We start from the raw sequence: 108556 nt of genomic DNA on the forward strand, positions 1-108556 counted from the left end.
CGCCAGTAGCGGCTCTCGCCCCTCGTCGTCGATAACGTCTGGACGTTCATACGCGAGCCAATCTTCGACGACGGTGCAGGTCTCGGTGGTCAGCGCGATGTATCGCTCGCCGTCGTCCTTGTTCTTCAGCGGCGTAGCCTCTCTGTGCTGGACCTTCAGACGCTCTTCGTCGGAGTCGTAGTCGTCGACATCGAGTGCCCGAACGCCGCCCGCCCTGACGCCCGTGCGCCAGAGAAGCCGGAGGAGGATGTGCTCCAGCGAGGCGTACTCGAAGCGCCGCAGGTGGCCGAGAATCTCCTCGGCTCGCTCGCTTTCGAGCATCACGTCCCGCTGGTTGTCGCTGCCCGAGAGCGTTGGCGAGAGCACCTTCTCGTGTAGGTCGGGCACGACGGCGTCGATGGACTCGCAGAAGCGAACGAACACCCGCACCGTGTCCATCTGGGTCTTCAGACTCGCCTTAGTCAGATCGCCGTCTTCCTGTCGCCAGAGCTTGTAGCGGTGCAGGTCACGCCCAGACAGTTCGTTGAGGTTATCAACATCTTCCTGCTGGCACCATCGGAGGAGGTGCTTGAGGCGATATTCGTGGGACTGGAGCGTCGATGATGCGACTTCGGGACGACGCTCGTGCAGGTACATCTGTACGGCTTCATCGGGTTCGATGGGTTCGAGTTCGTCGGACATGGTTTGATCCCGTCGAACGCCAGACGAGCCGCCTCCTCTCGATCGCGCCACCGCGAGCGAAGCGAGCGGTGGTCAGTCGGGCCGTTAGGCCCGACGCGAGGTTCGAATCCCGCCACGCCCGTCTCACTCACGGTGTTCGTTTGACGGCCGTGGCGTAGTCCCCCTCGCTCCCTACGGTCGCTCGCGGGACTCCCGCCACGCCAATCCACCGCCGGCACCACCGACCCCGCAGCGGTATCGTCATACCCGTCCGGCCCCAACCCCGTGACACATGCCCTCCCTCGACGAAGTTCTCCTCGCGCTTCGTGACTGGTTAGGCGAACAGCGTGCCCGGCGTCCACGGGCGGTGGCGGGCGCGGCTGTCGTCTCAGCTGTCGTCCTCCTCGTCCTCGCCTGGTACTTCCGGCCCTGGCTTCACACGACCGTCTACGGGGTGTACACGACACCGGTGATTCCGCTGGCCGCCGCCATCGGCCTCGTCCTCGCAGGCGTCGCCCGCCGATACCTCGGGCCGTTCGTGAGTGGGCAGATCGGGGTGTTCGTCTTCATCGTCGTCCTCGTGGCGAGCGTGAGTGTCACCGGTTTGCTGGCGGGCGAGGAGTTGGGGAAGGCGACGATGGAGAGCGTGGGGACGGCAAGCAGTCTGAGCGAGACGGATCCCGGAAAACCGCGGGTCGTGACGAAGGCCGTCGCATCGCGATACGCCTCGAACACGCTCAACTTCCCGCAGTATCGGATCGAAGGCGGTGATATCACCGTCCGCGACGGCACTCCCTACTGGTCCTACGCGCTCGCGCCCGACGGCGCCTTCAACTACTACACCAAACGACAGCACGGAACGGTGCTGGTCGACATGACGCGGCAGAACGCCGAGGTGGATACGGTCGTCGGCGACCTCAAGAAGGGTGTCGGCCCCGCCTTCTACAACAACTACCGGTTCGCGATGTTCAAACAGGCGAACTATCTGGTCGCGTACGACGACCCGTTCATGGTGGTTCACGAGGGCGACCAGCACATCGCCGTCCCGTACACGAAACCGGAGTTCCACTGGTTCCCCCTGCCGTACACGACGCCGGAGTGGGGTGGCGTGGTGTTGATCGACAGCGACGGCCGTATCGAGGACCTCTCGCCCACCGAGGCGCGTGAGCATCCCGTCCTGCAGGACCAGAAGCTCTACCCCTTCGAGCTGACCCGACAGAAGGTGGCCGCGACGAAGTATCGAAACGGCATCGTCAACACGTTCACGAGCCACGAGGACGAGATCGAGGTCGCACCGGTTCCCGGCGAGGGTAACGACCAGCCCTTCCTCGTGTTCACCGAGGACGGACCGGAGTACGTCGTCGCCGTCGAACCGTACGGGCAGGCACAGGGACTCAAGGAGGTCTGGACGGTCGACGCCCGCACGGGCGAGTACGAAATCTACACCCCGTCTCGGTCGCTGTTCGGGGCCCGCAAGGCGACGGACTACGTCAGGCAGGCCGCGCGGACGACGGACTGGAACCGATTCCGGCCCTCCGAACCCATCCCCGTCGTCGTCGACGGGCAACTGTACTGGCAGGTCAGGGTCGTCCCCAGCGACAGTAGCGGGATCGCGTACACGGCGTTCGTCAACGCCCGGTCCACCGACGTCCACGAGGTGAGTACGACGGCCGAGGTGGCCGCATTCCTGCGTGGCGACCCCGTCGCTACGGGGCGAGACGACGAACCCGCACCGGGGGATCGGACACCGACCATCGTCGTCCAGCGAGTGGCGCCGAACGGAACCGTCATCGAGACGCTCGAAGTCTACGGCAACGAGACGGTGCGTGTCGTACAGGGCAACACCACCGCGACGGCCAGCGGCTGAGGGCCCACATCCTCGTCACCCGACGGGTGGCACGGACACACCGCGGTCTACGCAACGACGGTCGACGGCGAGCACTCCTGCGGCGTCGATCGCGGCGGGGCGAATCAGCCCTCGTCGTACAGTACTGCCACCTCGCTCGCCGACAGAGGACGAGAGTAGATATGTACGTCGCTGCTTCGGCCTCGGAATCGGCGGTCTGCCTCCCCACTTCCGTCCGCCGACCACGCCGCCGTTCGCCCCCGATCAATAGGTATATACGTCGTTCCGGCCAACCCCGGAACGCAAGTCCCGATAGGGTAGTGGACTATCCTCTTGGCTTCCGGAGCCAGGGACCGGAGTTCAAATCTCCGTCGGGACGTTCGTTCCACTCACGACCCGACGTGCCCCACGATCACGTCCGTTCGCGTGGGACTCCGTCGGGACGTTCCTTTCAGCGCAACGCGACGAGCAGAGCGAGGAGTGTCCGCTGAAAGTGTCGCGTCTCGCGGAGATTTGAGCAGCGAACGAGCGAAGCGAAGTGAGCGCGTCCCCTCCTCAGGCATCTCCGAGCAACTCCAGCGTCTTCGGATCGGGGTCGCCGTCGTAATACTGTTGTAAGGCGGTGCTGAACGGCGTCGGATCGTCCGCAACCGCATCGAAGAGAGTCATGGAGGAACGAAACTTCAGGTCGTCCGGTGATCCGAAAATCTCGGTCGCCGAGCGTCCGTCCACAGCGTTCACGATCTCCGTGCAGTCGCGCAGGCGTGGTCCAAGTATCGCGTGACGCAGGTACGCCTCGGCTTCGTCCCGCGACGAGATTGCGTAGCGCCGGGACATCTCGCTGCGACCGAGCCCGGCCATCTGTGGGAAGACGAACCACATCCAGTGGGTTCGCTTGCGTCCGGACCGCAGTTCCCGCTTCACCTCGTCTATGACCGGATCCTGTGCCTCGACGAATCGTTCCAGATTGTGTGGGTCGTCGTGTGCCATGCGTTCCGTCCAGTCCGTGTTCGACGTGAGGCCGGACTTTGAAATGGTTACTGGGGGGCAGGCTGGCGTCTCCCGGTCCCGCCGCGTGACTGGCGTTCGCCACGAAGCCGCGCCGACCGGTGGTCGACTCCAATCCGAGTGCAGATGTGTCTCGACCGAGAAGCACACCCATGACTGGAGCCGATCACGAGACGGACGGCTATCGACGGTTGTTCGACGGGTCGGGGCTCTCGTTCGGAGTCAGTTTTCCGCTCACGGGTGAGCGAGAGGCGACACCGGTCGTCGAGGACGAACTGCGCCTCGCGAGACACGCCGAATCGGTCGGCTTCGACGGACTGTGGGTGCGGGACGTGCCGACGTACTGGCCGCGGTTCGGTGACGCCGGCGGCGCGTTCGACACGTGGCCGTTGCTCTCGTATCTGGCCGCTGAGACGGAAGAAATCGCCCTCGGAACCGCGAGCGTCGTCCTCACGCTCCGGCATCCGATTCACGTCGCGAAGGCGGCCGCGACGGTCGATCGGCTCTCGGACGGTCGGCTCGTCCTCGGCGTCGCCTCCGGTGACCGAGACCCGGAATATCCCGCGTTCGGTGTCGATCCCGACGAGCGTGGACAGTTGGTCCGCGAGAGCGTCGACGCGTTGCGAACGCTCTGGCGCGAGGACTATCCGACGCTCGACGGTTCGTGGGGCCAACTCGATGGTGAGTTAGACGTGCTCCCGAAGCCGACGACCGACACGCTCCCGCTCCTGCCCACCGGGCACGCGCGGCAGTCTATCGAGTGGATCGCCGAGCACGGCGACGGCTGGCTGTTTTACCACCTCCCCGACGACACCCTGCAGACCTATCTCGACGAGTGGCGAGCGCTCGCTGGCGACAAGCCGTTCGTGATCGCGGTTCGGGTCGAACTCGTGGACGACCCGACGGCAGATCCCGAACACCTCCATCTCGGCTATCGCGCTGGCGTCGATTGGTTTCGGACGTACTTTCGACGGCTGGAGGAGTACGGACTCGATCACGTCATCGTCAGTCTCCAAGCCGACGATCCGGAGCGAGCGATGACGACGTTCGCCAACGAGATCGTCGACCAGCTCTGAACCGTCGCGACGGTTCTGCCGACGACGAGCGAGCGCACCGTCGACTCAACCTATTTTTACATTGAGCGCCAAGGTGGGTGCATGAGAACGCTCCGTGAGGTGAACAGACAGCTCCTGAAAGCCATCGAAGCGCCACCGGACACGGGCGAAGAAGAGCGGTTGGATCAGCTCGCGGCGAGCTTCTGGGAGCGCACCCGACACGAGGACCACCCGCTCGATCCGGGGACCCTCTGTCGCCTGCGCTACAAACTCCGGCGTATCGCGGAAGGGACCCACGAAGAGCGTGCGCGACACCTGTGGCGCGCCCGCGAGTTGCTCGACGAGTACGTCGCCGAGAACCCGCCGCGGCGACACACGTGACACTGCCGGCTGTAAGTCGATACAGGTACAGCCGACAGTACGAGTCCCCACGCCCGCGTGTAGTGAGGTTTATGCAGGCGTAGGGGTGAGGACGGAGCAAGAATGCTCTCATCTACGAGACGCGGGCTCGTCGAGGGGCTCCGCGTCGCGGTCAACGAGGCGGGCTACGACCACGCGGTCGACGCCTCGGCCGTCGAACTGGAGGACTTCGACGACGAGGAGAAAGGAGAGTTCTCGTCTGCACTCTCGTTTGCCATTGGCGCTGCTGCCGGCGAGAATCCGATGGAAGTCGCCGAAGCCATCGCGGACGCCCACCGCGCCCACGGGTTGCCCGAGGGCGTCGCGTCGGTCTCCGTCGAGAACGGCCACATCAACTACCACCTCGACGCGGCAGCGATGGCTCGCCTGACGCTCTCGGAGATCGGTGACGGGGGGATGGACTACGGCTCGCGCGACCTCGCCGATCCCGACACCATAATCGCGGACGTGTCCTCGCCGAACATCGCCAAACCGCTCCACGTCGGTCACCTGCGAAACACCATCCTCAGCGACGCGCTGATGAATATTCTGGAGGAGCGCGGCCACGACGTGACCCGCGACAACCACCTCGGGGACTGGGGAACGCAGTTCGGCAACCTGCTCCACGAGTACGTCGAGTTCGGCGACGAGGACGCGTTCGAGGACGATCCCATCGCCCACCTGCTCCACCTCTACCAGCAGTTCGAACAGCGGGACGGTATGCTGGAGGACGTGTCGGAGTTCGGCGCGCTGACCGACGGGTTCGAGGCTGCCATCGAGGAGGAACGCGCGTACCACACGGCACAGGGCAAGGAGTGGTTCGCCCGGCTCGAACGCGGTGACGAGGCGGCCGTCGAGCGCTGGGAGCGGTTCCGCGAGGCGAGCATCGAGCGCTTCGAAGCCATCTACGCCGAACTCGGCGTCGACTTCGACTGCTGGCTTGGCGAGAGCTTCTACGCTCGCGAGGGGTGGACGGACGCCGTCGTCGAGAAGGCGCTGGACGAAGACGTGGCGATGCGTGGCCCGGACGAGTCGGTGTTCATCCCCATCTACGACGACGACTACGACGACGCCGGCGATCCGGAGACGGCCGACGTGGACCCGTCGCTGGATCGTGCCCGCGAGATGCTCGACGAGGCCGGCTCTGTCGAGGACGCCGACTTCGACGCCTTCTACATCGTCAAGTCGGACGGCTCGACGGTCTACGGCACGCGCGACCTGGCGACCATCGAGTACCGGATCCGGGAGTTCGACGCCGACCAGTCGGTGTACGTCGTCGCGAGCGAGCAGAATCGGTACTTCCAGCAGTTGTTCGTCGCGGCGCGGAAGATGGGCTACGCCGACATCCACCTCGAACACATCGACTACGGGATGATCAGCCTGCCCGAGGGGAGCATGTCGACCCGCGGGGGCCAGATCGTCACGGTCCGGGAGGTGCTCGATGCCGCCGACGAACGCGCCCGCGATATCGTCCGCGAGAAGGGGCGCAACGTCGCCGAGGAGGAGGTCGAGGCCATCGCGCGGAAGATCGCGCTCGCCACGGTCAAATACGGGATGGTGGGCGCGAACCGCGGGAAAGATATCACCTTCGACATCGACGAGGCGGTGTCGCTGGAGGGGGATACGGGCCCGTACGTCCAGTACGCGACGACGCGGGCGTACAGCATCCTCGACGCGGCGGAGTCGGTCCCGGCGGTAGCGGACATCGACCCCGCGGCGTTCAACGACACCGACTACGATCTGATCTACCACCTCGGTCGCTACCCGCTCGTCCTCGACCGGTGTGAGGAGCGCTACGACGCCGCACCGCTCGCTCACTACCTCCTCGAACTGGCGCACGTGTTCAACTCCTTTTACCACAAGAACCGCGTGCTGGACGCGGAGACGGCCGCCGCCGAGCGACTCGTGCTGACCGAGGCCACCGCGCAGGTGTTCGAGAACGGTCTGGGCCTCCTCGGCATCGAGACGCTGGCGGAGATGTAGGATAGCCTTTTCCCGAATCGCGCCCACGGACGGACGTGCCCCGCCGCGACCGCTGGCTTCTCGTCGCACTCTGTTGTCTCGCCGTGAGCGCCGGGTGTCTCTCCGTGAGCGTCGGTAGCGACACCGACGCGGCCACGACGGCGACGCCCCAGTCCGGCACGACGGTCCGCGTCACCGACGTGGTCGACGGCGACACCGTCGACGTACGCTTCCCCGACGGCCGTGCCGACACGGTCCGACTACTCGGCGTCGACACGCCGGAGGTCCACGTCGAGAACGACCCCGCGGAGTTCGAGGGGATTCCCGACACCGAGGCGGGTCGGTCGTGTCTGCGCCGGTACGGTGAGCGTGCGAGCGGATTCGCGGTCGAGCGACTCGCGGACCGTCGGGTGACACTGCGGTTCGATGCGGCCGCGGGTAGACGCGGCGGCTACGACCGTCTCCTCGCGTACGTCGTCGTCGACGACCGGTCGTTCAACGCGGCGTTGCTCGAACGTGGCTACGCCCGCCTCTACGACTCCTCGTTCCGGGAGCGTGACCGCTACGCGACGCTCGAACACGAGGCGCGCGAGACAGGCCGCGGTGTCTGGTCCTGTGCGTCCTAGAAGGGGAGTGGGGGTAGTGGAGCGTGTGACCCCCGTCAGACGTACGGCTGCCAGTCATATGAGTTGCTTGGCGGACCACATTACTACTGTGCATTCACAAAGACTTTAGTATAACCGGAGAATATTCGACGAGGATGACACCCACACGGTCCCGCGCTACGGAGAAGCCACACGGACGGACGCCGTGGGTCGGCAGGGTGGTGCGATGACGGCGACGAAAGCCGGTCTCGCCGGGCAGTTGGCAGTCGTCGCCGGCTTCGAGAACCCGCAGGCGGCCCTCGAACAGTATCCGACGCCGCCGGAACTGGCGGCGCACGTCGTCCACGTCGCCGACCTGAACGGCGACGTGGAGGGCCGGACGGTCGTCGATCTGGGGGCGGGCACGGGCATGTTCACGCTCGGCGCCGCGCTCCGCGGGCCGAAGCGAGCCGTCGGCGTCGAGATCGACCGCGATGCCTTGGAGATCGCCCGCGAGAACCAACGTCGGGTCGGCACCCGGACGCAGATCCACTGGGTGCAGGCCGACGCCACGCGCGCCCCGCTCTGTCCGGACGGCCCCACGACGGTCGTCATGAACCCACCGTTCGGGGCGCAGGACGGCAACGAACACGCCGACCGCGCCTTTCTCGCCACCGCCGCCGACATCGCCGACGTGTCCTACTCCGTCCACAACGCCGGGAGTCGGGAGTTCGTCGAGGCCTTCGCCGACGACAACGACGGCGAGGTGACCCACGCCTTCGCCGCGCAGTTCGACCTCGGCCGGCAGTTCGACCACCACGCGGCCGACCGGAAAGAGATCGACACGGAAGTCTTCCGGATCGTCTGGGACTAGTTGTACGTCTCCGCCTGAGCGACGCGGACCCGCGTCGCGCCGTTGATCGCGTAGATCCGCCCGTCCGAGTTGGTGAACTCTAGCCCGCCGATAGAGGTCGTCTCGTTGACGGCGGGGATGGGACCGGTGGCGGACCGGTTGCCAAGCGAGACGTTGAGCCGGAAACCTGCCGGGGCGGCTTCGACGGAGACGTTCCGCCCGGCGACCACGGGATCGGCCTGCACGGGTGCGGAGGTGAACGCCGTCACGTTCCGGTCGCCGTAGACGAGGTTGACTTTGTAGACGGTGCCGCCGCCGATGGCGTTCCAGCCCCGGCGCTCGACGCGAACCGTCTCCCGCCAGCCCACGCCGCCGACGCGGACGAACGTCGTGCCGGTGAAGTCGAGTCGACCTTTCGAGACGGCGGTCATCCAGATGCCCCGCTCCCGGTTCCTGACGATCACCCCCGACGTGTTGACCTGTGTCGTCTCGCCGAACGCCTCCACGTCGATGATCGACACCATTCCGTTCGGGACGTTCTCGGCGTAGGTCACCTCGTACCCGCGGACCTGGATCGGGTCGCTCTGACTCGGGAGGTCGTCGCTCGTCGTCGTCGTCAGGTTGACGGGGACGGCCGGACCGGCGAGCGCGGCCGTACAGAGGAGTAGGACCGTCGCGCCGATCCGCCACCGCGGGACCGCCCGGACGGCGTCGGGGCGGTCAGGCACCGGAATCAATGGACTGGCGGACGTGGCGACCGTCGCCGCGACCAGCGTGGCAAGGAGGACCACGAGTGCGAGGCCGGCGGCCCGGTAGAGGACGTACGTCTCGCCCCCGCGATACCAGTACACCGCCCACAGCGACTGCGCGACGCCGAACAGCACGACGCCGATGGCGACGCGTGCCGCCGAGGGCCGATCATCGCCACGGCCGCGGAGCACCCACACGCCGAGGAGGAAGCCGGCGAGGAGGCCGATGGCGTGTCCCTGAATCGCGATGTCGGCCCACCACGGGGAGGAGTAGGAGGGGCCGGCACTGGCCGATATGGTCGGGTTCTGGAGCGCGCCGTAGAGCGTCCGCAGGGTGTTGCCGGCGACGACGGCGACGACGGTCACGATGGGATACCGCACCAGCGCGAATCCGGCGAACGCGAAGACGACGCCGGAGAAGCCGATGACGGGGCCGAGCGCGAAGAAGGCGGTGAACAGGCCGACGGCGACGACGGCGGCCGGAAACACGACGAACGCTCGCACGTACGGGTTCGTCAACGGCGACGTGAACGTCTGCACGCCGCGTTCGCGGGGGAAGTGCCCCCACGCGTACTCGGCGATGGGGGCGAGGACGAGCGTCCCGACGAGGTTGCCGATCAGGTGGCCCGACCCGGAGTGGGCAAAGGCGGCCGTCGCCATCCCCAGCGGGTAGAAGTACGACCACGCCCGAAACGGGATGGTGACCGGTGCGTTCCAGTGGGCCCAGCCACCCTGAACGAACAGATACACCGCGAGAACGCCGCCGGCGGAGACGAGCGTCCCCCACGGGAGACCCATCACGAACCGCGAGCGGAGGTGCGCGCCCCAGCGACCACGGGGCCGGTCGAGCGCGAGGATGGCGACCACCGCCCCGAGGAGGGAACACAGAACCGCTAGCCGAAAGAGCGTCTCCGCATCCGGAACGCCGAGCATACCCCTCGTTCACGGGGCACCGGTAATGAATCCGATGGGCGACAGCGCGACAGCGGAACGGACCCGTGGCTACCGGCGGGTGGTGAACGAGACGGACGATTCGCCGTTCAGAGCTTGTTTTCGGCGTCTTCGGCGAGTTCGGCCATCCGCTTACCGACCCGGCCGGCGTCCGAGAATTCGTCTTCGCTCATCGCCGTCGCCAGCGCGTTGCCGAGGACGAACACCGCGTGTTTGTGTTCGCTTTTCGACTTGTGAACGTGCGACGGGTCGACACTGAGCGACTCGTAGGGCTCGAAGATGCTCTCGTCGACCGACTCCTGACTTCGGAAGTAGTTCATGATCGCTACCATCTGCTCGTGCAGTTCGAGGAGTTCTTCCTTGTGCATGCGGCTGTGTACGAATTTACACCGGTTAAGGATTATTGCGTTTCTCTCTCACACCGAACGTCGTCTTTGGCGCGCGACCGTCCGACGGTGCCACCCGTCCCCGACGTTAGAAAACGTACTCGTCTTCGTGTCCCATCATCCCCTCGTCTTCGAATCCCGGTTCCTCCTCCTCGATCGGTCCGCTCGTCTTGTAGGCTCGTAGCCCGGTCGAGAGCAGTTCCTGAATCGCCTCCTCCCGGTTGACGAACTCCCCTTGCTCGATCAACTGGGCGATCTGCATCTCGAGATGTTCCGGGACGGTTATTTCCACTTTCGGCATTTGAACGTCCGACGGTTTGGAAGGGGCGTATTTAAATTCTGCGGGGCGGATTCCGATTTCGGCAACTCTCCCTTTGATCATACGAGTAAATTCCTGTTGAGGGCAAATTCCAGTTCGGAAATCGAGTATTCGGCCGATGTCTGCGGGATATCGGCCGTCGGCCACTGCGCTCGGGGTGTCGGGCACGGACCCCATACTATACGTCCGTTGGGCCGTCACCGTCCGTATGGTCAAGGACGTCACCGGCCTCTACCGCGAGTACGGGGACGAGCGACTCCCGCCCGGCCAACACCGTACGGAGTCGTTTCCGGTCCTCTCGAAGGGGAATATTCCTCGGATCGACCGCGACGAGTGGACGCTCTCGGTGCGCGGTGCGGTCGAGAATCCGGTCACGCTCGACTGGGACGACTTTCGCGCCCTCGGCGTCGAGACGCAGCGACAGGACTTCCACTGTGTCACCGGCTGGAGCAAGTTCGACTGCGAGTTCACCGGCGTCCCCCTCACCACGCTCGCGGAGCACGTCGGCGTCGCCGACGAGGCCGTACACGTCATGTTCGCGGCCGCGGACGACTACACGACCGACTTACCGCTCGACGCCGGCCTGCGCCCCGAGACGTTGCTCGCCGTCGAGTTCGACGGCGACCCCCTCCCGCGCGACCACGGCGGCCCCGTTCGCGTCGTGACGCCCCACCGGTACGCCTACAAGGGGGCGAAGTGGGTGACGGGCGTCGAGTTCCTGACCGAACCGGAGCGGGGCTTCTGGGAGCGCCGTGGCTACTCCGTCAGCGCGAACCCGTGGAACGAGGAGCGATACAGCGGATAGGGATCGCCGGATACGATGGCCCCTAATAGTTAGGTAAAAGAGTACGGCGCCCCGAGGGAGTTTATAATGGGTATCTCGCGAAGTGACGAGACCGGTTCGCGTCTCGTCAGTCGATCGGTTCGGGCGTCGGTCCCCTCGCTCCGTGCCGCCCTCGACGCCATGCCCGCCCCCCGTACGTTCTGGACAGCGCCCGACGAGGCGACGGTGGTCGCCGGCGGCGCCGCCGCGACCCTCACCGCCGACGGCCGCGACCGCTTCACTGCGATCAAGGACGGTATCGACCGCGTGTTGCGCGCCGGCGACGTCCACGCCGGCACCGAGGCCGCCTGTCCCCGCCTGTTCGGCGGCTTCGCCTTCCACGACGAGGGCACCGAGGACGAGACGTGGGCCGATTTCCCCGGCGCGCGGTTCGTCCTCCCGCGGGTGCAGGTGACTGACACCGACCGGGGGATGTGGGTGACGGTAAACGCCGTCGGCCCCGACGCCACCGCCGAGGCGGTCGAGGCACGTCTCGAATCGGAGCGCGAGCGCTTCGAATCGCTCGACGTGCCAGACCCCAGTCCGCCGCCGGGCATCGTCTCGCGGACGCGAACGACGCCACGGGACGCGTGGTGTGACTCGGTCGACGCCGCCGTCTCCCGCATCCGCGCGGGCGACCTGCAGAAGGTCGTTCTCGCGCAGGCGCTCGACGTGACGCTCGACCGCCCGCTCTCGGTGCCCGATGTGCTCGCTCGCCTCGGCGACACCTACCCCGACTGCTACCGCTTCCTCGTCGAACCGACCGACGGCGACGCGCCCCGTCCGGGCTTCTTCGGTGCGACGCCCGAGCGCCTCGTCACGCGTCACGGCCGGACGGTCACCACGGGTGCGCTCGCGGGAACGACCGGCCGCGGCGATACTCCCGCCGAAGACGACTGGCTGGCCGAGGAACTGCTCGGCGACGAGAAGAACGTCCACGAACACGAACTCGTCGCGGAGACCATTCGCGAACAGCTCGACCCGTTCGCGTCGACGATCACCGCCGGCCAGCGCCGCGTCCGCCGACTGGCGACCGTCCAGCACCTCTTTACGCCCATCACCGCCACCCTCGACAGCGACACGCACGTCCTCGACCTCGTCGAGGCGCTCCACCCGACGCCCGCCGTCGGCGGCCTGCCGCCGGAGAAAGCGCTCGCGACCATCCGTGAGACGGAGCCGTTCGACCGGGGCTGGTACGCCGCGCCGGTCGGGTGGATCGACGCCGCCGGCAACGGCACGTTCGCCGTCGCCATCCGCTCCGCGCTCTCCCGCGGGACGAAGACGACGCTCTTCGCCGGTGTCGGCGTCGTCGCCGACTCCGACCCCGACCGCGAGTGGGACGAAGTACAGCTCAAGTACCGGCCGATCCTCGACGAACTGGAGCGATGAGCGCGCCGAATCGCAACGTCCTCTGGGGGCGAGCGCTGGCCGACGAACTCGCGCGCGGCGGCGTCGATAGCGTCGTCGTCTCGCCCGGGAGTCGTTCGACGCCGCTCGTCACGGCCGTCGAGGAACACGACGACCTGCACGTCTTCTCGGTCCTCGACGAGCGCTCGGCTGCCTACTTCGCACTCGGCCGCGCCCGGCGAACGGGGACGGTGACGCCCCTGATCTGCACCTCCGGCACCGCCGCCGCGAACTACCACCCCGCTGTGATCGAGGCGAGTCAGAGCCGCGTCCCCCTCCTCCTTCTCACCGCCGACCGCCCACCCGAACTCCGGGACAGCGGCGCCAACCAGACCGTCGATCAGGAGAAACTCTACGGCGACGCCGTCCGGTGGTACAAGGACCTCCCCGAACCCGAAGCCGAGGCGCGCAAACTCCGGTCGCTCCGAACGACCGTCGCCCGGGCGCTTACGGAAGCAACGGGCACCCCGTCGGGACCGGTCCACCTCAACTGCCCGTTCCGCAAACCGCTCGAACCGACGCCAGTCGCAGGCGACGTGCCCGCGGACCTCGACCCCCTCGCCGCCGTCGGCCGCGACGACGGCCGACCGTTCGTGGCGACGACGGCCGGGACGCCGCAACTCGACCGGCGGGACCTGCAACGACTGGCGGAGTCGCTGTCCGTCGAACGCGGCCTGATCGTCGCCGGTCCGGCCGACCCGCCGGGCGTCGATCCGCAGGCCGTCACCGCCCTCGCCCACGCCACCGGCTTCCCTATCGTCGCGGACCCCCTCTCCGGCCTCCGTTTCGGCGGCCACACCCGCGTCACCACCACCGTCGGCGGCTACGACGGCTACCTCGATCCACGGGTGACCGACGACTGGCCCGACCCCGACGCGGTCCTGCGGATCGGCGCCTCGCCTACCTCCAAACGCCTCCGCAAGTACCTCGCGCGGACCGACGCCCGGCAGTTCGTCGTCGACCCCGCGGGCGCGTGGCGCGAGGCGGAGTTCACGGCGACGGATCTGGTCGTCGCGGACCCGTCACGGCTGGCCGGCCGCCTCGCCGAACTCGTCGGCGGCCCCGATGCGCCCGACTGGCGGGAACGCTGGGCCGACGCCGACCGCACCCACCGCGAGGTCGTTGGGGACGCGACGGGCGACGGCGCCGGTGGCTACTTCGAGGGGACCGTCCTCGCGGACGTGGCGGACCTCGCGCCCGAACCCGCGACGCTCGTCGTCTCGAACTCGAACCCCGTCCGCGACGCCGACCGCTATATGCCCCCCGCCGCGGCCGGGTACACCGTCCTCGGCAACCGCGGCGCGTCGGGCATCGACGGCGTCGTCTCCACCGCCCTCGGCGCCGGCAGCGCCACGACCGACCACCTGACGCTCGTGATCGGTGATCTGGCGTACTACCACGACAGCAACGGCCTGCTGTCGGTACTTCGGTGCGGCGTCGACGCGACCATCGTCCTGATCGGCAACGACGGCGGCGGCATCTTCTATCGCCTCCCCATCGAGTCGTTCGATCCGCCGTTCACCGAGGCGTTCAAAACGCCGCACGGCCTCGATTTCGAACCCACAGCCGACCTCTACGCCCTCGGCTACACGGCGGTCGACGACCGCGAGGCGTTCTGCGACGCCTACGCCGACTCGGTCGCGAGCGAGGGGACGGACGTGATCGACGTGCGCACCAACGGCGAGGCGAGTCAGCGGACGCGGGAGCGACTGGTCGAGGAGACGGTCGCGGAACTGGCCGAGTAGTCGGCTCTGTCGAAACCCTCCACTGCTGATCGTTTGGTGAAACCGCGCTGAATACAGAGCGCGAGTGGGTCACTTCGATACTATCAGAACTCGAGTGATTGGGTCGGTGGAGGCACGCATCGTACCCGACGGAGACCGAAATTGCGGCGGTGTGTTGGATACTCCACGAAAGTCCAGCAACCGATGGACGGCTTATATGAGCGGTCCAGCGAGAGGTACACCAATGACTGACGCGTTCGCAGACAGGACTCTCGCTGAGCACCGACGCGTTTTCGAGAGGATATGGTGGCAAAACCCCGAGCGACAGAACGGGACGTCATCATCTTGGTGGTTCTTCATCCTGTTTCCAGAGGGCGAGGAGGGCTACGGGCCGAAACAGCTCATGTTCTCGATAGCGGCCTGTGTGGGCGACGAGAGCCGTGTGAACGACCTCCCGCCCCATGGAATGGACGCTAACCGCACCGTCGTCGACGGTGTGGACAGATTCAACGCGACGACGGTCGGCTGGACCGGCGACGACGAAGTGGTCCACGACCACGTCGTCAGGCAACCAGCCGAAGCGGTGCTCTCTCGCAAGGATCAGCGTCTCGAAGCCTGGGCAGACCGCGAGGACGGCACCAGACGCGGAAGCGAAGTGGCCGCGCTCTCGGACCGTCCCATCGGTCTGAGAGCCCACGTCGTCGGTGACGACGTTGAGGCGGAGTTCGAGGCGTGGGGCGACCTCGATTCGAAGATGACCTCACCACACCACACACTGGATATCGACACACCGCTGGGTGGCGCCGAGGTCGTGGCTTGGCGCCGGATGGAGTTCGAAGGGGAGGTGGATCTGCCCGACGGCCCCGAGACGCTCTCCGGGTCGTGTTACTTCCAGCGCGTGTGTTTCGACATGCCGCTGTTTCCCTGGAAGTGGGTATGGGCGATGTTCCCGGACGGGACCTCGTTTTCGGTGTTGATCCCGTTTATCGGGCCACAACTGTTCCGACGGGGGTACAAGTTCTTCTCCTCGAACAGACTCGAACGCCTGACGATACCCCTTCGACAAGACGGATTCTGGAACTGGGGATCGAAAGATGGGCACGTCGAGTTCGATACGGTTACTGTCGAACCCCTTCTAGGCACTGGCGAGCACCCTGACTTCGACGTTCGCGTCGAGAACGAGGAGGGAGATTATGTGCGGTTCGTTGCCCGAACCTATGGCCATGCGCGAAACTGGCTCGACCGTCCGAGACTCGGTGGTCGGCTTGCATCTCACTGGAGTTACAACGAGTTCATGTTCCGGATGACCGGACTCGCCGGACACGTCGGCGGCACGTCGATCGACGCCGAGTCGATGGGTACCGGATTCGGAACGTTGGAATATAGTACCGGACTGGGACTGTGAGCCACCGAACGTTCCACAAGTTCGACAAGAAGGTTCGATATCCGTGCAAGATACAGAGCGCGAGTCTGTCATCACGTGAGTCGGGGCGGTGGCTGTGTCGGAACCATTACACGGAGACCCTATTATGCCACCAGTGATGGATGTTCAACGGGCAATTATTGTCGAGTTGTTCGCATTGGTTCTGATCACATTTGGAGGATTTTACTGGCTCGTCGAGCCCGGAAACAGTTTCCAGCTGGTGGTCAATCTGGGACTGCTCGTCGGTGTGGTTGGGGTGATTGCAGGGCTTGTAGGCGAAAGGGAGTGAATCACCCGTTCACCGAGCAAACTCGGCCTCTCAGGCGAGAGTGGAAGGAAGCCCGCTTTCTGCTGACTGCACTCCCTGTATGTGTCACACAACTTCTATCAGATTATACGTCGTTCAACCGAACCGAGTAGTCGGGATTTATTGACACCCGACCGCCAGTCAGAGGCGATGCCCTCCACGTACTGGGAGCGAGTCGGACTCGTTCTCGCCGCCCTGATCCTCGCCTACGCCGTCGTCGTCGCGCAGAACGTCCTCTTCGGCATCTTCCTCGCCGCCGTGGTCTACTTCCTCGCGTGGCTGATCCACCACGTCTCACCGGGCCGCCCGCTCGACGACATGAGTCGGGAACGGACGATAGCGACCGGCGTCGTCGTCCTCGTCGTCCTCGCGTACTCGGTGCTGATCGCGGCGAACGTCCTCCTCGGTATCGTCGTCGCGGTGACGGTGTGTTTCGTCGCGTGGGTCACCAACCCGTACGGTCCCGTCGCGCGGTGGCTCGACCGACGGACGTGAATCTTTTTGCGCGCGCCCCGCGGTGTCGGAGACATGGTTTCCGAGCTTTTCGACCCCGAGCGGTGGACGGCCGTCACCGAGGCGTTCGAGGACGTGACCTACCACCGCGCGGACGACGTGCCCGCGGTCCGTATCGCCATCGACCGACCCGAGGTTCGTAACGCCTTCCGCCCCCGCACCGTCGACGAACTCTACGCGGCGCTGGATCACGCCCGCCAGCAGGCCGACGTGGGTGCAGTCCTCCTGACCGGTAACGGCCCGTCGCCGAAAGACGGTGGGTGGGCGTTCTCCGCCGGCGGCGATCAGGCCATCCGCGGCGAATCGGGGTACGAGTACCGTGACGACGAGGGTGACACCGCGGACGACGACGGCGCGGAGACCGGCGACACCGAACTCGACACCGACACCCCGACCGTCGGCCGCCTCCACATCCTCGAAGTCCAGCGGCTCATTCGCTTCATGCCCAAACCGGTCGTCGCCGTCGTTCCGGGGTGGGCCGTCGGCGGCGGTCACTCCCTGCACGTCATCTGTGATCTGACGCTCGCGAGCGAGGAGCACGCGAAGTTCCTCCAGACCGACCCCGACGTGGCCTCCTTCGACGGCGGGTTCGGGTCCGCCTACCTCGCCCGGCAGGTGGGACAGAAGAAGGCGCGCGAGATTTTCTTCCTCGGGAAGACCTACGACGCCGCGGAGGCGGCCGACATGGGTATGGTCAACGAGGCGGTGCCTCACGAGGAGTTAGAGACCACCGCGCTGGAGTGGGCGGAGACGATGACGGGAAAGAGCCCGACGGCCATGCGGATGCTCAAGTACGCGTTCAACCTCGCGGACGACGGCATGGTCGGCCAGCAGGTGTTCTCGGGGGAGGCGACCCGGCTCGCGTACATGACCGACGAGGCGAGCGAGGGCCGGGACGCCTTCCTCGACGGGCGGGAGCCGGACTTCTCGGACGTGCCGTGGCACTACTGAGGCCGCGGACGTGGGCGCGAACAGGAGGTAGTATATGTCCGGGGACTCAAATCAGAGTACGTGGTGATCTATGAATCCGAATCGCGTTGACTTCTTCGTCGACTTGGCGTACGGCGTGGTCATCCTGCTCTCCGTGGCGCTCATTCTTCTCGTCGGCACGGGCGTCGGCGTCGCGTTCGGTATCGGGACGCTCGTCTCGTACGCGATTCACGTCGTGTGGAAGATGGCCCGGTTCGATCCCGAGTGGATGAGCCGCGAAGTCACCGAGAAAGTCGAAGAGACGCTCACCGAAGAGGTGACCGAAGAGGTGACCGAGAGCGTCGAACAGACGGTCACCGAAGAAGTTACCGAGGAAGTCACCGAGAAGGTCGAACAGACGGTCACCGAGGAAGTTACCGAAAACGTCGAACGTACCATCTCCGACGAGATGAACGACATCATCGAGCAGTTGGAGCAGGTGAACCAGCGCGTCGATCGCCGTCCACGAACCGACGAAATCGACGATATGCAGCGCGAACTAACGACCGAAGACGACGACACCGACGAGGCGAAGCGATGAGCGGTGTGTCGACGACCGATCCACGGACGACTCACGACGACCACGCATGATCGGCGCCTTCCTGCTCGTCGGCTTCGCCGTCGCGCTGTTCGTCGGGTTCAACATCGGCGGCTCGAACACCGGCCCCGCGTTCGGCCCGGCAGTCGGCGCCGGCGTCATGTCCAAACTGTTCGCCGGGGCGCTCATGTCCGTCTTCTTCTTCGTGGGTGCGTGGACCATCGGTCGGCGCGTGGTGAACACGCTGGGGCGCGAACTGGTGACGGATCCCGGCATCTTCACCGTCGAAACGAGCATCGTCGTCCTCTTTTTCATCGGCGGCGCGCTCTTCATCGGCAACTACGCCGGCGTGCCGGCGTCCACGTCGATGACGGCAGTGGGAGCCATCGCCGGCCTCGGCGTCGCCGCCGGCGAACTCAACTGGGTCGTCATGGGCGAAATCGCGGTCTGGTGGATCGTCGCCCCCCTCGTCGGCTTCTGGGTCTCGGGCGTCGTCGGCCGCTACTTCTACCCGACGATCAACCGCTGGGTCGCCATCGAACAGACCGACGGGGCGCTCCTGACCCTCGATCGATCCGGGTCGATCCCACAGCCGACGGCCGGCCCGAACACCACCCGCCGAGAGGTCGTCGGGTCGGTCGTCGTCATCAGCATCGGCTGTCTGATGGCGTTCTCTTCCGGCACCTCGAACATCGCCAACGCTATCGCGCCGCTGTACGGTGCCGGCGTCGACCTGAACCTCCTGATCCTGCTCGGGTGTGGGTCCGTCGCGATCGGCGCGCTCACCATCGCCCGCCGCACCCTCGACACCCTCGGCAACGACATCACTGACCTGCCGCTCACCGCGGCCATCGTCGTCGCCGTCATCTCCTCCGGCATCGTCATCGGCCTCTCCGCCATCGGCATCCCCGCCTCCTTCGTCATCATCGCGACCATGTCCATCGTCGGGCTGGGGTGGGGGCGGGCCACCCGGTCGATCACCGTCTCCGAAGGGGTGCGCGGCAAAAAGAAACCGAACGTCTCCGTCGGCGCCCTGACAGCCGAGGAACCCGGTGAGGAGGCGCCAGGGATCGGCGAGGAGGACCCGGCCGAGACGCCCAGCGCCGCCGAACTGTTCAACCCCGAGACGACGGGCCGGGTCGTCCTCATGCAGAACGTGGTGCCGCTGCTCTCGACGGTCGGCGCGTATCTCACCTTCCGGCTCCTGTTCGCCGTCGTGTGGTGAGGCGGCGCTGGATCGACGACCTTTACGACGCTGGAGTCCCGACGAGCGGATAATGAGCGCACAGGAGATCAGTCGCTCGAAGGCGTGGCTGATGGCCGCGCGTCCGCAGACGCTCCCGGCCGCGGCTGCGCCCGTCGCCGTCGGCACCGGCCTCGCCGTCGGCCGCGGCGTCGACCACGCACTCGCCGCGCTCGCGGCCTTCGTCGGCGCTGCCCTCATCCAGATCGGCACCAATTTCGCCAACGACTACTACGACGCCGTCAAGGGTGCCGACACCGAGGACCGCGAGGGGTTCACCCGCGTCACGCAGTCGGGGCTCATCGCTCCCGAAGCGGTGAAACGGGCTACCTACCTCACCTTCGCCGCCGCCGTCCTCGTCGGCACGACGCTAGTGTACGTCGGCGGCCTCCCCATCCTGATCGTCGGCCTCCTCTCCGTGGTGGCCGGCCTCGCCTACACCGGCGGCCCCTACCCGCTCGGCTACCACGGCCTCGGCGACGTGTTCGTCTTCCTGTTTTTCGGCGTCGTCGCCGTCGCCGGCACCTACTACGTGCAGGCGGCCGCCGTCCTCGCCGGGCCCCTGCCGCTCACGATTCCGCCCGGCACCTTGCCGCCCATCGCTCTCGTCGCCAGCCTCCCCGTCGCCGCTATCTCGACGAACATCCTCGTCGTGAACAACGTCCGCGACCTGGAGACGGACGCGGCGACGGGGAAACGGACGCTCGCGGTCCGCATCGGCTACCGCTGGAGCCGCGTCCAGTACGTCGCGCTCCTCGCACTCGCCTATCTCGTGCCGGTCGGCCTGTGGCTGGCCGGCCCGGCGTCGGTCGTCGTCTGCCTCCCGCTCCTGACGATCCCGCTCTCCGTCGCCGTCTCGCGCACCGTCTGCACCCGGACCGACGGCGACGCGCTCAACCCCGCACTCGAACGCACCGGCAAACTGCTCGCCGCCCACGCCGGCCTGTTCGCCGTGGGTCTCGCCGTGGGACTGTGATCGACCGCCGCCCGTTCACGCTCGACCTCGCGCGGCCCCTCACCACTGCGAACGGGACGATCAGCCGGCGCGAGGGCGACCTCGTCCGGATCACGGCCGACGGCGTCCGGGGCGTCGGCGAGGCGACGCCGCTCCCGGGCTGGACCGAGTCGCTCGCGAACTGCCGGACGGCACTGGACGTGGTGGCGGACGCCGGCGCCGACACGCTCCTCGCCGCCGCCGCGGCGTCGCCGCGTGAGCCATTGGCCGCGGCGACGACGACCCTGACCGACGCTCTCGCCGACGCGCCTGCGGCCCGGCACGCCGTCGAATCCGCCGCCCTCGATGCCCTCGGACGGCGCGAGGGCCGCCCACTCGCTGCGTTGCTCACCGACGACCCAGCCGCTCGCGTTCCCGTCAACGCAACGATTGGCGACGCGTCCCCCGAGGAGACGGCCGACGCGGCACAGGCGGCCGTCGACGCCGGCTTCTCCTGCCTGAAGGTGAAGGTCGGCGCCGGCAAGCTGGATCGCGACGTGACACGCCTGCGCGTGGTCCGCGAGGCGGTCGGCCCCGACGTGACGCTCCGCGCCGACGCCAACGGTGCATGGGCCCGCGAGACGGCGCGCACGGCGGTCGACGCGTTCGCGTCGCTCGACCTCGCCTACCTCGAACAGCCACTCGCCGCGGACGACCTGTCGGGACACGCCACGCTGCGGAGTCGTGGCGTCGCCATCGCGCTCGACGAGACGCTGGCAGCGGTGGGGGTAGACGACGTGTTCGACGCGGACGCCGCGGACGTACTGATCCTGAAGCCGATGGCGCTCGGCGGTCCGGCACGCGCCCACGCCGTCGCGCGGCGGGCACGGCGGGCGGGCGTCGATCCCGTCGTGACCACCACCGTCGACGCCGCGCCGGCGCGGACGGCGGCCGTCCACGTCGCCGCCGCGATTCCCGACGTGCGCCCCTGTGGGCTGGCGACTGGCGACGCGCTTGACGAGGATCTGGCGCCCGATCCGGCCCCCGTCGAGGCGGGATCGGTGACCGTCCCCGCCGGGCCGGGCGTCGCCGGCGCCGCCTTCGACGGGCTGTTTTGACCCCCACGGCACCGTGGAAACTATACCACACGCATCCGTAGCGCCGCCATGACGACGGGGCGGATGCTCTACGTACTCGCACTGTTCGCAGTCCTCGTGTTCTGTGCCGGCTTCGTGGTGATCTGGGCGCTCTCGTACGGGCCGCTCTAGGTATCGCCGTGGCTGACGCCCTCCTGCCGGTCGGCCCGCAGGCGCCGGATCGTCGCCACGGCGTTGCTCGCGTCGTAGCCGAAGTAGACGGCGTCGGCGTACGCCTCCGCGACCTCCGTCGCGTGCGCGAGAGCGTCGACGTCCACCTCGACGGCGTAGAGTTCGATGCCTAGGCGGGTGTCCACGTCCGCCAGCCGGCTCTCGAACCCCTTTCCGATCACTTCCAGCCAGTAGGTCGTCCCGTACGCGGTGTCGTACAGCGGGACGACGAACTCGTCGACGAGGGGCGCGAGCGCCTCGATATCGACGCCGCTCCGTGTCCGGAGGTGGCCGGGGTAGGGGTCGGGATACAGGGTGAGATAGAGGTCGCCGGGCACGCGCTCGCGCACGTCCGTCACGAAGTCGGTGACGACCGACGCTCGCCAGTCTGCGCGGTCGTCGAACTCGCTCGCCGCGAACAGGCGGTCACAGCGATCACAGCGACAGTAGCCGTCGCGGGGGAAGCCAACGTCGTCGAGACGGAGATCCGCCCGTTCGGCCACGCAGTCGTCGACGATCTCCAGCAAGCCCTCGCGGTAGCGCTCGTGTGTGGGGCAGACGTACGACCAGTCGAAGTAGGGGCGCTCGCGGGTCGCGGGGCGACCCTCGGCGTCGACGGCGGCGAGGGCGGGGTCGTCACCGACGGCGGCGTTGTCACCGAACAGGGAGACCATGTTGACGCCGGTCGCGAGCGGCGCCGCCGCGCGGCCGGTCACGTCTTTCACCTCGTAGAAGCCGGCGTCGAACGCCGACCACTCCAGTTCCTCGGCGTTGCGGGTGACGACGCCGTACATACCCGTCGGTAAGAGGGTGTGACGCCTAAGAATGACGGTTGGAGGGCGCTGTGCTTGTCGGCGAGTCCGTAGCTACTCGTCCACGTCCACTTCGACCGGTTCCTTGTCGCCGGAGAGCAGGACGTAGCCGATTGCGATCAGTGCGAGCACCAGGATGAACTTCGTTTTCCCTGACATGGGCACTCGTTGGGCCACCGGTCACAAAGCGGTTTCGCCTGCTCCCCGTGCGTCGATGTGTTCGGCCACGTCGTGTTCACGGATGATGGTGTCGCAGTACGCGCACCGAACGCCGTCGTCAAGCACTTCGAACTCCGTCCGGACGGGTTCGTCGGCGTTCGTGATGCAGTTGCGGTTGGGGCAGACGAGGATGCCCCGGACGGTGTCGGTTCGCTCCACGCGATTCTTCTCTATGACGTCGAAATCGCGGATGATGTTGATCGTCGCCTCGGGGGCGATCAGCGAGAGCACGTCCACCTCGGACTGGCTGAGTTCGCGCCCCTCCACCTTCACCACGTCCTTCTGGCCCACCTTGTCGCTGGGGACGTTCATGCCGATGCTGACACTCTCACCGCCGCTGCCGTCGATACCGAGGATGGCGAGGACGTTGAGCGCCTGCCCGGCGGTGACGTGGTCGATGACGGTGCCGTCGCGAATCTTGCTGACGCGGAGTTCTTTGTCGGTCATTCGTTCCCTCCGAGGAGAATGTCGAGCAGGGCCATCCGAACGGGGACGCCGTTGTGCGCCTGTTCGAAGTACTTCGCACGCTTCGTCTCGTCCACCTCCGGCGCGATTTCGTCGACGCGCGGGAGCGGGTGCATCACCGTCAGGTCGTCGGAGGCGTCCGAAAGCACCTCGTTGTCGATGCGGTACTCGCCGGCGACTTCGAGGTACTCCCGTTCTTCGGGGAAGCGCTCTCGCTGGATGCGCGTGACGTAGAGTACGTCGAGTTCGGGGAGCACCTCGTCGAGGTCGGTGTGTTCGCGCACCTGCGCGCCCGCTTCGTGCAGGTCGTAGCGGACGTTCCGGGGCAGGCGCAGGCTCTCGGGGCTGATGAAGTGCTGGCGCACGTCGAAATTGGTGAGTGCCTGTGCCAGCGAGTGGACCGTCCGGCCGTACTTCAGGTCGCCCATGATCCCGATGGTGATGTCGTCGAGGCCGGCGTTCTCGCGGATGGTGTAGAGGTCCAGCAAGGTCTGGCTCGGGTGCTGGCCAGCGCCGTCGCCGGCGTTGACGAGGGGAACGTCCACGAACTCCGAGGCGAGTTTCGCGGAGCCCTCGCTCGGGTGCCGGAGGACCATCGCGTCGGCGTAGCCTTCGATCACCCGTACCGTGTCCGCGAGGCTCTCCCCTTTCTTTACCGACGACGACTCGACGGATCCCATGTCGATGGTCTCGCCGCCGAGGCGCTTCATGGCCGACTCGAAACTCATCTTCGTCCGCGTACTCGGCTCGAAGAAACACAGCGCGAGCACGCGCCCGGCGTGCCGGTCCCGGACGAGGTCGGGGTCGGCGTCGACCGCCGCCGCGTGGTCGAGCACCGCCTCGATGTCGTCCCGAGAGAGGTGGGCCGCGCTGATGAGGTGGTCCTGCAACATTACGTGTGTGAGCCACCCGTGGCGTCTTGAATCCCTCGGCATCTCGGTTCCGGTGGTGCGGGGTCGGCGTCCGAGGACCGCCGCGCTCATCCCACGATCTGATCGAGGAGTTTCGCCTGTGCCGTCGCGAGGTGTTCCGCCAGCGTCGACGGGTGGATGTCGAGTTCCGCGGCCACCCGTTCGGCGTTGGTCGCTCGCGGATACTCGAAGTAGCCCATCTCGTAGGCCGTCTCGACGACTTCCGCCTGTCGTTCGGTCAGCGTGTCGCGGTCGACGAACGTTGCGGCGCTCTCGTCGGCGGCGCCGACGGTCCGACACAGTCCTTGGACCGACGCGTCGAATCCGCGGTCGTGCAGCCGCTCGATCACCTCGCGGACGCGGTCGGCAGACGGGAGATGCACCGTCACGTACAGCGATCCGTCGGCGGCGCGCACGTCACCGGTCGGGACGTTGAGCCCCTCTATCACCTCGCAAGGACACCGCCCGTCCCCGGTGCGTTCGATCTGATAGACCGACTCGTTTCGGTACTCGAACACGCGGTCGACGTCCGGCGGATCGGCGTCGGACGCGTCGCCGCGGAACTCTTCGACGACCGTCCCGCCGTCGCCGGTCCACGTCACGTCGCGGAACTCGGCCCCGGCACGCTCCGAGAACGCGGCCACGGGACACTCCGCGGCCGCGTCGATGCGTAGCTCCGCCCGAAGGCCCGTGGTCATGGTCGAACGTTGTCGTGCATCGGTCATTAACGTTCGCGAGGTGGGTCGCTCAGACCCACTCGGTCGCGATTTCCTCGGCGGTACGGAAGGCGAGAGCGTAGATCGTCTCGGTTGGGTTGTACCCCGCGGACGTGACGAACGGGCTCCCGTCGACGACGAACAGGTTGTCCACGTCGTGGGCGCGGCCGTAACTGTCAACGACGGACGTGGCGGGGTCGGTCCCCATCCGACAGGTGCCCATCAGGTGGGAACTCCCGCGGTGGTGGACGCCGGTGCCGGCGCTCCAGACCTCGGACGCGCCCGCGGCCTCGAAGATCTCTTTGCACCGCTCGACGACGTACGACTGCGCCTTGAAATCCTGCGGGTGGTTCTCGAACGTCACGTCGACGCCGGGGATTCCCCACTCGTCCCGGTTGTTCGGATCGGGACGGACTCGGTTGCGCTCTCGGGGAACGTCCTCGACGGGCGCCCACACCCAGACGAGGTTCTCGAAGTCGCCCATCTCCTCCATGAAGCCGTCACCCCAGGTCGGCGTGTTCGGCGGGGTCTTCCCGCCGGCGTACAGCTGTTTCCAGTTCCCGCCGTACAGCATCGGGGCGTTGATCGACGCCAGCTGGAGGTTGCTCCCCGTGACGAAGTCGACGTCCTCGTCGATACGGTTCGAGAGGATGAAGTCGTCGACGGCCTTGTTGCTCCAGGTGCCCCGGTTCTGCTTGGTCGGCTCGTCGAATTTGGCGAAGATCTGGGTGTAGTCCATGTGGAACATCAGGTTCCGGCCGACCTGTCCGCTGCTGTTCGCCAGCCCGTCGGGATGGTGTTCGGACGCCGAGTTGAGCAACAGTCGGGGCGTCTCGATGGAGTTCCCGCTGACGACGACGGCGTCCGCGGTGATGTCGTGTTCCGTGCCGTCAGCCTTGTCCACGTATCGGACGCCGGTGACCTGTCCCTCGCCGTCGACGAGGACACGCTTCGCGAGACACTCGTCCCGGAGGTCGAAGTTGTCGGCGTTGATCACCGACGACAGTTTCGCCACGAGCGAGTTGGATTTCGCCCCTCGGACGTAACAGCCGTAGAAACAGCAGTGGCCACAGTACGTGCAGGACGGCCGCCCGTCGTACTGCTCGGTCAGGACCGCCTGTGGCGAGGGGAACGCCTCGTAGCCGAGTTCGTCGGCGCCGCCGGCCAGGAGTTCCCCGCTCCGCGATTCGGGGACGGGGTCCATCGGATACGACCACGAGTCGGGGTGGGTCGGCTGGCCGCCGTCGGGACCACAGATGCCGATTTCCTGCTCGGCGCGCTCGTAGTACGGCGCCATGTCCCCGTAGTCGACCGGCCAGTCGGCCATATTCGCACCGTCGAGCTCTCCGAACTCCGATTTCATGTTGAAGTGTTCGGGGAGGAGCCTCCACATCACGCCGCAGTAGTGGACGCTACTGCCGCCGACACAGCGGCCGTAGAGGTTGAACTTGCCCGTGTTGCCCGCAGTCGCGCCCGTGTCGTCGTACTGGCGGTACCGCTCCGGCGTGTCGTGGACGGTGTTGCTCAGGCGCGCGTTGATCACGTTCCGGAGTTCGTCCTGATCGTGTGTCCCCGGCATCGGTCCGGCCTCGATGCCGATCACGTCCATCCCCTCGGCGACGAGTTCGCTGGCGACGACGCCGCCCGCGGCGCCCAGTCCGACCACGATCACCTCGGCGTCGGGCATCAGGACTCACCCCCGCCCTCGAACTCGCCGTACAGATCCGGCGGCCGCGTCTTCGCCGCTTCGTGTTCGTCGAACGACTTCCACGGCGGCTTGAGTTCGTCGGGCGTGTAGCCTTCAATGAAGGGACCGACGTACCTTGCCTGGCGCCAGCCACCCAGGTCGACGTTCCCGCCGTACTTCGGCTGGGCGTAGTAGCCCTCGACGGCGTGATCCCGGAGGAGCGAGACGAAGGCGGTCGACGGGATAGTCATCGTGACGGGGCTCGGGGTGGGAATGTCCTCCCACCCCGGCGCCGACCGCTCCTGGATCTGCGAGAGCAGGTCGTCGACCTCCGACTCGTCGAGGTCGGTCACCGGCCGGTCGAACAGTTGCTGGGCGGTGTCTTGGAGGCGAGCGATGCCGTCCTCGTAAGCCGACTGGAACCGGCGGTCGTCGTGTGCCGTCTCGTAGAATGGCTCCCGCTGGAGGGCGCGGTCGATGTACCTGACGACCGAAAGCTCCGTCGCAGACGGCCGGTCGTCGCTCCCGGGTAGCAACCGGTCGACGAGGGTCGAGACGACGGCGGCTTGCGCCGCGTCGAAGAATTCGTACGTTTCTGCCGCCGGCGTCTCCGTCGCCGTCTCCGTCGTAGTCTCCGTGGCCGTCGCCGTCTCCGTGGCTGCCGCCGTGTCGGTGCCGTCTCCCGACCCGTCGGAACCACAGCCAGCGGTACTCGCTACGGCGCCGGCGCCGGCCAGTCGAACGAACGTTCGTCGGTCGAGTTTTTTCGTCATGTGTGCCCCCGTTGTGAATCGAACGACGATGTCACGGTCCACGCGACGCGACCGTCGCGCGGGACGAGAGTGACATTGTCACACACATATCTGACGGCCAGCTGGCTAAGTTCGGTCCCGTGTTATTCGGGGATTTTTAACCGCCGCCCCAGTTCAGGGCCAGTTCCCGCTGTCGTCGAACGCGTCCGCCACCCGCTCGATGGCGACGACGTACGCCGCCGTCCGGAAGTTCGGCACGTCGTAGTCCTCGAACGTGTCGACCAGTCGGTCGAACGCGTCGGTGATGATCCGTTCGAGTTCGTCGTTGACGCGCTCCTCGGTCCACGAGAAGCGCTGGCGGTTCTGCACCCACTCGAAGTAGGAGACGGTGACGCCGCCCGCGTTCGCCAGAATGTCGGGGAAGACGTACACGTCGCGGTCGGTGAGCACGTCGTCGGCGTTGGGCGTCAACGGACCGTTCGCCGCCTCGACGATCACGTCCGCCTGTACGTCGCGAGCGATGTCGGCGTCGACGGCGTTCTCCAGTGCCGCCGGCACCAGCAGGTCCACCTCGGCAGTGAGCAGTTCCTCGTTCGTCAGTTCCGCCTCCGCGTCGGCGTAGCCGACGACCGATCCCGTCTCGCGCTTGTGCGCTTTCACCGCGGCCACGTCGAGGCCGTCAGCGGCGTAGACGCCGCCCTGCGAGTCGCTGACGGCGACGACGGTGGCGCCCTGATCGGCGAGCAACTGCGCGGCGACCGACCCGGCGTTGCCGAAGCCCTGCACGGCGACCGTCGCGCCCTCGATACCGCTGCCGAGGTAGGCGAAGGCCTCGCGCGCGGTGAGCATCACGGATCGGCCCGTCGCCTCGACTCGGCCGGCACTGCCGCCAGAAGAGGGCGCCTTGCCGGTGACCACGCCGGGTTCCGTCGTCCGCTCTAGCGTCTCGTAGGTGTCCTTGATCCAGTTCATCTCCCGCTGCCCGGTGTTCACGTCCGGGGCGGGGATGTCGCGGTCCGCACCGATGATCGGCCGAAGTTCGGCCGCGAAGGAGCGCGTGATCCGTTCGAGTTCGCCCTCCGAATACTGACGGGGATCGAACGCGATGCCGCCTTTCGCGCCGCCGTAGGGGATGTCGACCACGGCGCACTTGTACACCATCCACCCCGAGAGCGCCTTCACCTCGTCGCGGGTGACGTTGGGGTGGTAGCGGATGCCACCCTTGTACGGCCCCCGATCACCGTTGAACTGGGAGCGGTAGGCGCGAAACTGCTCGATGGAGCCGTCGTCCATGTCGACCGAGAGGGTCGTCGACAGCACGCGCTCGGGGTGTTTGAGCCGCTCGATCACGTCACCGTCCACGTCGGAGTAGGCCGCCGCGTCGTCGATCTGTTCCTGGAGGCTCTCGAACGGATTGATGTCCGCCATTCCAGGGTGGGTTCGCCTTCCGGGGATACAGGCTTTTCGACAGCGGTAGGTCTCATTCGTCGTCCGGAACCCGCTCCAGAATTCGCTCGGCACGAGCGATCAGCGGTGCGTCGATCATCTCGCCGTCCACTTCGAAGACGCCGCGACCGTCGGCGTCGTCGCGGGCGTCGAGGACGCGACGCGCCCACGCCACCGCCTCCGCGTCGGGCGCGAGGGCGTCGTGAACCACGTCCACCTGTGCGGGGTGGACGACCATCTTTCCGTCGTACCCGAGCGTCGCCGCGAATCGAGTTTCGGCACGCAAGCCCTCGTGGTCGTCGAGGTCCGTATAGACCGTATCCACGGCGTCGACGCCCGCCGCCCGCGCCGACAGCACGACGTGTTCGCGGGCGTACAGCACTTCGGTTCCCTCGTCGGTCCGGGTCGCACCGAGGTCGGCCGCGAGATCCTCCGCGCCGAAACACAGGGCGTCGACGGCTGGGACGGTCGCCACCTCGCGGGCGTCGAGGACGCCGGCCGCCGTCTCGATCAGCGCGAGGATGGGGTGGGAACACAAGTCGGCCACACGCGCGACGCTGTCGGCGTTCGCTTTCGGAACCATCACCGCATCGAGACGGTTGGCGTCCGCCACCGCGTCGAGATCAGTCGCCGCAGCGTCGGCGTCGGCGGCGACGCGGACCGCCACCTCGACGGCGGGGTCGAAGTCGGGATCGGTGAGGAGGTCCGCAACGGCCGCCCGTGCCTCGGCCTTCCGCGCCGGCGCGACGGCGTCTTCGAGGTCGAAGACGACGGTGTCGGCACCGGTCGACGGCGCCTTCCGGCACATGTCGGGGCGGTCGCCCGGCGAGAACAGGACGGTGCGGCGGGCCATACAGGGGGCAGGGCGGCCGAGGAAATGATACTGCCGGCTGTAACTGTTCCGAGATGGGCGCCATCTCGGGGTGGCGTACATCGTGATCGACTTACAGCCGGCAGCACGCACCCGGCCCCAGAATCCGGCTCTACAGCGCGAGGCCGACGGCGACGACGTTCATCACCGACGCGACGACCCACGGGAGAGCGAGACCGGCGGGAACCAGCCCCCGGTAGTCGTCGGGCATCACGACCCACCCGGCGACGGCGACGCCGACAGCGCCGCCTTTCAGGAGTGCGAGCGCGGAGAGCGCCCCCACGCTGGCGATGAGATCCGCGGCGACGGGGTTGACCTCGGTCAGCCCGAGGCGAATACCGTAGATCGTGAGGACGCCGTCGGCGACGAGGCTCGCGAGAGCGACGGCCCAGAGCCACGACGCGTGCGCCGTCGTCCGCGTCGCGACGGCGTCGAGATACGCACTCCCGACGGCCGGTCCGACCGTCTCCCGCGACTGGGACTGTGCAGTATCGGTCGACATACGCGGGGAGAGAACGAGTAGCCCCGTGAGTATACGCCGCATACACCGAGTAAATGACCGATTATCGACCGGACCGCGCCACTCGGTCAGTCCAGCGCCGACTCCAGCCGGTCGATCAGCGGCCCGTTACCGAGATAGACCGGGGTTCGCTGGTGGAGGTCCTCGGGATCTACGTCGAGGACCGATCCCGTGCCGTCCGAACTCCGGCCGCCGGCCGATTCGATGACGTAGCCGACGGGGTTACACTCGAACTGGAGACGGAGTTTGCCCTCCGGGGCCGACTGGAGGGCGGGGTAGGCGAACACGCCGCCGTAGGTGAGCACCTGATTCACGTCGCCGATCATCGCGCCGCCGTAGCGGAGTTTGAGTTCCGACTCGATTTCGTCGACGTAGGCCGCGAAGTCGTCGGGCCAGTCGGGGACGCGCCCGCCGAAGCCGTACACCGTCGGGTCGTCGGGCAGGGTCACGTCCTCGTTCAGAACGGTGGCCTCGCCGTCCTCGATCAGATACTCCGTCACGGTACCCTCGCGGGCGAACGCCATCGTGGTGATCGGGCCGTAGAGGACGTAGCCCGCGGCGACGAGGTCGCGCCCGCTCGCCGGGAGCGGCGCGTCGTAGACGCCGACGATGGTCCCCATGACGTTGTTTGGTTTGAGGTTCGACGAGCCGTCGAGGGGGTCGACCGCGATGGCGTAGCCCTCGCCGGCGTCGACGACGCTCTCGCGCTCCTCGCTGGCGTAGGCGCCGACGCCGTCGATGCGTCCGAGGCGCTCCTCCAGTAACTCGTCGGCGTACTCGTCGGCCGCCAGTCGCTGCTCGCCGGACGGGTTCTCGGCGCCCGCGGCCTCCCGCCGGCCAGGGAGGCCGGCCCGGATTTCCGGCGCCGCCGCGGCGACGGCGTCACGAATCGCGTCGACAGTGTCGACCATCAGTCGCTGGCTTCGAGGCCGGCCGTCGCGCCCAGCGCCTCCTCGACCGACGCGTCGTCGAAGATGACCGCTTCGAGGCCGTCGAGGATGGCTTCGGGGTTCTCACGCTGGAAGACGTTGCGCCCGACGGCGAGGCCGCTGGCGCCGGCGTCCATCGCCTCACGGACCGTCGAGAGGAACGCCTCGTCGCTCGTCTTCGACCCGCCGCTCATGACGACCTTCATGTCGCCTGCGCTCTGGACGGCCCAGTTCATCGCGTCCGCCGAGCCGGGATACTTCACTTTCGCGATGTCGGCGCCGAGTTCGAGACCCAGACGGGAGGCGTAGGCGATAGTGTCCGGGCTGGTGTCGTCTTTGAGACCCTGCCCACGCGGGTAGGACCACATCACGACGCCCATATCGTGTTCGCGGGCCTGCTCCTGTGCCCGCCGGAACTCCTCGGCCATCTCGACCTCGTGGTTCGAACCGCCGTAGAACGTGAAGCCGATGGCGTCGGCGCCGAGTTCGGCCGCGTAGTCGACGGACCAGTTGACCGCGGAGTCGGGTTCGCCCATCCAGAGGTTGCTCGTGCCGTTCAGCTTCGCCAGCAGCGTCACGTCGTCCTCGTAGGAGGGGTAGTACGCCTCGGCGACGCCCTTCTGGACGGCGATGGCGGTCACGGCGTCGTGAGTGCCCACGTCGAACACCGTCGAGGGGTCGGTCGTCTGGGGGACCGGCTCGAAGTCGACCGGGCCGTGTTCGAGACCGTGGTCGTACGCGAGGATCAGTGCCTTACCGTCACGGGTGATCGCATCGTCAGCACCGGGGATCATGTGTGTAGACTTACCGGCGAAATACCACATAAAGCGTGTGGTCGTGGGCGCAGGTGCGAGGTACTCACGACCGACCGGATCTTCGATTCGGCCCGTCGACCGCCACGGACGTGGATTTCGCGTACGGTACTCCTCGTGGAAGCAGTATTGTATCGGGAGCGAGTACTAAACGGGGATGCAGTTCGAACTCCGGCCCGAGACTGCGGTCGCGTATCTCCGTCGGTCGGGGCGGCTGCCAGCGCGCGCGGACGCGAGAACGACGGCGTACGGCGGCCGTGCGAACCGGGTCGTCAAGGTGGTGTCCGAGGACGGGTGCGTCGCTCTCAAACAGCCCCGGCCACGACTCGCGGACGAGGTGGGGACACCGGCTGACCCGAATCGGATTCACTGGGAAGCGACCGTTCTCCGGTTGCTCGCGCGGATCGCCCGTCGGTCCGACGCGCACGTCGCCGTCCCGGAGGTGCGATTCGAGGATCCCGACGTGCACGTGATAGAGTTACGAGCGCATACCCCGTCTTTAGGTGGGGGTCAAGCGGACAATAGCGTACACCACCACCGACGACGACACGGCTGGATTTTCCACCGTTCTGTTGGTAGTATTAAGCCACCGGCGGTACATAGTGTGCAACACGGATGAAGACCACATGGCACGCGACCTACAACCTCAACTACCACATAGTGTGGTTGCCGAAGTGCCGTCAATCGGCACTCGTCAACGAGGTCGCAGACCGTGTGCGAACCATCCTCCACGAAATTGCCGACGACAAGGGCCTCGAAATACTCGACCTGACCGTTCAGCCCGACCACGTTCACCTGTTCGTCAGTAGCCCACCGAAGCACGCTCCGTCCCTTCTCTCCAACTGGTTCGAGGGGATTTCCTCACGGAAATACAACCACCGCTACGCTGACCACGACGGTGAGAAGATTCGATGGGCAAGGGGGTACTACGCAGGAACGGCGGGCCACGTATCCAGCGAGACGGTCACGAACTACATCCAGCGCCACGAGGAGGACGATTCATGACCGAATTCACGAAAACGCTGGAGTTGAAACTGGTTGCCCCGAACGCTCACAAGCGTCAGAAACTCCGAGAGACCCGAGAGGCGTACCAGAACGCCCTTCATGACGCCTTCGACGCTGGCTGTACCACACAGACCGAAGCGAACGATGTGGTGGTCAACTACGACCTGAGTGGGTACGCGAAGAACGCGCTCAAAAAGTACGTCCCGCAGTTGACGACGACCGACAACGCGGGCGAACTTCACGACGACCACCCCGTTCGATTCACCAACGAGGGGCTTCGACTCGACCACAAGCCCGAAAACGCAATCGAGTGGTACGTCAAAATCCCGCACCACGAGGACTACCACCTCTGGATGCCAGCACAGCCGAACCCCGAACAACGGGACTGGCTCGAAGCGTTGAACGCTGGTGACGCGGAGATGGGCGAGAGTCGGCTGTTCGAGCGGGACGGGACGTGGTTTATCCACGTCACCGCCACCCGCGACGTGGAGGACGGTTCCGAGGCGTCCGCCGAGGAACGGACGCCCATCGGTGTCGATATTGGGGAAGCGTCACTCGTCACGGTGTGTCACCGCGACGACCACAGTTCTCCGACCGCTCCCGAACTGTGGGCCGATGAGGGGAAGACCGTTCGTCGGCTCCGCAAGACCTACTTCACCGCCACGAGGCGGCTTCAGACGCGCGGAAGCGAGCGTATCGCAGAGTCGTTCGGTGACGACCTGTGGAACCAGATAGACGACGTGTTCCACCGCGTCACCCGCGAAGTCGTGGAATACGCCGAGTCCGTCGAGAATCCCGTTCTCGTTCTGGACGACCTGACGTATATACGGGAGTCGATGGACTACGGCGAGTATATGAACCGCCGACTCCACGGATGGGGGTTCGCCAAACTCCACGCGCAGATACGCTACAAGGCCGTCGAGAAGGGTATCCCCGTCGAGACGGTGACCCCGCGCAACACCTCGAAGGAGTGCCACGCTTGCGGTGAGGTGGGGCATCGCCCGCGACAGGCGACGTTCAAGTGTTCGAACGACGCTTGCTGGGTGGGCGAGTATCAAGCGGACGTGAACGGAGCGGTGAACATCGCCGACCGCTACCTCAGCGGAGAGAGTCGTTCCAGAGAACACCCGAACGACGATGACTCGGCTGAGGATGGGGCGCGTTTGACCGCGCCACAAGACAGCCAAGCCGATGCTGAAGTCCAGTAAGAGACGCTTGGAACGTATGCGTCTTGAAACCGTAGGGTCGAGCGAACGCTCGGCCTAACATCCCGTGGCGGGATTTCCGCGTCTTCAGGCGCGGGAGGAGGTCAATCACGGCGACTACAACCCCAAGAACGTCTTCACCACTCGCGACGCGACCACGACACTCTGGGTGATCGATCCCGAATTCGCTTGCTGGGGCGATCCCGCCTGGGACGTCGCGTCGCAACTTGCCCACCTGTACGTCGCCGCGATTCACGTCGGCGACCGTCCGCGAGAGTATCTCGACGCAGCCACACGGTTCTGGGACGTGTATCGCAGTCGTGTTCCGTGGGAACTCGACACAGCGGTCGCGACCGAAGTCGCCATTCTGTTGCTCGCCCGAGTCGACGGACGGGCAACACTCGAGTACCTCACAGCATCCGACGTGGAGCGACTCCGTAGGGTCGGTCGAGCGAGTCTCACCGAACGGTCGCCGACGCTTCCGCTCGTCGAAGGCCACGTCCGAGCAGCGTGCCTCTGACGCCGGGGCACACGGAGAGATGGATTTTTGGTGTTAGTGATAGATATCTAACGGGATGGGCGGGACGATACTTCCCCCGATCGGCTTCTCCGAACTGCTCGGAGCACTGTTTGGTGTCCTCATCGGACAGCTGCTGACGATATGGTGGGATCGGACGAAGCGGCGTGCCGACGAGCGGACGCGGCGCCAGCGGACGGCGCGAGCTATCGCGGGCGAGCTTCGGGAGATCAGCCGTGATCTCGAACGACTGGACGACGATCCGGACACCCAGCCCGATTTTTCGTATCCGACTGCCGCGTATCGAAGTAGCATCGCGAGCGGGCGCTTCTCGTTACTCGACGAAGCGTACCAGCTCGACATCGCACAGATGTACGAGCGCATCTCGCAGGCTCGCGACGTACAGGAACGCTTTCAGCAGATTCGCCTCCGAGGCGACCGTAGCGATCGGGAGTATCGTCGACAGCTCCGCTTACAGTTCAACGACTACGTGAAGACGCTCCAGAACGAACTGCCCGAACTCATCGATCGGATCGAAACCCACAGCCGCGAGAGGGGTGGCGCTCGCTGGACAGTTGGCCAGTGGAGCGTCGAACAGCTACGACGACCATAGGCAAGCCCATGACAGTAGACATCTCGGTCGCGTACGAGGTCATCCCTGCGAAAGGACACGACCTGGCCGAAATCGGAAACAAGATCGCTCAGGAGCAGTCGGTCGGTGGGTACGAGTGGTCGTTCGACCGTCACTTCGACGTCGCTCCCTATCGCGCGCAGGTTCGTGACCTGTACGACCATCCAGCGTCCGAACGGGGATCGATCATGATCAGTTTCCCCGCCGACAACATCGTCCCCGAACTCCCACACCTGTTGAACTACGTGGCAGGGGACGTCTTCGGGAGCCAGTACGTCTCCCAGATTCGGATCCGTGATATCGAATTTCCCCAGTCGTTTCTCGCCAAATTTCCCGGGCCGCAGTTCGGGATCGACGGCATCCGCGAGCGCGCGGGTGTCCGTACAGATCGGCCGCTCCTCGGGATGATCATCAAGCCGTCGCTCGGTCTCGAACCGAAACGCATCGGGAAGTTGGTTCGGTGCGCGATCAAACCCGACGACGGCCTCCGTGGGGTGGACGTGATCAAAGAAGACGAGAAACTCGTCGACCCCGCGTACTGCCGATTCGAAGCGCGCCTCGACGAAGTCGTCGACGCGCTACGCTGGATGCAAACGGAGACCGACCGGACGGCACTGTACGTCGTCAACGTGACTGGGCGCGAGGAGGCGTTCGCGGAGTACGTCGAGCGCAACGATATCGACGACGTACTCGACCGATTCGTCTGCCTCCAGACGGTGATCTCCAACGGGTTCGGCCAGATGCAACAACTGGCCGACAGCGACCAGTTCGACACGCCGTTGTACGCACATCGCGCTGGCCACGCCGCGTATACACGGACGAGCCACGGCATCTCGATGCGGGTCATCGAGAAGCTCTCCCGACTCGCAGGCGCGGATTTCGGTCACTGTGGGGCCGTCGTCGGCAGCCACGAGCGCCCCCGCGAGAGTGTGATCCGAAACAAGGACGCACTGGTCAACGATCGCTCCGGATGGGCGGACGTTCCCCGCACCTTTCCAGTCATCTCCGGTGGCGTCAATCCGATGAACATCTACGACAACATGCACCGGATCACCTACGACGAATTCGAGACGGATCTCCTGTTCATGATCGGATCCGGAATCTACGCCCAGAGCGGGGGTTCCTTGGACGGCATCGCCCGCGGCATCGCGGCCAATCGACAGGCGATTCAGGCTGCGATCGACGGCCACAGCGTCGAGGACGTCCTCGGCACGTACGGGTCGAAGTACGCCAGAATGCGCGAGTGGATCGAACAGGAGGACGCCAGCGACCGGTAACGTCCCGGGTGGCGCCGACGATTCGGTCGGCCCGTTCGCTACCCTTACATCCCTCCCACGCACAGGTAGCCACATGCGAGGATTCGATCAGATCGACACCGTCGGGGTCGTCGGCGCCGGCACGATGGGCAGCGGAATCGCACAGGTGGCCGCCACCGCCGGCTACGACGTGGTGATGCGCGACATCGAGGACGACCTCGTCGCCGACGGCTTCGACCGCATCGACGACAGCCTCTCGCGGTTCGTCGAGAAGGAACAACTCTCCCGAGAGGAGGCCGACGCCGCGGTGGATCGCATCACCGGCACGACCGACCTCGCCGACCTCGCGGACTGCGACTACGTCATCGAGGCCGCGGTCGAGAACATGGACATCAAACAGGACATCTTCGCGGATCTCGACGAGGCCGTCGACGACGACGTGATCCTCGCAACCAACACCTCCACGCTCTCCATCACGACCATCGCGTCGGCGACGGCGCGACCGGAACTCGTCGTGGGCCTGCACTTCATGAACCCCGCGCCGATCATGGAGGGCCTCGAACTCGTCGTGGGCGAGAGGACGAGTGACGATGTGGTCGAATGTTCCCACACGCTCGCCGAGGACTTCGGCAAGACGACGTGGGAGTCCGACGACAAACCCGGCTTCGTCGTCAACCGTGTGCTGATGCCGTGGATCAACGAGGGCATCCGCGCCTACGACGAGGGCGTCGCCAGCAAGGCCGACATGGACGCCGGGCTGAAGTTGGGCACGAACGTCCCGATGGGGCCGCTCGAACTCGCGGACCACATCGGTCTCGACGTGTGTCTCGACGCCAGCCAGACGCTCGCGGAGGAACTCGGCGACCGCTACAAACCTCCGTACCTGCTCAAGCGGAAGGTCGACGCCGGTGACCTCGGCCGCAAGACGGGGCGTGGCTTCTACGAGTACGAGTAGGACCACCTCTTTTTACGCTTCCCGTCCGCAGAGCAACCGATGGACGTCGCTATCCTCACCGTCGGCGACGAGGTACTCGCAGGCGATACCGAGAACACGAACGCGACGTGGCTGGCGAGACGGCTCACCGACGCCGGCGTGACCGTCACCCGCATCCTCACCGTCCCCGACGACCGCGACGTGATCCGTGAGACCGTCGACGAGTGGCGCTCGACGTTCGACGCCGTCGTCGTCACCGGCGGCCTCGGCGGTACTCACGACGACGTGACCGTCGACGCCATCGCGGACGCCTTCGACCGCGACCTCGTCGTCGATCCGACCGTCCGCGAGGACGTGGTCGAAACCGTGGCGGCCTACCGGGACCGGAACCCCGACCTCGTCGAGGCCCACGACCTCGACCTCGACGTGGATGCGTGGGCGGCGCTGCCGGCGGGGAGCCGACCGCTGGTCAATCCGGAAGGGCTGTGTCCCGGCTGTGTCGTCGAGAACGTCTACGTCTTCCCCGGCGTCCCCGCGGAGATGCAGGCGCTGTTCGACCTCGTCGCGGGCGAGTTCGGTGGCGACGCCGTCTCGACCACACTCTACACTCCACAGCCCGAGGGGTCGATGGTCGAGGACATCGCCGGCCTCCGCGAGCGCTTCGACGTGACGGTCGGCAGCTATCCGAGTACGGAGACGCGCAACCGGATCAAACTGACCGGGACGGACGCCGCCGAGGTGGCACGGGCGGCCGACTGGCTCCGCGAGCGGATCGACATCGTCGACGACCCCTGATTCCCCTATCACGAATGATTCTGTGAGCCGTGCGTTTAACCTCCCACCCATCCTCGCTCCGACAGATGATCGAGGTCGAAGACCTCCGCAAGACCTACGGCGACTTTCCCGCGGTCGTCGGCAGTTCGTTCGACGTGGACCGCGGCGAGATCTTCGGCATCGTCGGCCCCAACGGCGCGGGCAAGACGACGACGCTGAAGATGATCGCCGGCCTCGTCGAACCCTCCGCGGGGTCGGCCACCGTCGCCGGCTTCGACGCCAGCGATCCCGAGATGCGCCGGTCGCTCGGCTTTCTGCCCGAGGAATCGCCGCTCTACGAGGACATGACCGCCCGGTCGTATCTCGACTTCTTCGCCGACCTCTACGACGTGCCGGATCACGAGGCGACGGAGCGCATCGAGGGGACGCTCGACCGCCTCGAACTCGACCACCGCGAACGCCGTCTCGGCGACGTGTCCAAGGGGATGAAACGCAAGGTGGCCATCGCCCGATCGCTGGTCAACGATCCCGACGTGCTGATCTACGACGAACCCGCGAGCGGCCTCGACCCGCTGACCACCAACTACGTTCTGGAGTTCGTCCGCGAACTCCGCGACGCGGGCAAGACCGTCCTCTTCAGCGCGCACAACCTCTATCACGTCGAGTCGGTCTGTGACCGCGTCGCCATCATGAACCGGGGCGAGATCGTCGCTCGCGGCACCGTTCCCGAGATTCGCGACGAGTACGGCACCACCGAGTACCGCGTGTTCACCTCCGTGCCCCTCGACGACACGGAACCGGAAGGCGACCGCCACGTCGTCGAAGTGGCCGATATGGACGCTGTGGAGGAGGTGCGCGACCGGGCGGCCACGGCGGGCGGCGAGGTGGCCGACATCCGCACGCGCGAACCGAGCCTCGAAGATATCTTTCTGGATCTGGCGGCCGACGCCGAACCCGACCCGAGAGGTGGGTCGTGATAATGATAGGTGTAAGTCATCACCGTCGGTTCGCCGTGACAGTCTGGCGAACCGCCAGTAAACAGTTACAACTACCATTATGAGTGGTCCACGGGCACGCCTCCAGCGAGCCATCGACGACGCCCGGTCGGGTCTCCGGTCGGTCGCCCGCATCGCCCGCTGGGAGACGAGTCGGAGCGCCGGCGTCGTCGACCGCCAGACGGCCATCCTCGGTCTCGTCGCCCTCCTCCTCGCCGGCGCCGTCGGCGGCGCCGCGATGGCGACCGGCGGCGTCGCCCTCGACCGCGACGTGTACCGTATTGGCGTCGCGGACGACAGCCCCTACTACGAAGTCGTGCAGGAGAGTCCCGCCCTCGCCGCACGACCGCTGGATATCGACCGCCTCGGACGCGGTGTCGAGGTCGTGGTCCGGAACGACCGTTTCTACGTCGCCAACTCGCAGAAAGCGCGGGCCGCGCTGTCGACGTTCCGGAACGCCGTCCGCGGACACAACCTCGCCGAGATGCGCGAAGAGCGCAACGAGTCGGCCGCGTTCCCGGTCGTCGTGACCCTTCGATACGCCGAGCAGACGCCGGACGAGGCCGTCACGGCCGGGAGCGACACAGATGGGGGCAGTGGTGGCGACGGCGGCGGGGCGGGAACCGGCGGCGCCGGTGACGGCGACGGTAGTGGGGCAGGCGTCGGCGCCGGGAGCGGATCCGGTGGCGTCGGCGCCGGGGGCGGATCCGGTGGTGTCGGAGCCGGCGGATCGACCGGCGACGGCCCCCTCGGCGTCCCCGGATTCGGTACGGGAGGCCTCCTCGGTGGTGGCGGGTCGTCCGGGTCGCCAGCCGACATCTCCCCACCCTTTCCCTTCGGCGCGCTCGTCCTCGCCTTCGTCTTCTTCATCCCCATGAACTTCGTCATCCAGCCCTACGGCAGTAGCATCCTCAACGAACGGATCAACCGGCGGGGCGAACTGCTGTTGGTCGCGCCCGTCTCCCCGTCGGCCATCGTCGCCGGCAAGACCCTGCCCTACCTCGCGCTCCTCGTCGGCATCACGACCCTCGTCGCCCTCGCCATCGGCGGCGGGCCGGTCAGTATCGCCGCTGTCGCCCCCATCGCGACGCTGTATCTCGCCGCCACCTTCGTCGGCGGCATGTTCGCCCGCTCCTTCAAGGAACTCACGTTCGTCACCGTCTCCATCTCCGTCTTCCTCACCTCCTACGCGTTCGTCCCGGCCATCTTCACGAACGTGACGCCCATCGCGCTCATCTCGCCGCTGACGCTCGTGGTTCACGACCTGCAGGGGACGGGCGTGACGGCCGTGCAGTACGCCTTCTCGACCGGCCCCTTCTACGTCGGGTCCGCCGTCCTCTTTCTCCTCGGCGTCGGCGTCTACCGCGAGGAGGATATGTTCACCCAGCGCGCGGTGCCGCTGAAGTTCCTCGACGCGCTCAACAGCCGGATCAGCCGTCGGCGCTCCGTGGCCGTCCTGAGCGCGCTCTCGATTCCCTTCGTCTTCATCGCAGAACTCCTCGCCATCGCCGTCCTCTTCGTCCTGCCCGTCGAGGTGTCGATCCCACTCTTGCTGGTCGCCGTCGCGACGGTGGAGGAAGTCGCCAAGAGCGTCCACCTCTACGCGGGGTTCCGCGGCCCGTTCGCCGGCCGGCGCGGCTGGAAGACGGCGCTCGCCCTCGGCGCGCTCTCGGGGCTCGGCTTCTTCCTCGGCGAGAAACTCACCGCTATCGTCCAGTTCGTCGGCCTCCCGGACCTCACGCTCGGCCGCGCGGCCTTCACCTCCGCGGGCATCGCGGCGACGCCGACGGTCGGCCTCCTCCTCTTACTCGCACCGCTCGCCCTCCACGCGACGACGACGAGCATCGCGTCGCTCGGGGCGACCCGTGACCGCGCCTCCTATCTGGCCGCGCTCGTCCCCGCCATCGCCGTCCACGCGGCCTACAACCTCGCGGTGGTGAGTACCCTTGGCTGAGCCACGCCTCACCATCGCCCGGCGAGAACTGGCGACGCTGCGGTCCGAGAAGACCATCGTCCTCGCCCTGCTGATCCAACTCTTTATCGCCGCGTTCTCCTCCTTCCTCGTCGTCGGCCTCGTCTCGCTGTACGATCCGGGGAGCGTCGAGGGGTACGAGGCGACGGTCGGGGTGACCGGCGACGCGAGCGACGACCTCCTGCGTGTCGTCGACGATCAGGCGTCAATGGCGGGCGTGGCCTACGACTCGCAGGCGGCGGCCCGGGCGGCGTTCGAGCGCGGCGAGGTGGACGCCGTCCTCCTCGCGGATCGGCGGGCTGGACGGGTGTTCGTGACAGCGACAGCGCCGGACGGCAACGTGCGGACGACGATCATCGTCGTCCAGTTACGCGAGGCGCTGTCGACGTTCGAGCGGGTGGAGCGCGACCAGCGGTCGAGCTACCTCTCCGCGACGCCACTCGGCCTCCCGCCGCGGAGCGGATCGACGCCCTACTACGGGTTCAGCTACACCGTCCTCCTCCCCCTCCTCTGCTTCCTCCCCGTCTTCATCAGCGGGTCGATCACTGTCGACTCGGTGACCGAGGAGTTCGAACGCGGCACGCTCGAACTCCTCCGGGTTGCGCCCGTCTCGACGGTCGACATCGTCGACGGCAAGGTGTGGGCGGCGGCGGCGCTGGCGCCGGCGCAGGCCGGCCTGTGGCTCGCTCTCCTCGGATTCAACGGGACAACCGTCCGCCACCCCCTCGCCGTGTTGCTGGTGGTCGCGGCGCTCTCCCTCCTCGTCGTGACCCTCGGCGCGACCATCGCCCTACTCGCTCCCGACCGCCGCGCCGCGCAGTTCCTCTACTCGGTGAGCGTCCTCGTCGCCTTCGGCGGGACGACGCTCCTGCCGCTGAATCCCGTCAACACCGTCGCCCGTCTCGCCGTCGACAGCGTCGGCGCAACGTACCCGCTGCTCGTCGGGGGGTATCTCGTCCTCGGCGTCGGAGCCTACGTCCTGCTCCGGCAGGCGGTTCCGCGGATCGGACTGGCCGACTGATCGGGGATTCCGATGGACGCTCGCCGACCCTCGCCCGGCGAACGGCTCGGACGAGGACGATACCGACGCCACCCCGAAACACACTCAAGGCCTGCGGAGAACGCACACGTATGGGTCTCGGAAGCACGGCGAAGAAACTCCAACAGATCGCCGACATGGCCGAAGACGTGTACGCACGCCTGAACCAGCTTCGCGAACAGGTCAACGAGACGCGAAAGACCGTCGACGAGACGAAAGACCGCGTCGACCAGGTCGACCGCGAACTGGCCGAACAGCGAGCGCTCATCGAGGCACTCGCGGAGAAACAGGGTGTCGACGTCGAGGCGATCACCGCCGAAGTCCACGTCGTCGACGCCGAGGCCGTGGCGGGGGAACGCGGTGAGGAGAGTGAAGGCGCCGACGAGTCGACGAGCAGTTAGCCTAACCGGCCGTGTTCGACCTTGAGGCACCGGTCCTGCACGACGATCAGGCCGGCGTCGCGGGCGCGGGCGGCCGCCGCGTCGTCGCGGATGCCACGCTGGAGCCAGATGCCGTCGAGATCGTCGTGGCGCTGGTGTCGCTTGAGCGCGGCGTCGACGATGCGACTCACTTCTTCGCTGGGCCGGAAGACGTCCACCAGATCGACGTGCCCGGACACGTCGTCGAGGCTATCGACCGCCGTCCGCCCCAGCACCTCGTCGCGATTCGGATTCACCGGGATGATGTCGTACCCCTGTCGCTGGAGGTAGGCGGGCACGTCGTGGGCCGCCTTCCCCGGCGTGGCCGAACACCCGATGACGGCGATGGTTTCGACGTCCAGCAACTCGCGAATCTCCTCGTCGGTGGCGTCGGTCATGGGTCGGCTACGGGGGCACGCGGAATGAAAGGTACGCTTAGACGCCGGGCAGGTTCGCCGTCGGTTCCCCGTCCTCGTGCGTCTCGATGACGCCGTCGAACAACTGCTTGAGCGTGTTCATCGTCTTGTCGTCGTGGGCGGTCGAGTCGATGGCGTAGAGGCCGAGGCCGTCGACGCTCTGGACCCGTCCCGTGAACACGTGCAGGAATCGAAAGACGGTCTGGAGGTCGGAGTACATCAGGAGCGTCGACAGCGAGTCCAGGAACACGCGGTTGCGCCTGACGGCCTGGCGCTCGTAGAACTCCTCTAACAGTTCGGAGAACTTGATCCCGACGCCGGTCATATCGACCGGCGACGAGGTGTAGCGGACCTGCGCGTCGTCTCGGGCCTCGCTCACGCCCTGCTGTCGGGTCACGCAGTCGACGACAGCGACGGGCCGGTCGGCGTAGTCGACTCGCTCGTCGAACGCTTCGAACACCCGCTTGGCGCCGTCGGTGTTGCTGACGACGATGGCACCCTCGCCGTCGCGAATGCCCTCCGCCAGAATATCGAAGGCCAGTTGCTTCTTACCGGTGAGTGCAGGGCCGGAGAGCAGCAGGTTCGACCCCTGCTCGACCTCGACATCCAGCGGCGGGCCAAGGTCATACATCACGAACCCTCGCAGGGACGAACGGACAGGGGACGGCCTCTCCCTGCGAACGACACAACTCACCGGAGATCATGAGATAGTATGAAAATATAGTGAGCCGGTAATATTCTTTTTGATTGCGCAGAATCGAGGGATGAAGGGCCGACACGGGAGAACCGTTCGTGTCAGGATGCACCAGTTGGATTTATTATGTCTGCGGTGACAGCGCGTCGTCGCGGCGAGCGGTGGTGATATTGAGTCGTTCGGGAACCCTCGACGCGGCAAGGGCGCTACATTTACCACCGTCGGTTGCGTCCGAAGAAGCGTCGAATGACGTCCGCCCCAGTCGAGGCCGAAATCAACGTCCTGCTGGTCGAATCGGCTGGGAGGAACGCGCTGGAACTCGGTCCGCAACTCGTCGACGCCGACGCGACGCTGACGATTCGTACGGTGACCACTCTCGATGCGGCCCGCCAAGCCGTCCACGACGACGTGATCGACTGCGTCGTCTGCCGCCACGATCCGCCGACGATCGACGGCGTCGAGAACGCCCTCGTCCACAACGACGATCCGGACCCGACGCTCCGGATCGAGGCGGGGGTCGATGACGACTGGACCGACATCCGACTTCACGACGACGCCCGCGGCATCCCGGACGACGAGTGGCAGGTCATCACGGGCGAGGCGGAGATCACACAACTGACCCACAGCAGCGGCCTCGGCCTCTGGCTGGTTCGCTGGGTGATCGACTCGTACAGGGGCGAGGTTCGTCGACGGCGGACCGCGGACGGGACGACGATCGAACTCCATCTCCGTCCGGTAGCGGCCGAACAGCGACAACTCGACGACGTCGCGTGACGACCCATACCGTTTAACACCGGACGCACCTGATGGACCCACGATGGTAACAGCGCAGCCGACCGTGCTCCTCGTCGATGACGAGAAAGACGTCGTCGACGTCTATGCGCTCGCATTTACTGACGGCAAGTACACCGTACTGAAAGCGTACAGCGGCGAGGAGGCACTGGAGTTGGTAGCCGACGCCGATGTCGTCCTGCTCGACCGTCGGATGCCGGGGCTGTCCGGGCAGGAAGTGCTCGACGAAATCAGGAGCCGGGGGCTGGACGTGCGGGTGGCGATGGTGACGGCCGTCGACCCTGACTTCGACATTACCGACATGGAGTTCGACACCTACCTGATCAAACCGGTGAGCGACGAGGAACTCCGGGAGACGGTCGACGAACTCCTCATGCTGGCGGAGTACGACGAACGGATCCGCGAGCGGTTCTCCGTCGCGGAGAAACTCGCGCTCCTCGAAACCGAGAAGACCGAACGGGAACTCGCCGTGAGCGACGAGTACCAATCCCTGCAGGAGCGCGCGTCGGAACTGGATGCGGTGGCGTCGGAGACGATCGGTGATATGTCGCCCGAGACGTTCGAGCGGGCGCTGTCGGGGCTCATCGACGACGGCGACGCCAACGACGACGGAACGCCCTGAAAACGGTCAGGCGTACTTCGCGACGACGTTCAGAATTTCGTCGAGTTCGTCGCCGTCGAGCGAGTAGCGACCGTGGGCGAACACCGAACGGAGTTCGTCCCGGTCCTGCGGGAGCAGATCCGCGATCTTGAACGCGGCCACGTTGTCGACCTGCTCGAGTTCGAGCAGTTCCTCGACGAGTTCGCGCGACTCGTCGGCGTCGAGGACGGCGAACGTGTTGGCGTGCTCGATGGCCCGCGCGAGTTCGTACCGCATCTCGCGGTCGACGTCGGCGGCGCGTTCGGCTTCGACCTCGGCGAGGAGGTCTTTGACCTCCGAGATGGTGACGAACTCCTCGTCGAGCTTCTCTTTGAATATCGTCATCGCGCGACTACTGCTGGGCCTTGAGGTGTGCCGGGCGCGTGATGAGCGTCTTGTCCTTGCCGCCGTCGTTGATCTCGACCTTGAACGCACGACCCTGGGTCCCGACGACGGTTCCGGTGTGTCCGTTGAAACGGGGATGGAACCGGCCCTCGGAGACGCTGGGGTCGATCTTGAGGTGAACTTTCTGACCGGTCTCGTACTCCTGAATCGCGCGCTGGGGCGGGGAGGCGCCACGCTCTCGCGGGTCGTTCGAGAGCTTGCCGCGCGTCCCCTGCAGCGGTCCGTTCGAACTCGGCATTATGTGCGTGATTACTCCGGTGGTGATTATAAATGGTGCGTTGTTAGATCCGGCCGACGTTCTCGACGGCGACGCTCTCGACGCCGTCGACGCCGGAGAACGACTCCTCGACGGCCTCGGTACCGCCCGCGTCGTCGGGGACGATGACCGTCGGCAGGAGGGCGACCAGTCCGAACGCGACTTCGTCGCGCTCGAACCCGTTGATCTTCGCGCCCTCGGGGAGCGAGGCTTCGAGTCGCTCCTGCAGGTCGTCGAGGTCGATTTCGGGGCTCTGCGGCATGACCTTCATCTTGGCGGCGACTTTCCCCATCGTTACGGCCCCCGGAACCCGCAGTCGGGACACTCGTAGAGGTTGCTCTGCTTGCGGCACTTCGCACAGCGATAGATCTGGTGGCCGCAGTCCGGGCACTTGAACGCGGCGGCGCTCATCCCGGAGATGTTGATGCCACAGGAGACACACTGGCGCTCCTGTTTTCCTTCCGTCTGGCTCATACCCGTACGAACCCGCCGGCGGGTTTTAATCGTTGTCTTTCGGGTTTTGCGTCGCAAAAACCGAGACCGATCAGCCGGGCGCCCGAAACGCCTTCAGCCGGAACCGTAGCACCACCGACTCGACGGCGGCCGGGTCACCGGTCCACGTGATGCGAACCTCGGTGAGTCGGTACGACGGACCGACGGGGACGACCCGTGTCGAGAGGCGAGCATCCCAGCCCGCTCCCTCGACGGTCCGGTCGTCGACTTTCGTGCCACCCAGTGCTTCCAGATACCGGATCGCCTGTTCGGGGTTGACCCCGCGGAAGCCGTGGGTGACCCGGAGTTCGCCGTCCGTCTCCGTCCGCTCGATCGGCGGCATCGCCGCCAGCGCGGACTGCCGCTTCTGGTCGGCCGGGGAGAGTGTCTGGATACTCATCGTTCTTCACCAGTTACTAGTAGTCTCTCTAAGAGTATCAGTTCTCCTATGATTCTCGGCCCGTGGGAAGCGAAACGGGCCGTCACGTCGACACGATGGCAGGGACGAGGACGGCCATGAGGTGAACGCGGCGCACGCCGAGGAGGGGTGGGAGGAGACCGACGACGGCCGCGAGCGCGAATATCGCGAGGCCGAGCCCACCCGCGAACAGGTAGGCGAGAACGAGCAGGAGGCCCCCCGTCGCGAGCGAAACGCGCGTGTGGTCGAGGCGGCCGACCGTGCGGAGGTAGGCGTCACCGACGGAGACGACGAGCGCGAACCCCACGGCGGCCGCGAGACAGGCCGTGCCGACGAGAACGCCCGTCCCCGCCACCGTGCCCGCCCGGTCCATCGCGACCATCACGCCAGTCCGAGGCATCCCGAAGGTGACGAGCGCGAACAGCGCGAACACCGTGTTCGCCGTGTTCGCCCCGCTGGAGGCGACGAGGAAGCCACGCGCTCCCGACTCACCCGGAACAGCCGGGAGGACGAGGACCGTCCCCACAGCCGCTGAGACGCCCGGGAGGTAGCCGACGAGCGCCCCCGCACCCGCCCCGGCGCTCGCCGTTCCGAGGATGGTCCGCCGGTCGAGCGTTACCGTCGGGTCGGCCTGTGGTGGGATGCCCTCGCCGGAGAGCGCCTCGATCAACACCGGCGCGCCGAACAGGCCGGCGAAGAGCGGGGCGAGGACGCCGCCGGCGGCGACGGGTCCCGTCGGATCGAGGTCGAGGACCACCCAGCCGAGGCCGGCAGCGGCGGCGAGGACGACGACGGCCGCCCCGCGCCGACGCCACGTCGATTCGGTGGCGACGAGGACGACGCCCACCGCGACCAACAGGAGGGGAAGGTGGCGACGGAGTGTCGGGTACACGGCCTCGACGGCGCGGGTCACTGGGACGGCGGCGAGGAGGGCGACGACGACGGCGAGGCCGCTCCCGAGCGCCGAGAGCCGGAGCGCCTCCCGTCCGCGCCCGTCGAGGACGAGGCGGTGGCCGGGGAGGGTGACGGCCGCGGTGGCGGGGTCGGGGACACCGAGGGTGAGCGCCGGAACCACGTCGAGGAACGTGTGGACGACGCCGGCGGCGAGCATCGCGGCGCCGAGCGCGACGGTCGGTCCCGGCAAGACCGGGACGGCCGAGGCCAGCAGGAGGGCGAAGTTGTTGGCGTGCAGGCCGGGCGTCAGCCCGCTACAGGTGCCGAGGGCGACGCCGACGAGGGCATAGCCGAGCGTCGTCAGGCCGACGGTAGGGACGGCGTCGGCAGCCGAAGCCAGCATCTCGCGAAGGTGGCCGCGGTATCGCTCTTTAACCTACGGCATTACTTCCGTCCACGCCCACGCGCCGCTACGCGGTCGGCGTCGCAAAAAAATCGGATTGCACCGGGGAGGCGTCTAACCGAAGAGTTCGCCGAGGCCCTCGCCGCTGGCCTCTTCGTCCTCGTCGTCCTCTTCTTCGGCGGCTTCCTCTTCTTCGGCTTCGTCGTCGGCCTCGTCGCCTTCGTCGTCGTCGTCGCCACCGGCGGAACCACCAGCGGCGCCGCCAGCGGCGGGCGCGGCGGCGGCCGTCTCGATGGCCTCCTCGATGTCGACGTCCTCGAGAGCGGCGACCAGCGCCTTGACGCGGGACTGCTCCACGTCGACACCGGCGGCTTCGAGGACCGCGGTCACGTTGTCTTCGTTGATCTCTTCACCGGACTCGTTCAGGATGAGTGCTGCGTAAACGTATTCCATTGTTAATCTCCGTTGTTAGCCGAACATCGCTCCGAGGCCTTCGGCGCCGTCGCCACCGTCGTCTTCGTCGTCGTCGGTGTCGGCGTCCGTGTCCTCGTCGGCGGTGTCCGCCTCGTCGTCTTCGTCGCTCGATTCCTCCTCGGCTTCCTCGGTCACTGCGGGCGCGTCGACGCCGCGCAGTTCCTCCGGAAGCGCCTCGTCGTCGTCGATCTGTGCCGCGAGTGCGCGAACCTGCCCATCGGCCTGGGCCACGAGGTCCGGCATCAGCTCGGGGTCCTCGATGGCGGCGAAGAGGCCGACCGATTTGGCCTCGCCGGCCGCCTTGGCCAGCAGCGTGCCCGCCGTGCGAGCCGTCGGGTACGCCGCGTTGACCGAGAGGTTGCGCGCGGCCGCCGCGGCCGACTCGACGTCGGCGCGGTACTCGTCCACGTCGATAGCGAGTTCGTCGGGTTCGAACAGGACGCCCTCGGAGTAGACCGAGCGCAGGTCGAGACCGACTTCCTTGGGCTCGATGCCCAGCTCGCTGAGGACGTTCGCGAGATTGTCGCTGACCTCCCCGCCGGCTTCGAGCACCGTCGAGTCCGCGGTCACCTTGATCGATCCCTCCATGATGCGGGCTTCCGCGCCCACCTGCTGGAGTTCGCCCACGAACGGGCCGGGGTCGATGCCGGTGTCGCCCTCCGGGATCACGATGTCGTTGGGGGCGATTTCGCCCGCGTTGATCGGGGCGGGCGTCTTCGACGCTTCGAGCTGCTGGTAGAGCCCGAACGGGTTGTCGTTGGTCCCGATGAGCGCGACCTGTCCGGCGACGAACTCGGAGAGCTGTTCGTAGCCCTCGTCGACTTCGTCGAGCGCACGCTGGACGAGCGTGTTGCGGCTCATCCGCACCTCGGCGCTCCCGTGGAGGTCGCGACGCATGTTCTGGAGCTGTCGGCTCGGAATGCCGGCGACGCCGACGATACCGACGCTCGCGTAGGACTCGATGAAGTCGACGAGTTCGTCGACTTCCTCCTGTTTCCACTGCGGGATCGTCTCCGTCTTGCGCGCCGCCTCGCTCTCGCTCATGCCTCTACCTCCACGGACGGCCCCATCGTGGTCTTGACGTAGATGGAGTCGATGTTGAGGGGGCCTTTCTCCAGCGCGGCTTCGAGCCGACGCACGATCACGTCGATGTTGTCCGCGATGTCCTCGGCGTCCATGTCCTGAGCGCCGACGCGCGTGTGGAACGTGCGTCGGTCGCGGCTCCGAAGCTGGACCGTGTTCTTCATCCGGTTGACCGTCTCGACGACGTCGTCGTCGGGCTGGAGCGGCGTCGGCATCTTGCCGCGCGGCCCGAGGACGGTCCCGAGATAGCGACCGATATCCTGCATCATCGACGCCTCGGCGACGAAGAAGTCGGTTTCGTCGGCGAGGTCCTTCGCGGCGTCGTCGTCGTCCCCGAGGTCTTCGAGTTCGTCGGGCCCGAGGACGTCGTCCGCGGCCTCTTCGGCGCGGAGTGCGGTCTCACCGGTTGCAAAGACGACGATCTGCGTCTCCTGGCCGGTACCGGCCGGCAGGACGACGCTCTCGTCGACACGATTCGACGGGTCGTTGAGATCTAGATCACGCAGATTCACGGCGAGGTCGACCGTCTCGCGGAAGTTCCGCGGCGGCGCCTCGTCGAGTGCGCGATGTACTGCTTCCTCTATTGTATCTGCCATCTTTCACCTCCGTAGTACGCTGAACGCTCCTACGGGTCAGTGAAACAGGCGTGGGCCTGTCTCATCGGAAGGTGGTGGATGCCAGACTTAAGTCCGTCGAAGGGCGGGCGACGACGCCCCCGAAGACGGGTGTTTTAGACGGATGTCGACGCTGCGTAGGTGCGGCAGACGTGGAGAGCGTCAGCGGGGAACGTGAGCCACACCTCGTCGCCGACGGCGGGCGCTCGCTCCGCGAACGCCTCGACGGTCACGTCGTCGACGACGAAGGTGACGCGGTTGGTGGCATCCTCGCGGACGATGCGGTCGACGGTCGCTCGCACGTCGCCGCTATCGCCGAACTCGACCGATTCGGGTCGGATCGTCACGATGCCGTCGGTCGAGACATCGAGCGCCGAGCGGATCGACGGCGCGTCGTCGAGGTCGATCACGTTCGACCCGGTGAACCGTGCCACCATCGGCGACTCGGGCCGGTGGAAAATCTCGTCCGGCGTGCCGATCTGAACGACCTGTCCGTCGTTCATCACCGCGATACGGTCCGCGAGCGCGCGGGCGGTCGTCCGGTTGTGCGTGACGTAGACGGCCGTCGCGTCGGCCAGTACGTCCGCGAGGTCGTCGCGCAGTGACTGCCGGGTCGGTACGTCCAGCGCCGCGAGGGGTTCGTCGAGGAGCATGACTTCGGGGCGAACGGCGAGCGCCCGCGCCAGCGCGACGCGCTGTTGCTCGCCGCCCGAGAGCGTCGGTGGGTAGCGATCCGTCAGATCCCCGACCCCGAGTTCCGCGAGCAGTTCGTCGGGGTCGCGGGTGTCGTCGTGGTAGCGACTCCCGAAGTCGACGTTCTCGCGGACGGTCATGTGCGGGAAGAGCGCGTAGTCTTGGAAGACGAACCCGAAGTCGCGCTTCTCGGGCGGTGTATCGTTCACACGCTGGCCGTCGAGCGTGACGGGACCGTCGTGGGGATGGAAGCCGGCGACCGTCTCCAGCAGGAGCGTCTTCCCGCTCCCACTGGGGCCGAGGATGACGAGGCTCTCACCGCGTTCGACCTCGAACTCGGCGTCGACGTGGAACGACTCCGCGCCGTCGGCGGAGAACGTCGCCGACACGTCGGCGTGGAGACTCATACGACCCCTCCCGTCGTCGTGCTGTCGCTGGTGAGATACCGGATGATCAGGAAGATGAGCGCGGAGACGCCGAGCAGGATGAACGCGACGGCACCGCTCTCCGCGAGGCCACCCTGCAGATACGTCCCGTAGACGAACACGGGGGCGTGCTGGGTCGTTACTTCCCCGCCAGCCGGCGGGTAGAAGAAGGAGACGGAGTAGGCGACGACGGCGACGGCGCCGAACTCCGAGACGGCCCGCGCCCACGCGAGGACGCCACCGGTGACCATGCCACGGACCGCGAGGGGGGCGGTCACGCGGCGGAACGTGTCCCATCGGCTCGCGCCGTGGATGCGCGAGGCGTACTCGAGACGGTCGTTGATCGACTCGAACGCTTCACGCGTGGCGTTGACCGCGTAGGGGGCACTCACGAACGTCATCGCCAGCACCATCCCGACCATACTCCCGAGGACGGTGACGTTCGGGAACGCGCCGCCCTTCCCGAAGCCGAAGAGGATGAGGATGCCCGCGACGCTGTGCGGAACGACCAGTGGCAAGTCGACGAGGCTCTCGACCAACTGCTGGCCGGCGAACCCCTTCGAGAGGAGGTGCGCCAGCGGCACGCCGAAAACGAGGCTGACGATAGCCGCGAGGAGCGGGCCGTACACCCCGAGATAGAGCATCTGATGAACATCGGGGTTGAGCGCCTTCTCGACGATAATCGACGGTTGCTGTCGGGCGACGAAGAGAAAGAGGGGAAGCCCGAGCGCGACCATCAGGATACTCCCGAGCGTCGCCGCCGCGACGACGAAGGAGTCGCCGTGGAGCACGTACGCCGTGACCGCCGTACTCCCGATCATGAAGAAGGCGTACCACGTCGGGCGCCCGGCCGTGTACGCGGCGACGAACGCGAGTGCCTGCACGGCGATGAACGCCACCGCCAGCGGGACTCGCCCGACACCATCGAGGGAGAACCGCGTTTCAGTGCGCGTAGCCATTGGTATCGTTATTCCTTTTCAGAAACATAGCTGTGTCGGAGCGGTGGGCTCCGTTACAGTTCGAGCGGACCGAGGTTGCTCTTCGCCGAGGCGGCGTTCATCACACGATCCGGCACGGCGTCCTGTCCGCTCTGGGGGACGACGATGGGATCGACGGGAACGAGACCCAGATCCTCGAGGACGGAGCGACCGGCGTCGCTGCCGAAGTACTCGATCCACGCGGCGCCCGCCTCGGGGTTGGGAGCGACACTCGGGACAGTCATCCCGTAGGCAATGGGTGCGCCCGTGAACGTCCCACTGCTGGTTTCGACTTTCGCCTTCGCGTAGTGTTCGGCGTACTTGCTCGTCGCCTTCGAGAGGTCGACCTGGGGCTGGAGGTCGATGAACGGCATATCCGCCGTACTCGAGATGGACTGGTAGTAGAAGGCGTAGTCGAGGGCGCCGGATTCGAGCTGTCCCTTGAGCTTCGTCTCCGTTCCCGTCGGCACCTGCGAGTTCTCGCGAAGCTTCTCGTAGGTGGACTGGTCGTAGAGCGCGGAGCCCTCGAACTCCTCCTTGCCGAGTTGCTGGGTCATGACCGCGCGGTAGCCACCGGGGTCGACCGCCGGATCGGAGTGGCCGATGGTCACGTCGTCGCGCGACAGGATCTCCCACCAGTTGTCCGTCGTGATCTCGTCGGCGCCCGGCGAGTCCTCGCGGTACTGGATCGACATCGAGTTCGTCGTGAAGATGGTGTACCAGTCGCCGTAGTCGGGGACGATCCGGTCGCGGATGAGCCGGAAGTCGGAGACACCGAGGACGGACGCTTCGCGACCCTGCTGGGTGATCTTCTGGGTCGAGGCGACCGATCCCTTCGGCTCCCGGTTCACGTCGACGCCGTACTCCTCTTCGAACTGCGGTTCGGCCGCGCTGAACGCCGCCGCGAGACTGCCGGCGTGGAAGATGGTCATCGAGCCGCCGACGCTCGATTCGGACCCGCCGGAGCCACCTTCACCGTCGCTGCCACCACCACCGCCGGACCCGCCGGCACAGCCGGCGAGGCCAGCGAGGCCGGCAGCGCCGAGCCCCTTCAGCACGTTGCGCCGCGACCGTCCCCGCACCACTTGCCTCCAGTGCTCTTTCTGCTCCCGTTGTTTCATGAGTAGCATAACGGCGTTATTAATTATAGGACATAATGGCTTCGGTGCCAAACGGGAAACGTAACCAGTTCCAATTACATCCCGTTACAACAACGCCTTTTGTGTCGGCCGCCGTACCCCGCCGCATGGAGTTCTCGACCGAGTTCGACGCCCGGATCGGGCAGGGTGACGTGACCCTCGCCCAGCGGGACGTGGAACTGCTGCGGGCCATCGACGACCACGGGTCGATCAACGCCGCGGCGACGGCGCTCGGGCGGTCGTACTCGCGGGCCCAACAGCGGATCGTCGAACTGGAGGAGGCCTTCGGTGAGCTGGTGGTACGCAAGCGCGGCGGCTCGGGTGGCGGTGGCAGTCAGTTGACCGACGATGCCCGACACCTCCTGTCGCGCTACGATCGCCTGCGCGCGGAGTTCACTGGCGTCGCCGAGACGGCCGAGACGGTCCTCACCGGTCAGGTCGTGGACCGCGACGGCGAACTCGCGACCGTCGAGACGCCGGCGGGCACGGTCCGAGCGCTCGTCCCGAGCGACGGCGACGAGGTCCGCCTCACCCTCCGGGCCGACGCAGTGACGCTCCAGTCACCCTCGAAGTCGCCCGCTCCGGATCGCACCAGCGCCCGCAACCGGCTGGAGGGGACGGTCCGCACCGTCGACACTGGCGAGGCGGTCGCGCTGGTGACCATCGACGTGGGCGGCGACGTTCGGCTGTCGGCGCTGGTGACCGAGTCGAGCGTCGAGAAACTGCGCCTCCACCGCGGCACGCCGGTCGTCGCCTCGTTCAAGGCGACGGCGACGCGCGGCGTGCCGACGGCCTAGGGGCCGACGACGAGAACCGGCCGCGTTGCCGTCCGGAGGGTTCGTTCGGCGACACTTCCGAGGAGCACCCGCTCCACGCCGGAGCGGCCGTGCGTGCCGAGCACCACGAGGTCCGCGTCGACCGTCTCGGCGTACTCGCGGATCGCCTCGTGTGGGTGTCCCGTCCTGACGGCCGCGGACGCGTCGACGCCGGTTTCTCGGGCCCGATTCGCGAGTCGTCGTGCGGGTTCCTCGTCGTCGCCGACGGTCAGGGCGTGGAGACGGGCGCCGGTCGCCGCCGCGACGGCGACGGCGTGGTCGCCCGCGCGCGTTGCGGCCTCGCTCCCGTCGGTGGCGACGAGGATCGTCTCGACGGTCGGATCGGTCTCGACATCGGCTTCCCGGACGGCCAGCACCGGGACGTGTGCCGTCCGCAAGGTTCGTTCGGCGAGGCTGCCGAACAGATACCGGTCGACGCCGGAGCGGCCGTGGGTGCCCATCGCGACGAGGTCCGCGTCGTAGTCGTCGATGGCCGTCGCCAGTGCCCGAGCGGGGCGGTCCTCGACGACGTGAGTGCGGATATCGATCGACGCCGGAGCTTCCGCCTCGACGCGCTCGACGGCGTCGCGGGCGCGGTCGGACAGAAGCGCGCGCTGTCGGCGGACCAGATCGTCCACGTCGCCGACCGCGTCGGTCACGACGCGGTCGGGATCGACGACCGAGAGGACGTGAACGGTCGCGTCGACCCGTTCGGCGAGGACCAGCCCGTAGCGGGCGGCGGTCGTCGCGGCGTCGCTCCCGTCGGTCGGAATCAGGATGGTGTCGTACATGGTTAGCTCCCCACCGCTTCGGCGGTCGGGGTCGAGTCGTCGTGTCGCTCGATCAGCCGAACTGTCACCAGCGCCGCCGGCAGGATGCCGAAGGAGGCGACGAGCGACAGGGCGATGGCGAAGACGGTCGTCACCCCGAAGTTCGCGAGCACCGGGAACTGCGAGATGGTGAGGACGCCGAACCCGAAGATGGTGGTGAAACTCGACCCGATCACCGGCCGGGAGAGTTTCGCCACCGCCGTCGTCGCGGCGTCGAGGCGGGACTGTCCCCGCTCGGCCACCTCGTACTCGAACCGCTCGAAGACGTGGACGCCGTAGTCGATGCCGATCCCGAGGGTCAGCGACGACATCGTGATCGTCAGCGGGTTCCACGGCACGCCAACCAGATACATCGCCCCGGTCACCAGCAACGCGGCGCTTCCGGCGACGCTCGCGATCAACACGGCCGAAATCTTCACCGACCGGAAGGCGAACGCGAGGAAGGCAAAGCCAAGCGCGAAACTCAGGAGCGTCATCGGCGTCAGTCCGGCCGTGACGTTCTCGATGACGTTCCGGTTGAGGACGGGCTTGCCCGTCACCTGTACCTCCTCGGCCGTCGTCAGCGTGTAGTCGGCGTTGCCCTCGAACTCGTCGATCAGCGTCCGGACGGGTTCGCCCTCCACGTCGTCGACGTAGAACGTCAGGAGGAGCTTGTTCGGGTGGGCCGACGGGTCGCGAATCGCGGCCGGACCGTCCTCGCTCGCCACCCGGAGGCTGGCGTCGAGGCGGTGCTGGGAGTCAGGTATCGACCCACCGTTCTGCATCCGCACCGCGGTCACCGGACTCATCACCGCGTTCACGTTCGGATTCTCGAGCATCAACCGCTGGTAGGTCGCCACCTCCCGGAACGTCTCGGGCGTGTACGCCCGATCCGTCTCGACGACGACGTAGATTACCTTCGAGCCCTCGACGGTGTTTTCCAACTCCTCCAGATCCTCCTTCGCACCGAGGTCCTGCGGCCAGAAGTCCATCATCTGCTGGCGAGGTTCGACCTGCGGGTAGGCGTAGGCGCCACCCGAGACCAGCAAGGCGGCGATCAGGAGCGTCACCAGCGGCCGGCCCGCGGTCCCCCGTCGGGTCAGCAGTCCGGTCAGGGCTTCGAGGCGGTCGCCGCCGTCCTCGTCGTCGCCGACACCGAGCTCGTCGCCGCCGCCGTCGAACCGCACCAGCAACGCGGGCAGCAGCGTCACCGAGAGGACCATACTCGCGGCGACACTCACGGCGCTCGTGACCCCGAACTGCTGGACCGGGGGCACCGCCGAGACGAGGAGCGAGCCGAGGCCGACGACGGTGGTGCCCATGGCGATGAGGAGCGCCCGGCCGGTCGTCCGGGTCGCCAGCCCCGCCGCGTCGACGGGGGAGCGGCCGCTCTCCCGTTCCTCCAGGTACCGCGTCTGGATCTGCAGGCCGTAGTCGATGCCGAGCCCGAGGGCGATGGGCATCACGCCCAGCATGATGGCGTTGAAGTTGTAGCCCAGTACGCCCATCGCGCCCATCATGTAGACCAGCGCGGTCATGGCCGTACCGAGCGGCAGGAAAACGTGCCAGCCGCGCTCAACCTTCGAGCGCATGACGAGGTAGACGACGCCGAAGATGAGCGCGAACGCGCCCGCGAACAGCGTGATCATCTCGGGCAGCATCAGCCCGAAGGCGGCGTTCTCGAAGACGGGCTGACCGGTGACGGTCACGGAGAGTCCGGGCGGGAGCGCGGCGAGTTCCGTCTCCTGCTGGATCTGCCCGTAGACGATGTCCGACCCCCGGGTCGGGAGCAGGCGGCCACGGTCGAACGTGTCCACCTCGCCGTAGTCCGCGAGGATGATCGTCGTCCCGGTCTTGGGGACGACCTGCGCCCGCAGGCCGGCGAGTTCGGGGTTCCGCGCGGTCGCCCGGTCGAGTGCGCGCCGGACGCCCGCCTCGGTCTCCGGAATCTCGCCGTCGTTGCCCGCGCGGACCAGATCCGCGAGGCTGATCACCCGCGTCGTCTCGTCGAGTCCCGTGTACCGCCGGTCGAGGCGGTCGATAGCCCGGATCGTCGCCGGATCGTACAACTGGTCGGACTCGACGACGACGAACACGTTGTTACCGGTCTCGAAGTCCTCCTTCAGCCCGGCCCACTGCTCGGCCGTCTCGGAGTCGTCGTCGATGTAGAGCGTCATCCCCATGCTCATCTGGAGCGACGTGGCCGCGACGCCGCCCGAGAGGATCACGAGGACGAGGACGACGGCGACGACCGGCCGGGGATTGCGGGCGCTCCCGCGGCCGAGTCGTTCGAGTCCGTCCCTGACGCGCGTGCCGAGATCCGACATTTACAGGCCCAGGAACTGCAGGATGGAGGCGATCAGCCCACCCTGCTTCTCGGTCACCTCGATGGCGGTCGGTTCCACGTCGGTGACGACCGTCCGGCCGAAGGCGTTGTCGTACTTGACGGTCGTGTCGACGGAGTAGGTCTTGGGCGTGGCCGCGCTGTCGACGCTCACGGTGAACGTGACCGTCGCCGACTCGCCGGGTTCCAGATCACCGACGTAAGCCGTGTCGTCGTCCGTCTCGAACGGCGTGTTGACGTTGATCCGGGCCACCGAGTCGCGCATGACGCCCTCGCCGGTGTTGGTGATCGTCACCTCGACCGTCTCGGTCGATCCGGCGGTCACCGTCGGCTCACCCGACGTTTCGAACGTCGTCTCGGGGCCGACCGTCACGGGAACGGTCAGACTGTCGCTCTCGACCCGCTCGCGGTAGGCGTCCTCGTGGACGACGGTGAACGTGAGCGGGTACGACTGCGCGACGGCGCGGTCCGCGACTTCGAGTTTGAACGTCGCCGTGCCCGTCTCGCCGGGGTCGAGCGTGCCGAGGCTAGCGCTCGTCGAGAGCGGCGAGAACGGCTCGGCCGGGTGCAACACCGCGCGGGCGTTCCGAACGGGCCGGTCGCCGGTGTTCGTCACCGACAGCGTCACTGCACCCGTCGAGTCGACGTAGAGGTCGGTCGTCGTCACCGAGAGGTCGAACGACGGAGCGTCCTCGACGGTCACCGACCCGGTGCGCACCGCCGACGTGCGGACGACGCCGTTACCGTCCTCGTACCGTAGCTGGAACGGGATGGCGAAGGTGCCCGCGTTCTCGATGTCGGCCACGCCGACCCGGAAGGTCGCCGTCGCCGTCTCGTTGGGGTCGAGCGTCCCGAGCGCCACGCCGTTCGTCCGCGGGGTGAGCTGATCGTTCGGCTTCAGCATCAGTTCCGCGTCGGTCGCCGTCTCCGTCCCCGTGTTGCGGACGGTCACCGACACCCGGCCGTCCTCGTTCGCGCGGAGGTGTTCGCCAGAGACGCCGTCGATGCCGAGACGGACCGACTCGTCGACACGGATCGTCACGTGCGTGCGGACGGTCGCGTCGTTCCGCGTGATGAAGCTCTCGTCGTCGTCGACGCTGACGGCGCGGACGTACTGGAACTCCAGTACGACCGGAATCCGGTAGGTTCCGGGTTCGGCGTTCTCGGCCACCTCGATTTCGACCGGCACCTGCCGGTGGCCGTCAGGGGCGACGGTGCCGACGGACTGCTCGCCCGTCCGCACGTCCACCGGCGCCGATCCGGCCTCGACGCGCGCGGTGGTCGCCATCGCTGCGCCGGGTTTCACGCCCGCCGACTGGAAGGCGGTCGCGAGACGGTCGACGCTCCCCTCGGAACGGGTCACTGCCGTCCCGCGGTTCTGGATGCCCACCTGCAGGGTCGTCGTCTCACCGGGGACGACCACGTTCGATCCCTGCACGGCCGTCGTCAGTTCGGGTTGCTGATACTCGTCGTAACTCGCCGCCGCAACCGGCGTCGCGGCCGTCGCTAGCACTACCACCAGCGCCAGCAAGGCCGCCACACCGACTCGTGTCTTCCGTCCGTCCTGATTCATGCTTGTGCCATAACTATACAATACTCTTTGATAAAGTCGTCGCTCTAAGCGGTGTTCGACGGGATAGTCGTGTGAACTATCTACACAAACGCCGTGGTGCGACACCTTCCGCTTCCGATACGCGTATCGGCGTCGATTGCCAAGCGAACGCTGTGTCAGCCGATCTGTTCACGCCACTGGAACTCCGCAGTATCGAGATTCCGAACCGGGTGATGGTCTCGCCGATGTGTCAGTACTCCTGTGAAGGGCTCGACGGCCTCCCGACCGACTGGCATCACACGCACCTCGTCAGTCGAGCGGTGGGCGGTGCGGGCCTCGTCATGAGCGAGGCGACGGCCGTCGAACCCCGCGGCCGGATCACGCCCTACGACCTCGGCATCTGGAGCGACGAGCACGCGGACGCGCTGGCCGACACGACGGCCGCGATTCGAGAACAGGGGAGTGTTCCCGGTATCCAGCTCGCGCACGCGGGCCGGAAGGCGTCGACGATGCGGCCGTGGGAGGGGCGCGACCCGATCACCGGCGACGATGGCTGGGAGACCATCGCTCCCTCCGCCGAGCCGTACCCCCACGAGACGGGCGAAGTGCCGACGCGCGCGATGACCGAGGCCGACATCGCGGACGTCGTTGCCGCCTTCCGGGCCGCCGCCGAGCGCGCGCTCGATGCCGGTTTCGAGGTGGCCGAGGTCCACAGCGCCCACGGCTACCTCCTCCACGAGTTCCTCTCACCCGTGACGAACCACCGCGACGACGCCTACGGCGGCGACTTCGAGGGCCGTACCCGCCTGCTCCGGGAGGTCACGAGCGCCGTCCGCGAGGTGTGGCCGGGCGACCAACCACTCTTCGTTCGCATCTCCGCGACCGACTGGCTCCCCGACCGCGAGTCGTGGACCGTCGCGGACTCCATCCGCCTCGCAGACGACCTCGCCGCCCTCGGCGTCGACCTGATCGACGTGAGCGGCGGCGGCATCCACCCCGACCAGCAGATTCCGTCGACCGGACCCGGGTATCAGGAGCGCTACGCTCGCCGGGTCAAACAGGAGTCAGAGTCGGACGTCGCCGTCGGCGCCGTTGGCGGCATCACCACGGCCGAACAGGCCGACGCGCTGATCAAGAACGGCCGCGGCGACCTCGCCATCGTGGGCCGCGAACACCTCCGCGACCCCTACTTCGCGCTCCACGCCGCCCAGCAACTCGACCGCCTCGCCGATATCGAGGTGCCGGTCCAGTACCACCGCGCCTTCTAACGATCCGGCGACGGCGCGGCGAAGTTGCCGTCGTCGTCGAACGCGACTTCGTCCGGCTCCGCGACCACCCGCAGGTCGTCACGCTCCCGCGCCGCCTCGATCAGCGGTTCGGAGGCGTACACCCGCTCCAGCCGCATCGTGTCGGTCACGCGCAGGACGCGTGCCTCGTCGCCGGCGACGGGACCGATGGTGCCGAGCGCACCCAGCAGGCCGGCGCGGTCGTTCTCGACCACCGGTGGCAGGCGCACGCCGCGGACGGTGCTCGCGGTGATGGCGTTGATGAGCGCCTTCGACCAGTCGAGGCCCGCCTTCACGTCCTGATGGACGAAGTCGGCCTGCCCCATCCCCATCGCGTTCCCCTTCGTCTTCTCGGTCAGACCGCGCAGGTAGATCCGCTTTACGTCCGGCGACTCGGGTTCGGGTTCGTTGATCGTGAAGTGCCGGCGGCCGGTGACGTTCGTGTCCATCCCCTGTCCGCTGATGTCCTTGCCAATCTGATCGACCACCAGTACGTCCATCTCGTCGAACGGGAGTTTGGGCATCCGATCCTCCGCCATCTCCAGCAGTTCCTTCTCGCGTTTCAGAAAGCCCGAGGCTGGGACGCCCTCGATCAGCGTCGTGTCGTCGTGTTCGTCCTCGACGATGGCGACGCCGCCGGCGACAGGGAGCGCCTCCAGTAGCTGACTCGCGATTTCGGGGAGCATGTTACGGAGGCTCCAGTCGACCGCCCAGTCGTGGGCCATCTTCGCCCCCTTCTGTTTGCCCATGCCGATGACGAGCATCTTCGAGAGGCCGCTCTCCACCTCGCCGCCGAAGTCCGTGTGGGGTTTGATGCGGTTGACCATCACGATGCCGTCGGCGGCGACGGCGTTCGCGTCGGCGTAGACGGGCACGCCCCGTTCCGGCGTCTCGCCCACCGTCTCCACCTCCATCGTCGCACGAATCTCACAGCCGACGGTCTCCTCCGAGACGCCGAGCGTGTTCAGTTTCTCGCGCTGCCCCTCGGCGGTCGCGCCACCGTGACTTCCCATCGCGGGGAAAACGAAGGGTTGGTAGCCCTGTTCGCGGACGCCGGCGACGACGCCGCGGACGATGGTGCCGAGGTTGGCGATGCCGCGACTGCCGGCGCCGATAGCGACCTCGCCGCCGTCGGGGACGTGCGCGAAATCGAGGTCGTAGGTGGCCGAGGCGGCCCGGGATTCGATCTCCTCGGCGGGGATCGGATCGGTCTCCCAGACCTGTTCGACGACGCCCATGCGCGGCAGGGCGGTGTCGCCGACGGTCGTTCGGATGGTGTCCTCGGGAACGACGAGTGGATCGGTCATCCCGTGACCGTTGCGCGGACGGAGAAAAGAAACCCGCGGATCGAGCGGGACGACGCAGAGCAGCGGTTTACGCTGCCGCTTCGTCCGCGAACTTGTCGTCGTACTCGCCGTCGTCGATGCGCTCTTTGAACTGTCGGGGGTCGTTGCCCTCGATCGTAACGCCGAGCGTGACGCAGGTGCCGACGACTTCCTTCGCGGCGTTTTTCAGGTCGTACGCGAGCAGGTCGGACTGCTTCTGCTCCGCGATCTTCTGGACCTGTTCGACGGTGAGGTCGGCGACGAAGGTTTCCTGCGGTTCGCCGCTCCCCGTGTCGAAGCCGGCCTCGTCTTTGATCAACTCGGCCGTCGGCGGGACACCCACTTCGATGGTGAAGGAGCCGTCGTCCTCGTACTCGACGGTGATGGGCACTTCCATGCCGTCGAACGCGGCGGTCTCGTCGTTGATCTGCTGTACGACGGCCTGTACGTCGACCGGCGTCGGGCCGAGTTCCGGCCCGAGCGGCGGGCCAGGGGACGCCTCGCCGCCGGGAACGAGCACTTCGATAGTTCCAGCCATACCGAATCAAACCCGGGGCCGACTTTTAACGGTTTTCTTTCGGTTCACGGGTGTGTCCCGCGGTCACAGGGGCGCTCAGATATCGACCGCGAACGACGCCATCTCGCCTGCGCGGACGGCCATCGCGCTCAGGAGCGCCGCCACGTCGTCGAGGTCGTGGCTGTCGATCACCTCGACCGGCGTGTGCATGTAGCGGTTCGGGAGACCGAGATTCAACGCGGGCGTGCCCCCCGCGCTGGTGTAGAAGGCATCCGCGTCGGTGCCCGTCCGACTGCCCGCCGCCTGCAACTGCACGGCCACGTCGGCGTCGTCGGCGGCGTCGCGCGCCAGGTCGACCAGGACGGGGTGGTTGGCGCTCCCGCGAGTCACCACTGGCCCCGACCCGAGTTCGACGGGGCCGCGCTGCTTGTCGGGAATACCGGGCGAGTCAGTCGCGTGCGTCACGTCGACGGCGACGACGGCGTCGGGATCGAGGTCGAATCCAACCATTTTGGCCCCCTGCAGTCCCACTTCTTCCTGAATCGTACTGACGGCGTAGACCGTCGCGTCGGCGTCGGCTTCGACCGCGCGGCGAAGTCCCTCGGCGGCCGCCCAGACGCCGATCCGGTTGTCCATGCCCCGGGCCGAAATACGCGAGCCGTGCAGGTCCTCGACCGTGGTCGAGAACGTGACGGGATCACCGACGGAGACGAGTGACTCGGCCTCGTCGCCGTCGGCCACACCGATGTCGACGTACTGGTCCTCGATGTCGTCGTAGGTCTCCTCACCCTTCTCCCGCAGGTGGATCGCCGTCTGACCGACGACGCCAGACACGGGTTCGTCGGCGTGGATCGTCACGTGCTGACCCTTCGAGACGGTGCGGTCGGCGCCGCCGATGGACCCGATGCGGACGAAGCCGTCGTCGTCGATGCGGCGGACGATAAAGCCCACCTCGTCGGCGTGACCCGTCAGGACGAGTTCCATCTCGTTCCCCTCGTGAATCGCGACTGCATTGCCGTAGTCGTCGGTCCACACCTCGTCCGCGAAGTCGCTCACGTAGTCCAGCCAGACGCGCTGTCCGCGCGTCTCGAAGCCCGACGGACTCGGCGTCTCCAGCAGTCGATCGAGAAAGGTTCGCTGTTCGGAGTCGAGTGTCATGCCGACGTGTACGGGAGCGTCGTCATGAAGCCAGCGGTCCGGCGGGGAACGTCGTCGACTGGCGACGCCGACCCGAGTTCACGAGCGACGTGTCTCGATTCCGTTTCGACGCTGCGGAGCCGGTCGCCCCGAACTCCGTAGCGGCTGCGAGGCGGACCGTGCCGAAGGGAACGGATGCGTCAAGCAGCGCATCTACCATACATACTCTGACATGAATCTCCGCCCAGTTATCAAAATAGAATACCGAAGCCGAGGTGTTTTTTAGTGGTAGATTGTTCACACCGCTAGGATGCCGCGTGACGAATCACTTTCAATTCTTCTCGTCGACGATAGCGCCTTCTTCCTCTCTTTGCTCGCCGATAAACTCGAATCCCAATACAGGATGACGACGATGACGGCGACGAACGCTGCCGAAGCGATGGTGGAACTGAGCGAGGGATCGGTCGACTGCATCGTCAGTGATTATCGGATGCCGGAGACCACCGGGTTAGAGCTATACGAGATGGTCGCTGACCAGTACGACGTTCCGTTCATCTTGCTCACTTCCGAAGGCGACGAGGAAATCGCGAGTCGCGCCATCAGCATGGGTATCGACGAATACCTCCAGAAGCAGTCAGTCAGGGAGGACGAACCGCTCAAGCTACTCGTCAATCGAATCCGCACCGTCGTCGAACAGCGGCGAGCACAGCGGAAGTACGAACGGTTGGTCGACAACTCCCCGGACGAAATCAGCCAGATCAGCGTCGACGGGAAGATACTCGCCGCCAACGAAACGATGGCGACGGCGTTCAACGTCTCGCAGGCGGAACTAGTCGGTCAACCGTTGTCGGCGTTTCTCCCCGACGAAGTTGCCTCCAGACGACTCGAGGAGGGGAAACGGGCAATCGCCGCCGGGAGTGCAGTGACTTTTCAGGATAGCATCGGAGTGCGGCACTTCCACAACATCGCGGTGCCGCTCTCGACGACCGGTGACGTCGATTCGATGCAGCTCGTGACCCGCGAGATAACTCTTCAGAAGCGAAATGAACGGGAGTTAGAGCAGAAAAGCGAGAAGCTAGCCATGATCAACCGCATCGTCCGGCACGACATAAACAACGACGTTCAGCTACTGACGGGGTGGGCTGACCGCCTCAAAGACCACGTCGACGAAGCGGGTATGGACACGGTGGAGCGCATCGAAGACACGGGTAACCACATCGCTGAACTCACAGCAATCGCCAGGGACTTCGTCGAATCGCTCGAGGACGACACCGACATCGCGCTCGAACGAACCGACCTCAGCCGCACTCTCGAAGCCGAAGCGAACAAAAAGCGAACGACGTACGAAGACGCGAAAATCGTCGTCGACGACCTGCCACGAGTGGAGGTTCGGGCAAACGAACTGTTGGCGTCCGTCTTCGGCAATCTACTGAGCAACGCAATCCGTCACAACGACTCCGAGCAACCCGAAGTCCGAATCCGGTCCAAAGAGACCGACACGAACGTCAGCGTTCGAGTAGCGGACAATGGCCCAGGTATCCGGGACGACCGCAAGGACTCGATATTCGGCAAAGGGAGCAAGGGGCCCGAGAGCCCCGGCACCGGCGTCGGACTCCACCTAGTCGCCGCGCTAGTCGACAAGTTTGGCGGCGACGTGTGGATCGAAGACAACGAGCCACACGGAGCCGTCTTCGTCGTCGAACTTCCGAAACCACCCGGCAACCGAGGTACCGTCGGGACATCAACAGCGGGCGAGGGGACCGACAGCGGGACGGCGCGCTGACACCGTCGCGCGGAAACTCTTCGGCGAACGCGATACGCACCTTGGATCCAGCACGGCCCCCGAAACCGATCACGAGGATGCCGACGTGACCGGTACGCTCACTCCCCGTGTCGCGTCACACACGTCGACAGCCCCGTCAACTCCACCGGCTCGGAGTTGTCCGGCGAGTAGACCACCATCTGCCCTTTCTCCATGTACGGCACCTTGTCCTCCAGCGTCGGCGGGATGTTGACGCTGCTGATGGCGTCCTCGTCGCCGAGGTTGAGGACGAGTTTCGTGTTCACCTGTTTGAACACCGAATCCGCGATGTCCTGCGGATCCTGCGTGATGAGAAAGAGGCCGAGCCGCTCCTTCCGACCCTGTTTGGCCGCCTCGGTGAACTTCCCGATCACCTTCCGCGCCTGCACGCTCTCGGCGTCCGTGAGGAAGTTGTGGGCCTCGTCCATCCCCACGATCAGGGGCGTCTCCTTGATCCGGTCGTAGGTGGGGTCGTTCGACAACTTCTCGTCGACGAGCAGGCTGGCGACGGCGAGGACGAGCAGTTCCGTCGCCCGGGAGTCGTTGACGTGGTAGGTAGGCACCACGGTCAATCCGCCGGGCCGGACGAGTTCGTGAACGAGGTCCGTCACGGGACGGGCGTCCCGGTCGAAGACGCGGCGGAACGCGCTCCCGAGCGCCCGGCGGCGCACGGCGTCGAACGTCGCCTCGTGAACCCGCCCCGATTCGTCGAGTTCCTCGCGGAGCGCCGGGTCGTCGAGGTAGGTGGTGAACTCCTCGTACGTCCCCCCGTCGCCGTAGTCGTCGAAGAACCGCCCGAGCAGGTAGTCGAGCGCCTGATACTGGTTGTCGTTGAGGCGCGCACCCGCGACCAGCCACGGGCGATGGCGGACCATGCTGAAGGGGACGGTGAACGGCACCTGTTCGGCGCGGTGGTGGCCGCCGCCGTAGGACGCGCCCTCGACTGCCGGTACCAGCGCGACGGTATCGTCGTGGCCCCCGTGAGCGATCCCTTCGCGGTCGAGTCGGCGGGCGAACGCGTCGTCCATGTCGGGGTTGTCGTCGTGCATCTGGGCGTACTCGTCCTGCGGGTCGAACTGGACGACGGCCGTCGCCACCTCGCGTCCGTCGTCCATCGGGTAGGTCGTGTCGAGGTACTGCCGGAGGACGTTCTTCGAGGCGTGGGTCTTCCCCGACCCCGTGCCACCGGCGACGAGCGTGTGGCGGTACACGAGGGGGTCGCCGTCCGCGTAGTCGTCTTTCAGTCGGTAGTCGATGGTGGGCGGCGACGCCGCCGTCCGCACCGTCTCGCCGCCCACGGAGAGGTGGCCGAGGAAGACGCCTTCTCCCGGGATAGCGAGCCCCGTCTTGATCTGTTCGGCGTCCGTCGCCTCCCCGACCACCGCGCCGGGTTTGGGGACGCGGTCGACCATCCGGCGTTTCAGCTCCCCGCCGTCGTCGAACAGGACCGCCACGGGCTCCAGCGACGCGACGAACTTGTAATCACGCTCGGTGAAGTCGTCGCGGCGCATCGCCCGCCGAGCGTGAATCTCGGTCGCGTCGTCGGCCTCGAACTCCTGGGCGTACTCCAGTGCCGTGATCCGGCAGAACAGCATCTCGTCGTCGGGGTAGGGGACGAGGAGGTACTTCCCCAGCCTGACGGACTCGCGGTTGTCGCTGGTCACGAACGCCTTCAGCGTCGTGTCGTCGCCGTCCTCGGCCACGCGGAGCCCCTGCGAGACGGAGATGGAACCGAGGCCGCGATCCGAGCCAGCGGGCGACACGTCGTAGGACTCGAAGTCGTCGGTGGTGTCCGATTCGGGGTCGCCCGGATCGGCATCGGCGTCGGCGTCGGCAGCGGCGGACGACGCGTCGTCGTCACCGTCGTCCGCGGCGAAGTCGGTGAAGTCACCGAGGTCAGACATGTTCCATACCACGGAGATGGGTGTGAAACCCCTTTCGGCGCGCGACGCCCGACCCTTTATCACCCTGCCGCCCCCGCACCGAGCCATGCCACGCACGACCCACCGGAGGCGATCCGCGTGACCGACCGCGCCCCCAACCTCCACCCCGAAGCCGAGGAGATACTGGCCCAGGTCGACCTCCCACCCACCCACGCGCTGTCCGTCGACGGCGCGCGGGAGGCACTCCGAGACCTCCTCGTGAGCGACGAGACCCCGGACGACGATCTGACCGTACGCGACCTGTCGATTCCGGGCCCCGACGGCCCGGAGACGACGCTCGACGTGCGAGCGTACACGCCGGGCGAGGTGCCCGAAGGAGACAACGACGCCCGCCCCGTCTTCGTCTACTTCCACGGCGGCGGGTGGGTGCGCGGTGACCTCGACACCCACGATGGTTTCTGTCGACTGCTCGCGCAAGCCGCCGACTGCGTCGTCCTCTCGGTCGACTATCGGCGCGCGCCCGAACATCCCTTCCCGACGCCCGTCTACGACGCCTACGCGGCGACCGCGTGGGCAGCGGAGTACGCCGACATCGTCGGCGGCGACCCGGACCGGATCGCGGTCGGCGGCGACAGCGCCGGCGGCAACCTCGCCGCCGCGGTGACGCTTCTGGCCCGCGAACGCGACGGCCCGGCCATCGACCATCAGGTACTCATCTACCCGGTCACCGACCACGACTTCGGTACCGACTCCTACGCCGAGAACGCCGAGGGGTACCTGCTCTCGCGTGCGAGTATGCAGTGGTACTGGGATCGCTACCTCGCGGACGACCTCGACGGCGCGAACCCCTACGCGTCGCCGCTCCGGGCGCCCGACCTATCCGACCTCCCGTCCGCGACGGTCGTCACCGCGGGCTACGACCCGCTCCGGGACGAGGGCGCGGCGTACGCCGACCGCCTGCGCGAGGCAGGCGTGTCGGTCACCCACGCCGAGTATCCGGGGATGGTCCACGTGTTCGTCTCGTTCCCGGATCTGAAGCGGGCGACGGACGCCCGCGAGACCATCGCGGCGGATCTGGACGCGGCGTTCGGCCGCTGAGCGTTCTCGGCGCTGATACTCGTCACGTGCGTCTTTTACGTTGCGCGCTCGTATCGCCGCCAATGCTACTGATTCGCGGCAACGGCGGCGACACGACGCTCACCGGCACGGTCTACGAACGGGGTGAGCGTGCGCCGTCGTTCCAGGGGGCGCCCGACGAGGACGCCGCGTACGTGTGGGTCTGCGACGAGTTCTACGAGGTCGAGAGCGGCGGGTCGACGACCCGGATCGACGGCGAGGAGATTCAGATCGCCTTCGAGTCGCCGATGCCCCGCGGATTCGACACCCGCGAACAGGCCATCGAGGCCGCCAAGGAGCACCTCCGGACCCAGTTCGCCCGCGTGGGCGTGCCGGAGGCGTCCGTCTCCATCGAAATCGAGAAAGCCGAGCCGATGGACTAGAGTTCGTCCCAGCGCACGTCGTCGTACGTGCGGACGAACTCGGATTCGAGCCTTTCTTCGAACTTCCGCCGGAGCGCCGCCTTCTCGTCGACGCCGATCCGCGCCAGCGCGTCCGCTCGCTCGACGACCGTCGGCGGACCGCGGGAGATCGCCACGTCGCGCAGAATCTGTCGCGTCAGGCGGTCACGAGCGTCCGCGTCGCGTGTCAGGCCCGCTGGCGCCTCGACGCGGTAACAGAGGTCTTCGCGGGGGTCGTAGACGACGAAGAAGGTCACCTCGTAGTCGTCGGGGTCGCGCCGGCGGTCCACGCCGAGGGCATCGCCGTCGGCCGCGAGGGTGCGGTCCGATCCACCGCGGGAGTAGAACCAGTTGGTGAAGGTGAGGCGGCGGGTGTCCTCTTCCTGTGGCTCCAGCAACCGGGTGAAGAAGGCGGTGTCGTCGACCCACGGCGCGTCGATACCCTTCTCGCGGAGCGTCCGCGTGATCAGCTTCGCGGAAGGATTCTTCACGAACCCCGCGAGCGCCACGTCCCGATCCAGCAGGCGTTCGACGAGGCGGACGTAGTTCTCGACGATAGCGCGCGGTTTGGCCTCGGTGGTCAGCGCGCCGAGTTCGGCGTCGCGGTCCTGCCAATTGAGGAGTTCCTTCGGATACAGCGGTCCGTCGAGGAGGAGGCAGTCGGAGACGACATCGGCGTGTTCGAGCGCGTGGGAACTCTCCGCGAGATAGAGTGCGAGGGCGTGGACGACGCCCTCGGCGTAGCGGTTGACCCGGGGCGCGTGGAGGATCTTCCGACGGAAGTAGCCCTCGTCGCGGCGAATCCAGTCGGTGCCGAGCGCGAGCGTCGGATCGTTGGCGTGGACGGTCGTCACCAGACTGCGGGCGCGGTGGAGATCCAGATCGGAGGGATCGGCCGCCATCGCGGCGTGAGCCACGTCGAGCACCAGCCCATTTTTGAACGTCGTGGGGTTGATGGTTCCCGAATCGAGGCCGTGGACGGTGGGATACGGGGCGTCGACGAGAGCCACGTCGTCGACGGCGACGGCACGGAGGCGGCGCTCGCCGAGCGGTTCGAGCACCGTCCGTCCGTCGACTTGGAGGGGGTCGAGCCACTCCTCGAACGCCGTCCGCGCCAGATCGTCGTGATCGGTGTCGTCGACGCGGCGGCCGAGCAGTCCCGCGAGGTCGGCGATGTCCTCGACGTGGACCGGATCGAGTGTCATTGCCCCATCCTCCGCCCGGAGGCACAAATATCGTAGCGGTCGAGAAGCCCACGAACTTTGCCGGAAGACGGCACGCTCATACCCGTCGGTCGGCTAGGGGATGCATGGACACGGCCGCGGTGGCGTTCGACCTGGACGATACGCTCGCGGTCACGCGGGTCGACCGGGCGACCCTGTTAGAGCAAGCGCTCCGTGCAGTGGGCGCACCTCAGCGCTCGCGGGAGGCGTACCTGCAGGCCCACGCCGAGAACCTGACCGCTCGGAGCCGGGAACCGGTGTTCGAGCGGCTGTTCGAAGGCGAGGCGGTCGACGCGACCGCCGTCGCACAGGCCTACCGCGACCGGGTGAACGCGGCACTCGAACCGGTGCCCGGGGTGGAAGAAATGCTGGCGACGCTCCGCGAGCGCTATCGGCTCGGCCTGCTGACGAACGGCCCGGTCGTCGCCCAGCGGTCGAAACTCGCGGCGCTGGGGTGGACCGACGCGTTCGACGCCGCCCTCGTGACCGGCGAACTCACCGCCGGCAAGCCCGAATCAGCGGCGTTCGAGTCGCTACTCGCCGAACTCGGCACCGACGCGTCCGAGACGGTGTTCGTCGGCAACGACGTGACCGCGGACGTGCAGGGCGCGGTCGCCGCCGGCATCGACGCGGTGCAGGTCTGTTATCCCGACGGTCCGCCGCGCGACCCGGACGCGTTCGCTCACGTCGAGCGCGACGAACTGGCGACACGCCTGCCGGCGATCCTCGACGCGCGCTAGCGCGTCTCGGCGCTCGCGTCGACGACCCGTTCCACGACGCGCAGCGCACGCTTCACCTCGGCACCGTTCTCGACGAAGACGATCGTCCGCGGCGGATTCGCTTTCGGCCGGACCCGGAGGCCGACCTCGGGGGCGGCATCGAGGGCCGTCTCCTGTCCGGCTTCGAACTCGATCCGGGCGCGGTCGGGGTGGACGAACACGGTCGCGAGCGCCGTGTCGTCGAGGCGGACGCGGTAGGCACGCGCGCCGTCGGTCGTCGGCGCCACGTCCGGATCGGCGTCCGTGACGGTCACGCCCGCGAGCGCGCCCTCGTGGCCGACGAGTTCCGAAGCGAGTAGCTGGGCGATGCGCACGCCGTCGTCGAGTTCGCGGGGGACCATCGCTTATCCCTCCCGTAATTCGGCCAGCGCGCGGTCGACGGCATCGTCGACGGCTTCGCCGTCTGCCCGAGGGAACTCCGTTCCCTCGCTGTCGACGCCCACACCACGGCGGCGGGCGTAGAGGACGGCAGCGGCTTCGATGGTGATCCCTAGCTCCTGCTGGCGTTCGTTGATGGCAGCGACGGCCTCCTGTTTCTCCACGCCGGCGTCAGTCAACGCCGAGAGGATGCGCTCGAACGTGGACTGCTCGCGGAGGACGGACTCGTCGGGGACGAAGCCGTCGGGGACGGCGACGGTGGCGGGGTCGAACTCGGCGACGAGGTCGTCGTCCTCGCGGGAGAGCAGGCCCCGGCCGGCGGCCACGTCGACGAGGCGTTTGGCCTGATCGGGCGTGAACCAGTCACGGTCGAGCGAGAGGGCGACGACGAACTCCCCCTCGCCGAGTCGGGAGCGGCCCCGTTCGCGGAAGGGCGCCGCCACGGCCACCTCGAGACTCATGGGACAGAGAGCGGCGATGCGGCCACAAAAAGTGTCCGGGTCCGGAACGGGTCGGCGGGTGGGCTTCGAACTGCGCCCACGACCCGATGCCGGGGGCACAGAACGCCGCACTCGTTCGAATGCCGCGGCTCGTGGCTCAACAATTCTTATTCAGGGCCTCTCCGGCGGCTCGAATGTGTTCGTTCGCCTTGCTCGGGTCCGTATCCGCGAAGACACACGCTCTCCCCATTTCGTCTGCCGCCGTGGCGTACTTATCACTCTGACACTGCCGCCGGAGGACGAGATCCAGTAGTTCCGTCGGCGCGTCCGACTCGCCCTCGGCGTAGATATCCGCTGCCCGAAGAAAGTCCGACTCCGCGTTACTGAACGAAGACGCTGCGATTGAATAATGTTGGTCGTTGAACTGGTCGAGACCATTACTGTACTCCATCAGTCCCTGCTCGAGCCTGATATCCCCCTCGTAGACGGTTGTGAGGCCGGTGAAGAGTTCGTCGAGACGCTGCAGTGAGGTTTCTGCATCCGTGAGCGCGACGGAATTCGGCTCCCGTACGTTCGCCCGCAGGTCCTGGAACAGCGTCCGCGCATCAGCCAAGCGCGTGCGTGCTGTATCGAGTGACGACTGTGCCTGCTCTAATCGGTCGATAGCCGTCTCGTACTGCTCGTTGTCTTCTTGAATCACGGCGCGGTAGCGGTGATCCAGACTCTCGACATAGGCGTCCATCGTGGCCACCAGTCCAGTGAGAAACTCTGCATACGACCGAAGCGCGGAGAGTGTCGGTTGTTGCTCTGCCGTCGCCAGCCCTTCGGCAGCCTGTAGTTCTTCCCGAGCGTTTCGTATTGCAGCCTCCGTCGGGGCGGGATCGAAACGAGGCGGATTAGAGAACGTATACTCGATTTGTGACGATTCGGTCCGGAACTCGCGAACGGCTGTTTTCAAGTCCCCGCGTGCCGACTCTATGTGGGACGCGGCCTGCTCAGGACGGTACGGTGTCGACGTCGGCGTATCCGTCGCTGTCCGAGTGGCCGTCGCCGTCGATGTTGGCGTGGCTGTTCCGGTCGCAGTCGACGTCTCTGTCGGTGCTGCAGTCTGATTTTCCTCGTTTCCCGCACATCCTGCTCCGACAGTCGTCAGTGCCGCGAGGAAGGCACGCCGGTTCATGCCCATCTCTCGGGTTTCAATCGGCAAAAACTGTATGGCTGTCGATCATTTCGACCGGCGCTGAGGGGCTCGATTTGCGCTGTTTTCGTAAGGAATGATATATTTTACACCCCGACCCGACCTCGTACAGGCGTTTTTTACCGCTGACGATATTTTAGGGGACCGACAGGAAATTCGATTCTGCGTCGCTCCGGGTGTTTGCGAATGCATCCACATAATTCGCGTCGTCGTGTCCACCCCCCTGCTTCGAATCCTGCCGGGATCGCTCTGAGCAGAACCGGCGATATCCGCGGTCACCCCTGACGAGACCACCGACCACAGGATCGTGCGGCGGATCACTGTGCTGCGCGACTGGCCTCGTCGCGGACCAACTCGACGGCGTCGGCAACCTCGGACAATTCTATCAGTACATCTGAATGAACGTTTAATATCGGCGTCTGATACCTGACCGCTATTGGATGGCTTCGATTAGCACGGGACTGATTTTAGTCGTCGTCGCGCTGATTCCCACGTATCTGTTCGTCCAGGTGAGACAGGCGAACCGCGCCGTCGCGTCGACCGAAACACGGCCGACCGCGTCGCTGACCGACGATATCGTCGCGGTCTCGGGAACGGTCGAGGCGGGACCCGCGGGCGTACTCACGCACCCGATCACAGGTGCCGATGCGCTCGCGGTTCGGTGGGACGTCGAGGAGCAGGACGACACGACCGAGGTGGACGAGAGTGGGCGACAGACGGTTCCGTTCCGACTGGTCGACGACCATGGAGCAGTCGACATCGACCCGTCGGAAGCCGATCTGCACCTCTCGACGGCCCACGGCGAGACGTTCGTCGACGCCATGCGTGCGCCGGGCGAACAGGCCCGGACGTTCCTCGAGCGAGTGCAGGAGAACGAACGGCGGAGCCACGAGGCTGGGACCAAGCAGATTCATAACACGCCGATCAACGAGGCCACGGTCCACGGAGGCGGCGGGGTGCATTACCGGAGTCGGGCACTGCAACCCGGCGATACGGGATACGTCCTCGGTCCGGCCCGGTCGGACGGTGACGGCACCTATACCATCGGCGGCGACCACGGCGAGTTCATCGTCTCCGATATGAGCAGGGACGCTCTCAGCGAGGACCTCGGCTCGAACCAGTGGCTCCTCGCCGGCGTCGCCCTGTTGTTCTACGTGCTCGCGGCGTACGTGACCGTCTTCGGGTGAGGAGCGACCCCGCTCGATAGCCACCGCCTCAAACTGATACCAGCTGTCCGGGAGTGATCGGCCAGCGAAAGGGAATATTTTTAGTCAAGCAAATGATAATCTGGGAGCATCCGCTGGTTCGCTCCCGACCCACGAATTCCACTGTAGGTGTTGATTTCGGGCAGCGAGAACTCGGAAGTCAGCCACCTCGTTCGTAATATTATACATCTTACATGTGGCAGTGGTATTTTTATCAATGTACAATGATCCAGTCATCACGACCGGCGGTAAGTAGGCGAGTCGACCGCACCGGTTCGCTTGCGAGAATCCGAACGGCTGACGGTCGACAGGCAGGGCCGCCATGATAGCAACCGACACAGACGGCGTTCAGATACGGTTCTCACGTGAGCGACGGGTAATTGGGCGGATCGATGAATCAGTGATCAGCAATGAATCCACCGACTGACGACGAGACAGACGAGGATACCCACCGTGATGGATCAACGGCGAGCAGTCGCGCGAAATTCCGCTACTGGGGGAGTGCCCTCGTTCTGCTGACGCTGATCGGCGTTACCACGTTCGGTGCGAGCCCGGTCGTCGGTGCGGGCGCGACGAACGATACGCTGTACGGCGGCGACGTGGAGCCGACGATAGTGTTCGCCACGAACACCGACCCCGTCGCTAGATGTACGGTCTCGGAGACGAGCGTCCAGGTTGGCGAATCGGTGACGATCGACGCCTCGGACTCGGAGAACGCCGACGACTTCCAGTACGACAAGTACGGGAACGAAGCATTCGGCGAGTACACCACACAAAGTTCGAGAGTGGTCGAGTACTCCGAAGCAGGTACCTACGATCCGCAGGTGAAGGTCTGGTCGTACAACGGTGGCGAAACCAGCGACGTCGCAGCCTGTGGTTCCATCACCGTGAACGAAGCGACGCCAACACCTACCCCGACGCCAACAGCCACTCCCACCCCGGCACCTAGTGCAGTCGCCAAGTGTACGGTCTCGGAGACGAGTGTGCAGGTTGGGGAGTCGGTGACGATCGACGCCTCGGACTCGGAGAACGTCGACGACTACCAGTATGACAAGTACGGCGACAGCTCGTTCGGGGAGTTCACTAGCCAGAGTTCGCGGTCGGTCTCGTACTCCGAACAGGGAACCTACGAGCCGCGAGTGAAGGTCTGGTCGTACAGCGGTGGGGAAGATAGTGATGTCGCAACCTGTGGTACCATCACCGTGAACGAAGCGACGCCGACGCCAACTTCCACGCCTAGTGCAGTCGCCAAGTGTACGGTCTCGGAGACGAGCGTCCGGGTTGGCGAATCGGTGACGATCGACGCCTCGGACTCGGAGAACGTCGACGACTACCAGTACGACAGGTACGGTGGCGGCTCGTTCGGGGAGTTCACTAGCCAGAGTTCGCGGTCGATCTCGTACTCCGAACCGGGAACCTACGAGCCGCGGGTGAAAGTCTGGTCGTACAGCGGCGGGGAAGACAGTGACGTCGCCGCCTGTGGCACCATCACCGTGACCGAAGCGACGCCGACGCCAACTTCAACACCTAGTGCAGTCGCCAAGTGTACGGTCTCGGAGACGAGCGTTCAGGTTGGCGAGTCGGTGACGGTCGACGCATCGGGGTCGGAGAACGCCGACGACTACCAGTACGACAGATATGGCGACGGTTCGTTCGGTGACTTCACGACCCAACGTTCGAGAGTGATCGCGTACTCCGAACCGGGGACCTACGAGCCGCGAGTGAGAGTCTGGTCGTACAGCGGCGGCGAGGACAGCGACGTCGCGGCCTGTGGCACCATCAGCGTGACCGAAGCGACGCCAACCTCCTCGCCGACGTCAACGGCCACCTCCACGTCAACAGCTACCCCAACGTCAACTGCCACCTCCACCCCGACAGATTCGGAGGCATCGACACCATCGACCGGGACCCAGACACCGGTGTCGACGGCAGCGACGCCGACATCGGATACGACGGCAACGGCCACGGATGATGGGGCGTGGTTCCAATACAGTCCGAGCGACCCAAGCGCGAACGACTCGGTCCGGCTCGTCGCACAACCGGTGGTAGAGCAAGAGGACGTCGAGGCGCACAGCTGGGACATCGACGGTGACGGGACCGTCGACCAACAGGGACGAATCCTCGAACTGCCCGCGAAGACGAGCGGCGAGACGACCGTCACACTCACGATCGAGAGAACCAACGGAAGCACGGCGACTGTCACGCGAGACGTGCCAGTCACGCTGGACCTCGATGGCGAAACGGCGACGCCCGAACAGCCAGCGACCGGCGCCGGTGGCGGCCCCCCAATCACGTGGCTTGTCGGCCTCTTGCTCGTCATTCTCGTCGCAGCGGTGGTCGCCTGGTCACGGATGGATCGCTGAACAGCCGTCTCGATCCGGCGTCCCCCATCGGGATCGGAGGCGTCACTCTCGGACTCGGGCGACTACTCCCTTTTCGACCAGCAAGAGAGGATTCGAACCGTGGTCGGACGGGATCACTTCGTCGTGTCCACCCTCCCTGCTTCGAATTCAACCGTCGGCTCTTCGGCCTCGTTTCACTCGGCCAGAAGAGCCAGGGGTGGGATTCGAACCCACGAAGTCTCGATTACAAGTCGAGTGCATGAACCGCCCATGCTCCCCTGGCACGGCGGCAGGTTACCGGTCCCCGCGCGGGCGTTTATCGTTTTCGACCTCTCGCTCGAACTCGATTCGGTGCGGACGGTAGCCCTGCCGTTCGTAGAATCGGATGGCGTCCGCGTTGGCCGCCAGCGCTTCGAGCGCGACGATTTCGACTCCCCGATCCCGGAGTGCCGCCTCGGCGGCGTCGAGGAGACGCGCACCGATCCCCTCGTCGCGCCGCACCGGTTCCACGTAGAGGTCGCGGACGACGCCGCGTGTCCGATCCTGCGCCAGCGGGCCACGCTCGATATCGAACCGGACGAACCCCACGAGGTCGTCGCCGTCGCGGGCGACGATGAGGCCATTTTCGACCGCGTGCTGGGCCATCGACTCCCTGATCGCGTCGCGGTTGTCCGCGGCGTGGAGGTGGGAGCCGTGGGCGCGCTGTTCCGTCGCGAGTGCGATCCACAGGTCGGTGACGGCGGCGGCCTCGGCGGCGGCTGCCGGTTCGACCGTGACCATGGGTGCGGTAAGTGGACGCCGGTCAAGTCAGTTCCGCCGGCGTGATGCCCGAACCCCTGCGGAGCCGGAAGAAAGGTTTATCCCTGCGTCACGTCCGCACACAGCACGAAGCACAATGGCATCGGGAACTGAAACCGGAGTTACAGAAACGCGTGGACGGTGGCTGGAGACGGCGGTCGACCGGCCGCTGACGGTCTTTTTCGCCATCGTCGGCCTGTTGCTTCTCGGCTCGCTCGTCTGGGGACTGCTGGTCTCCGGCGCCGTCACGTTTGCACGACTCGGCTCGCTCGTCTGGGACGGCGTGATGCGCGGGCTCGTCATCGGGCTGGCCGGCATCGGTCTCTCGATGACGTACAGCATCCTGAATTTCGCGAACTTCTCGCACGGTGACTACATCACGAGCGGGGCGTTCGCCGGGTGGGCAACGACCTACGCCATCGCGGGCCTCGGCCGCGCCGACATCGGCTCGCTTCTGCTCGTCGGCGCCGGTGGCTCCGTCCTCGGCGGCGCGCTGGGCATCGGCGTGACGACGACGCCCGTCGCGGTGGTCGCCGGCGTCGTCGTCGCCGGGGTGTTCACCGTCCTCCTCGCCCTCGCCATCGACCGCGTCGTCTACAAACCCATCCGCTCCGAGAGCGGGATCACCCTCCTCATCACCAGCATCGGCGTCGCGTTCGCGCTCCGCTACCTGATCCAGTTCGTCTTCGGATCGAGCGTCCGCGGGACGACCGCCGCCGGGTCGATTCCGCAGGTCTCGCTTTACTTCATCGACGGCGTCGTCCGCATCGACGCCCACGACGTGACGCTGCTCGTCGTCGCCGGCGGCCTCATGCTCGGCGTCCACCTCCTCCTCCAGACGACGAAACTCGGGAAAGCGATGCGCGCCATGTCCGACAACGAGGACCTCGCCCGCATCACGGGCATCCCGACCGAACGCGTCGTCCGCGCGACGTGGATCATCGGCGGCGGCCTCACCGGCGTCGCTGGCTACGTGTTCATCCTCTGGAAGGGGACGCTCGGCTTCAACGACGGCTGGCTCCTCCTCCTGCTCATCTTCGCGGCCGTCATCCTCGGCGGTATCGGCTCCATCTACGGCGCCATCGCGGGCGGCCTCGTCATCGGCGTCGCCGCCTCCATCTCCGTCCTCTGGATTCCCGCCGCCTTCTCCCGCGCCGCCGCCTTCGTCGTCATGATCGTCATCCTGCTCGTCCGGCCGCAGGGCCTGTTCTCCGGGAGGTCGACCGCATGAGCGCGACCGAGAACGACACAGCGACCGGGACGCTCCGCCAACTGTGGGCGGAGGACGCCGTCAAGATCGCCACCCTCCTCTTTGTCATCTACGCCGGCTATCTCGTCAGCGGCATGGTCCTCGGCTACAGCATCCGTGGACAGCTCAACTCGCTGGCGTCGCTCACCTTCTACATCGGCGTCTTCGCCACGCTCGCGCTCGCCCTCAACCTCCACTGGGGCTACACCGGCCTGTTCAACATCGGCGTCGTCGGCTTCATGGCCGTCGGCATCTACGTGATGGCCTTTGTCTCCAAACCGCTGTACGGAACCACGGGGGCGGCACAGGTCGGCGGCCTCGGCCTGCCCATCCCCGTCGGTATCTTCGCGGGGATGGTCGCCGCCGCGATCCTCGGCTTCGTCGTCGCCCTCCCGGCGCTTCGCCTCCGCGCCGACTACCTCGCTATCGTCACCATCGCGATGTCCGAAATCGTCCGTTTCACCTTCCTCTCTTCGACGTTCCAGCAGTTCCAGTTCCCGCACACGCTCTCGGGGGAGACCACTCGCGTCGGCTTCGGCGGCGGGAGCGGTCTCATCCTCGATTTCCCCGATCCCTTGCTCGCGCTCATCGACGTACTCGGGCTCTCGGGGGCGTACGACGGCCTCGTCCGGCTGGTCGGGCGGGTCGTCCCCAACAACCCCGATCCCATCGTCCACAGTCTCGTCTACGGCCTCGTCCTCCTCGGCGTCGTCGCGGCGTACTTCTGGCTCCTGAAACGGACGGGTGAGTCGCCGTTCGGTCGCGTCCTGAAAGCGATCCGCGAGGACGAGGACGTGGCCCGTGCCCTCGGGAAAAACACCGACCGCTTCAAAATCATCTCCTTCATGCTCGGCTGTGCGCTGATGGGGCTGGCCGGCATCCTCTGGCTGATGGGACAGGGCGCCGTGACGCCCAACTTCTTTCGCCCGCGGCTCACCTTCTTCGTCTGGATCGCGCTCATCATCGGCGGTGCCGGGTCGAACACCGGGAGCGTCATGGGCGCCGCCGTCTTCGCCGCCGCCCTCTATCAGGGGCCGCTCTACTTCCAGAACGTCGTCACCTCGGTGTTCCAGCCCGGCGATGCGCCGGGGAGCTTCGGCCCGGCTATCTCTCCGCTCCTGTCGAGCGCCGATCCGGTGCCCTTCCTGCTCTACACGCTCGACAGCGTCCGCCAGCTCCAGCTCGTCGTCATGGGTGTCGTCCTCATCTGGCTGATGCACAACCGTCCGCAGGGGATGCTCGGCCACCGTAAGGAGACGGCGGCGGCCATCCCGCTCGGCAGGCAGGGCGGCAGCGCAGGGCCGGAATCGGGATCGAGCGAGCCCGACGCCGAGCCGGCCCCCCAGCCCGACGGCGACGGCACGGGAGGGACGGGCGATGAGTGAGTCGATCACCCAATCGCGACCGGACGTTGCCGACACGCCGCTCCGCGTCGAAGGACTGACGAAACGCTTCGGCGGCATCACGGCCGTCGACGGCGCGTCGTTCGAAGTGGAACAGGGGACGCTCACGGGACTGATCGGGCCGAACGGCGCCGGCAAGTCGACGACGTTCAACCTGATCACGGGCATGCTCTCGCCCGACGCGGGACGGGTCGTCTTCGACGGCGAGGACATCACCGGTCTCGAACCCTACCAGATCGCCAACCGGGGGCTGGTCCGGACGTTCCAGATCGCCCGCGAACTCGGGGAGATGACCGTCCTCGAAAATATGATGCTCGCCCCGAAACACCAGCGGGGCGAACACCTCTGGCGGTCCGTCCTCCCCGGCGCTCGCGGAGGCGTCGTCGAACAGGAGGAGGAGTTGCTCGAACGCGTGTGGGAGGCGCTGGAGTTCTTCGAGATCGAACACCTCGCGGAGGAGTACGCGGGCAACCTCTCGGGCGGCCAGCGCAAACTGCTGGAGATGGCGCGGGCGCTCCTGACCGACCCCGACATGCTCCTGCTGGACGAACCGTTCGCGGGAGTCAATCCAACGCTCGAACAGCGCTTGCTCGATCACATCCACGAACTCCGCGATCAGGGTTACACCTTCCTGCTGGTCGAACACGACATGGATCTCATCATGAACAACTGCCGGCACGTGATCGTGATGCATCAGGGTCAGATCCTGACCGAAGGGACGCCCGAGGAGATCAAGGCCAACGAGGAGGTCATCGAGGCGTATCTGGGGGGTGACGTATGAGCGCCGCCGACGGCGACGAACTCCTCGTCGTCCGCGACCTCGACGCCGGCTACGGCGACCTCCAGATCCTGAACAGCGTCGACATGGACGTGGCCGACGAGGAGTACGTCACCATCGTCGGTCCGAACGGCGCCGGCAAGTCGACCGTCATGAAGTCGGTGTTCGGTCTCACGACCTACATGGGGGGCGAGATCACGTTCGACGGCGCGGACATCACCGAACGGCCGCCCGAGGAGATCATCCACGAGGGTATCGGCTACGTCCCGCAGTCGGACAACGTGTTCGCCTCCCTCTCCGTGCGAGAGAACCTGGAGATGGGGGCGTACATCCTCGACGATATGCCCGAGGACCGGCTAGCGGAGGTGTTCGAGCGCTTCCCCGTCCTCGAAGAGCGACAGGGCCAGACCGCGGGCACGATGAGCGGCGGGCAGCGACAGATGCTCGCCATGGGTCGGGCGCTCATGCTCGATCCCGACCTCCTCCTCCTCGACGAACCGAGCGCCGGTCTCGCGCCCGATCTCGTCGACGAGATGTTCGACCGGATCGACGAGATCAACGACGCCGGAACCTCGATCCTGATGGTCGAACAGAACGCGAAAGAAGCGTTGCGCCGCTGTGATCGGGGCTACGTCCTCGCCAACGGACAGAATCGGTTCGAGGGCGACGGCCGGACGCTCCTCGACGACGAGGAGGTCCGCCAGCAGTTCCTCGGCGGTTAGCCCGACAGCGCCGTCTCGATGACGGACGTGTACGACGACTCGCCGATGTTGAACGCGACCTGATTCGTCACGGTGCCGCCGAACTCGTCTTGGAACACGCCGGTGAATCGCTCGGAGAGTTGCTGACCGTAGTCGTTGTTGACGTAGAGCGTCGCCGCCGTCGAGTTACCGAGGCGTTCGGACGCCACCTGTGCCATCACGCGGCCCTGCAACTGGTCGGACGGCGCCGTCCGGAAGATGTAGTCGTCGTCGTCGAGGCTGGTGACCGACAGCGCCGTACTGGACGGCGAACAGCCGACGATCTGATTCGGAATGAACACCTCTTGGGACACCGGGACGTTCACGCCGGAGGAAGCGGAGCCACAGACACTCGGCATGCCAGCGTTGACCAGCGCCTCCGCGGCCGTGACGCCCGCCGACGGCGAGGTCTGAGTGTCCTCCACCTGTGCGTTCACTTCGAGGTCGAGGTCGGAGTTGTTGACCTGCCGCGCCGGCAACTGGGCCGCCTGAATCATCGGGCCGCCGACGGACGCGAGGTCACCCGTCTCCGGCAGGAGGATGCCCACGTCGATGGTGCGGCCCATGCCACCGGGTGCGCTACTGGCCATCGCGCCACCGCCCGACGGGTTCGCGCCCTCGAAGTTCTGGACTTCGATCTGGCTCGTGCCCTGCTGATCGGCGCCCTGGAACTCCCAGATGGCGTACGCCGCGGACGCCGGGTCGCCGGCCTGATTGAAGTTGGTCGCGCTGGAGGCGCCCTGATAGTTGATGTCCTCGCCGTTGGCTGCCGCCTCGACGGCCTCGAGGAAGTTCTGGGGGCCGTACTCGGTGCCCTCGGGGTTGGCGATGCGGCGCATCTGGTCGCGGATGGCCGTGCCGTTGTTCTCGCCTGCCGCCGCGTTCGCGAGGATCTGGAGCGCGACCGAGTCGTACGACTGGGAGGTGAACACGCCCGGCGACGAGCCGTACTGTTCTTGGAACAGACTGTTGAACGCCTCCTGGTTCGGGCCGCCCGCCGCCGGCGCCGTCCCGATGACGTTTTCCATGTCGTTGCCGACCTGCCCCGGCATCGCGCCGTCGCGGAGGCCGTCGGGGACGAGGATGTCGTGTTCCCCGCTCGACATGGAGTAGTAGTCGCGGAACAACTGGATCCCGCTCTCGGGGTAGCCGATGACGACGAGCATGTCGGGGCCACCGCTGCCGCCGTTGCCACCGTTACCGCCGTTACCGCCGTTACCGCCGTTGCCGCCGCCGATGCAACCTGCTAGGCCGACGGTGCCGGCCGTGCCGGTACCAACCAAGAATTCGCGTCGTCCGATATCGCGTACCATACGGATACGAACGGTCGGATTATTTATAAACTCTTCCGAGAAATCGGGTGACCGATCCGCTCAGGCGCCGCCGACGAACGTATCGGCACCCTCGTAGAACCAGTAGCCCTGCTCGCGCATCGCTTCGCCGAGGGCCTGGTGCATCTCGACGAAGTCCGCGAACTCGTCGGCGTCGACGCCATCGAAGATGTCTCGCACCGAGACGACGGTCTCGAAGTCGATCCGGACGGGGTCGTCGCCGTACTCGTCGACGAACGCCGCGACGTCGAGCGGGAAGTCCTCCTCCTCGTCGACCTTCTTGGCGATGACGGCGTGGCCGTACTTGCGTCGGCCTTCGCTTCCCTCCTCGCCGTCGGGGTCGTGTGGCCAGTCCATACTCGCTCCTTGGTCGCACCGCTCAAAGCCGTTACGCTCGAAAAGAACGACACCGGAACCGTCGTCGACTGCCCTACAGCGGGGTGAATCGGTGTACCGTGCGTGCGTGTTCGAGAAGTGCCTCCGTCGAGTCGAAGGTCTCGCCACATCCGCACCGGTGCAAGGCTGCCGTCGACGGTTGCTGTGTCGACATACTCTGCCATTTGGGGCCTGCCAATATATAATTATTGTTCATGGTGTTTGGTGGTGTGGGACACACGTGCGTTGGGCACGGGGAAGTCTGTGGGACTCCCGCGAGCGAGCGAAGCGGGTGGGTGGTCAGCGACTGATCGAGACGAACGGAGTGCGTCGAAAGAGGACTGGGGATTCGAACCACGGTCGTTCTGCTCACTGCGTTCGCGTCACTCCCTGATTCGAATCCCAGCGACCGCTTTTCGCTCACTAGTGTTCGCGAAAAGGCGGTGGGACTGGGATTCGAACCCAGGAAGCCGTGAGGCTACCTGCTTTCAAGGCAGGCGCAATAGGCCGCTCTGCCATCCCACCCCCTCGAGTTTCCGACAGCCCCCGGGACGTCGTTCGGTTACGACCGACAACTCGGTGCGACCAACGACGAACTTTCGAACGCTCTCCGGCCCGTCGAATCGAGCCAGGACGCGCGAAATCGCCACGCAGGGGGTGTGTGTCAACGAATAATCCCGATAAAGTTGAAGGTATCGTTCCTATTAGCGACCGTTCCCTCGACGACGTGGCAAGGGATCGCATCCCGGAGTCATTCCGATACACTCGAAGGCGATGTGAACCGACGTGACTCGGGGAGTCTCGCTGCCGCTCGACGCTTCCCAGCAGCGGCGTGCGGAAGGGGGAGGAATACATGAACTCTCCCGGCCACCATATAAATGGGTTATACGGATAAGCTACAAACCAATGCAGCCACGGGTCGTCTATCTAGCTGTATGACACAGGTAGACCGCGCCAACGACCGAGCCACTGAAGCAAAGTTTTACCTCCCCGCCGGGGCCGACCCGTCGTTCGCAGCCAGTCGGTTGGAATGGGTCTGGGCGACGCTGTTCAACCACGACATCGAAACGTCGACGTAGCCGCGAACGGATGCGTTGAAACCGGCGACTCGGGGGCGATCCTGTTACGTTCTGAGCCGACTCCCCGGTCCGACCGACGCACACGAGAGTAAGTTCTTGAGCAGTGTCACCGTATTCGAAGGTGTGCCCAACAGAGTCACCGCCACCCACACGATCGCTGCTACGCCCCAGTCAAGCAGTACACTATGATCTTCGCCACACATCTCGACATCATTAGTTACAAACTATATAGCTATGAAAACTACCACGCAACAGAACAATGACCGATATTAAAGCGGTCGTCCGAGTCGAGCATCCGGATATCGTCCTCACGGAGACCGTCTGCCACGACCGAAGTTCGAAAGTCAAGTCGATCTCAGAGGCAGGAACCGACCCGACATCGGGGAAGTTCTTCTATCGCGTCAAGTCGTCTGACTTCCGCCGGTTCGAGGACGGCTTACGGAACGACCACACCGTCGGCGAATTCGAACGCGTCATCGAGACCAGAGACGGCGAGGCGATCTACAGCTTCGAGTATACGGACGAAGCGAAGATCCTCTCACCGGTTATCTCGGCCGCGAACGGTGTCATACTCGACATGGAGAACGACGGAAACGCTTGGATCATCTCGGTATGGATGTCCGAGCGAACGGAGCTGGCCCATCTGTGGGACTATGCACAACAGAACGACATTGGAATCGAGTTACTGCGCGTGAACGAGTACGCAAGTTTAGGTGACACGGACGCTGGGTTAACCGATAGCCAACGAGAAGCACTCCTCGTCGCAGTCGAAACCGGGTATTTCGAAGAGCCACGGAACGCGACGCTCGGCGACGTCGCCGCCGATCTGGATATCTCTCAACCGGCAGCTAGCGGCCTCCTTCGACGTGGAATCAAGCGACTCATCGTCTCGTCTCTGATGGACGACAGTGAAAAACCACCTGACTGAGTATTCATCACTGGTTCCAAGAGATTACCTCGTCACACAGTAGACGCACACGCCGTTGTCTCCCGACTCGCCGGGTCGATGGATGAACGCCGAGCCTACTCGGCCCGCCGCGACAGCTACTGACTCACGTAGCCACCGTCGATCACCATCGTCTCGCCGGTGACGAAGGAAGCGTCGTCCGAGCAGAGCCACACGGCCGCGTCGCCGATCTCCTCCGGTTCGCCGATCCGGCCGATCGGTGTCGCCTCGCTCACTCCCTCGACCATCTCGGGGTTCTCCGCCGAAGACCGCTCGACCATCGGCGTCCGGATCACACCGGGCGAGATGGCGTTGACCCGCACGCCCTCGCGACCGTACTCGAGGGCGGCGTTTTTCGTCAGCCCGATCACGCCGTGTTTGCTCGCGACGTACGGGCTGACGCCCGGGAAGCCGACGATCCCGGCGATAGACGACGTGTTCACGATGGCGCCGCCGCCGTCGTCGAGCATCGCCGGAATTTCGGCCTGCATCCCGAGGAAGACGCCCTTCAGGTTGATGTCGATGACGCGCTCCCAGTCGGTGTCCGACTGGTCGACCATCGACTCGTTCGTCCCCTCGATGCCGGCGTTGTTGAACGCGAAGTCGAGGCCACCGTAGCGGTCGACGGCTTCCGCCACCATCGCGTCGACATCGTCTCGGTCGCTCACGTCCGTCTCGACGAAGGTGGCCTCGCCACCGGCGTCGCGTATCGATTCGACGGTCGCTTCGCCCCCCTCCGGATCGACATCCGCCGCGACGACGCTCGCTCCCTCCGCGGCGAACCGCTCCGCCGCTGCCCGACCGATACCACTGCTCGCCCCCGTTACGATCGCTACCGCGTCCTGAATCCCGTTCATGGCTCTCACGCCAGCTAGCGAGCTGACTACACGAACATCTCGTGTCACCTAAATAAGTATTGAGCCGTTTCCGGAGTTAGCCGTGTGTCTCGCCGTCGGTGTTCGTCCCCGTTCCGAGCAGGTAGCCGCCGAAGGCGAGTACCCAGCAGAGGAGCGGGTAGACGACCCATCGCTCGATGCCGCCGGGGCCGAGCGCTGCTAGTGGGTGCGGCGTTCGAAGGGCCAGACCGTAGACGAAGACGCTCACCAAGATCGCGAGCGAGACGCCACCGAACGCGACACAGAAGGCGACGAAGGGGCGGCTGACGACCCGTGAGGAGAGGAGAACGGTGACGCCGCCGCTGAAGAACGTGAGGAGGGCGAAGAGGCCGTGCCACGGGGTGACGTTGCCGGGGAAGAGGCCGACGCCGAAGATACCGACACCGAAGAGTGCGAGCGGCACCGTAAGCACGCGCCGACCCGTCGCTCGGTGAAGGAAGTAGACGGCGAGCAACACGAGGAGGCCAGTCACCAGCATGGTGCCGTTGAAAATCGTCGCCGACGGCTGGTGGATGACGGGATCGGGAGGTTGTGTCGATCCGAGGTCGCTGATATCCTGTCGAATCGAATAGTCGGGGTAGAGCGACTGGGCCGTGATGATGCCCATGATCGCGACGGCGCCAGCGAGAACCAGACTACTGCCGGCAATCGTGCGATCGTCCAGGCCGAACCGTGACGATCCGTCGGTCAATTCGGAGACCATAGCACCTGTGTGACGCGAACCACCATCAAATGGTAACCCGACGACACGACGGACGGTGGTCCGCCCGCCGCGCGTCAGCCCACGAACCCGTGCGCGAGGCCTGCAGCGAGAAGCGTCCCTCGTCGGTCGGCGAGCCACCCGGTGACGAGACCGACGAGGAACACGACGAGAAGCAGGGGCCACGCCGAGACGGGGTAGTAGCCGAGGTGGGCGAGTGTGAAGACGACCGATTGCCCGACGATGGCGGTGGTACGCCCGTGTCGCTGCTGGAGGTACCGCTGGAGGAAACCACGGAAGAGCGTCTCCTCCTGGAAGGCGGCGATAGCGAAGCCGAAGAACCAGCCGAGCAGGAGGTTCACGACGGGGTCCGCCGCCGCGGCGCCGCTGGGTTCGGGTGAACTCGACGCTCGGGAGCGTACCTGTCGCCGCTCCGTCGCGTGCCGTACCGATGCTCCATCCCGGGACGGATTATATCTGCCCCCGAGTGGACGCGTGTCGGCCGGCCTCAGTCCCGCACCACGCGCCGCTCCCCCTCGCCGTACGCCACCCGCAGTCCGAGTTCGTCGGCGACGGTCGCCGTGTGGACGGGGACGGGGCGCTCCGCGTCGACGCGCGCGTTCAGGAGCGGCAGGGCGTCGAGCAGGTCGTCACCCGTCTCGACGACTGGCTGGACCGGCAGGAAATCGACGTCGAGGTCGGCGTCACGGCCCCCGGCGGTCAGCGTCTCCAGCGGCGGGTCGGCGTAGGCGTCGGTGAAGTCGATAGGCGCCGTGAATCCCGCGTAGTAGACGCGACCGCGAGTCGAGGCCCCGAGGACGACTTCGGAGCGCCGGAGTTTCATCGCCGCGTTGTCGATCAGCGGGCGCGTCAGGAAGGGAATGGTCGGGTCGACGACGGCCGCGGAGGTGACGCCCTCCTCCCGGAGGAGGTGGGTGACGGTGTTGCCGGCGCGGGCGGAAATCGTCGACCCGACCTGCGGTTCGAACCGCACGTCGTCGAGGTCGTCGAGGGTCGACGCGGCCACCGCCCGCACCGCCGCCTCCGACGCCGTCTCCGTGACGTGATCGTCGGGCAGGAGATCGTCGGGGCGGTAGTTGACGAGCAAGTCGCCGCCGGAGCGGTCGACGGCGACGAGGACGTCTTTCAGAACGGCCTCGTACCACTCGGCGGCCTCGGCCTCGGTCAGCGGACTCGTCGCGGCGAGGTCGGTCGCGACGAGGCCCTCCCGTGGTGGATCCGCCAGTACCGCGATGGTGGTCATACCTGCGGGTCGTGGCGGCGGACTCTTGAACGCGCCGGTCTGCGAAGCCGATCTCTCTAATCGTGCGCGCCGCTCCGTCCCTTGGTCTGGCGGTAGTCGCGACCGAGCACCGACTCGGCGACGTGTTCGACGAACGCCTCGGTGTCGGCGTCGGTCTGGTCGTCGAGGGCGCGCATCGGCACGAGTTCGAACCCGCGCCCGCGGATGGTCGTCGCGTGCTGTTCCGTGGCGTCGAGTTCGGCGGGGTCACGGGTCGTATGTTCGACGGCGACCCCCCGGAGTGCGAGGGTGCCGACGGGGACGATGATCTCCGGGTTGATCATGCGCAGGTCGGCGGTGAGGTAGGGATCGCAGGTGGTGATCTCCTCCCCGGTCGGGTCGCGCTCGGGATGTCGACACCGGGTGAGGTAGGTGAGATAGGCGCCGTCGAGTTCCGGCCGGTCGGCGTCGGGTGGCGAGTTCGAAAATCCGAGTTCGCCCAGCATCCGCTGGAGACGGCGACCGGCGTCGTCGCCGGTGAAGGGGACGCCAGTGCGGTCGGCGCCGGGACTCGGGTGGCCGCCGACGAAGACGAAGTCCGCGCCCACGTCGCCGTAGCCGTGGACGACGTTCGTACGTGCATCACAGAGGTCCGGGCAGTTCTGGCAGTCCTCGTCCATGCCGAACGGGTTCTCGGGGGAGTCCTGTGCTGGGTCCACGTGCGCACGTCGCCGTCCGGGCACAAAAGCTGTCGGTGATGGCCGTCGTCGCGCTCACCGAACGAGCGTCACCGGCACCGGCGCCCGCCGGACGACGACGTCCGCGACGCTCCCGAACAGGGTTCGCTCCGCGTCCGGGCGGCCGTGAGTTCCCATCACGACGTGGTCGATTGGTTCCTCGGTCGCGTAGTCGACGACGATCCGTCCGGGGTCGCCGATCTCCGACACCGTCTCCACCTCGCGGTCGTAGTCGGCAGCGAGTTGGCTGGCGTCGTCGAGGATCCCCTCCGAGTGGTCTTCTACCTGCGCGTACCACTCCTCGGAGCCGAGCATCGGTTCGTACGTGGTGTCGGCGGCGGTGCCGTACCCGGGGTCGAAGAGGTCGATCACGTGGAGGACGGTGATCGACGCGTCCGGAAACTCCCGAAACGCGTGGCGGAGCGCGTCGAACGACAGGGGCGAACCGTCGACGGGGACGAGAACGTGGTCGGTCATGGGTGGCGTGACGGTCGGAGACGCCGCGCCATAGTGTCAGCGGCCGTTCCAATTGTGTGAGAACGCGGTCAGGAGTTCGACACGCGCCGCCGGTTGACGACGCCGACGTTGTTGGCCACGTCCTCGGTGATGACGCGGAAGGCGTCGGCCGTCGGATTGTCGTCTTGCAGGACGATGGGGTCGCCACCGGTCCGAATCTCGGGGTCGAGCGGCACGCCGCCGAGATAGGGGAGGTTGTTCGCCTCGGCCAGTTCGCGCCCGCCGCCGGTGCCGAACACGTCGTGTTGGCTCCCGCAGTCCGGACAGACGAACGAACTCATGTTCTCGACGAGGCCGAGGACGTTCGTGTCGTGGCGGCCGAACATCCGAATGCCCTTGCGGGCGTCGTCGACGGCCACTTCCTCGGGCGTCGTGACGATGACGGCGCCGGCGAGGGGGAGCGTCTGGAGGATGGTGAGTTGCGTGTCGCCGGTGCCCGGCGGCAGGTCGAGGACGAGGTAGTCGAGTTCGCCCCACTCCACGTCCTCGACGAGTTGCGTGAGCACCTGATGCACCATCGGGCCACGCCAGATGACGGGGTCGTCCTCCCCGACCATGAAGGCCATGCTGATGAGTTTCACGCCGTAGCGTTCCGGCGGGATGATGGTGTCGTCGTCCGTCGCCGTCGGCGGGTCCTCGGACCCGAGCATCCGGGGGACGTTCGGACCGTACACGTCGGTGTCGAACAGGCCGACCTTCGCCCCGAGTTTCGACAGGCCGGCGGCGAGGTTGACGGCCACCGTCGACTTGCCGACGCCACCTTTCCCGGAGGCGACGGCGATGACGTTCTTTACGCCGGGCAACACCTCGTCGTCGCGCATCGACGCCGGCCGCTTGGCCGTGAGTTCGACCTCTAGCCCGGCGTCGGTCAGGACCTCCCGTACGTCCGCGGCGATAGCGCTCTCCGTCGGCGCGTAGGGGGCGCCGAGCGCCAGCGACACCTTCGCCACGCCGTCCTCGACGGTTACCCCGTTGACCAGACCGAGCGACACGATGTCGTCACCGAGGTCAGGGTCCTCGACCTGGCCGAGCAACTCCCGTACGTCGGCTTCGTCCATGGGGTAGCGTGGGTGTGACGCCCCGATAAGGGTTTTGTCGCGACACCGAGGAGCGAAACCGGACAGAGTGACTCGACTGGCCGTGGAGTAACTAAATGTGGTTACACCACCGGGTTTCGATGGCGCCAATTTAAGCATCTCGGGACGAAGTTCACGATAGAATGCTGGAGGACGACTTCGGTCGAGAGGTGACGGGCGTGCGGGTGTCGCTCACCGACCGCTGTAACTTCGACTGTGTCTACTGTCACAACGAGGGGCTCGGTGACACGCGCGGTCCGATGGAGGCCCAAGACGACGAGATGTCGGCGGACGAAATCGTTCGGTTTCTGGAGGTCGCCGCGGAGTTCGACGTCGACAGCGTGAAGTTCACCGGTGGGGAGCCGATGCTCCGGGACGATCTGGAGGAGATCATTCGCCGGACGCCCGATTCGATGGAAGTATCGATGACGACCAACGGAACCTATCTCCCCGGACGGGCGCAGGCGCTCGTCGACGCCGGCCTCGAACGCGTCAACGTCTCGCAGGACGCCCTCGATCCCGAGGCGTTCGCGGAGATCACGAAGTCGGGCGCCTACGAGAAGGTGATGGAGGGTGTCGAGGCCGCCCTCGACGCGGGACTCGACCCCGTGAAGCTGAACATGGTCGTCTTCGAGCACACCGCCGGCTACGTCGAGGGGATGGTGAACCACGTCGCCGAGAACGACGGCCTCCAGCTCCAGCTGATCGAGTACATGCCCGAACTGACGGGGAAGCCCGAGTGGAACATCGACATCCAGCGCGTCCACGACTGGCTGGCCGACATCGCGGACGAGATCGAACACCGCGAGATGCACGACCGCAAGCGCTACTGGGTCAACGGCGGCATGGTCGAAATCGTCGACCCCGTCGAGAACCCCACCTTCTGTGCCAACTGCCACCGCGTCCGTGTCACCCACGAGGGCTACCTGAAGGGCTGTCTCAACCGCAACGACGACCTGCGGTCGATGGGCGACATGACGAAGGAGGAGATCCGCGAGACGTTCAAAGAGACCGTCGCCAACCGCGTCCCTTACTACGGCGAGTACATGGTCAAAAACGCCGACGGCGAGTGGGAGATCAACGACGAGTACATCGGCGCGCCGACGGCGTAGGCTTAACTTTCTCGCGTGGGACCGGTCTCCATGCCCTGTCCGTATCTCGACTACCGACGCGAAGACGCGGACCACGCGTTCGACACCGAACGCGCGTACTGCACCGCCGTCGACGAGTTCGTCCAGCCCATGCGCGCGGACATCTGTAACGACCGCTACGACCTCGACCACGAGACGGATTGCGAGTTCTACACGGAGGCCGAATCGGAATGACCTACGCCGACTACCGGGACGGCAAACCGGTGATCCTGACCGCGGCGCTGACGGGCGGCGTCCACGGCAAGGAGGCCAACCCGAATCTACCGGAGACGCCGGCAGAAATCGGGGAGGCCGCCGCAGCGGCCGAGCGCGCGGGCGCGAGTATCGTCCACCTCCACGCTCGGCGCGACAACGGCGAACGCGCCTTCGCCACCGAGCGGTTTCAGGAAGTCACCGACGCCGTCCGCGCGCGTACGGACGACGTGATCGTTCAGCACTCGACGGGCGGGACGGGCGCGCCGAACGACCTGCGGGCGGAACCGTTGCGCACCGACCCTGCGCCCGAGATGGCCTCCCTCGATATGGGACCGCTCAACCGCTACCAGCACCTGACGAGCGAGAACACCCGGGGGCTCGTCGCGGCCTTGCACGCCGAGATGCAGGAGCGCGGCATCAAACCGGAACTGGAGGTGTTCAACGGCGGGCACCTCAACGAGTCGCTGGCCATCCTCGACAGCGAGGGATCGCGATCCCTCGGGCAGCCGGCGCGTAGCGCCGGCGACGAACTCGACGACCCACCGTATCTGAACCTCGTGTTCGGCGGCGGGACGACGACGATTCCGCACCCGCGGAACCTGCTGAATCTGGTGGAGAACCTGCCAGCGGGCGTCGAGTTCAACGTCCTCGCCTTCGGCCCCCACCAGTTGCCGCTGACGACGATGGGTATCTTGCTCGGCGGCCACGTCCGCGTGGGCCTGGAGGACAACCTCTACTACCGGAAGGGGGAGTTGGCCGAGAGCAACGCGCAGTTGGTGGAGCGGACGGCAGGGATCGCGGAGCAGTTGGGGCGGCCGGTGGCGACGCCGGCGGAGGCGCGGGAGATTCTGGGGTTGTGAGAGCCGCTCGCACGCCCCCGGCCTTTCGTGATGTTTAAGTATCGGCCCCGGGTTCCTTCGAATGCATGCTGCAGGGGCGCCCGGCCCCGAGTCCGGAAGGGCGACGATACAGAACGCGGGTGTTGCGGTAGCCAAGCCTGGCCCAAGGCGCAGGGTTGCTAACTCTGTGGCGTCAAGCCTCCGGGGTTCGAATCCCCGCCGCAACGCTCACACCCCATACCAATGAGTGCAGAAGAACCACAGGACGGCTCCCCCGAGGACGACGAAGACCTTCGGTACTTCGTCCGAATCGGCCAGACCGACCTCGACGGGACGAAAGCCGTCGAGCGGAGCCTCACCGACATGAACGGCATCGGCAAGCGCATAGCGCGCATCGTCGCCGACGCGGCCGACGTGGATCGAACGGCCACGTTCGGGCGCCTCGACGACGACGAGATCGACCGCGTGATCGAGGTGGTGGAGAACTTCGCCGACGAAGTCCCCGAATGGATGGTCAACCGGCGCAAGGACTTCTACACCGGCGAGAGCGACCACATCGTCGGCTCCGACCTCGGCCAGACGCGCACGCAGGACATCAACCGGATGAAGATGATCGACTCCTACCGTGGCGTCCGGCACAAGCGCGGCCAGAAGGTGCGCGGCCAGCGGACGAAGTCCACCGGTCGTACCGAAGGCACCATCGGCGTCAACGTCGAGGCCATCAAGGAAGACATGGCCGAAGAAGCCGCCGAGGAGGAGGAAGGATAAATGACGACCGGCAAGAACACCAAGTTCTACGAGACGCCGAACCACCCGTATCAGGGCGAGCGCATCGCCGAGGAGGCCGACCTCCTCGGGCGCTACGGCCTGAAGAACAAAGAAGAACTCTGGCGTGCCCAGTCCGAACTGCGGTCGATGCGCCGCGAGGCGCGACGACTGCTCGGTGACGCGCAGGGTGACGTCGAGGTCGCCGCGGAAGCGGGTGCCGAGTTCGTCGCTCGGCTCCAGCGACTCGGCATCCTCGGCGGCGAGGACGACATCAGCGACGTGCTGTCGCTGGAAGTGACGGACCTGCTCGAACGGCGACTGCAGACGGTCGTCTACCGGAAGGGGCTGGCACACACGCCCCAGCAGGCCCGCCAGTTCGTCACGCACGGCCACATCACGGTCGACGGCGCGCGCGTGCAGACGCCGTCGAAGAAAGTGGAGGCCGACGAGCAGGGCACCGTCGCCTTCGACGAGACGAGTCCGCTCGCGGACGACCTCCACCCCGAACGCGCGGAGGCCCAAGAATGAGCGCTGAAGACCAAGAGAGCAAGTGGGGCATCGCCCACGTCCACGCGTCGTTCAACAACACCCTGATCACGATCACGGATCAGACGGGTGCCGAGACCATCGCCAAATCGAGCGGCGGGACGGTCGTGAAACAGAACCGCGACGAGGCGTCGCCGTACGCGGCGATGCAGATGGCCGAAGTGGTCGCCGAGGAAGTCCTCGCGGCCGGTATCGAGGGCGTCCACGTCCGCGTGCGCGGCCCCGGCGGCAACGGCAACAAGTCCCCGGGCCCCGGCGCGCAGGCGACGATCCGAGCGCTCGCCCGTGCCGGTCTGGAGATCGGTCGCATCGAAGACGTGACGCCGATCCCGCACGACGGCACGCGCGCGCCGAAAAACAGCCGCCTCTAACATCATGGTAGCCGACTTCGACGTCGAGTTCATCGAACGCGACGACCGGAACGCACGGTTCCTGGTTCGGGGAGCGACGCCGGCCTTCGCCAACGGCATCCGCCGGGCGATGATCGCCGACGTGCCGACGTTCTCCATCGACACCGTCCGGTTCGTCGAGAACTCGTCGGTGATGTTCGACGAGATGATCGGCCTCCGACTGGGGCTGGTGCCGCTGACGACCCCCCTCGACGACTTCGAGGTGGGCGACGAAGTGACGCTGGCACTCGACGTGGAGGGTCCGGCGACGGCCTACTCGGGCGACATCGAAACGTCCGACGAGATGGTCCAGCCGGCCGACAACAACATCCCGATCATCGAACTCAAAGAGCAACAGCGGATCGAATTCGAGGCCGACGCCGTGCTGGACCGTGGCCGCGACCACGCCAAACATCAGGGCGGCGTGGCCGTCGGCTACCGGCATCTCCAGCGCGTCGAGGTCGTCGACGACGCCGGAGAGTTCGACGAACAGGAGCCGAACATCCTTCGCGGGGTGATCGAAACGGAGGACGGCGAACTCGTTCCGACGAGCGAGTTCGATCACGACCTCACCGAGCGGTACCCCGGCAAGGAAATCGAGGTACACGACGTGCCCGACGCGTTCGTCTTCCACGTGGAGACGGACGGGTCGTTCAGCGTCGAGGAACTGGTCACGCGCGCCGTCGAGTCCATCGGCGACCGCGCGGCGGAACTGGAATCGAAAGTCGCAGTTTAAGACCCCACGATGCCCCGAACACCACCCACGTCGACGCTCGCCCGGCCGGCGAGCGTCGGCCATCCCACCCACCGCGGAACGAGGACCGAAAGTGGTTTGAAGGGGCGACGGATACTGCGCAATGCGTGCAGGGATAGCCAAGTCAGGCCAACGGCGCAGCGTTCAGGGCGCTGTCCCATAGGGGTCCGCAGGTTCAAATCCTGCTCCCTGCACTCCCTTCTGGAGGAAGACAATGAGTAAGACGAATCCGAGACTCAATAGTCTCATCGCCGAGTTGAAGGCGGTTTCGCGCGAGTCCGGCGCCGGTGTCTGGCAGGATGTCGCGGACCGTCTGGAGAAGCCACGGCGCACCCACGCGGAGGTCAACCTCGGGCAGATCGAACGATACGCCCGCGAAGACGAGACCGTCGTCGTGCCCGGCAAGGTGCTGGGCAGTGGTGTGCTCGAAAAAGAAGTTACCGTCGCAGCCGTCGACTTTTCGTCGACGGCGCGCACGAAGATCGAACAGGTCGGCGACGCCGAGCCGCTGCAGCGCGTCGCCGAGGAGAACCCCGAAGGATCGAACGTCCGGGTGATTCGATGAGTCTCGCAGAGTTCGACGCCGACGTGGTGGTCGACGCCCGTGACTGCATCATGGGTCGGGTCGCCAGCGAGGTGGCCCAGCGCGCCCTCGCCGGCGACACCGTCGCCGTCATCAACGCCGAGGACGCGGTCATCACCGGCAACGAGGAAGACACGATGGAGACGTACCGCACGCGCGCAGGGCTGGGCTCCGACAGCGGGCCGTACTACCCCAAGCGTCCGGACCGCATCTTCAAGCGGGCCGTCCGCGGGATGGTCCCGTACAAGAAGCCGCGCGGGCGCGAGGCGTTCGAGAACGTCCGCGTCTACGTCGGCAACCCCTTCGACGAGGACGGCGAGGTTCTGGACGGCACGTCGCTGGATCGTCTCTCGAACATCAAATTCGTCTCCCTCGGAGACGTCTCCGAACAACTGGGTGCCAACGTTACATGGTAACGAACACGAGCGGCAAGAAGAAGACGGCCGTCGCCCGCGCCACGGTGCGTGACGGCGAGGGTCGCGTGCGAATCAACTCCCGACCTGTCGAACTGGTCGATCCGGAGCTGTCCCGCCTGAAGATGCTGGAGCCGTTCCGCATCGCCGGCGACGACCTCCGCGAGACGGTCGACATCGACGTGACCGTCTCCGGCGGCGGCTTCGCCGGGCAGGCGGACGCCGTCCGGACGGCCATCGCTCGCGGGCTGGTGCAGCACCACAACGATGCCGAACTCCGCGACGCGTTCATGGAGTTCGACCGGTCGCTGCTGGTCAACGACGTCCGGCAGTCCGAACCCAAGAAGTGGGGCGGTCCCGGTGCGCGGGCCCGCTACCAGAAGTCCTACCGCTGAGGTGACCCACCCATGATGATCCCAGTCCGGTGTTTCACGTGCGGGAAAGTCATCGGCGAGCACTGGGAGGAGTACCAGTCTCGTCTCGACGCGGGGGAGGACCCCGCGGAGGTACTCGATGACCTGGGCGTGACCCGGCACTGCTGTCGACGGATGTTCGTCTCGCATAAGGACCTCGTGGACGTGGTTTCCCCCTACCAATGAGTCAGGGACGCTACAATCGCTACGAGAAGGCACGCATCCTCGGGGCGCGAGCCCTGCAGGTGTCCTACGGCGCGCCAGTGCTCGTCGAGACGGAGCAGAGCGAGCCGATTCTCGTCGCGGCCGAGGAGTACGACGCCGGCGTGTTGCCGTTCACCGTGAGGCGGGAGGGCAAATGACGCGGATTCGCTCGGTGAGTCTGCGCCGCATCCTCGACTCGCGGGGTAACCCGACCGTCGAGGCGGACGTGTTGACCGAGTCGGGCGGCTTCGGCCGCGCGGCCGCACCGAGCGGTGCCTCCACCGGTGAGTACGAAGCCATCGAACTGCCGACGGGCGAGGCTATCGCCGCCGCCCGTCAACACGCCATCCCCCGCCTGATCAACGAAGTCCACGCGGGCAACCAGCGCGAAGTCGACGCCGCTCTGCACGGTGCGGACGGCACCGACGACTTCTCGAACATCGGCGCCAACAGCGCGGTCGCCATCTCGATGGCCGCCGCGAAAGCGGGCGCCGACGTACTCGGTGCGCCGCTCTACCAGCATCTCGGTGGCACCTTCCGCGGCGACAACTTCCCGATCCCGCTGGGGAACGTCCTCGGCGGCGGGGAACACGCCAAGGAAGCGACCCACATCCAGGAGTTCCTGGCCGTGCCCGTGGGGGCGCCGAGCATCTCGGAAGCCGTCTTCGCCAACGCCGCGGTTCACGAGCGGATCGGTGATCTGCTCGACGAGCGCGGTGTCGCGGCCGGCAAGGGCGACGAAGGCGCGTGGGCGCCGTCCATCGACGACGCGGCGGCGTTCGAAATCGTCGCGCAAGCGACCGGTGACGTGGCCGACGATGTCGGCTTCGACATCGGCGTCGGTCTCGACGTGGCGGCGTCGGAACTCTACGACGCCGACGACGAGGTCTACCGCTACGGTGACGTGGAGCGGACACCGGACGAGCAGGTCGACTACATGGCCGACCTCGTCGACGAGTACGACCTCGCGTACGTCGAGGACCCGGTCGAGGAGAACGACTTCGACGGCTTCGCGGACCTGACGGATCGAGTCGGCGACCGAACCGTGCTCTGCGGTGACGACCTGTTCGTCACCAACGTCGAGCGGCTTCAGGACGGCATCGACGCGGGCGCGGGCAACGCCATCCTCGTCAAACCCAACCAGATCGGGACGCTCTCGGACGCCGTCGACGCGGTGGAACTGGCAACCCGGAACGGCCTCGACGCCGTCGTCTCCCACCGCTCGGGCGAGACGGAGGACACGACCATCGCACACCTCGCCGTGGCGACCGACGCCCCGTTCATCAAGACGGGGACGGTCGGCGGCGAGCGAACTGCCAAACTCAACGAACTCATCCGCATCGCGGAGGACGCTGTATGACAGACAACGACAACGAACTCGAGACCCCGGACGGCGAGGAGGAGGAAGCGGCCGCGGAGGCCGCGTCCGACGCCGAACCGGAACCGGAACCGGAAGCTGAGGAACCGACCGCCGAGGCGGCCGACGAGGCGGCCGAGGCAGCGGCAGAAGAAGAAGACGACGCGGAGGAGGAAGCCGGCTCCCCGTTCGACGAGAACGTGATGCCCGACGACGAGGCCGACCTCCTCATCCCCGTCGAGGACTACCTCGGCGCCGGTGTCCACATCGGGACCCAGCAGAAGACGGAGGACATGGAGCGGTTCATCCACCGCGTCCGCGACGACGGCCTGTACGTGCTGGACGTGAGCCAGACCGACCAGCGCATCCGCACGGCCGCGGACTTCCTCGCGAACTACGCGCCCGAGCAGATCCTCGTGACCTCCTCGCGCCAGTACGGCCGGTTCCCGGCCGAGAAGTTCGCGGAGGCCATCGGCGCTCGCGCCCGCACCGGGCGCTTCATCCCGGGCACGCTGACCAACCCGGACTACGACGGCTACATCGAGCCGGACGTGGTGGTCGTCACCGACCCCATCGGCGACTCGCAGGCGGTCAAGGAGGCCATCACGGTCGGCATCCCCGTCATCGCCATGTGCGACTCGAACAACCAGCTCAGCAACGTCGACCTCGTCATCCCGACGAACAACAAGGGTCGACGCGCGCTGTCGGTCGTCTACTGGCTGCTGGCCAACGAGACGCTCGACCGCCGCGGCGCCGAGCCCGGCTACGCCCTCGACGACTTCGAGGCTGGCATCTAGGGCAGACGGAACTTTTCGTCTCGGTCGCTACCGACCAGCGGCGCGTCCGCACGGAAACGTTTTCACGCGCTACCGACACCCTTGGGTATGAACCTGTTTCGGAGCGTCCGCACGGTGACGACGGCCTCCGGTACCGGCTACGTCGACTGGCACGCTGTGGCAGAGGCGGCCAAGGCCAGCACGGACGCCGGTTCCCTCGACCTGAGCGCCGCGGAGCGCGAGGGCTACGCGGCCGACGTGCGCGACGCGCGGGACCGCCTCCGAACCCTCGGCGGCGTCGACTTCGACCTGCCCGACACGGTCGAAATCCAGAACCGCCACCACTGGATCGACGCCAACGTCGACACGTTCCGGCGGGTGATGGCACCCATCGAGCGGGAGGCGCCCGACGCACTGTTCCCCGGCGTCACGCGCGTCGTCAACACCGGGACGCTCTCCTTTATGCTCGCCTTCCTCGGCCGGAACGTCCTCGGGCAGTACGACCCGCTCCTCCTCGCAGAAGCGGCGCCCGCGGATCGGGACCACGCGCTCTATTTCGTCCATCCGAACATCGTCGACGTGGCCGACTCGCTCGACGTTGACAGGCCCCGCTTCCGCCGGTGGATCGCGTTCCACGAGGTGTCCCACGCCGCGGAGTTCGGTTCGGCCCCGTGGCTCTCGGATCACCTCGAAACCAAGCTAGAGCGCGGCATCGACGCGCTCGTCTCGGGTGATCTGGATCGGGAGGCGTTCAGGGAACTCGACACGGCGATGACGGCGGTGGAGGGGTACGCCGAACTCCTGATGGACCGGGCGTTCGACGACGACTACGCCGACTTGCGAGCGAAACTCGACGCACGCCGACAGGGTGGCGGCCCGGTCGCCCGACTCGCCCGGCGACTGCTCGGACTGGGGTTGAAACGCCGGCAGTACGAACGCGGCGCGGCCTTCTTCCGGGCCGTCGCGGACGCTCGGGGGTTAGAGGGGGCGAGTGCGGTGTGGGAACGCCCGGAGAACCTCCCGACCGAGACGGAACTCGACCACCCGGACCGCTGGCTGGCGCGGGTTTAGCGCTTCCGTCGCCACTCGCTGCCGACCCAGTTGAGATAGAGGACGAGTGTCACGCCGACGAGGAGGCCGACGAGGACGGCCGCGAGCGCCTGCACGGCTGTGGCTCCGGCGGCGATGGCGACCAGTCCGCCCGAACAGCCGACGAGCGCGACGAAGCCCATTTTGAGGCGCCGCGAGGCGGCCCGGCGGTCCTCGTCGGAGAGGCTCGGCCCGACCATCAGCCGTCCACGTACGGTGTACTGACGTGCATACCGACGAACAGCCACTCCGCGTCGTCTTCGTCTCCCACCGCACGGCGCTCCATCGTCCCGCTCCACCGGGTCGAGAGCGCGTACTCGTGGTCAGCCTCGCGGTCTGTCCACGACATGAACACCGAATCCGAGAAGTAGGCGTAGCCGTCGCGTTCGGTGACGCGGAGGTCCTGGCTCTCGGCGGTCCAGTCGTCGGTCGTGCGGGTCTGTTCGCGCAGGCCTTCGGCGACGGCGTCGTAGCCGACGAGTCGTTCGCCGACGCCGAACTTCACCACGTCTGGGCGTTCCACGAAGTAGGGATACAGCGGTTCGCCCCGACGCAGGGCCTCGTAGTACTCGCGGATTGTCTCCGCCGCGTTCATGGGCGACGTGTCTCGCCCGCGGCGGTTAACTGTTTTCAGGAGGCGAGGGCGGCGGCGGCACGCCGGAGGGTCGTCACGCCGACGAACCGCGGGACGCGCTGCGCGTAGCGGTCGTACGCGTCGCCGAACTCGGCGCGCAAGTGTGGCTCCTCGGCACGGGGGAGGAGAAGCACCCAGCCGACGTGGACGGCGGCGAGCATCGCGACGAGCATCGAATCGACCGCGAGCGCGAAGCCACTCACGCCGACGATCATGCCGACATACTGCGGGTTGCGCGTGTAGGCGTACGGGCCGTCGGTGTAGAGGTCACCCGTCACACCCATCGTCTCCGCGGATTGCATCGTTCGCGCTCCCCAGAGGAAGACGGCGGTACCGAGGAGGGCCGCCGCGACGCCGGCGACGGCGGCTGCCCGGGGGAGGTCCCACGATCCAAACGTGAGGACGGCGGTGCCGAGGAGGGCGAGGTCGAAGACGCCGACGAGCGTCCAGTGGCAGTAGTACGCCGGCGTCCGGTCGCCGGGCGGCCACCACTCGTGGTCGGTCAGGAGCGTTCCGAGGACGAGACCGTAGACGCCGGCGGCCGACAGGAGGCCGGCGGCGAAGGCGATTCGAGTCGGTGTCATACGGGTCGACGTTGGGCGCGGCGTCGGGAGTCGAAACTGCCTCACAGCCGAGGCTTTTATTTACAGGCGTGCGATGCTCGCGTCGATGAAGTACGCCCGACTGCGCGTGCATCACGACCCCGACCGGCTCCACCCCATGCACGCGTTCGAGATGCGCCACGACGACATCGAGCGTGCCGCCCTCCTCCACTGGAATACGGTGCTGGACGAGACGAACACGATGGTGTTCCGGGTTCGGGGCGACCCCGAGCCGTTCCGCGCGAAACTCGACGCGCGAGCGGCGACGGTGGCCTACAGCCTCACCGAGGCCGTCGACGGCGTGTTCTACTGCTGTGTCCGCGACCGGGTGACGGAGGCGGATCGAGGCTACATCGACGCGTTCGCACGGGGGACGCTCGTGGTGGTCCCACCGGTCGCGTTCGAACCGGACGGGACGACGACGGTGACGCTGGTGGGGACGCCGGCCGACATCGACGCCGCCGTGTCGGAGTTACCGGCGGGGTTGCGGGCGACGGTGGAGTCGGTCGGTCCGTACCGGCGGCGGGCCGGGTCGTCGACGCCGAGACTCACCGACCGGCAGCGCGAGGCCGTCGCGGTCGCTGTCGACTGCGGCTACTACGACTCGCCGCGGGAGGGAACGGTCGCGGACGTGGCGGCCGACCTCGACATCTCGCCGGGGACGGCGGCTGAACACCTCAGGAAAGCGGAAGAGACGGTGATGGGCCGTCTAGTAGAGTAGTTCGTCGTCGTTCTCGACCATGTAGAGCGTGCGGGCAGCGATGTTGACGGCGTGGTCGCCCACGCGCTCCAGGTCGCGGATAGTGAGCAGGAGGCGGGAGACGTCCTGCATCAGCGACTCCAGTTCGGCGTCGTCCTCGTTGTCGCCGAGGTAGTCGCCCTCGATGAGATCACGGACCACGACCTCGCTGGCGGCCTCACACATCGCGTCCACCTCGTCGTCCCGGTCGGCGACGGCGTAACACGCGTCCACGTCCTCGTTGGCGTAGGCGTCCATCGCGTCCTCGAGCATATTCAGGGTCGCCCGCCCGATGCGCTGCATGTCCACGTCGGGGAAGAGGTCACGCTGGGCGTCGAGCGTGTAGCCGCCGAGGTTGACGGCGAGGTCACCGATCCGTTCGAGGTCGGTGATGATCTTGAACGACGCGGCGATGAAGCGGAGGTCGCCGGCGACGGGTTGCTGGAGGGCGATCAGGTCGATACACTCCCCCTCCAGTTCGAGATACATCTCGTTGACCTCGTTGTCGCCCTCGATCACTTCACGGGCGAGCCGTTCGTCCTTCCGTTCGAGGGCGTCCAGCCCCGTCCGGAGCCGCTCCGCGACCACTTCGCTCATGTAGAGAACGTCGTCGCGGAGCTCCTCCAGCGACGACTGATAGTCCGTTCGAGCCATATCACAAACTCGACACGGGCGACCTAAAACGTTGCCCCATGTCTACTGTTGACTATAGAGACATCTATAGCTACTCGCGGCGAAATCTATAGCCGTTATCCGAACTTGCCGGTGATGTAGTCCTCGACGCGCTGACTCTCGGGGTTCTCGAAGATTTTCTCGGTGTCGTCGAACTCGACGAGTTCGCCGCCGGTGAGGAAGACGGCCGTCTTGTTCGAGATGCGCGCCGCTTGCTGCATGTTGTGAGTGACGATGACGACGGTGTACTCCTCGGCGAGTTCGGAGATGAGGTCCTCGATCTGCGAGGTGGCGACGGGATCGAGCGCCGACGCGGGTTCGTCCATCAGGATGACCTCGGGGTCGGGGGCGATGGCGCGGGCGATACAGAGGCGCTGCTGTTGCCCGCCGGACAGTTCCAGTCCGGATTCGTCGAGCCGATCCTTCACTTCGTCCCACAGCGCCGCGCGCTTCAGCGAGTCCTCGACGATTTCGTCGTAGTCGCCTTTCTTGTTCTGGATCTTGAGGCCGTAGGCGACGTTGTCGTAGATGCTCTTGGGGAAGGGGTTCGGGGACTGGAACACCATCCCGACCCGGCGGCGAAGCGCCACGGGGTCCACGTCGTCGTCGTAGACGTTCTTCCCGCGCAGGTAGAGGTCACCCTCGACGCGCGCGGCGTCGATCAGGTCGTTCATCCGGTTGATACACCGGAGGAAGGTGGACTTGCCACACCCGGACGGACCGATCATGGCCGTCACCTGATTCTCCGGGATTTCGAGGCTGATGTCCTGCAGTGCCTGCTCGTCGTTGTACCAGACGTTGACGTTCTCGGCGCGGACGACGGTGTTCGCGCTCATCGTCGGCCCCGAGGAGGCGACACTCCCGCTCACGTCGGTTTCGACGAGCATGTCGTCGGTCGTCGGGTCGTCGGTCGATTCGCCGGCCGCGTACTCCTGCTCTGGATTCTCTGTCATGGATTTACTGATCGGTCTGGTACTTGTTGCGCAGCACGATGGCGATGGAGTTCATGCTGAGCAGGACGATGAGCAACACGACGACGCCCGCTGGAACGGCCGCCTGGTAGAACGGTTCGCTGGCGAACAGGCTCGCCCAGGCGTACACCTGCAGGGGCATCGCGCTCACTTTCGAGGAGAGCGCCGTCGGCAGGGAGAAGAGGACGTTCGGCGCGCCGATCATGATGAGCGGCGCCGTCTCGCCGATGGCCCGGCCGAGTGCCAGAATCGTCCCCGTCAGAATCCCGGGGAACGCCCGGGGCAGGACGACGTTCTTGATCGTCTGCCACCGCGTCGCTCCCATCCCGTAGGACGCCTGCCGCATCGAGTCCGGGACGCTCCGGAGCGCCTCGCGGGCGGAGATGATGACGATGGGCAGGATGAGGAGGGCGAGCGTCGCGCCGCCGATGAGGACGGTCCCGGTTGGCTGGCCGAGGTACGTGACGAACACGCCCAGTCCGAGCAACCCGTAGACGACGGAGGGGACGCCCGCGAGATTGGAAATGTTCACGTCGATGAAGCGGGTGAAGCGGTTGTCGGGGGCGTACTCCTCCAGATACACTGCGGCGCCGACGCCGAGTGGGAACGAGAGGGCAGCGACAGTCACCATCAGCAGGATGGAGCCGCCGATAGCCGGATAGAGGCCGGCCTCCGCGGCCGTCCCGCTGTGAGCGCTGGTGAGGAACTGCCAGTCGACCCACGACTGCGGCCCGGCGAAGCCGAGAGCGTCGACGGCGATGGCGCCGACGAGTGCGCCGCCGAGGATGGTGGCCACGAGCGCTAGCCCCGAGCGCTGGGTCGGTCGACGGCGAGCGACACCAACGGCGTAGCCGGCGGTCGGCACCACGGCCACGGCCAGCAACACCGTCGCGGGAACCGCGCCGATGGCGAGTAGCGGGCCGAGCACCTCGCCGGCGCCGACGGCGGCGAGAGCGACGAGCATCGCGAGCGCCGTCTTCCGGCGGCCCGCCTCGGCGGCGGCGTAGCGGCCGACGAGGACCGCCACCGGCCCGCCGAGCGAGAGGGTCAGCATGATGCCGTCGGTCGGGTAGACCGGGAGCGACTGGATCGCGCCCGGGACGAGCAGTAGCGAGCCGACGATGATCGCGCCCGCACCCACGAAGCGCGCGATGAAGGGAAGCTGTCGGTCGAAGCGTTCGAGACCGACGACGCCCGCGAGCGCGAGACCGAGCGCGAGGACGTAGCCGAACCAGACGACCGGCGGAACGATGTCGACGAAGATCATCGCCGCGCCGCCGGCGAACATGGCGCTGACCGCGAGCATCCCGACGACGCTCGCGCCGAACCGGAAGGCGGCGGGATCGGCTCGGAGGAGGTAGCCGCCGACGGCGAGTGTCGGCACGACGAGCGTCAGGAAGAACGTGAGATGCCAGCCCGGATCGGCGGTCAGCGGCTGGATCGCGTCGTTGGCGACGTAGATCAGGAGGATCGTCAGCGCGACGATGCCGAACAGCGTCGCCGCGAGCAGGACGTAGCGAAAGACGGTGCCGACGGTTCGGCTGACGTGGCCGAAGCCTTCGATCCGTTCCTCTTGGGCCGCCATCTCAGTACTCCTCCCGGTACCGCTGTGCGACGAGGTCACTGATGACGTTCATGATGAGCGTGATGACAAAGAGCGTGAGACCGATGGCGAAGAGGCTGCGGTAGGCGATGCCGCCGCCGGTGACGTCGCCGGTGAGGAGGTTGACCATCGCGGCAGTCATCGGGAGCGCCCCCTCCAGATAGTCCGCGGGGTTGAGCGGATTGACGAGGTTGGCCTGCGTCCCGGCGGCGACCGTGACGGCCATCGTTTCGCCGATTGCCCGCGAGAGCGCGAGAATGAAGGAGGAGAAGATACCGGAGAGGGAGGCGGGGACGACGATGCCGACGGAGACGTCGAACTTCGTCGCGCCCATCCCGTAGCCCGCCTGCCGCAGGGAGTCGGGGACGGCGGACATCGCGTCCTCGCTGATCGAGGCGACCATCGGGATGATCATGATGCCGACGACGATGCTGGCCGACAGCATGTTGAACGTCCCGAGGCCGGGGATGATGGTCCGCAGCGCTGGCGTGATGTAGACGACGGCGAAGAAACCGTAGACGACCGTCGGGACGCCCGCGAGCACTTCCAGTGCGGGCTTCAACACGCGCTGGGCGCGCGGGCTCGCGTACTCGCTGAGGTAGATGGCCGTGGCGACGCCGAGGGGGATGGCGACGACGGCGGAACCGATGGTGATCGCGAGCGTCGCCGACACCAGCGGCAGGACGCCGAACTGTTCGTTGTTGATGATCCACTTCGTTCCGGTGAGGAAGTCGACGACCGACGCGGTCGGCCCCTCGACACCCATCAGCGGAGCGGTCACCGAGAAGAACTTCGCTGCCTCCGTGGTCAACATGAGGATGATGCTGACCGTCGTGACGATGGACAGCACCGCACACAGGAAGAAAAACGAGCGCGTCAGAAGCTCCTGTGGCGCGTTCTCGGTTCGCTGGGTGAGGTCCCGTTGTAGGTCGTCCGTACTCATCTAACGTGGGTCGGTTCTTCGTTCGGTGGAAAAAGCTCTTCGTTCGGCCGCAGCCACAGGCTCGGTCTCAGCCCTGTGCGTTCTCGATGGCCGATTCGAGGGCGTCCATCGCTTCCTGCTGGTCCTCGTCGCTCAGGGGGACGTAGCCGACTTCGTCGGCGACGATCTCCTGACTGGTGGCGTTCTCGAGCCAGAAGCGGGCGAACTCGGCGACGTGCTCCTCCGCCAACGATTCCTGTTTGGCGTAGGTGAAGAGGGGCCGCGAGAGCGGGGTGTATTCGCCGGCGCGCGCCGTCTCCAGCGACGGTTCGACACAGCCACTGCCGTCGTCGACGCTGAGGGCCTTCACGCGGTCCGTGTTCTGGGAGTAGTACGCGAAGCCGAGATAGCCGATGGCGTTCTCGGAGCCTTCGACACCCTGGATGATCGTCCGGTCCTGCTCGGTGGCGGAGTAGTCCTGGCGGTGGCCCGGCCCTTCCTCACCGAGAATCGCCTCGATGAAGTAGTCGTAGGTGCCGGAGGCGTCGGTCGGGCCGTAGAGTTCGAGCGGCTGATCCGGCCAGTCGGAGTTCACGTCGCTCCACGTCGTCGGCGACGATTCGGCCGAATAGATTTCGTGGAGTTCCTCGACCGTGATACAGTCGACCCAATCGTTGTCGTTGTTGACGATGACCGTCAGCGCGTCCGTGGCGACGGTGAGTTCGACGGGGGTAACGTCGTTCCCCGAACACGCCTCTTCCTCCGTGGGCTGGATGGGCCGCGAGGCATTGTTGAAGTCGGTCCGGCCGGGACAGAAGTGGTTGGCGAAGCCGCCGCCCGAGCCGGTCGACTGGATGTTGATGTTGACGTCCGAGTGTTCGGACTGGAATCGCTCGGCCATCGCCGTCGCCAGCGGGAACACGGTCGAACTGCCAGCAATGTCGATGGTTCCCGAGAGCCCGTCGCCGCCGTCGCCCCCGCCGCCGGACCCGCTCTGCGTGCAGCCAGCGAGCCCGACTGCACCGACCGAACCGGTCGCCGCGAGGAACTTTCGGCGCGACACACGTCCACTCGTGGATTCCTCCGTCATCACCCGAGAATGACCGACTGTGACGTAAGTACCCTTCTATGATAGCTATATAGATATGGGTACGTGAACGAATACCGAGGGCAGTCGGATTTAGGGACGAGCGAATCGACCCAGTCGACGCGGTCAGTTCGCGCCACATATCGGGATATAGCCCCTATTACGGCTTTTGAGGGGCCGGTTTCGTCGCCGTCCAGCGGCCTGATTGCGGCGGATTGGTAGTGGCCGGGAGCCTTCCGACCACGACTGGCCGCGCACCGAGGACCGAAATGAACGAAGTATATAGATATGGGAGGTTTTATCTCGTGGTATCCGTTGTCTCCGTATATGGTCGAGACCCGAAAGGTGCAGGTGACGGGCGGATCGACGTACACGGTGTCGATTCCCAAAGACTGGGCGACCGAGAACGGCGTGTCGGCTGGCAGCGAGGTGGCCTTCTACCCCGAAGGCGACTCCCTCTTCATGACGCCCCGGACCGGCGACGACCGGACGGAGGGGACACTCGACATCGGTGACCTCGCCGGCGAGGAACTCGTCCGCGCCGTCATGACGATGTACGTCAGCGGATTCGACATCATCGGTCTCGAGAGTGGGCGGATCACGACCGATCAGCGCCGGACGATCCGACAGGCGACGCAGAGCCTCGTCGGGCTGGAAGTGCTCGAGGAGACCCGCGACAAGGTAGTGATCCGCGACCTGCTCGATTCCTCGGAGCTCTCGATCAACAACGCCGTCACCCGGATGCGGCTGATCGCCCTCTCGATGCTCGAAGACGCCGTGACGGCGCTGATCGACCTCGACGACGACCTCGCACGCGACGTGATCCAGCGTGACGACGACGTGGACCGCCTGTGGATGGTCGTCTCCCGTATCTTTCGAGCGACGCTTCGGAGCCCGCGGGCCGCGGAAGAACTCGGCGTCTCTCGTGAGGTGTGTTTCGACTACCAGTCCGCGGCGCGACAGCTCGAACGCGTCGCCGACCACGCGACCAAGATCGCCCACCTCGCGCTCAACTTCGACGAACCGCTCCCGGACGACGTGATCGAGGCGCTCGACGGCCTCCACGACGACGCCGCGGAAGTCATCGACGTGGCGATGGACGCCCTCTTCCTCGACGACAGCGAAGAGGCGACCCGACAGGCCAACGAGGCCCGCGAATCGGTACAGGGCATCGACAGTCACGCCCGCTCCATCGACGAACTCCTCCGCGACCTCGATCCGACGCGAGCGCAACTGCTCGGACTCGTCGTCGACTCGTTGTCGCGGAGCGCCGACTACGGCGGAAACATCGCCGAGACGGCGTTACAGAAAGCAGCGCCGACGCCTTAATCGATCAGGACGGCGTTGACCTGTCCGCTCTGACCCGGCCGAGACGTGACGCGGGCGCGACCCTCGCTCGTCTCGATAATAGCGCCTTTCGTGATGATGTTCCGGCGGGCGTAGTTGGTGTTCGCGGGGTTCTCGACCACGTTCTCGATGTCGGCTTCGACCGTCTCGTCGCCGGTAGCGACGTGGGCGACGTTCGTCGCGAGCGCTCGCGTCTTCGTCTCGTTACCGCGGGAGTCGACGGTCTGGAACCGGGGTTCGCCGACCGTCGTCTCCGCCGGCTGGCGGCCGAGCTGGTATCGCTTCTTGTTTCGAGAAGGCCGGAGGCGGCCTCCAGTGCGCTTCCGCGTGGAGCGTCCCTGGTCTTTCATACCCCAATCGAGTCCAAGCAACTACTTCAGACTGTCGAACCAGCCCGGGCTACGGATCTCCGCTCGGCTTCC

The 108556-nt window shown here is 66.4% G+C and carries 121 protein-coding genes and 5 tRNA genes (1 of these 126 cut by a window edge); 64 read left to right on the forward strand and 62 right to left on the reverse strand.

The genetic code is table 11. The features are described 5' to 3' along the window. A protein-coding gene (locus DU502_RS09895) for a tyrosine-type recombinase/integrase (protein WP_121919206.1) crosses the window boundary here: on the reverse strand, positions 1–681 show its 5' portion. It extends 330 nt beyond the left edge of the window; the window shows 681 of its 1011 coding nt (coding positions 1–681); it begins with the start codon at positions 679–681; the stop codon falls past the left edge of the window. Between the two features lie 271 nt (positions 682–952). Between DU502_RS09895 and DU502_RS09900 the strand changes: the two genes are divergently transcribed. Together DU502_RS09900 and DU502_RS09905 are read left to right on the forward strand one after the other, a co-directional pair. Next, positions 953–2527: a hypothetical protein gene (locus DU502_RS09900; RefSeq protein ID WP_199722651.1), complete on the forward strand. Its 1575-nt coding sequence runs from the start codon at positions 953–955 to the stop codon at positions 2525–2527. Between the two features lie 285 nt (positions 2528–2812). Next, a tRNA-Arg gene (locus DU502_RS09905) sits at positions 2813–2885 on the forward strand. A gap of 176 nt (positions 2886–3061) precedes the next feature. Here DU502_RS09905 and DU502_RS09910 read toward each other — a convergent pair. After that, complete coding sequence (locus tag DU502_RS09910) at positions 3062–3496, reverse strand: DUF1810 domain-containing protein (protein ID WP_121919207.1); 435 nt, start codon at positions 3494–3496, stop codon at positions 3062–3064. Between the two features lie 170 nt (positions 3497–3666). Here DU502_RS09910 and DU502_RS09915 point away from each other — a divergent pair, with 170 nt between their 5' ends. From DU502_RS09915 to DU502_RS09935, 5 genes are all read left to right on the forward strand, one after another. Next, on the forward strand, positions 3667–4590 hold the full coding sequence (locus DU502_RS09915; RefSeq protein WP_121919208.1) for an LLM class oxidoreductase: 924 nt from the start codon (positions 3667–3669) through the stop codon (positions 4588–4590). Between the two features lie 81 nt (positions 4591–4671). Beyond that, complete coding sequence (locus DU502_RS09920; protein WP_121919209.1) at positions 4672–4950, forward strand: DUF7553 family protein; 279 nt, start codon at positions 4672–4674, stop codon at positions 4948–4950. 102 nt (positions 4951–5052) lie between these two features. Beyond that, positions 5053–6951: an arginine--tRNA ligase gene (locus DU502_RS09925; protein ID WP_121919210.1), complete on the forward strand. Its 1899-nt coding sequence runs from the start codon at positions 5053–5055 to the stop codon at positions 6949–6951. Between the two features lie 35 nt (positions 6952–6986). After that, on the forward strand, positions 6987–7556 hold the full coding sequence (locus tag DU502_RS09930; protein ID WP_121919211.1) for a thermonuclease family protein: 570 nt from the start codon (positions 6987–6989) through the stop codon (positions 7554–7556). A 205-nt stretch (positions 7557–7761) separates the two neighbouring features. After that, complete coding sequence (locus DU502_RS09935) at positions 7762–8388, forward strand: METTL5 family protein (RefSeq protein WP_121919212.1); 627 nt, start codon at positions 7762–7764, stop codon at positions 8386–8388. Here the strand turns inward: DU502_RS09935 and DU502_RS09940 are convergent. The 3 genes from DU502_RS09940 to DU502_RS09950 all read right to left on the reverse strand — a co-directional run bounded on the left by DU502_RS09940 (position 8385) and on the right by DU502_RS09950 (position 10754). Then, on the reverse strand, positions 8385–10049 hold the full coding sequence (locus tag DU502_RS09940; protein ID WP_121919213.1) for a rhomboid family intramembrane serine protease: 1665 nt from the start codon (positions 10047–10049) through the stop codon (positions 8385–8387). The genes DU502_RS09935 and DU502_RS09940 overlap by 4 nt on opposite strands. 107 nt (positions 10050–10156) lie before the next feature. Then, positions 10157–10435 carry a UPF0058 family protein gene (locus DU502_RS09945; protein WP_121919214.1) on the reverse strand — a complete coding sequence of 93 codons (279 nt, stop codon included), beginning with the start codon at positions 10433–10435 and terminating at the stop codon, positions 10157–10159. Between the two features lie 106 nt (positions 10436–10541). After that, a complete protein-coding gene (locus DU502_RS09950) occupies positions 10542–10754 on the reverse strand; it encodes a ribbon-helix-helix domain-containing protein (RefSeq protein ID WP_121919215.1) in 213 nt (70 codons plus the stop codon). A 226-nt stretch (positions 10755–10980) separates the two neighbouring features. Here DU502_RS09950 and DU502_RS09955 point away from each other — a divergent pair, with 226 nt between their 5' ends. From DU502_RS09955 to DU502_RS10000, 11 genes are all read left to right on the forward strand, one after another. Further along, entirely contained in the window at positions 10981–11577 is a 597-nt protein-coding gene (locus tag DU502_RS09955) for a sulfite oxidase-like oxidoreductase (RefSeq protein ID WP_121919216.1), read from the forward strand. A 66-nt stretch (positions 11578–11643) separates the two neighbouring features. Further along, positions 11644–12984, forward strand: coding sequence for an isochorismate synthase (locus tag DU502_RS09960; RefSeq protein ID WP_121919217.1), 1341 nt, complete (start codon positions 11644–11646; stop codon positions 12982–12984). Next, on the forward strand, positions 12981–14747 hold the full coding sequence (menD, locus tag DU502_RS09965; RefSeq protein ID WP_121919218.1) for a 2-succinyl-5-enolpyruvyl-6-hydroxy-3-cyclohexene-1-carboxylic-acid synthase: 1767 nt from the start codon (positions 12981–12983) through the stop codon (positions 14745–14747). Before DU502_RS09960 ends, menD begins: the two co-directional genes overlap by 4 nt. A gap of 196 nt (positions 14748–14943) precedes the next feature. After that, on the forward strand, positions 14944–16131 hold the full coding sequence (locus DU502_RS09970) for a hypothetical protein (RefSeq protein WP_133412382.1): 1188 nt from the start codon (positions 14944–14946) through the stop codon (positions 16129–16131). A 136-nt stretch (positions 16132–16267) separates the two neighbouring features. Beyond that, on the forward strand, positions 16268–16438 hold the full coding sequence (locus DU502_RS18275; protein WP_158601128.1) for a hypothetical protein: 171 nt from the start codon (positions 16268–16270) through the stop codon (positions 16436–16438). Positions 16439–16606: 168 nt separating this feature from the next. Further along, complete coding sequence (locus DU502_RS09975; RefSeq protein WP_121919220.1) at positions 16607–16951, forward strand: hypothetical protein; 345 nt, start codon at positions 16607–16609, stop codon at positions 16949–16951. Between the two features lie 33 nt (positions 16952–16984). Next, positions 16985–17920: a 1,4-dihydroxy-2-naphthoyl-CoA synthase gene (locus DU502_RS09980; protein ID WP_121919221.1), complete on the forward strand. Its 936-nt coding sequence runs from the start codon at positions 16985–16987 to the stop codon at positions 17918–17920. 70 nt (positions 17921–17990) lie between these two features. Beyond that, a complete protein-coding gene (locus DU502_RS09985) occupies positions 17991–18479 on the forward strand; it encodes a hypothetical protein (protein ID WP_121919222.1) in 489 nt (162 codons plus the stop codon). A gap of 46 nt (positions 18480–18525) precedes the next feature. Next, positions 18526–19701, forward strand: coding sequence for an inorganic phosphate transporter (locus tag DU502_RS09990; protein WP_121919223.1), 1176 nt, complete (start codon positions 18526–18528; stop codon positions 19699–19701). A 52-nt stretch (positions 19702–19753) separates the two neighbouring features. Continuing rightward, positions 19754–20695, forward strand: coding sequence for a 1,4-dihydroxy-2-naphthoate polyprenyltransferase (locus tag DU502_RS09995; RefSeq protein WP_121919224.1), 942 nt, complete (start codon positions 19754–19756; stop codon positions 20693–20695). After that, the gene (locus tag DU502_RS10000; protein ID WP_121919481.1) at positions 20695–21771 is read left to right on the forward strand and encodes a mandelate racemase/muconate lactonizing enzyme family protein; all 1077 of its coding nucleotides are present in this window, start codon (positions 20695–20697) and stop codon (positions 21769–21771) included. Before DU502_RS09995 ends, DU502_RS10000 begins: the two co-directional genes overlap by 1 nt. A 146-nt stretch (positions 21772–21917) precedes the next feature. On the opposite strand, the gene DU502_RS10005 is transcribed toward DU502_RS10000, so the two are convergent. The 11 genes from DU502_RS10005 to DU502_RS10055 form a co-directional block, all read right to left on the reverse strand. After that, positions 21918–22754: a hypothetical protein gene (locus DU502_RS10005; RefSeq protein WP_121919225.1), complete on the reverse strand. Its 837-nt coding sequence runs from the start codon at positions 22752–22754 to the stop codon at positions 21918–21920. 198 nt (positions 22755–22952) lie between these two features. Further along, positions 22953–23438, reverse strand: coding sequence for an aspartate carbamoyltransferase regulatory subunit (gene pyrI, locus DU502_RS10010; protein WP_121919226.1), 486 nt, complete (start codon positions 23436–23438; stop codon positions 22953–22955). Then, positions 23435–24349: an aspartate carbamoyltransferase gene (pyrB, locus tag DU502_RS10015; RefSeq protein WP_121919227.1), complete on the reverse strand. Its 915-nt coding sequence runs from the start codon at positions 24347–24349 to the stop codon at positions 23435–23437. Before pyrB ends, pyrI begins: the two co-directional genes overlap by 4 nt. An 86-nt stretch (positions 24350–24435) precedes the next feature. Further along, positions 24436–25065, reverse strand: a complete 630-nt coding sequence (locus tag DU502_RS10020; protein WP_158601129.1) for a helix-turn-helix domain-containing protein — start codon at positions 25063–25065, stop codon at positions 24436–24438. Positions 25066–25114: 49 nt separating this feature from the next. Then, positions 25115–26770 carry a GMC family oxidoreductase gene (locus tag DU502_RS10025; RefSeq protein ID WP_121919229.1) on the reverse strand — a complete coding sequence of 552 codons (1656 nt, stop codon included), beginning with the start codon at positions 26768–26770 and terminating at the stop codon, positions 25115–25117. Beyond that, on the reverse strand, positions 26770–27543 hold the full coding sequence (locus DU502_RS10030) for a gluconate 2-dehydrogenase subunit 3 family protein (protein ID WP_124897056.1): 774 nt from the start codon (positions 27541–27543) through the stop codon (positions 26770–26772). The genes DU502_RS10025 and DU502_RS10030 overlap by 1 nt, the downstream gene beginning before the upstream one ends. 153 nt (positions 27544–27696) lie before the next feature. Next, positions 27697–28950 carry a Glu/Leu/Phe/Val family dehydrogenase gene (locus DU502_RS10035; RefSeq protein ID WP_121919231.1) on the reverse strand — a complete coding sequence of 418 codons (1254 nt, stop codon included), beginning with the start codon at positions 28948–28950 and terminating at the stop codon, positions 27697–27699. 52 nt (positions 28951–29002) lie between these two features. Further along, positions 29003–29821 carry an HpcH/HpaI aldolase/citrate lyase family protein gene (locus tag DU502_RS10040; RefSeq protein ID WP_121919232.1) on the reverse strand — a complete coding sequence of 273 codons (819 nt, stop codon included), beginning with the start codon at positions 29819–29821 and terminating at the stop codon, positions 29003–29005. 130 nt (positions 29822–29951) lie between these two features. Continuing rightward, positions 29952–30341 carry a DUF5658 family protein gene (locus DU502_RS10045; RefSeq protein WP_121919233.1) on the reverse strand — a complete coding sequence of 130 codons (390 nt, stop codon included), beginning with the start codon at positions 30339–30341 and terminating at the stop codon, positions 29952–29954. Between the two features lie 86 nt (positions 30342–30427). After that, on the reverse strand, positions 30428–31270 hold the full coding sequence (locus tag DU502_RS10050) for a class 1 fructose-bisphosphatase (protein ID WP_121919234.1): 843 nt from the start codon (positions 31268–31270) through the stop codon (positions 30428–30430). Then, complete coding sequence (locus DU502_RS10055) at positions 31270–32082, reverse strand: class I fructose-bisphosphate aldolase (protein WP_121919235.1); 813 nt, start codon at positions 32080–32082, stop codon at positions 31270–31272. The genes DU502_RS10050 and DU502_RS10055 overlap by 1 nt, the downstream gene beginning before the upstream one ends. Before the next feature lie 633 nt (positions 32083–32715). Here DU502_RS10055 and tnpA point away from each other — a divergent pair. The 11 genes from tnpA to DU502_RS10110 all read left to right on the forward strand — a co-directional run bounded on the left by tnpA (position 32716) and on the right by DU502_RS10110 (position 42829). Then, the gene (gene tnpA, locus DU502_RS10060) at positions 32716–33105 is read left to right on the forward strand and encodes an IS200/IS605 family transposase (RefSeq protein ID WP_121919236.1); all 390 of its coding nucleotides are present in this window, start codon (positions 32716–32718) and stop codon (positions 33103–33105) included. After that, positions 33102–34313: an RNA-guided endonuclease InsQ/TnpB family protein gene (locus DU502_RS10065; protein WP_121919237.1), complete on the forward strand. Its 1212-nt coding sequence runs from the start codon at positions 33102–33104 to the stop codon at positions 34311–34313. Before tnpA ends, DU502_RS10065 begins: the two co-directional genes overlap by 4 nt. 64 nt (positions 34314–34377) lie before the next feature. Then, positions 34378–34830, forward strand: a complete 453-nt coding sequence (locus DU502_RS10070; RefSeq protein WP_121919238.1) for a phosphotransferase — start codon at positions 34378–34380, stop codon at positions 34828–34830. Positions 34831–34885: 55 nt separating this feature from the next. After that, positions 34886–35440, forward strand: a complete 555-nt coding sequence (locus tag DU502_RS10075) for a hypothetical protein (RefSeq protein ID WP_121919239.1) — start codon at positions 34886–34888, stop codon at positions 35438–35440. Positions 35441–35448: 8 nt separating this feature from the next. Continuing rightward, positions 35449–36735: a RuBisCO large subunit C-terminal-like domain-containing protein gene (locus DU502_RS10080; RefSeq protein WP_121919240.1), complete on the forward strand. Its 1287-nt coding sequence runs from the start codon at positions 35449–35451 to the stop codon at positions 36733–36735. Between the two features lie 73 nt (positions 36736–36808). Beyond that, entirely contained in the window at positions 36809–37669 is an 861-nt protein-coding gene (locus tag DU502_RS10085) for a 3-hydroxyacyl-CoA dehydrogenase family protein (RefSeq protein ID WP_121919241.1), read from the forward strand. A gap of 39 nt (positions 37670–37708) precedes the next feature. Continuing rightward, on the forward strand, positions 37709–38443 hold the full coding sequence (locus DU502_RS10090; protein ID WP_121919242.1) for a competence/damage-inducible protein A: 735 nt from the start codon (positions 37709–37711) through the stop codon (positions 38441–38443). Positions 38444–38508: 65 nt separating this feature from the next. Continuing rightward, positions 38509–39399: an ABC transporter ATP-binding protein gene (locus tag DU502_RS10095; RefSeq protein WP_121919243.1), complete on the forward strand. Its 891-nt coding sequence runs from the start codon at positions 38509–38511 to the stop codon at positions 39397–39399. A gap of 79 nt (positions 39400–39478) precedes the next feature. Beyond that, positions 39479–41371 (forward strand): ABC transporter permease family protein, encoded by a 1893-nt coding sequence (locus tag DU502_RS10100; protein ID WP_121919244.1) that lies wholly within the window; start codon positions 39479–39481, stop codon positions 41369–41371. Then, complete coding sequence (locus DU502_RS10105; RefSeq protein WP_121919245.1) at positions 41364–42410, forward strand: ABC transporter permease; 1047 nt, start codon at positions 41364–41366, stop codon at positions 42408–42410. Before DU502_RS10100 ends, DU502_RS10105 begins: the two co-directional genes overlap by 8 nt. Before the next feature lie 110 nt (positions 42411–42520). Continuing rightward, positions 42521–42829 (forward strand): DUF5798 family protein, encoded by a 309-nt coding sequence (locus DU502_RS10110; protein ID WP_121919246.1) that lies wholly within the window; start codon positions 42521–42523, stop codon positions 42827–42829. Here DU502_RS10110 and DU502_RS10115 read toward each other — a convergent pair. Together DU502_RS10115 and DU502_RS10120 are read right to left on the reverse strand one after the other, a co-directional pair. Further along, the gene (locus DU502_RS10115; protein WP_121919247.1) at positions 42826–43245 is read right to left on the reverse strand and encodes a CoA-binding protein; all 420 of its coding nucleotides are present in this window, start codon (positions 43243–43245) and stop codon (positions 42826–42828) included. The genes DU502_RS10110 and DU502_RS10115 overlap by 4 nt on opposite strands. 37 nt (positions 43246–43282) lie before the next feature. Further along, positions 43283–43894, reverse strand: a complete 612-nt coding sequence (locus DU502_RS10120) for an RAD55 family ATPase (protein ID WP_121919248.1) — start codon at positions 43892–43894, stop codon at positions 43283–43285. Positions 43895–44203: 309 nt separating this feature from the next. On the opposite strand from DU502_RS10120, the gene DU502_RS10125 reads away from it, so the two are divergent. Next, entirely contained in the window at positions 44204–44731 is a 528-nt protein-coding gene (locus tag DU502_RS10125; RefSeq protein WP_121919249.1) for an ATP-binding protein, read from the forward strand. 43 nt (positions 44732–44774) lie between these two features. Further along, entirely contained in the window at positions 44775–45371 is a 597-nt protein-coding gene (locus DU502_RS10130; RefSeq protein WP_121919250.1) for a response regulator, read from the forward strand. Positions 45372–45377: 6 nt separating this feature from the next. Here DU502_RS10130 and DU502_RS10135 read toward each other — a convergent pair whose 3' ends face one another. The 12 genes from DU502_RS10135 to DU502_RS10190 all read right to left on the reverse strand — a co-directional run bounded on the left by DU502_RS10135 (position 45378) and on the right by DU502_RS10190 (position 53644). Further along, positions 45378–45734, reverse strand: coding sequence for an RNA polymerase Rpb4 family protein (locus tag DU502_RS10135; protein ID WP_121919251.1), 357 nt, complete (start codon positions 45732–45734; stop codon positions 45378–45380). A 7-nt stretch (positions 45735–45741) separates the two neighbouring features. After that, positions 45742–46032 carry a 50S ribosomal protein L21e gene (locus DU502_RS10140; RefSeq protein WP_121919252.1) on the reverse strand — a complete coding sequence of 97 codons (291 nt, stop codon included), beginning with the start codon at positions 46030–46032 and terminating at the stop codon, positions 45742–45744. Between the two features lie 43 nt (positions 46033–46075). Beyond that, entirely contained in the window at positions 46076–46342 is a 267-nt protein-coding gene (locus DU502_RS10145) for an elongation factor 1-beta (protein ID WP_121919253.1), read from the reverse strand. Positions 46343–46344: 2 nt separating this feature from the next. Continuing rightward, positions 46345–46524, reverse strand: a complete 180-nt coding sequence (locus DU502_RS10150; protein ID WP_121919254.1) for an HVO_2753 family zinc finger protein — start codon at positions 46522–46524, stop codon at positions 46345–46347. 70 nt (positions 46525–46594) lie between these two features. Continuing rightward, on the reverse strand, positions 46595–46942 hold the full coding sequence (locus tag DU502_RS10155; RefSeq protein WP_199722652.1) for a hypothetical protein: 348 nt from the start codon (positions 46940–46942) through the stop codon (positions 46595–46597). A gap of 82 nt (positions 46943–47024) precedes the next feature. Beyond that, positions 47025–48257, reverse strand: coding sequence for a tripartite tricarboxylate transporter permease (locus DU502_RS10160; protein WP_121919255.1), 1233 nt, complete (start codon positions 48255–48257; stop codon positions 47025–47027). A gap of 114 nt (positions 48258–48371) precedes the next feature. Next, complete coding sequence (gene rpl12p, locus DU502_RS10165) at positions 48372–48710, reverse strand: 50S ribosomal protein P1 (protein ID WP_121919256.1); 339 nt, start codon at positions 48708–48710, stop codon at positions 48372–48374. Positions 48711–48725: 15 nt separating this feature from the next. Further along, the gene (locus tag DU502_RS10170) at positions 48726–49775 is read right to left on the reverse strand and encodes a 50S ribosomal protein L10 (protein WP_121919257.1); all 1050 of its coding nucleotides are present in this window, start codon (positions 49773–49775) and stop codon (positions 48726–48728) included. Further along, positions 49772–50410, reverse strand: coding sequence for a 50S ribosomal protein L1 (locus tag DU502_RS10175; RefSeq protein ID WP_121919258.1), 639 nt, complete (start codon positions 50408–50410; stop codon positions 49772–49774). Before DU502_RS10175 ends, DU502_RS10170 begins: the two co-directional genes overlap by 4 nt. Before the next feature lie 134 nt (positions 50411–50544). Then, positions 50545–51528: an ABC transporter ATP-binding protein gene (locus tag DU502_RS10180; protein ID WP_121919259.1), complete on the reverse strand. Its 984-nt coding sequence runs from the start codon at positions 51526–51528 to the stop codon at positions 50545–50547. After that, positions 51525–52505 carry an ABC transporter permease gene (locus tag DU502_RS10185; RefSeq protein ID WP_121919260.1) on the reverse strand — a complete coding sequence of 327 codons (981 nt, stop codon included), beginning with the start codon at positions 52503–52505 and terminating at the stop codon, positions 51525–51527. Before DU502_RS10185 ends, DU502_RS10180 begins: the two co-directional genes overlap by 4 nt. Before the next feature lie 53 nt (positions 52506–52558). Continuing rightward, a complete protein-coding gene (locus DU502_RS10190) occupies positions 52559–53644 on the reverse strand; it encodes an extracellular solute-binding protein (RefSeq protein WP_241966762.1) in 1086 nt (361 codons plus the stop codon). A gap of 125 nt (positions 53645–53769) precedes the next feature. Between DU502_RS10190 and DU502_RS10195 the strand changes: the two genes are divergently transcribed. Beyond that, positions 53770–54459 carry a TOBE domain-containing protein gene (locus DU502_RS10195; protein WP_121919262.1) on the forward strand — a complete coding sequence of 230 codons (690 nt, stop codon included), beginning with the start codon at positions 53770–53772 and terminating at the stop codon, positions 54457–54459. Here DU502_RS10195 and DU502_RS10200 read toward each other — a convergent pair. The 3 genes from DU502_RS10200 to DU502_RS10210 are packed head-to-tail and all read right to left on the reverse strand — an operon-like array spanning position 54456 to position 59203. After that, complete coding sequence (locus tag DU502_RS10200; RefSeq protein WP_121919263.1) at positions 54456–55268, reverse strand: universal stress protein; 813 nt, start codon at positions 55266–55268, stop codon at positions 54456–54458. The genes DU502_RS10195 and DU502_RS10200 overlap by 4 nt on opposite strands. Before the next feature lie 2 nt (positions 55269–55270). Next, the gene (locus DU502_RS10205) at positions 55271–57613 is read right to left on the reverse strand and encodes an efflux RND transporter permease subunit (RefSeq protein WP_121919264.1); all 2343 of its coding nucleotides are present in this window, start codon (positions 57611–57613) and stop codon (positions 55271–55273) included. Beyond that, positions 57614–59203: a COG1361 S-layer family protein gene (locus DU502_RS10210; protein WP_121919265.1), complete on the reverse strand. Its 1590-nt coding sequence runs from the start codon at positions 59201–59203 to the stop codon at positions 57614–57616. Positions 59204–59355: 152 nt separating this feature from the next. Here DU502_RS10210 and DU502_RS10215 point away from each other — a divergent pair, with 152 nt between their 5' ends. After that, positions 59356–60450 carry an NADH:flavin oxidoreductase/NADH oxidase gene (locus DU502_RS10215; RefSeq protein WP_121919266.1) on the forward strand — a complete coding sequence of 365 codons (1095 nt, stop codon included), beginning with the start codon at positions 59356–59358 and terminating at the stop codon, positions 60448–60450. Here DU502_RS10215 and DU502_RS10220 read toward each other — a convergent pair. From DU502_RS10220 to DU502_RS10230, 3 genes are all read right to left on the reverse strand, one after another. Then, positions 60447–61775 carry a lactate racemase domain-containing protein gene (locus DU502_RS10220; protein WP_121919267.1) on the reverse strand — a complete coding sequence of 443 codons (1329 nt, stop codon included), beginning with the start codon at positions 61773–61775 and terminating at the stop codon, positions 60447–60449. The two genes, DU502_RS10215 and DU502_RS10220, sit on opposite strands and share 4 nt — an antisense overlap. 67 nt (positions 61776–61842) lie before the next feature. Then, positions 61843–62331, reverse strand: a complete 489-nt coding sequence (locus DU502_RS10225; protein WP_121919268.1) for a 50S ribosomal protein L11 — start codon at positions 62329–62331, stop codon at positions 61843–61845. A gap of 75 nt (positions 62332–62406) precedes the next feature. Next, positions 62407–63468: a zinc-binding metallopeptidase family protein gene (locus tag DU502_RS10230; RefSeq protein WP_121919269.1), complete on the reverse strand. Its 1062-nt coding sequence runs from the start codon at positions 63466–63468 to the stop codon at positions 62407–62409. Positions 63469–63757: 289 nt separating this feature from the next. Between DU502_RS10230 and DU502_RS10235 the strand changes: the two genes are divergently transcribed. After that, complete coding sequence (locus DU502_RS10235; protein WP_121919270.1) at positions 63758–65230, forward strand: sensor histidine kinase; 1473 nt, start codon at positions 63758–63760, stop codon at positions 65228–65230. A gap of 98 nt (positions 65231–65328) precedes the next feature. Here DU502_RS10235 and DU502_RS10240 read toward each other — a convergent pair whose 3' ends face one another. After that, positions 65329–67152 carry an ATP-binding protein gene (locus DU502_RS10240; RefSeq protein ID WP_121919271.1) on the reverse strand — a complete coding sequence of 608 codons (1824 nt, stop codon included), beginning with the start codon at positions 67150–67152 and terminating at the stop codon, positions 65329–65331. 117 nt (positions 67153–67269) lie between these two features. Here DU502_RS10240 and DU502_RS10245 point away from each other — a divergent pair, with 117 nt between their 5' ends. Both DU502_RS10245 and DU502_RS10250 read left to right on the forward strand, forming a co-directional pair. Beyond that, entirely contained in the window at positions 67270–68229 is a 960-nt protein-coding gene (locus DU502_RS10245) for an alpha/beta hydrolase (RefSeq protein ID WP_121919272.1), read from the forward strand. 62 nt (positions 68230–68291) lie between these two features. Continuing rightward, positions 68292–68630 carry a DUF7113 family protein gene (locus tag DU502_RS10250; RefSeq protein ID WP_121919273.1) on the forward strand — a complete coding sequence of 113 codons (339 nt, stop codon included), beginning with the start codon at positions 68292–68294 and terminating at the stop codon, positions 68628–68630. Here the strand turns inward: DU502_RS10250 and DU502_RS10255 are convergent. Beyond that, positions 68627–69853 carry a DNA double-strand break repair nuclease NurA gene (locus DU502_RS10255; RefSeq protein WP_121919274.1) on the reverse strand — a complete coding sequence of 409 codons (1227 nt, stop codon included), beginning with the start codon at positions 69851–69853 and terminating at the stop codon, positions 68627–68629. The two genes, DU502_RS10250 and DU502_RS10255, sit on opposite strands and share 4 nt — an antisense overlap. Positions 69854–69957: 104 nt before the next feature. Here DU502_RS10255 and DU502_RS10260 point away from each other — a divergent pair, with 104 nt between their 5' ends. Further along, the gene (locus DU502_RS10260; protein ID WP_121919275.1) at positions 69958–70611 is read left to right on the forward strand and encodes an HAD family hydrolase; all 654 of its coding nucleotides are present in this window, start codon (positions 69958–69960) and stop codon (positions 70609–70611) included. Here DU502_RS10260 and DU502_RS10265 read toward each other — a convergent pair. The 3 genes from DU502_RS10265 to DU502_RS18550 all read right to left on the reverse strand — a co-directional run bounded on the left by DU502_RS10265 (position 70608) and on the right by DU502_RS18550 (position 72648). Continuing rightward, complete coding sequence (locus tag DU502_RS10265) at positions 70608–70991, reverse strand: hypothetical protein (protein WP_121919276.1); 384 nt, start codon at positions 70989–70991, stop codon at positions 70608–70610. The two genes, DU502_RS10260 and DU502_RS10265, sit on opposite strands and share 4 nt — an antisense overlap. A 3-nt stretch (positions 70992–70994) precedes the next feature. Beyond that, positions 70995–71489, reverse strand: a complete 495-nt coding sequence (locus DU502_RS10270; RefSeq protein ID WP_121919277.1) for a DUF2240 family protein — start codon at positions 71487–71489, stop codon at positions 70995–70997. A gap of 136 nt (positions 71490–71625) precedes the next feature. Beyond that, on the reverse strand, positions 71626–72648 hold the full coding sequence (locus tag DU502_RS18550; RefSeq protein ID WP_199722653.1) for a hypothetical protein: 1023 nt from the start codon (positions 72646–72648) through the stop codon (positions 71626–71628). 458 nt (positions 72649–73106) lie between these two features. On the opposite strand from DU502_RS18550, the gene DU502_RS10280 reads away from it, so the two are divergent. Together DU502_RS10280 and DU502_RS10285 are read left to right on the forward strand one after the other, a co-directional pair. Beyond that, on the forward strand, positions 73107–73853 hold the full coding sequence (locus DU502_RS10280) for a GIDE domain-containing protein (RefSeq protein WP_121919278.1): 747 nt from the start codon (positions 73107–73109) through the stop codon (positions 73851–73853). Between the two features lie 428 nt (positions 73854–74281). Next, complete coding sequence (locus tag DU502_RS10285; protein ID WP_121919279.1) at positions 74282–76234, forward strand: hypothetical protein; 1953 nt, start codon at positions 74282–74284, stop codon at positions 76232–76234. 188 nt (positions 76235–76422) lie between these two features. Here the strand turns inward: DU502_RS10285 and DU502_RS10290 are convergent. Then, a tRNA-Thr gene (locus DU502_RS10290) sits at positions 76423–76496 on the reverse strand. 11 nt (positions 76497–76507) lie between these two features. Next, entirely contained in the window at positions 76508–76993 is a 486-nt protein-coding gene (locus DU502_RS10295) for a GNAT family N-acetyltransferase (protein WP_121919280.1), read from the reverse strand. Between the two features lie 304 nt (positions 76994–77297). Between DU502_RS10295 and DU502_RS10300 the strand changes: the two genes are divergently transcribed. Genes DU502_RS10300 through DU502_RS10315 form a run of 4 tightly spaced genes read left to right on the forward strand, consistent with a single transcriptional unit; the run spans position 77298 to position 81163 of the window. Further along, on the forward strand, positions 77298–78242 hold the full coding sequence (locus DU502_RS10300; protein WP_199722665.1) for a branched-chain amino acid ABC transporter permease: 945 nt from the start codon (positions 77298–77300) through the stop codon (positions 78240–78242). After that, positions 78239–79645, forward strand: coding sequence for a branched-chain amino acid ABC transporter permease (locus tag DU502_RS10305; RefSeq protein WP_121919282.1), 1407 nt, complete (start codon positions 78239–78241; stop codon positions 79643–79645). Before DU502_RS10300 ends, DU502_RS10305 begins: the two co-directional genes overlap by 4 nt. After that, positions 79638–80444 (forward strand): ABC transporter ATP-binding protein, encoded by an 807-nt coding sequence (locus tag DU502_RS10310; protein WP_121919283.1) that lies wholly within the window; start codon positions 79638–79640, stop codon positions 80442–80444. The genes DU502_RS10305 and DU502_RS10310 overlap by 8 nt, the downstream gene beginning before the upstream one ends. Beyond that, positions 80441–81163 carry an ABC transporter ATP-binding protein gene (locus DU502_RS10315; protein WP_121919284.1) on the forward strand — a complete coding sequence of 241 codons (723 nt, stop codon included), beginning with the start codon at positions 80441–80443 and terminating at the stop codon, positions 81161–81163. The genes DU502_RS10310 and DU502_RS10315 overlap by 4 nt, the downstream gene beginning before the upstream one ends. Here DU502_RS10315 and DU502_RS10320 read toward each other — a convergent pair. The 3 genes from DU502_RS10320 to DU502_RS10330 all read right to left on the reverse strand — a co-directional run bounded on the left by DU502_RS10320 (position 81160) and on the right by DU502_RS10330 (position 83412). Next, positions 81160–82494 carry an ABC transporter substrate-binding protein gene (locus tag DU502_RS10320; RefSeq protein ID WP_121919285.1) on the reverse strand — a complete coding sequence of 445 codons (1335 nt, stop codon included), beginning with the start codon at positions 82492–82494 and terminating at the stop codon, positions 81160–81162. The genes DU502_RS10315 and DU502_RS10320 overlap by 4 nt on opposite strands. A 60-nt stretch (positions 82495–82554) precedes the next feature. Further along, positions 82555–82869 carry a DUF5785 family protein gene (locus DU502_RS10325; RefSeq protein ID WP_121919286.1) on the reverse strand — a complete coding sequence of 105 codons (315 nt, stop codon included), beginning with the start codon at positions 82867–82869 and terminating at the stop codon, positions 82555–82557. Between the two features lie 459 nt (positions 82870–83328). Further along, a tRNA-Ser gene (locus tag DU502_RS10330) sits at positions 83329–83412 on the reverse strand. Positions 83413–83822: 410 nt separating this feature from the next. Here DU502_RS10330 and DU502_RS18280 point away from each other — a divergent pair. Both DU502_RS18280 and DU502_RS10335 read left to right on the forward strand, forming a co-directional pair. After that, entirely contained in the window at positions 83823–83966 is a 144-nt protein-coding gene (locus DU502_RS18280; RefSeq protein WP_158601130.1) for a hypothetical protein, read from the forward strand. Positions 83967–84225: 259 nt separating this feature from the next. Continuing rightward, positions 84226–84894: a helix-turn-helix domain-containing protein gene (locus DU502_RS10335; protein ID WP_121919287.1), complete on the forward strand. Its 669-nt coding sequence runs from the start codon at positions 84226–84228 to the stop codon at positions 84892–84894. Positions 84895–85010: 116 nt separating this feature from the next. Here DU502_RS10335 and DU502_RS10340 read toward each other — a convergent pair whose 3' ends face one another. The 7 genes from DU502_RS10340 to DU502_RS10370 all read right to left on the reverse strand — a co-directional run bounded on the left by DU502_RS10340 (position 85011) and on the right by DU502_RS10370 (position 90062). Then, complete coding sequence (locus DU502_RS10340) at positions 85011–85769, reverse strand: SDR family oxidoreductase (protein ID WP_121919288.1); 759 nt, start codon at positions 85767–85769, stop codon at positions 85011–85013. A 76-nt stretch (positions 85770–85845) separates the two neighbouring features. Next, a complete protein-coding gene (locus DU502_RS10345; protein WP_199722654.1) occupies positions 85846–86511 on the reverse strand; it encodes a DUF998 domain-containing protein in 666 nt (221 codons plus the stop codon). 74 nt (positions 86512–86585) lie between these two features. Then, positions 86586–86870, reverse strand: a complete 285-nt coding sequence (locus DU502_RS10350) for a CPBP family intramembrane glutamic endopeptidase (protein WP_158601131.1) — start codon at positions 86868–86870, stop codon at positions 86586–86588. A gap of 146 nt (positions 86871–87016) precedes the next feature. Then, positions 87017–87772, reverse strand: a complete 756-nt coding sequence (locus DU502_RS10355) for a hypothetical protein (RefSeq protein WP_121919290.1) — start codon at positions 87770–87772, stop codon at positions 87017–87019. A gap of 56 nt (positions 87773–87828) precedes the next feature. After that, positions 87829–88470 carry a uracil-DNA glycosylase gene (locus DU502_RS10360; protein WP_394338916.1) on the reverse strand — a complete coding sequence of 214 codons (642 nt, stop codon included), beginning with the start codon at positions 88468–88470 and terminating at the stop codon, positions 87829–87831. Between the two features lie 54 nt (positions 88471–88524). Then, entirely contained in the window at positions 88525–88965 is a 441-nt protein-coding gene (locus DU502_RS10365; protein ID WP_121919291.1) for a universal stress protein, read from the reverse strand. 68 nt (positions 88966–89033) lie between these two features. Further along, a complete protein-coding gene (locus DU502_RS10370) occupies positions 89034–90062 on the reverse strand; it encodes an Mrp/NBP35 family ATP-binding protein (protein WP_121919292.1) in 1029 nt (342 codons plus the stop codon). Positions 90063–90223: 161 nt separating this feature from the next. On the opposite strand from DU502_RS10370, the gene moaA reads away from it, so the two are divergent. The 17 genes from moaA (at position 90224) to DU502_RS10455 (ending at position 99539) form a co-directional block, all read left to right on the forward strand. Next, positions 90224–91192, forward strand: a complete 969-nt coding sequence (gene moaA / locus DU502_RS10375) for a GTP 3',8-cyclase MoaA (protein WP_121919293.1) — start codon at positions 90224–90226, stop codon at positions 91190–91192. Positions 91193–91222: 30 nt separating this feature from the next. Then, a complete protein-coding gene (locus tag DU502_RS10380) occupies positions 91223–91405 on the forward strand; it encodes a hypothetical protein (protein WP_121919294.1) in 183 nt (60 codons plus the stop codon). Beyond that, positions 91402–92286: a BKACE family enzyme gene (locus DU502_RS10385; RefSeq protein ID WP_121919295.1), complete on the forward strand. Its 885-nt coding sequence runs from the start codon at positions 91402–91404 to the stop codon at positions 92284–92286. Before DU502_RS10380 ends, DU502_RS10385 begins: the two co-directional genes overlap by 4 nt. 121 nt (positions 92287–92407) lie before the next feature. Beyond that, positions 92408–92492: transfer RNA gene (locus tag DU502_RS10390), tRNA-Ser, on the forward strand. Between the two features lie 16 nt (positions 92493–92508). After that, the gene (locus DU502_RS10395) at positions 92509–93033 is read left to right on the forward strand and encodes a 30S ribosomal protein S13 (protein ID WP_121919296.1); all 525 of its coding nucleotides are present in this window, start codon (positions 92509–92511) and stop codon (positions 93031–93033) included. Continuing rightward, positions 93034–93561: a 30S ribosomal protein S4 gene (locus DU502_RS10400; protein ID WP_121919297.1), complete on the forward strand. Its 528-nt coding sequence runs from the start codon at positions 93034–93036 to the stop codon at positions 93559–93561. It abuts the gene before it with no gap. Further along, complete coding sequence (locus tag DU502_RS10405) at positions 93558–93950, forward strand: 30S ribosomal protein S11 (RefSeq protein WP_121919298.1); 393 nt, start codon at positions 93558–93560, stop codon at positions 93948–93950. The genes DU502_RS10400 and DU502_RS10405 overlap by 4 nt, the downstream gene beginning before the upstream one ends. Positions 93951–93954: 4 nt before the next feature. After that, positions 93955–94704, forward strand: a complete 750-nt coding sequence (locus tag DU502_RS10410) for a DNA-directed RNA polymerase subunit D (protein ID WP_121919299.1) — start codon at positions 93955–93957, stop codon at positions 94702–94704. Positions 94705–94831: 127 nt separating this feature from the next. Next, positions 94832–94916 (forward strand) — tRNA-Leu (locus DU502_RS10415). Between the two features lie 20 nt (positions 94917–94936). Beyond that, a complete protein-coding gene (locus DU502_RS10420; RefSeq protein ID WP_121919300.1) occupies positions 94937–95287 on the forward strand; it encodes a 50S ribosomal protein L18e in 351 nt (116 codons plus the stop codon). Next, the gene (locus DU502_RS10425; protein ID WP_121919301.1) at positions 95284–95721 is read left to right on the forward strand and encodes a 50S ribosomal protein L13; all 438 of its coding nucleotides are present in this window, start codon (positions 95284–95286) and stop codon (positions 95719–95721) included. The genes DU502_RS10420 and DU502_RS10425 overlap by 4 nt, the downstream gene beginning before the upstream one ends. Continuing rightward, complete coding sequence (locus DU502_RS10430) at positions 95715–96113, forward strand: 30S ribosomal protein S9 (RefSeq protein ID WP_121919302.1); 399 nt, start codon at positions 95715–95717, stop codon at positions 96111–96113. Before DU502_RS10425 ends, DU502_RS10430 begins: the two co-directional genes overlap by 7 nt. 12 nt (positions 96114–96125) lie before the next feature. Continuing rightward, positions 96126–96317, forward strand: coding sequence for a DNA-directed RNA polymerase subunit N (locus DU502_RS10435; protein ID WP_121919303.1), 192 nt, complete (start codon positions 96126–96128; stop codon positions 96315–96317). Next, entirely contained in the window at positions 96314–96493 is a 180-nt protein-coding gene (locus DU502_RS10440; RefSeq protein WP_049936586.1) for a DNA-directed RNA polymerase subunit K, read from the forward strand. Before DU502_RS10435 ends, DU502_RS10440 begins: the two co-directional genes overlap by 4 nt. After that, complete coding sequence (gene eno, locus DU502_RS10445; protein ID WP_121919304.1) at positions 96490–97695, forward strand: phosphopyruvate hydratase; 1206 nt, start codon at positions 96490–96492, stop codon at positions 97693–97695. Before DU502_RS10440 ends, eno begins: the two co-directional genes overlap by 4 nt. After that, complete coding sequence (gene rpsB, locus DU502_RS10450; protein WP_121919305.1) at positions 97692–98489, forward strand: 30S ribosomal protein S2; 798 nt, start codon at positions 97692–97694, stop codon at positions 98487–98489. Before eno ends, rpsB begins: the two co-directional genes overlap by 4 nt. Positions 98490–98576: 87 nt before the next feature. Next, positions 98577–99539 carry a zinc-dependent metalloprotease gene (locus DU502_RS10455; RefSeq protein ID WP_121919306.1) on the forward strand — a complete coding sequence of 321 codons (963 nt, stop codon included), beginning with the start codon at positions 98577–98579 and terminating at the stop codon, positions 99537–99539. Here the strand turns inward: DU502_RS10455 and DU502_RS10460 are convergent. The 3 genes from DU502_RS10460 to DU502_RS10470 are packed head-to-tail and all read right to left on the reverse strand — an operon-like array spanning position 99536 to position 100775. Continuing rightward, entirely contained in the window at positions 99536–99757 is a 222-nt protein-coding gene (locus DU502_RS10460; RefSeq protein ID WP_121919307.1) for a hypothetical protein, read from the reverse strand. The two genes, DU502_RS10455 and DU502_RS10460, sit on opposite strands and share 4 nt — an antisense overlap. Then, on the reverse strand, positions 99757–100152 hold the full coding sequence (locus DU502_RS10465; RefSeq protein WP_121919308.1) for a nuclear transport factor 2 family protein: 396 nt from the start codon (positions 100150–100152) through the stop codon (positions 99757–99759). The genes DU502_RS10460 and DU502_RS10465 overlap by 1 nt, the downstream gene beginning before the upstream one ends. Before the next feature lie 35 nt (positions 100153–100187). After that, on the reverse strand, positions 100188–100775 hold the full coding sequence (locus tag DU502_RS10470; RefSeq protein ID WP_121919309.1) for a methyltransferase family protein: 588 nt from the start codon (positions 100773–100775) through the stop codon (positions 100188–100190). Positions 100776–100860: 85 nt separating this feature from the next. Here DU502_RS10470 and DU502_RS10475 point away from each other — a divergent pair, with 85 nt between their 5' ends. Then, the gene (locus DU502_RS10475; protein ID WP_158601132.1) at positions 100861–101514 is read left to right on the forward strand and encodes a helix-turn-helix domain-containing protein; all 654 of its coding nucleotides are present in this window, start codon (positions 100861–100863) and stop codon (positions 101512–101514) included. On the opposite strand, the gene phoU is transcribed toward DU502_RS10475, so the two are convergent. The 5 genes from phoU to DU502_RS10500 all read right to left on the reverse strand — a co-directional run bounded on the left by phoU (position 101503) and on the right by DU502_RS10500 (position 106790). Beyond that, the gene (gene phoU / locus DU502_RS10480) at positions 101503–102186 is read right to left on the reverse strand and encodes a phosphate signaling complex protein PhoU (protein ID WP_121919311.1); all 684 of its coding nucleotides are present in this window, start codon (positions 102184–102186) and stop codon (positions 101503–101505) included. The two genes, DU502_RS10475 and phoU, sit on opposite strands and share 12 nt — an antisense overlap. A 95-nt stretch (positions 102187–102281) precedes the next feature. Continuing rightward, a complete protein-coding gene (gene pstB / locus DU502_RS10485; RefSeq protein WP_121919312.1) occupies positions 102282–103157 on the reverse strand; it encodes a phosphate ABC transporter ATP-binding protein PstB in 876 nt (291 codons plus the stop codon). 4 nt (positions 103158–103161) lie between these two features. Then, positions 103162–104760 carry a phosphate ABC transporter permease PstA gene (gene pstA / locus DU502_RS10490; RefSeq protein ID WP_121919313.1) on the reverse strand — a complete coding sequence of 533 codons (1599 nt, stop codon included), beginning with the start codon at positions 104758–104760 and terminating at the stop codon, positions 103162–103164. A 1-nt stretch (position 104761) separates the two neighbouring features. After that, positions 104762–105721: a phosphate ABC transporter permease subunit PstC gene (gene pstC, locus DU502_RS10495; RefSeq protein ID WP_121919314.1), complete on the reverse strand. Its 960-nt coding sequence runs from the start codon at positions 105719–105721 to the stop codon at positions 104762–104764. A 67-nt stretch (positions 105722–105788) separates the two neighbouring features. Further along, complete coding sequence (locus DU502_RS10500) at positions 105789–106790, reverse strand: PstS family phosphate ABC transporter substrate-binding protein (RefSeq protein WP_121919315.1); 1002 nt, start codon at positions 106788–106790, stop codon at positions 105789–105791. Positions 106791–107114: 324 nt separating this feature from the next. Between DU502_RS10500 and DU502_RS10505 the strand changes: the two genes are divergently transcribed. Then, a complete protein-coding gene (locus tag DU502_RS10505; RefSeq protein ID WP_121919316.1) occupies positions 107115–108116 on the forward strand; it encodes a phosphate uptake regulator PhoU in 1002 nt (333 codons plus the stop codon). On the opposite strand, the gene DU502_RS10510 is transcribed toward DU502_RS10505, so the two are convergent. After that, positions 108113–108484: a 30S ribosomal protein S8e gene (locus tag DU502_RS10510; RefSeq protein WP_121919317.1), complete on the reverse strand. Its 372-nt coding sequence runs from the start codon at positions 108482–108484 to the stop codon at positions 108113–108115. The two genes, DU502_RS10505 and DU502_RS10510, sit on opposite strands and share 4 nt — an antisense overlap. Between the last annotated feature and the right edge of the window lie 72 nt (positions 108485–108556).

The sequence above is a fragment of the Haloplanus aerogenes genome, from assembly GCF_003856835.1.
In the GTDB taxonomy this organism is placed as follows: Archaea; Halobacteriota; Halobacteria; order Halobacteriales; family Haloferacaceae; genus Haloplanus; species Haloplanus aerogenes.

Excerpts from the sequence above, each read along its gene's own strand:
- DU502_RS09980 (WP_121919221.1), top strand. The coding sequence starts at position 16,985 with ATGGTTTCCGAGCTTTTCGACCCCGAGCGGTGGACGGCCGTCACCGAG.
- DU502_RS10345 (WP_199722654.1), bottom strand. The coding sequence starts at position 86,511 with ATGGTCTCCGAATTGACCGACGGATCGTCACGGTTCGGCCTGGACGAT.
- eno (WP_121919304.1), top strand. The coding sequence starts at position 96,490 with ATGACGCGGATTCGCTCGGTGAGTCTGCGCCGCATCCTCGACTCGCGG.
- DU502_RS10185 (WP_121919260.1), bottom strand. The coding sequence starts at position 52,505 with ATGGCTACGCGCACTGAAACGCGGTTCTCCCTCGATGGTGTCGGGCGA.
- DU502_RS10115 (WP_121919247.1), bottom strand. The coding sequence starts at position 43,245 with ATGACCGACGCCACCGACGAGGAGATTCGCGAGTTGCTGGACGTCGAA.
- DU502_RS10400 (WP_121919297.1), top strand. The coding sequence starts at position 93,034 with ATGACGACCGGCAAGAACACCAAGTTCTACGAGACGCCGAACCACCCG.
- tnpA (WP_121919236.1), top strand. The coding sequence starts at position 32,716 with ATGAAGACCACATGGCACGCGACCTACAACCTCAACTACCACATAGTG.
- DU502_RS18280 (WP_158601130.1), top strand. The coding sequence starts at position 83,823 with ATGACACAGGTAGACCGCGCCAACGACCGAGCCACTGAAGCAAAGTTT.
- pstA (WP_121919313.1), bottom strand. The coding sequence starts at position 104,760 with ATGGCGGCCCAAGAGGAACGGATCGAAGGCTTCGGCCACGTCAGCCGA.
- DU502_RS10055 (WP_121919235.1), bottom strand. The coding sequence starts at position 32,082 with ATGATCCCCGGTGCTGACGATGCGATCACCCGTGACGGTAAGGCACTG.
- DU502_RS10460 (WP_121919307.1), bottom strand. The coding sequence starts at position 99,757 with ATGGTCGGGCCGAGCCTCTCCGACGAGGACCGCCGGGCCGCCTCGCGG.
- phoU (WP_121919311.1), bottom strand. The coding sequence starts at position 102,186 with ATGGCTCGAACGGACTATCAGTCGTCGCTGGAGGAGCTCCGCGACGAC.
- DU502_RS10190 (WP_241966762.1), bottom strand. The coding sequence starts at position 53,644 with ATGAAACAACGGGAGCAGAAAGAGCACTGGAGGCAAGTGGTGCGGGGA.
- DU502_RS09940 (WP_121919213.1), bottom strand. The coding sequence starts at position 10,049 with ATGCTCGGCGTTCCGGATGCGGAGACGCTCTTTCGGCTAGCGGTTCTG.
- DU502_RS09920 (WP_121919209.1), top strand. The coding sequence starts at position 4,672 with ATGAGAACGCTCCGTGAGGTGAACAGACAGCTCCTGAAAGCCATCGAA.
- DU502_RS09990 (WP_121919223.1), top strand. The coding sequence starts at position 18,526 with ATGATCGGCGCCTTCCTGCTCGTCGGCTTCGCCGTCGCGCTGTTCGTC.
- DU502_RS10310 (WP_121919283.1), top strand. The coding sequence starts at position 79,638 with ATGAGTGAGTCGATCACCCAATCGCGACCGGACGTTGCCGACACGCCG.
- DU502_RS09955 (WP_121919216.1), top strand. The coding sequence starts at position 10,981 with ATGGTCAAGGACGTCACCGGCCTCTACCGCGAGTACGGGGACGAGCGA.
- DU502_RS10120 (WP_121919248.1), bottom strand. The coding sequence starts at position 43,894 with ATGTATGACCTTGGCCCGCCGCTGGATGTCGAGGTCGAGCAGGGGTCG.
- DU502_RS10510 (WP_121919317.1), bottom strand. The coding sequence starts at position 108,484 with ATGAAAGACCAGGGACGCTCCACGCGGAAGCGCACTGGAGGCCGCCTC.
- DU502_RS10380 (WP_121919294.1), top strand. The coding sequence starts at position 91,223 with ATGCCCTGTCCGTATCTCGACTACCGACGCGAAGACGCGGACCACGCG.
- DU502_RS09935 (WP_121919212.1), top strand. The coding sequence starts at position 7,762 with ATGACGGCGACGAAAGCCGGTCTCGCCGGGCAGTTGGCAGTCGTCGCC.
- DU502_RS10295 (WP_121919280.1), bottom strand. The coding sequence starts at position 76,993 with ATGGTCACGGTCGAACCGGCAGCCGCCGCCGAGGCCGCCGCCGTCACC.
- DU502_RS09915 (WP_121919208.1), top strand. The coding sequence starts at position 3,667 with ATGACTGGAGCCGATCACGAGACGGACGGCTATCGACGGTTGTTCGAC.
- DU502_RS10020 (WP_158601129.1), bottom strand. The coding sequence starts at position 25,065 with ATGACCACGGGCCTTCGGGCGGAGCTACGCATCGACGCGGCCGCGGAG.
- DU502_RS10355 (WP_121919290.1), bottom strand. The coding sequence starts at position 87,772 with ATGACCACCATCGCGGTACTGGCGGATCCACCACGGGAGGGCCTCGTC.
- DU502_RS10505 (WP_121919316.1), top strand. The coding sequence starts at position 107,115 with ATGGTCGAGACCCGAAAGGTGCAGGTGACGGGCGGATCGACGTACACG.
- DU502_RS10005 (WP_121919225.1), bottom strand. The coding sequence starts at position 22,754 with ATGTACGGCGTCGTCACCCGCAACGCCGAGGAACTGGAGTGGTCGGCG.
- DU502_RS10410 (WP_121919299.1), top strand. The coding sequence starts at position 93,955 with ATGGTAGCCGACTTCGACGTCGAGTTCATCGAACGCGACGACCGGAAC.
- DU502_RS10335 (WP_121919287.1), top strand. The coding sequence starts at position 84,226 with ATGACCGATATTAAAGCGGTCGTCCGAGTCGAGCATCCGGATATCGTC.
- DU502_RS10365 (WP_121919291.1), bottom strand. The coding sequence starts at position 88,965 with ATGACCGACCACGTTCTCGTCCCCGTCGACGGTTCGCCCCTGTCGTTC.
- DU502_RS10095 (WP_121919243.1), top strand. The coding sequence starts at position 38,509 with ATGATCGAGGTCGAAGACCTCCGCAAGACCTACGGCGACTTTCCCGCG.
- pyrI (WP_121919226.1), bottom strand. The coding sequence starts at position 23,438 with ATGACCGACAAAGAACTCCGCGTCAGCAAGATTCGCGACGGCACCGTC.
- DU502_RS10100 (WP_121919244.1), top strand. The coding sequence starts at position 39,479 with ATGAGTGGTCCACGGGCACGCCTCCAGCGAGCCATCGACGACGCCCGG.
- DU502_RS09995 (WP_121919224.1), top strand. The coding sequence starts at position 19,754 with ATGAGCGCACAGGAGATCAGTCGCTCGAAGGCGTGGCTGATGGCCGCG.
- DU502_RS10425 (WP_121919301.1), top strand. The coding sequence starts at position 95,284 with ATGAGTCTCGCAGAGTTCGACGCCGACGTGGTGGTCGACGCCCGTGAC.
- pyrB (WP_121919227.1), bottom strand. The coding sequence starts at position 24,349 with ATGTTGCAGGACCACCTCATCAGCGCGGCCCACCTCTCTCGGGACGAC.
- DU502_RS10265 (WP_121919276.1), bottom strand. The coding sequence starts at position 70,991 with ATGGTCCCCCGCGAACTCGACGACGGCGTGCGCATCGCCCAGCTACTC.
- DU502_RS10090 (WP_121919242.1), top strand. The coding sequence starts at position 37,709 with ATGGACGTCGCTATCCTCACCGTCGGCGACGAGGTACTCGCAGGCGAT.
- DU502_RS10175 (WP_121919258.1), bottom strand. The coding sequence starts at position 50,410 with ATGGCAGATACAATAGAGGAAGCAGTACATCGCGCACTCGACGAGGCG.
- DU502_RS10280 (WP_121919278.1), top strand. The coding sequence starts at position 73,107 with ATGGCTTCGATTAGCACGGGACTGATTTTAGTCGTCGTCGCGCTGATT.
- DU502_RS10145 (WP_121919253.1), bottom strand. The coding sequence starts at position 46,342 with ATGGGGAAAGTCGCCGCCAAGATGAAGGTCATGCCGCAGAGCCCCGAA.
- DU502_RS10035 (WP_121919231.1), bottom strand. The coding sequence starts at position 28,950 with ATGGCGGACATCAATCCGTTCGAGAGCCTCCAGGAACAGATCGACGAC.
- DU502_RS09925 (WP_121919210.1), top strand. The coding sequence starts at position 5,053 with ATGCTCTCATCTACGAGACGCGGGCTCGTCGAGGGGCTCCGCGTCGCG.
- rpsB (WP_121919305.1), top strand. The coding sequence starts at position 97,692 with ATGACAGACAACGACAACGAACTCGAGACCCCGGACGGCGAGGAGGAG.
- DU502_RS10500 (WP_121919315.1), bottom strand. The coding sequence starts at position 106,790 with ATGACGGAGGAATCCACGAGTGGACGTGTGTCGCGCCGAAAGTTCCTC.
- DU502_RS10455 (WP_121919306.1), top strand. The coding sequence starts at position 98,577 with ATGAACCTGTTTCGGAGCGTCCGCACGGTGACGACGGCCTCCGGTACC.
- DU502_RS10085 (WP_121919241.1), top strand. The coding sequence starts at position 36,809 with ATGCGAGGATTCGATCAGATCGACACCGTCGGGGTCGTCGGCGCCGGC.
- DU502_RS10300 (WP_199722665.1), top strand. The coding sequence starts at position 77,298 with ATGCGCGGGCTCGTCATCGGGCTGGCCGGCATCGGTCTCTCGATGACG.
- DU502_RS10260 (WP_121919275.1), top strand. The coding sequence starts at position 69,958 with ATGGACACGGCCGCGGTGGCGTTCGACCTGGACGATACGCTCGCGGTC.
- DU502_RS10065 (WP_121919237.1), top strand. The coding sequence starts at position 33,102 with ATGACCGAATTCACGAAAACGCTGGAGTTGAAACTGGTTGCCCCGAAC.
- DU502_RS10320 (WP_121919285.1), bottom strand. The coding sequence starts at position 82,494 with ATGGTACGCGATATCGGACGACGCGAATTCTTGGTTGGTACCGGCACG.
- DU502_RS10430 (WP_121919302.1), top strand. The coding sequence starts at position 95,715 with ATGGTAACGAACACGAGCGGCAAGAAGAAGACGGCCGTCGCCCGCGCC.
- DU502_RS10150 (WP_121919254.1), bottom strand. The coding sequence starts at position 46,524 with ATGAGCCAGACGGAAGGAAAACAGGAGCGCCAGTGTGTCTCCTGTGGC.
- DU502_RS10140 (WP_121919252.1), bottom strand. The coding sequence starts at position 46,032 with ATGCCGAGTTCGAACGGACCGCTGCAGGGGACGCGCGGCAAGCTCTCG.
- DU502_RS10255 (WP_121919274.1), bottom strand. The coding sequence starts at position 69,853 with ATGACACTCGATCCGGTCCACGTCGAGGACATCGCCGACCTCGCGGGA.
- pstC (WP_121919314.1), bottom strand. The coding sequence starts at position 105,721 with ATGAGTACGGACGACCTACAACGGGACCTCACCCAGCGAACCGAGAAC.
- DU502_RS10080 (WP_121919240.1), top strand. The coding sequence starts at position 35,449 with ATGACAGTAGACATCTCGGTCGCGTACGAGGTCATCCCTGCGAAAGGA.
- DU502_RS10050 (WP_121919234.1), bottom strand. The coding sequence starts at position 31,270 with ATGGTCGACACTGTCGACGCGATTCGTGACGCCGTCGCCGCGGCGGCG.
- DU502_RS10470 (WP_121919309.1), bottom strand. The coding sequence starts at position 100,775 with ATGACACCGACTCGAATCGCCTTCGCCGCCGGCCTCCTGTCGGCCGCC.
- DU502_RS18550 (WP_199722653.1), bottom strand. The coding sequence starts at position 72,648 with ATGAACCGGCGTGCCTTCCTCGCGGCACTGACGACTGTCGGAGCAGGA.
- DU502_RS10305 (WP_121919282.1), top strand. The coding sequence starts at position 78,239 with ATGAGCGCGACCGAGAACGACACAGCGACCGGGACGCTCCGCCAACTG.
- DU502_RS10435 (WP_121919303.1), top strand. The coding sequence starts at position 96,126 with ATGATGATCCCAGTCCGGTGTTTCACGTGCGGGAAAGTCATCGGCGAG.
- DU502_RS18275 (WP_158601128.1), top strand. The coding sequence starts at position 16,268 with ATGGATGTTCAACGGGCAATTATTGTCGAGTTGTTCGCATTGGTTCTG.
- DU502_RS10340 (WP_121919288.1), bottom strand. The coding sequence starts at position 85,769 with ATGAACGGGATTCAGGACGCGGTAGCGATCGTAACGGGGGCGAGCAGT.
- DU502_RS09900 (WP_199722651.1), top strand. The coding sequence starts at position 953 with ATGCCCTCCCTCGACGAAGTTCTCCTCGCGCTTCGTGACTGGTTAGGC.
- DU502_RS09970 (WP_133412382.1), top strand. The coding sequence starts at position 14,944 with ATGAGCGGTCCAGCGAGAGGTACACCAATGACTGACGCGTTCGCAGAC.
- DU502_RS10170 (WP_121919257.1), bottom strand. The coding sequence starts at position 49,775 with ATGAGCGAGAGCGAGGCGGCGCGCAAGACGGAGACGATCCCGCAGTGG.
- DU502_RS10220 (WP_121919267.1), bottom strand. The coding sequence starts at position 61,775 with ATGACCGATCCACTCGTCGTTCCCGAGGACACCATCCGAACGACCGTC.
- rpl12p (WP_121919256.1), bottom strand. The coding sequence starts at position 48,710 with ATGGAATACGTTTACGCAGCACTCATCCTGAACGAGTCCGGTGAAGAG.
- DU502_RS10205 (WP_121919264.1), bottom strand. The coding sequence starts at position 57,613 with ATGTCGGATCTCGGCACGCGCGTCAGGGACGGACTCGAACGACTCGGC.
- DU502_RS10230 (WP_121919269.1), bottom strand. The coding sequence starts at position 63,468 with ATGACACTCGACTCCGAACAGCGAACCTTTCTCGATCGACTGCTGGAG.
- menD (WP_121919218.1), top strand. The coding sequence starts at position 12,981 with ATGAGCGCGCCGAATCGCAACGTCCTCTGGGGGCGAGCGCTGGCCGAC.
- DU502_RS09950 (WP_121919215.1), bottom strand. The coding sequence starts at position 10,754 with ATGCCGAAAGTGGAAATAACCGTCCCGGAACATCTCGAGATGCAGATC.
- DU502_RS10240 (WP_121919271.1), bottom strand. The coding sequence starts at position 67,152 with ATGTCTGACCTCGGTGACTTCACCGACTTCGCCGCGGACGACGGTGAC.
- DU502_RS10405 (WP_121919298.1), top strand. The coding sequence starts at position 93,558 with ATGAGCGCTGAAGACCAAGAGAGCAAGTGGGGCATCGCCCACGTCCAC.
- DU502_RS10315 (WP_121919284.1), top strand. The coding sequence starts at position 80,441 with ATGAGCGCCGCCGACGGCGACGAACTCCTCGTCGTCCGCGACCTCGAC.
- DU502_RS10475 (WP_158601132.1), top strand. The coding sequence starts at position 100,861 with ATGAAGTACGCCCGACTGCGCGTGCATCACGACCCCGACCGGCTCCAC.
- DU502_RS10200 (WP_121919263.1), bottom strand. The coding sequence starts at position 55,268 with ATGTACGACACCATCCTGATTCCGACCGACGGGAGCGACGCCGCGACG.
- DU502_RS10285 (WP_121919279.1), top strand. The coding sequence starts at position 74,282 with ATGAATCCACCGACTGACGACGAGACAGACGAGGATACCCACCGTGAT.
- DU502_RS10045 (WP_121919233.1), bottom strand. The coding sequence starts at position 30,341 with ATGTCGACCGATACTGCACAGTCCCAGTCGCGGGAGACGGTCGGACCG.
- DU502_RS09960 (WP_121919217.1), top strand. The coding sequence starts at position 11,644 with ATGGGTATCTCGCGAAGTGACGAGACCGGTTCGCGTCTCGTCAGTCGA.
- DU502_RS10395 (WP_121919296.1), top strand. The coding sequence starts at position 92,509 with ATGAGTGCAGAAGAACCACAGGACGGCTCCCCCGAGGACGACGAAGAC.
- DU502_RS09985 (WP_121919222.1), top strand. The coding sequence starts at position 17,991 with ATGAATCCGAATCGCGTTGACTTCTTCGTCGACTTGGCGTACGGCGTG.
- DU502_RS10155 (WP_199722652.1), bottom strand. The coding sequence starts at position 46,942 with ATGAGTATCCAGACACTCTCCCCGGCCGACCAGAAGCGGCAGTCCGCG.
- DU502_RS10160 (WP_121919255.1), bottom strand. The coding sequence starts at position 48,257 with ATGCTGGCTTCGGCTGCCGACGCCGTCCCTACCGTCGGCCTGACGACG.
- DU502_RS10225 (WP_121919268.1), bottom strand. The coding sequence starts at position 62,331 with ATGGCTGGAACTATCGAAGTGCTCGTTCCCGGCGGCGAGGCGTCCCCT.
- pstB (WP_121919312.1), bottom strand. The coding sequence starts at position 103,157 with ATGACAGAGAATCCAGAGCAGGAGTACGCGGCCGGCGAATCGACCGAC.
- DU502_RS09910 (WP_121919207.1), bottom strand. The coding sequence starts at position 3,496 with ATGGCACACGACGACCCACACAATCTGGAACGATTCGTCGAGGCACAG.
- DU502_RS10210 (WP_121919265.1), bottom strand. The coding sequence starts at position 59,203 with ATGAATCAGGACGGACGGAAGACACGAGTCGGTGTGGCGGCCTTGCTG.
- DU502_RS10385 (WP_121919295.1), top strand. The coding sequence starts at position 91,402 with ATGACCTACGCCGACTACCGGGACGGCAAACCGGTGATCCTGACCGCG.
- DU502_RS10325 (WP_121919286.1), bottom strand. The coding sequence starts at position 82,869 with ATGGACTGGCCACACGACCCCGACGGCGAGGAGGGAAGCGAAGGCCGA.
- DU502_RS10250 (WP_121919273.1), top strand. The coding sequence starts at position 68,292 with ATGCTACTGATTCGCGGCAACGGCGGCGACACGACGCTCACCGGCACG.
- DU502_RS10465 (WP_121919308.1), bottom strand. The coding sequence starts at position 100,152 with ATGAACGCGGCGGAGACAATCCGCGAGTACTACGAGGCCCTGCGTCGG.
- DU502_RS10195 (WP_121919262.1), top strand. The coding sequence starts at position 53,770 with ATGGAGTTCTCGACCGAGTTCGACGCCCGGATCGGGCAGGGTGACGTG.
- DU502_RS10370 (WP_121919292.1), bottom strand. The coding sequence starts at position 90,062 with ATGGACGAAGCCGACGTACGGGAGTTGCTCGGCCAGGTCGAGGACCCT.
- DU502_RS09975 (WP_121919220.1), top strand. The coding sequence starts at position 16,607 with ATGCCCTCCACGTACTGGGAGCGAGTCGGACTCGTTCTCGCCGCCCTG.
- DU502_RS10025 (WP_121919229.1), bottom strand. The coding sequence starts at position 26,770 with ATGCCCGACGCCGAGGTGATCGTGGTCGGACTGGGCGCCGCGGGCGGC.
- DU502_RS10420 (WP_121919300.1), top strand. The coding sequence starts at position 94,937 with ATGAGTAAGACGAATCCGAGACTCAATAGTCTCATCGCCGAGTTGAAG.
- DU502_RS10110 (WP_121919246.1), top strand. The coding sequence starts at position 42,521 with ATGGGTCTCGGAAGCACGGCGAAGAAACTCCAACAGATCGCCGACATG.
- DU502_RS10125 (WP_121919249.1), top strand. The coding sequence starts at position 44,204 with ATGACGTCCGCCCCAGTCGAGGCCGAAATCAACGTCCTGCTGGTCGAA.
- DU502_RS10270 (WP_121919277.1), bottom strand. The coding sequence starts at position 71,489 with ATGAGTCTCGAGGTGGCCGTGGCGGCGCCCTTCCGCGAACGGGGCCGC.
- DU502_RS10180 (WP_121919259.1), bottom strand. The coding sequence starts at position 51,528 with ATGAGTCTCCACGCCGACGTGTCGGCGACGTTCTCCGCCGACGGCGCG.
- DU502_RS10075 (WP_121919239.1), top strand. The coding sequence starts at position 34,886 with ATGGGCGGGACGATACTTCCCCCGATCGGCTTCTCCGAACTGCTCGGA.
- moaA (WP_121919293.1), top strand. The coding sequence starts at position 90,224 with ATGCTGGAGGACGACTTCGGTCGAGAGGTGACGGGCGTGCGGGTGTCG.
- DU502_RS09945 (WP_121919214.1), bottom strand. The coding sequence starts at position 10,435 with ATGCACAAGGAAGAACTCCTCGAACTGCACGAGCAGATGGTAGCGATC.
- DU502_RS10040 (WP_121919232.1), bottom strand. The coding sequence starts at position 29,821 with ATGGCCCGCCGCACCGTCCTGTTCTCGCCGGGCGACCGCCCCGACATG.
- DU502_RS10235 (WP_121919270.1), top strand. The coding sequence starts at position 63,758 with ATGCCGCGTGACGAATCACTTTCAATTCTTCTCGTCGACGATAGCGCC.
- DU502_RS10135 (WP_121919251.1), bottom strand. The coding sequence starts at position 45,734 with ATGACGATATTCAAAGAGAAGCTCGACGAGGAGTTCGTCACCATCTCG.
- DU502_RS10130 (WP_121919250.1), top strand. The coding sequence starts at position 44,775 with ATGGTAACAGCGCAGCCGACCGTGCTCCTCGTCGATGACGAGAAAGAC.
- DU502_RS10440 (WP_049936586.1), top strand. The coding sequence starts at position 96,314 with ATGAGTCAGGGACGCTACAATCGCTACGAGAAGGCACGCATCCTCGGG.
- DU502_RS10030 (WP_124897056.1), bottom strand. The coding sequence starts at position 27,543 with ATGACGAAAAAACTCGACCGACGAACGTTCGTTCGACTGGCCGGCGCC.